The following is a 115,343-nucleotide window of genomic DNA, read 5'->3' as shown; positions in this document are numbered from 1 at the left end:
TTTATCAATAACATATAGCAGCCAATCCGTTGGCCAAAACGACGGTATCTGACGATTTGTCTCACCATTCATCAGTTGACCAATTTGCTGCTTTATTTGACGAATGGTCAATGCGGTCATAAGTCACTCTTAAAGATATCGTAAATAAAGATAAAAGTACTGCCAATGCTACTCTGAAGCGCGCGGTGGCTCATTGGTATCGGTCAGGTTTGGATTTGCTTTCGCTAGTTTGTCATCACCATATATGTCATCATTATCACCAATCACAATGTGTTTATCGACCAAGTAGATTAAGATCAAAATTGGCATACCAATCGCAAAGGTGAAAATAAAGAAAAATGGATAGCCCATATTGTCAACGATAGCCCCAGAGTAGCCACCCATCACCTTAGGTAGCAACGTCATTAATGAGGAGAAAATAGCATACTGTACCGCGGTAAAACGAATCGAGGTCAAGGCAGACAAGAACGCAATGAATACAGCGCTGGCAAGGCCTGCCGCTAGATTATCAAAAATCACTGCCACGTACATATGCGGCAAGCTACCAGGATGGTAAGTGAGCAGGACAAATAATAAATTCGTCACACAAGCCAAGATGGCACCGACCATCATCGCCTGCATCATACGCAGTTTTTGAGCCAAAATACCACCCAAAAAGCCACCTGCAATAACCATGATGACACCAACCAGTTTCACAGCATTGGCAATGTCTGTCTTACTGAACCCCATGTCTTGATAAAAGACGTTCGAGATGACCCCTGCGACGATATCAGAAATCCGGTATAAACCAATCAAGGCCAGTAGCAATAATGCTTTTTTGCCATAACGACGGAAAAAATCAACGACTGGTTCGACCCAAGTGGTATAAGCCATTTCTTGTTTGACCACGCCCACTTTGACAGATAAGTAACCCACAACTGATGCCACCAGTAAGCTGGTTAACAGATGGACAACTTCAAGTAAAAAAGCAAACATCACACTGTCTGTCTCTGGCAGTAACGCACCAACATTGACAAAAGCGATGATAAAAGCGGCGACCGACAATACAAATACCAATACCAAACGGGCATAGTCAGAGGCGGGACGATCAATACGTATCTGCTCGCTCACAGGCTCCCGAATTATCAGCGTGGTCACCACACCTACGCCCATCACTGCTGCCATGATCCAATAAGTATTGCGCCACGCTTCGTAACTATAAAACTCTTCAGTCGAACCGAAATAATCTGCCAAATAGAGCGCACCTGCGCCTGCAAAAATCATCCCTAAACGGTAGCCTGCGGTATACATTGCCGACAATACTGACTGAAAACTCGCAGGGGCAAGCTCAATACGATAGGCATCGACCACAATATCTTGCGTGGCGGATGAAAAGCCTAATAGCACGGCTGCCATGGCCATATAGTGCAAACTGCTCTCATCGGTCGGATTGATGCTGGCCATCATATAAATCGCCAAAATAATTAAGAGCTGTGCAATCAAAATCCAGCTACGACGGCGGCCCAGTAATCTAGTCAATATCGGTAGCGGCACCGCATCTACTAGGGGCGCCCAAATGAACTTGAACGAATATCCCAATGCCGCCCAACTAAAGGTCGTCACTACACTGCGATCAAATCCCGCCTCACGCAGCCATAACGACAAGCTGGAGAAAATAAGCAAAATAGGAATACCAGCCGCAAAACCCAAAAACAGCATGATCATAGCACGCCGATCAAGATAGGCTTTCGCCGCCTCGCCCCATGATTTTTTGGCGATGGGAGGTTTAGGTGGTACAGATTTGACAGCAGACATAATAACTCACCAACAATTGAGACAAATAACACAACTGCGCACAATTTTTATCAATCTTTAGAATCAGTTATCCATAAAAAGATCGATAAAAATTGCTCTACGTTGCACCAATATGATCATTACAACAAAATTCAGTTATGGTACTTGAGAACCGCTACCTTGACTAGATGTTTTTGCATTAACTCATTGATTCTGGCACTTTCATAACGGCTTATATTTCGCTGCAGTAACGAAGATTATAGCAACCTTTCACTATGGTTAAACCAGTCCTTAGTTTTCTTACTACTTACTCTCATCAAAGATGTCTAACAACGCTTTCATTTATCGGCAATATGTAGATAGAGATAGCATCAGTATCAGTTTGCTTGGCTCATCACTATCTCTCCTCGTGATAAAGCAATGGCGTTAATAGCAAGCTGGATGAGGTACTACACCAAGAATTAATGATTAATAATTTAAAACATATAATTTTTATATATTAGTTTTATAAATAAACAGTACTTCGTTATGCTCTCTATATCAACAATGATTATCTTAATTGACGGTTTGTTCTTTCTATTATCATAGCCCAGGAGTTTTGCCATGTCCGATTCAACCAACACCCCAACCGACAAAAACACCACGCAAGATACCGCTGGTTGCCCGATAAACCACCAAGGTAACAGCGACACCGCAACCAATACAACTTATGATCAAGGTGATGATAAGGGACCGACGATTCATAGTGAAAACGTTGATCAAACACACGCACCGCAGCGTCCTAGCATGGGCGGCTGTCCCGTCATGCATCAAGCGCATACTACCACCGCCTCTGCTGCGACTGACTGGTGGCCGAATAGCTTGAACCTAGACATATTGCATCAGCAAGACAAAAAGACTGACCCAATGGGAGCAGACTTTGATTATGCTGAAGCTTTTAAACGACTTGATTTAGAAGCGGTCAAAACCGATTTGAAAAACCTCATGACTGAATCACAAGAGTGGTGGCCAGCAGATTGGGGTCATTATGGTGGCTTGATGATTCGTATGGCGTGGCATTCAGCGGGTACATATCGCGGTGCCGATGGTCGCGGCGGTTCTAATACTGGTAATCAACGCTTTGCGCCACTAAATAGCTGGCCGGACAACGCCAACCTAGACAAAGCGCGCCGCCTACTATGGCCCATCAAGAAAAAGTACGGCAACAAACTGTCATGGGCTGATTTGATGATTTTGGCAGGCAACATGGCTTACGAGTCTATGGGCTTTAAAACGCTAGGCTTTGCTGGTGGTCGTGCTGATATTTGGCATCCAGAAAAAGACATCTACTGGGGTTCTGAACGCGAATGGCTGGCACCGACCGAAAACCGTTACGATAGCGATAAAGACCGTGCATCCCTCGAAAACCCACTAGCAGCGGTACAAATGGGCTTAATCTATGTCAACCCTGAGGGCGTTGACGGTAACCCTGACCCGTTGAAAACCGCTCAAGATATGCGTACGACGTTTGCGCGTATGTCAATGAATGATGAAGAAACGGTTGCCTTGACCGCGGGTGGTCATACCGTTGGTAAGTGTCACGGTAATGGCGATGCGACCACACTAGAAGACGAGCCAGAAGCGGCAGACGTCAAAGAGCAAGGTCTAGGCTGGCGCAATCCTAAAGGTAATGGCAATGCAGGTGATACTGTTTCAAGTGGTATTGAAGGCGCGTGGACAACCAATCCAACTCAGTGGGATCATGGCTATTTTGAATTATTATTGAACCACAATTGGGCATTAACCAAAAGTCCAGCAGGTGCATGGCAGTGGGAGCCCACAGATATTAAAGAAGAAGATCGTCCATTAGATGCTCATGATCCAAGTGTCCGCCGTAATCCGATCATGACTGATGCTGACATGGCATTGATCAAAGATCCTGTTTATCGCGAGATTTCAGAGAAATTCCATAACGACCCAGCGTATTTTGATGAGGTGTTTGCCAAAGCATGGTTCAAGCTAACTCACCGTGACCTAGGGCCTAAATCTCGTTACTTAGGGGCAGATGTACCGAGCGAAGACTTTATCTGGCAGGATCCTATTCCAGCAGGCAATGCAGACTTGAATGCTGATGATATTGCAGCGCTGAAATCGCAAATATTGGACAGTGATTTGAGCCGCCGTGAATTAATCATTACCGCATGGGACAGCGCACGTACATTCCGCGCATCAGACTATCGCGGCGGTGCAAATGGCGCACGTATCCGCTTAGCCCCGCAAAAGGACTGGGCAGGCAATGAGCCAGAGCAGCTGCAACGTGTTCTTGAGGCGTTAACCCGCATTCAGTCTGACTTTGATAAAGACGTGAGCTTGGCCGATTTGATTGTGCTTGCTGGTAATACTGCTATTGAGCAGGCAGCGAATGATGCAGGCATAGAGGTTACGGTACCATTTACCGCAGGTCGCGGTGATGCAGAAGCGGCAATGACCGATACCGAATCTTTTGCAGACTTAGAGCCTTTGCATGACGGCTATCGCAACTGGGTCAAAGAAGACTATGCGGTCTCTCCTGAAGAGATGCTGCTCGATCGCACGCAGCTAATGGGATTGACAGCGCCTGAGATGGTGGTATTGATTGGCGGTATGCGCGTCCTTGATACCAACCATGGACAGAGCCAACAAGGCGTCTTCACTGACCGTGTTGGGGTCTTGACCAATGACTTCTTTGTCAACTTGACTGACATGAACTACACGTGGCATCCCGTGAAAACAGGTGACGAGCCAAGCAACACGGTCAATAGTTACGAAATACGTGAGCGTAGTACCGGTAATACCAAATGGCAAGCCAGCCGTGTGGATTTAGTATTTGGCTCAAACTCTATCTTGCGTGCTTATGCTGAGCTATATGCGCAGGACGATAACTTAGAGAAATTCGTTCGTGATTTCGTTAGCGCTTGGAGCAAAGTCATGAATGCGGATCGTTACGATATCGCCAAATAAGTCTGGTTCGCCAAACTGATTGGTCATAGATGAGCATATAGATGATGAGCAGCTGTCTTTTAGAAGGCAGCTGTTTTTATGTTTGTGTCTAACACAATAGCTAGTACTATTTTGGTTGTTTTGCGTTGATAAAATAGATACTTATAACTAATATTAAAAACCCTACTCCTATATTCATAATTATTATAAATTGATAGCTATTTATTATATACAAGAATAATAGCTTTGTTTTACACTACGCTCTTATGGCACATTTGTAAGTTTTTACTTTCATATACAAATCTTTCAGATATAGGTAAGGTTTGTATTGTTACACAATAGGATTCAGTGATGGCAATCGATGTAGTGGTCAATCAGCGACATTTGCAAATTCAGCTCAAACAGTTGGAAACAGTATGGCATACGGTGATTAATGGCTATAACTTAAGTCAAGCAGCGACTGTGCTACATACCAGTCAATCGAGCTTGTCAAAGCATATCGCGGCACTTGAAAACCAACTGAAGACCGAAGTATTTATTCGTCAAGGAAAGCGGCTGACAGGGCTGACCACCATGGGTACGGCGCTTATGCCACATATCGAGTCCATCTTTGCCGAGATTCGTACCATTGAAAATCTAAGCCTTGATTTTAATAATCCTAATATCGGCACATTGACCATTGCGACGACCCACACGCAGGCACGCTATGTGCTGCCGAAGGTGGTTAAAGAATTCAAAGAGCGCTTTCCCAAAGTCAATTTGATCTTGCAACAAGCCGATCCTGAGACCATCGCGCAGATGGTGATTCGTGGTCAGGCTGATATCGGCATCGCAACGGAGTCCCTACTTCACAATAACTATCTCAGATGCTACCGCTATTACGACTGGACGCATCGTGTCATCGTGCCAAGCGATCACGAGCTTGCCAAGCAAGACTCTATCGATTTGCCAACCCTTGCCAGCTATCCTATTGTGACCTATCACGGCGGCTTTACTGGACGCGGCGCGATTGATAAAACCTTTGAAGCAGCAGGTCTAGAGCCAGATATCGTAATCGCCGCGCTTGATGCCGACGTCATTAGTACCTATGTAGGACTTGGCTTAGGCATTGGTATTATTGCCGAGATGGCATTTGAACCGAGTCATTATCAGAACCTAACTGCCATACCAGTCGATCACTTCGGACGCTTTACCAGTTGGATGGCGGTGCGTGATGATGCGGAAATCCGCCAGTATGGTCGTGCCTTTATGGAGCTGTGTCAGAAGCAATTCGACAACTAAAACAAAGGGTCTAAATCGCTGGTCTTACCTTACCCCACCTTTACCGAGCTTATGCATAAGTGATAAAATACAGTCTAGAACGTTATTCAACGTTTTATTTCGTTTTTATTTCTGCATGTATTGCTGGACGCCTAGACATTTAATTGTACTGGGTGTCGATCACTGCATGTCCATTTGCTTCTATGTAACAGGTGATACCGCTCATGGAAAAACTCGTAGCGATCATTATGGCAGTTTTTGCCGCCCCTTTGCTTATTGGCGGCGCTTATCTGCTCTCTTTAGGCGGTAGTCCTTACTATCTTTTTGCTGGCGCAGCGATGCTTGCGACCGCTTTTTTGTTGTTCAAAAAACATTGGAGCGCTTACGGGGTGTACGCGATATTTATCGTTGTGACACTAGTATGGTCGCTTTGGGAATCTGGATTTTATTGGTGGGCGCTGGCAACTCGCTTGGGTTTCCCACTAATATTTGGTTTATTAATGCTTTTACCGTGGGTCTCTAAGAAGATGCACGGGAAACACGCTCAAGTAACAACCACAAACAACACTAAGAAAAGTCCTCTTTATTATTGGGGACTAATGGCCAGTGTGGTTGTGGGCGCACTGCTCTCTTTTGGTAGTATGGCCAATAATGCCACCGACAAATTGGGCGAGCTCGATTTAACTGCCAAAGATGACGGCGATCAAAATGCCACTTCTACCAACCTTGGCGACCCATTATCCACTGGTGAGCAAACACCAGATGGCGAATGGAGCGCCTATGGCCGTACTGATTATGGACAACGCTACTCTCCTCTGGCTCAGATCAACACTGATAATGTCAAAGATTTAGAACTCGCTTGGCAAATCCAAACAGGCGATATCAAAGGTCCTAATGACGTTGGTGAAACCACTTATCAAGCAACCCCACTAAAGATCGGCAACGCTCTTTATATGTGTACGCCGCATAACTGGGTGCTAGCATTAGATGCCGACTCTGGTGAGACTCTATGGAAGTTCGATCCTAAGGTTGGCGAAAACCTCCAACGTCAGCATCAAACTTGCCGCGGTGTCTCTTATTACGCTGGTCAAGCTGGTACAAACAGCACTACGCCAGCAGCTAATGCTAATACCGAGACAGCTAGCAATAGCGCCGTCAGTGACACCACTGATAATAACGTAGTAGCGGCTAATAAACCGGCTGCGACTGGCGATACATTGGTGCAAAAAATTGCTGGAAATACCTTTGAAAATCCTTCCAAGCAATGCGATGCCAAGATCTTTATCCCAACTTCTGATGCCAAGCTATATGCCCTCGATCCAAAAACAGGACAACGCTGTCAAGACTTTGGTGAAGATGGTGCATTAGACCTCATGCACAACATGCCGTTCCAGCAAGCAGGCTACTACTACTCAACGTCTGCCCCAGTGGTTGCAGGCGGCGTTATTATTGTCGCTGGTGCTGTTAACGACAACTACGATGTAAACTCACCCTCTGGTGTGATCCGTGCTTATGACGTGAATACTGGCGAGCTTATGTGGAACTGGGATTCAGGCGATCCTGACAACACAGCCCCTTTTGATGTCAATGATCCAACTCAAGTCTATCGCACCAGCTCGCCAAACTCATGGTCGACTGCCAGTGCTGATGAAGAGCTTGGCTTGGCCTACTTCCCAATGGGCAATCGCACGCCCGATCAGCTCGGTAGCTATCGTAATGCTGCTGAAGAAAAGTATGCAACCTCTGTGGTTGCACTAGATCTGAAAACTGGTGAAGCGCGCTGGGTACAGCAGTTTGTCCATCATGATCTTTGGGATATGGATACGCCTGCTCAGCCAACATTGCTTGACTTAAATACCGCTGATGGTGTCCAGCCTGCATTGGTTATACCGACCAAACAAGGCGATGTTTATGTCTTGAACCGTGCCACAGGCGAGCCTATTGTACCTATCAAAGAACGTGATGCACCGCAAGGCTACCTCATTGCTGGTGAACATGCATCGCCTACACAGCCTTACTCTGGTCTGAGCTTTGCGCCTGAGAAACTGACTGAAAAAGATATGTGGGGCGCAAGTCTCATCGATCAGATGATGTGCCGTATTGAGTTCAACAAACTCAACTACGACGGTCGCTATACGCCGCCATCAACCAACGGTACGTTAGTCTATCCTGGTAACTTTGGTACCTTTAACTGGGGCGGTCTCGCTGTCGATCCTGAAAATGGCGTGATGTTCGGTATGCCAACTTACCTTGCCTTTACCTCAAAACTCATCCCTAAAGACACACTTGGCGATGTTGAGACCAATAAAGGTGAACAAGGTGTGAATGCCAATGAAGGCGCAGACTATGCGGTAGAAATGGGACCATTCTTATCACCACTTGGTGTACCTTGTCAGCAGCCACCATGGGGTACGATCGCAGGTGCTGATCTGGCCACAGGCGAGATTGCGTATCAGCGCAAAAACGGTACTGTACAGGACTTATCTCCTATTCCAATCAAGTTTGAATTGGGGGTACCTGGTATTGGCGGCCCTATCATCACTAAAGGTGGCGTCGCATTCTTGTCAGCAGCAACAGAAAACAACTTCCGTGCTTATGATTTGAAAAATGGCGATGTCCTATGGAATGTACGTATTCCAGCAGGTGGTCAAGCTACACCTATGACCTACTTGAACTCCAAAGGTGAGCAGATGGTGGTATTGGTAGCTGGTGGACATGGTTCAGTAGGTACGAAGATTGGTGATTATGTGGTCGCTTATAAGCTTGGCGATCAAGCCAAATAAGTGATTTAAAAAACTTACCATTTACATAATGTCATTTCAAAAAAGCAGGTAACTTAGGTTGCCTGCTTTTTTTATGTGCGACTGGTTTTGTTATACAAATACTTTTGATATAGATATGTTTGATAGCAAGCTTATCAGCAGCCTTATCTTTTGCTAGCTATACCTACTACCCACTAATGGCGCTTTGTTATGAATTATTACTGCTTGGTCACACGGCTTGAAATCGATATCAATGACAAGCATATCAAGAGAAAGTAATTAATCACTCTACTGGATAATTTATGAATAACAAAATCCCTTTATCGTTTTTGGATCTAGCACCTGTACCTGAAGGCCATACCATCGCTGAAGGCATCGCCCAAACCGTGGCAACCGCTCAACAAGCAGAGAAGTCTGGCTTAAACCGTTACTGGATGGCAGAGCATCATAATATGCCGGGTATCGCTAGTGCAGCGACCTCAGTCCTACTGTCACATATCGGTAGCCAAACCAAGCGTATCCGTATTGGTGCAGGCGGCGTGATGCTACCAAATCATGCACCGCTCGTTATCGCTGAGCAATTTGGCACATTGCAGGCATTGTACGGAGACCGCGTTGATTTAGGCTTGGGCCGCGCACCGGGGACAGATGGCGCGACGTTTCAGGCACTGCGCCGGCAAATGAAAGATGCTGAGCGCTTCCCGCAAGACGTCCAAGAGCTGATGTACTTTTTGGGCAATGATACAGATGGCAGCCCTGTACAAGCGTTCCCCGGCGCCAGATCAGGCGTCCCTATTTGGATATTGGGCTCGTCCCTATTTGGTGCGACCTTAGCCGCGCATTTAGGACTGCCCTATGTGTTTGCCTCACATTTTGCACCGCAAATGCTCGGACAAGCAATTAAAGCCTATCGTGAGCAATTCAAGCCGTCTGCCTATTTAGATAAGCCTTATGTCATGCTGGCTGCAAACTTGTTACTGGCTGACGACGATGAGACTGCTCAGTATCACTTTACCTCAGCACAGCAGAGTTTTGTACGTTTGCGCCGTGGTGAGACAGGTCAAATGCCAAAACCTACGCACGATATGGACAGCATCTGGAGCCAAGCAGAAAAAATGATGGTAGATAATGCGCTGTCAGTTTCATTCATCGGATCTGTCGAAACGGTCAAACCAAAATTGGCTGCGTTTTTGGCAACCCATCAACCAGATGAATTGATTGTAACCGCTAATGTACATAATCAAGCAGCGCGTATTCGTTCACTTGAACTTACACCGGAGCTAAACTTATTTACTTTACAATCAAATGAGACACTTGCATAATTATTGCCAAACCTTAACTGGATTTTTGACATGGAAGCAACTGCGGTTATCGGTGCATCACTTATGATTGGCTCGTCGATATTTATGTATATCTTGGCATTTCTTGCAGTCATGGTTATCGGTGGGTATCTGACCTACCGTACCAGTCCTAAGCGTAAGCAACGTCAAGAAGAAAAGCGTAACCGAGACAATATAAATTGACATTAAAAACCCCCTTTTTCAAAATAGAAAAAAGGGGGTTTTTAGTATTACAACGACCAGTTGACGCTATGTCCAACAAAGCACTGACTATATAAGCTACATCAGACCAAGCGCACGTAAGGCGGCCGCACCAAACGCCATGCCAAACATACCAACCACCGTCGTAAACGCCAAGATATTTGCCGCGAGCACATCATTGCCACCCATAGCCTTCGCCATCACATAACTGGCCGCAGCAGCTGGTGAGGCCACCATCAAGAATAACACGCCCATATGAACGCCTGATAAACCAAATGCCAAGCCAATCGCAATGGCGACGAGGGGTGCAATCACAATCCGACCAATACTTGCCTGCATAGATAACCCTGAGGCACTCAGCATCGATTTCAAATCAATACTAGCACCAGCGCAAATCAGTGCCAGCGGCAATGCAACCGCTGCCAACAAATCACCAGTCGTGTGAATCACACCTGTGAGTGGTGGCAATGGCAATGCCTTATAAGCAAATGCTGATAGCAATGCCAAAATAAGTGGGTTGGTAAATACCTTTTTGATGATCATAATACTGCGACTGATCAAAGTATCATCCACATTTTTAGAGACACGACTTAACGTAATGACCGCTAAAATATTGAACAATATGGTGACTACGCCCATGTAAACGGCACCAATACTTAAACCACGCTCACCATAAGCATTGGCAACGGTTGCGAGGCCAATAATAGCCATGTTGCTACGGAAAATACCTTGTACGAACACGCCTTGGTCGGCAGGACGTTTGACGAAGCGTTTGGCATACAGCTCCGCCCCAAAGAACAGGACAAATGTCACCAAAATACCAACAAAAATTAGCTTAACTTGCTGACCATAATCAACATCGCTATCGACCACGCTAAAGAATAGCAAGCAAGGCAGGCAGTAGTTAAAAACAAAGCTGGATGCCTGATCAATGAAACTTTGGCTCGCCTCGCCACGTCTTTGCATAAAAAAACCCAACCACATCAAAGCAAGGTTGGGGAATACAATAGTAATAGCAAAAACAATAGCATCAATCATAAATAGGCTCAATTCGGTGACAAGCCCATCATGATATGAGCATCAACAAGAAAATTTAATAAGTAATAATCAGATTTTACGACCTAGTATAGAGACAAAGCAGCAAGTAAGACAAGTTTGAATGAGACTTTATTTCGATAATAGAGTGGTTTTTTAATAAACAAAAGCCCGCAATAAAATATTATTACGGGCTTTTTATATCATGGATGCGTTGTTATAAAAGGCTTTGGCATACTACCGTTACGAGTCAAGCGCAGCCTTTGCTTTTTTATGTTTTTTGACCGTCATCGCCAATAACTGTATGGCCGCAGGTGTGACACCGCTGACACGTCCAGCTTGAGCTAGCGTCGCAGGACGAACTTGCGTGAGTTTTTGTACAATCTCGTTTGATAGCCCTGATACCACCCTATAATCAAAATCTAGCGGTAGCGCCGTGTTTTCTAAGCGCTTCATTTGATCAATATCTTCTTGCTGACGATCGATATAGCCGGCATATTTGACAGAAATCTCGATCTGCTCTCCTACTTGCGCATCAACGGTTGAGTCAGTAATAGCCGCGATATCAGCAAAACGTATTTGCGGACGCTTTAACAAATCAAAGGCAGTCGATTCTTTAGAGAGTACCTCACCTGTCTGCTCAGACAGTTTCTGACCCAAGGTATTTGTCGGCGTGGCCCACATGTCTTTTAGGCGTGACGTCTCTGTCGAGATCGCTTCCATTTTTTCTTGATATGCTTGCCAGCGCACATCATCTACCAGCCCTAGCTTGCGACCCGTCTCAGTTAAGCGCTGATCGGCATTGTCTTCACGTAGCAATAAACGATACTCTGCACGGCTCGTAAACATACGATAAGGCTCGGTCGTACCATGGGTGATCAAATCATCCACAAGTACGCCAAGATACGCTTCATCACGGCGCGGTGTCCACGTGTCAAACTCGCTATTGTTAGTAGTGACCAATGCGGCATTGGTCCCTGCTAGCAAACCCTGCACGCCCGCTTCTTCGTAGCCAGTCGTACCGTTAATTTGACCAGCAAAGTACAGACGATCAATTGATTTGGTCTCAAGCGTGGGCTTGAGATTTTGCGGATCAAAATAATCATACTCGATGGCATAGCCTGGACGCGTGATATGGGCGTTCTCAAGCCCTTTCATGCTATGAATAAAATCTAACTGCACATCAAACGGCAAACTGGTTGAGATACCATTCGGATACAGCTCATGCGTGGTCAGGCCTTCTGGCTCAATAAAGATCTGATGGCTGTCTTTGTCCGCAAAACGATGAATTTTATCTTCGATAGACGGACAATAACGCGGGCCGACGCCTTCAATTTTGCCAGAGAACATCGGTGAGCGGTCAAGATTTTCACGGATGATATCGTGGGTGCGCGCATTGGTATGTGTGATATAGCAGTTAACCTGCTCAGGATGCATAGAGACATCACCCATATAGCTCATGACAGGCAGCGGCGTATCACCTGGCTGTACCGTCATCACGCTAAAATCAACGCTACGGGCGTCGATACGTGCTGGCGTGCCTGTTTTTAGACGACCGACTGGTAGCTTAAGCTCACGCAAACGATCGGCGAGCTTGATAGAAGGCTGATCCCCTGCACGGCCACCATTTGAGTTTTCTAGACCAATATGAATGACGCCGCCCAAGAAAGTGCCTGAGGTTAATACGACTGTTTCGGTCTTAAAAATAATACCTGTAGAAGTCACAACAGCTGTCGCACGGCCATTTTCTACCAAAATATCGTCAGCAGCTTGTTGGAACAAATCCAGATTGGGTTGGTTCTCTAGTGTGTGGCGAATGGCGGCTTTATACAAGATACGGTCGGCTTGCGCACGTGTGGCACGCACAGCAGCGCCTTTACGGCTGTTTAGTACACGAAACTGGATACCTGCTTTGTCCGTTGCTAGCGCCATCGCGCCGCCTAACGCGTCAATCTCACGCACTAAATGCGATTTACCGATACCGCCAATCGCGGGATTACAGCTCATCTGACCAAGCGTCTCGATATTATGGGTCAACAATAAGGTCTGAGCGCCCATACGTGCAGCCGCCAGAGCAGCTTCTGTGCCAGCATGACCACCGCCGATTACTATCACGTCGTAATGTTTTGGGTATTGCATGTGTGCCTCACTTGACTCATAACGCTGCTGATTGACGTATCTTATGTTCAAATAAGAAAACCATCAGCAAATAAACGTCAGTCGTATTTATAAAAAAGATAACGACTCAGTTAAGTCGTTCATAATTGGTTGAATAACCCATCATTATAACAATTTTTTCACGCTTAAAAAACGCTAGGATAAAAACTATTATAATTAAGCGCAAAGATACTTACGCCAGCATCACTTTGGTTGTTAGCTTTTGAGTTCGTAATGATCTCTTAGTTATTACTGTTTCCACGGCTCAAGGGTACGATCTGATCCGATTGACCGCTAGACAGCATATGATGGCTACCATACCCTTCTGGGTTTATCTGTAGATAGGCATTCATTTGACCAATCGCCTCACCATCATCACTCGCTAAAATCTGCGCTTTGATAAGCTCAACTGGCGGTAATGGTAAGTTTTTGAGTAAGGCCAAGCGCTGATGGTTATCACCCTTGTTGACTACTAATTCGATAAGTTGACGAGCATCGATTGGCAAATCTGGCGTGTTTTGAGCCAACAATGCCAAGTGATAAGCACCTGCTGGATCTTGGTCCACAACAATGCGCTGTTCAATAGCGATATACGTCGCTTCAGTTGCACCGCCTGCCACACTAAGCTGATGAATACACTTCAGTGCTGAGTATGACTCATTATTAGCAATCTCAATGATCCGCGTAGATTCGTTTTTTAAACGCGCGCGACGCTTTTCAATCGCTGCTTGCGCAGCCGCTTCTCTCTGCTCATTTGACTGTTCATTGGTTTGGTTATTCATAAAGCTCTCTTAATTATCTGATAATTATTATTTATATCGCTGGTATCTTGGACACTATATGGGGGTAAATCCCATAAAAACAACGAAGCCTAATGACATAGGCGCGTGGAAATACTAGTAGGGACAAGAATAGATAGAGTATTAGTGACACTAATAGCAATAATAAAAAAACCCAAATAGCCATTAATGACTACTTGGGTTTGCTGTGCTCGTATCTTACACTCGTATCTTACAAAGACTAATTGGACATTAAAGACATCCAACTCACACTTTTAATTATTAAGCAGCAGGGCTGTTTGCTTCAACCAATGGCTTTAGCTCGCCTGATTGATACATTTGCAAGATGATGTCTGACCCGCCCATCAACTCGCCATCAATCCATAATTGTGGGAACGTTGGCCAGTTCGCAATTTTTGGCAACGTTGCACGGATTTCTGGGTTTTCTAAAATGTTTACAAACGCAAATGGACGACCAATCTGAGTCAACACTTCGATAGAGCGCGCTGAAAAACCACACTGCGGAAATTGCGGTGTGCCTTTCATGTAAATAATGACTTTATTGTCACGGATTTGATCACGGATCAATTGTTCAACGTCGTTTGCAGTAGTGTTTGGGGTTTGCTCACTCATAAAAGCTCCTATTGATAAAGCGGTTCATTAAAATGATTATTTATATAAAAATAATTGTGTAAAGACGTGGCTGATACATGGGGCAACTGCCGCTGTATTACAAGCACGAATTTCGATCTATGTAGGTTCAACAGTATTAGGGACTAATAATACCACGGCATTGGCCATGATGCCTTCTTGACGACCCGTAAATCCCAATTTTTCAGTCGTGGTGGCTTTTACACTGATATTGCTAATATCTGTTTGTAAGTCGCTCGCGATATTAGCGCGCATCGCTTTGTTGTGCGGTGCCAGCTTTGGACGTTCACACATCACCGTGATATCAGCATTGCCTAGACTATAACCAGCCTCTTGCACTTTACTATAAACATAACGCAGCAAAATCCTTGAATCCAATCCAGCATGCGCCGCATCGGTATCAGGAAAATGCTGCCCAATATCGCCAAGTGCAAGTGCGCCCAGCAGCGCATCAGCCAATGCATGCAAGACCACATCCCCATCAGAGTGTGCGAGCAAACTATGAGAATGCTCAATCGGCACGCCCGCTAGAATGACATATTGTTGCTGCTGACCATTATTATGAAAAGCATGAACGTCAATACCTTGACCAATTTTTATCATTATTATTCCAAGATGAGTTAAAGGTGATTAAAATAATTCAAAACCACTATCTGAATTTTCAAAGTGGTTTTACGAGTAGCCAGACACCATCGGTCGCCACCAGTTTCAATTAACTGGTATAATATGACGTTTATTTTATCATAATACCAGATCCAAAAGACAAGATGACGTTGTTCTGCTGAGACTACGCATTGTAGTGATTGCATAACGCTTGGCGTCGGCATGTACTTTGGATAACGTATAAATAGTTGAGCCGTTTTATGTCAGCCATACAATACACTTCAAGCACAACCGTTTCTGAGTCTTTTAATGCTCATCGCCCTTTAACACTTGCTGATGTCGAAAATCCTAGCACCAAGCATGTGATCGTCGGTATGTCAGGTGGGGTCGATTCTTCTGTATCAGCCGTATTACTTCAGCAGGCAGGCTTCAAGGTTGAAGGCCTGTTTATGAAGAACTGGGAAGAAGATGACGGCACCGAATACTGTACAGCAATGGATGACCTCGCAGACGCGCAAGCCGTATGTGACAAAATTGGCATCAAACTGCACACGGCCAACTTTGCGATGGAATATTGGGATCGCGTATTTGAGCACTTTTTGGCAGAATATAAAGCCGGCCGCACCCCTAACCCTGATATCTTGTGCAACAAAGAAATTAAGTTTAAGGCGTTTTTGGACTATGCGTTGACGCTTGGTGCAGATTATATCGCGACCGGTCACTATACGCGCCGCAGTGTGAACTATATCAATGCCGAAGGTGACGAGGTTGCGCAGCTCTTACGCGGTCTTGATAATAATAAAGACCAAAGCTACTTTTTGCATGCGGTTGGCGGTGACAAAATCGCTAAAACCTTATTCCCAGTTGGCGAGCTTGAAAAGCCAGTGGTACGTCAAATCGCTGAAGAGCATGACCTAGCGACGGCTAAGAAAAAAGACTCTACGGGTATTTGCTTTATTGGTGAGCGCCGTTTTAAAGATTTCCTACAACAGTACTTGCCTGCCCAAAAAGGCGAGATACTTACTGATGACAATAAAGTCATCGGTACTCATGATGGCCTCATGTACTACACATTGGGTCAGCGCGGTGGCATTGGCATTGGCGGTGTCAAAGACCGTCCCGAGGAGCCGTGGTTTGTATTGGCAAAAGACTTAGAGAAAAATCGTTTAATCGTCGGTCAAGGGCATGAACATCCCATGCTAATGAGCAACGAGCTAAAAGCCTATAAGCTCGATTGGATTGATGGTTTACCACCTGCGGATGTGTTTAGCGACGAAGGCTTAGCCTGTATGGAGAAGTCTCGCTATCGCCAGCCTGATCAAGCGTGCCGCGTGTTTGCGACCAATGCTGATGGCAGTGAGGTTCGAGTGGTATTTGATGAGCCGCAGCGCGCTGTCACTCCTGGACAGTCAGCGGTATTTTATATCGATGAAGTATGTTTAGGCGGCGGCGTGATTGAATCTATCGATGCACCATGTGGATTTTAATTGATTCCTAACACCCAACTTAAAGCACAGATGTTGATGCAGCAAATAGATTTATTTTGACGAGGGTCAACATCGCTTTATTTGCATAGACCACTTTTTTAATATCATATTTCTGCTATATTACGCGCAACGATTTCGACGTCGTTTTTTATATGGTAATTTTTTATCTAGACTCTTGCAGTTTTTTATTTCATAACTACTGAGGCACAACCATGACCCCACTTACCGCTCTCTCTCCAATTGATGGTCGTTACGCATCAAAGGCTGACAGCTTACGTCCTTATTTATCTGAATTTGGTCTAATCAAAGCTCGCGTTACGGTAGAGATTCGCTGGTTGCAGTCTTTAGCTGACAACAGCGCAATTGGTGAATTAGCAGCATTTGATGACCAGACCAACGCTTTTTTGAATGCAATCGTTGATGATTTTGGTGAAGCCGATGCCCAAGCGATCAAAGACATCGAAGCGACGACCAATCATGATGTAAAAGCGGTTGAGTACTTTATCAAGAACAAGTTCCGGGGTCAGGACGCTTTAATTGATTCTCTTGAGTTTATTCACTTTGCCTGTACCAGTGAAGATATCAACAACTTATCGTATGCATTGATGCTCAAAGACAGCCGCAAGCTTGTCGTTGCCAAAATGCAGCAAGTGACTGATAGCATCGTTGACTTAGCGATTGCTCATGCTGATCAACCAATGCTATCACGCACCCATGGTCAGACAGCCAGTCCAACGACATTGGGTAAAGAGATGGCAAACGTGGCCTACCGCCTTGCTCGTCAAATCAAGCAAATCAATCAAGTAGAGTTATTGGGTAAAATCAATGGCGCCGTTGGCAACTACAATGCGCATTTTTCAGCGTATCCTGACGTCGACTGGCAGAGTCATGCTGAAGCATTTATCAATCAGCGTCTAGAGTTAACCTTTAACCCTTATACGACTCAAATTGAGCCACATGACTATATCGCTGAGTTGTTTGATGCTGTTAAGCGTTTCAATACCATCTTGATCGATTTTAACCGTGATATTTGGCAATATATTAGCTTAGGCTATTTTAAACAGCGCCTAAAAGACGGTGAAGTTGGCTCTTCTACCATGCCGCATAAAGTTAATCCAATTGACTTTGAAAACTCTGAAGGCAACTTAGGCGTTGCCAACGCGATGCTGGCCCATTTGGGTGAGAAGTTACCGATTTCACGTATGCAGCGTGATTTGTCAGACTCTACCGTATTACGTAATATCGGTGTTGGCCTAGCACAGAGCATGATTGCTTTTGATGCGTGCCTAAAAGGGGTGGGTAAACTTGAGCTAAATGCACAGCGTTTAAATGACGACTTGAATCAAGCGCAAGAAGTGTTGGCAGAACCGATTCAAACGGTCATGCGTCGCTACCGTGTTGAAAACCCGTATGAAAAACTAAAAGCCTTGACTCGCGGTAATGCCATGACTCGTGAAGCCATGCTAACCTTTGTTGAAAGCGATGAGCTATTGGCTGTTAGCGATGCGGATAAAGAACGCCTACGTGCATTGACGCCTGCTACTTATATCGGTAATGCCGCTGAGCAAGCACGTGCTATTAAAGAGTGGATTGCCAAGCTGTAAAGTTTGCCAAGCTGTAAAGTTTGCTAAGATGAATTGAATACCTTAAAGCAATAGAGATAAGGCACAATTGCCTCATCTCTATTTGTTCAAACTGGCTATACATTCGCCTAAGTCTATAAAAAAACAACCTTACTTTGCATGCTATGATGATCTTAAAAACTCATAGGTGATAAGTAAGGTTTTATTTTTTATCCTTTTTATCATCATCGTCATCACTATCGCCTGGTATGATAGCTTTACCGACCGCGACCGTGCCTTTGACTACGCCTTTGGTGGTTTTATAGGCGACTTTGGCAGGCACGGTGACGATTTTATGGACACAAGCTTGCAAGAAAAACACGCTAGCAATAATGACAACAAAATGTAATTTTTTCATAACTTTCCTACGATTTGATGGCTGCTCTGATGATAGCCATCAGATAGGTGATCATCATAAACGATTAATCCCTTCCTATAAAGCATCCCTTACCATCAATCTTGTACGTATTTAAAATATGGATTTACCCATGACCTCTATTCCTCTTTGTCTACCCGACTCTATTACGCCTGAGCAGTTTTTGGCTGAATACTGGCAGAAAAAACCACTGCTTATCAAGCAAGGCTTACCGCAGCTGATCGATATGTTTGAGCCCGATGATATGATGGGTCTTGCCCTTGAAGAAGATGCTAGCGCACGCTTGCTAACCCAAGCAGCCAGTAAAAAAGAAGGTCAAGCGCAGTGGCAACTCAAAAAAAGCCCACTGAGCGAGACTGATTTTGAGAACCTACCAGAACAATGGACCGTATTGGTACAAAACCTAGAGCAATGGTCGCCTGAGCTTGGGCAATTGTGGCAAGCGTTTGACTATATTCCGCAGTGGCAGCGTGACGATATTATGGTCTCTTATGCCCCTAAAGGAGGATCGGTCGGTAAGCATTATGACGACTACGATGTATTTTTGGCACAAGGCTATGGTTTACGGCGCTGGCAGTTGGGCAAATTCTGTGATGAGCAGACAGAGTTTGTTGCTGATGAGCCTATTCGCTTGTTTGACGATATGGGCGACATCATCTTTGATGAGATATTAGAAGCGGGTGACGTGCTTTATGTGCCGCCCAAACTCTCGCATTTCGGCGTGGCGCAAGATGATTGTCTGACGTTTTCTTTTGGCTGCCGTCGTCCAAATTTGATGCAAATTATCGATAGCTTAGCGGATATCGCCACCAACGATAGCGATTTGTTTATTCCGCTGCTATTGCCGCAAGCACTACAGGCATCTGGCGCATTGCAATCAGAGAGTATCAGTGCGATCAAAGAGCAGCTCTTGCACATGCTACAGTCTGAGCGTGGTGATGATATGATTCGTCAAGCAGTCTCTGAGGTGGTGAGTAAGCGCCAATACGATGCGCTGATGCCAGAGGAAACACTGGGCACCGATGAGCTTGTACAAGCATTGTCTGAAGGTGCGCTATTGCAAGCGGACTATAGCAATCGCCTACTCTATAACAAAACTGGTAATGGTATTGTGCTGTATGCCAATGGGCAGCGTCTCGATGGACTTGATGATGCAGCAATAGCAGTGTTGGTACGTTTGGCTGATGGAGAGCCATTACAATATAGTGATGTGAAGGATATCGATACAGATGATTTAAGCGAATGGTTAGAAAACGGTTGGATATGGGTCAATATGACTGAATAAAACATAATCATCAAATTTTAGCTGAATAATGCACAATAAAAAAACCGCTATCTGATAATTACTCAGATAGCGGTTTTTTCTTATGCATATTACACAATTACTCGTTCAATACTCATAATGATGTATCAAACGCCGCTTAGTATTTATTAAAACCACTATAAACACTAAACGTGTTGGTCGTTAATACTATTACTCTGTACCAAGCTCAAGCAAGCTAGCATTACCACCAATCGCTGTGGTGTTAATCGTCTTAACACGCTCAGTGACAAAACGATGCAGATAATCAGGCGTTAACATCTCAGACAGTCCTTCCATATCAGTGACACTGATGACTTGAGTCAAAATACCATCTGTCTTTGCAAGCTCTTGACTGATGGCTTGTACTTCACTACGACTGCCAGAAACGGCCACCTGAGCAAGACGATCAATGTATAAAAGCGTGATGGTTTGCGAGTCATTAGCCACGCTCAATACATCTTCGCTAATACCCGTATCGTACAGGATTTTAGCGGCTTCATTGCACATCTCATTTTGGCTTGGGCAATGCAGTATGACTTCATTACCAGTCAATAATGCAGCCACAAGCTGACCTAGTACGGCCATTGCTCTGGCTGATTCGCCACCAACGACCATTGTCTTACCACGACCAGTGACGTACAAGTCGTTTGACTCACCTGTCGCACCAGTCATACGATGCGTCTCATCTAAGCTTGGCGCCGCGTTCAATAGGTGATTGAATAAACGCTTTGCTTTGTTGGCATCACCAGTCAATAGAGACAACTTTGGAATTGCCGCCTCTAGGTACGTTGCGCGATTGACCGCGCCAAGTAGTCGCCAAGATTCACAAACCTGGGCATGATTTTTTTTGAATTCAGTCGCCATGTTGCTACTCCTTATGCGAGTTCTGTTTGAGTGGTTGTTTGGGTGTTAACATTTGTTTGGTTGCTACCATTTGATTCTGAGCTAAGCTGCATCAGACGCGCAACATAGTGCGGGCCACCTGCTTTCGGGCCAGTACCAGACAGACCACAACCACCAAATGGCTGGACGTTTACGACCGCGCCGATTTGGTTACGGTTGATATAAGTGTTGCCTACAAAAGCACGGCGCTCGATATGCTCAACAGTTTTTTCGATACGGCTATGAATACCCATCGTCAAACCAAAGCCTGTGTTGTTGATAGCGTCAATCAGCTTATTCAGATCACGTGCTTGATAGCGCAATACGTGCAGGATTGGACCAAAGTGCTCACCACCAATCACATCAATACTGCTTACCTCGATTGCGGTTGGCAATACAAAGGTAGAGTTTTCTTGACTGACAACCGAGCTTGCACTCATTGTTGTTTGAGCCAAGATAGTAGCGGTTGGCTCAGCATCCATACGCGCGATATGCGCCTCTAAACCATTTTTGGCATCAGCATCAATGACTGGACCTACATCTGTGGCAGCGTATAGTGGATTGCCAACAGACAGCTCAGCCATATTGCCTTGCAATAGCTCGATCAAATCATCCGCCATCTCATCTTGCACGCACAATATACGGCAAGCTGAACAACGCTGACCTGCTGAACCAAATGCAGATAGAACAGCGTCTTTAACGACTTGCTCTGGCAGTGCTGTTGAATCAACAATCATCGCGTTCTGACCGCCAGTCTCAGCGATAAATACAGGCAGCTCGCCACTCGCTTGAGCATGATCATTCAAGCTTTGATTGATACGCTGAGCAGTTTGCGTTGAGCCAGTAAATATCACACCTGCGATATTGTCAGCAGCCGTTAGCGCTCCGCCCACATCACCGGCACCTGTCACCAATTGTAGTGCTTCTGCTGGTACACCCGCTTGATACATGAGTTGCGCACCAAAATGAGCAATCAAGCTGGTTTGTTCAGCAGGCTTAGCGACTACCGTATTACCTGCTGCCAGTGCCGCCACGATTTGACCCGTATAGATAGCCAATGGGAAGTTCCATGGGCTAATACACACAAAAGTGCCACGTGGTTTATAAACTTGACGCGATTGCTTACCAGACAAATCTGTAAACTCATGCACGACATCGTCTAGGCGCTCTGCTTCATCAGCGTAAAAACGACAGAAATCAACGGCTTCTTTGATTTCATCGATGCTGTCTTGCATAGTCTTACCAGCTTCGACTTGGCATAGTGCCATTAGCTCAGCGTAGTTTTCTTCAAATAGCTCAGCGATTTTACGCAGTATTGCTGCACGTTTGGCCACTGTCACGTTCTGCCACGTACTTTGACCAGCGACAGCCACATCAATCGCTTGACGAGCCAATTCTGCATTGGCATATTTGACTTCACCAGCGCTTACGTCATGATTCCAAGGCGCAAGTACAGGCTGCGCATCAAGTTGATGGGTGACGCCATCTACTTCATAGTCAGTGACCGCTTTGCCATTGATGATGGGTGTCGCTGACCATTTTTTATTGAGATGGCTATCAATAGCGGCTTTAAACGGCAACCACTGTGACTCTACAAATATATTAGGGCCAAAACTTGCACGGCGCGAACCATAAATCTCTAGTGGTAGCGGGATATCTGGGTTGTGCAAGGTTGGGTTGGCAAGTAGCTTGTCATATGGATGCACAGTTAGTTTTTCAATCGGATACGACTTGTCTAATAACTGATGGACAAACGAGCTGTTGGCACCGTTCTCTAACAAACGACGTACCAAATATGGTAGCAAGTCTTTGTGCGCGCCAACTGGTGCATAGATACGTACAGGAATCTCATAAGCTTGCAAAATATGGTCATAAAGTGCATCACCCATACCGTGCAAACGCTGGAACTCAAACTCTTTATGGGTGCTCATGGTCATGATTGAAGACAGTGTGTGCGCATTATGCGTCGCAAACTGTGGCCAAATAAGACCGCGCAGATGGTCTGATAATAAGAAACGCGCACTGGCAAGATATGCGGTATCTGTACCTTCTTTGCGTGTCCAAACTGGATAGCCTGATAGACCTTTTTGCTGAGCAAGTTTGATCTCAGTATCCCAATAAGCGCCTTTTACCAGACGTACTGGAATGCGATCGCCTACTTCAGAAGACAAACGAGCAAGCCAAGCCAATACAGCAATAGCACGTTTAGAATAACCTTGTACAACGATACCTAGGCCATCCCAACCAGCTGTTGAGTTATCACGGTATAGAGACTCAAACAGTTTTAAAGAAATCTCAAGACGATCCGCTTCTTCGGCATCAATACTAAGATCAACATTGACCTCGCGTGCCGCTTCGATAAGGAGCAAGCAGCGTTGACGCAATAGACCCATGACCTGAGCTTCTTGTGTCGCTTCATAGCGAGGATGCAGCGCAGACAATTTGATAGATACTGATGGCTTAGGCATACCTTCTTTGACTTTGACGTTGGCCGTCGCTTTGATCGCATGCAAGTAGTCATTGAAGTATTTTTCAGCATCTCTATGCGTGATAGCCGCTTCACCTAGCATATCGAATGAATAGGTATAACCTTTATTACGATATGGCTGGCTGTTTTTATTGGCGTCTTCGATGGTTTCGCCCAATACAAACTGATGGCCCATGATGCGCATGGCCTTTTGCATGGCACTACGAATGACAGGCTCACCCATCTTTTTGGTCATGCGATCCAAGAAACCTGATGCAGTAGTGCTGCTATCAATACTGACGACACGGCCTGTCATCATCATGCCCCAAGTAGAGGCATTAACCATGAAACCATTGTCATTTTTGATGTGCTTTTTCCAATCTGCCACACTCATTTTGTCATGAATCAATGCATCAGCAGTATAATTATCCGGCACTCGAATCAACGCTTCTGCCAAGCTCATGAGCAAGATACCTTCTTGGGTATCAAGGCTATACTCAAGCAATAATGAGTCAACCATCTTGACGGCTTTGCCATCGTTACGCACATGCTCAACCAGCCTGCGTGTCTGCTCAGCGGCAGCATCACGCTCCTCTGCACTAGGCTTGGCAAGTGGCAATAAATCAGCCAACCAACGCTGTTCATCAACGCTATATAGTGGCGAAATACGCTTATATAACTCTTCTATTGGCTGGGCAAGATACTCTGGCGACAGCATATCAACAGGATTGAACAAAATCGGCTCTTGCGGGGTAAACTGGTCTACTGGGTTCATAACAACTCCATAACTATCGTTTAAAAACCATAATAAATGGTGCTTTAGGAAGTCTGATCGTCCTGCATAACTGCTCGTAACCGCTATCAAAATAGAGGTTATGGAAGGATATTCACAGCAATAATCAAAAGACCAAACGGCGCCATCACAAAACTAGAAAATCCAGCACATGCTGGAGATGGTTAAGTAGGTCGTTCCACTGTTAAACGGGCTACGTTAACAATACAAAGGCAACAACGAAAAATTAAGCGGCATTAGTGCCTTCTTCTTGTTAGTAGTGAAAGGAGTGTGATGGACAAATATCGCTTGAATGAAGTGATAAAAAATCACTTAAACAAGCCCAAACATACCATCTTAAATGTGCAAATTCACTGTAAGAAAAACCTCTACGGCGTTGATTGAGGTGATGCGCTTAACTCGGCTATAATATCATGAAAAAAAAATTCAAACTAACGCTTTTTTTTATTTTTAAAAATAGATTTTTCTTTAAAAAACAAATATTTACAAGCAATTTTTCAGTCATGTCGCTTTGGTTATATTTTTTAGTTTACTATTACTGATTAATTATTACCAAAATTTTGGGTTTTAATCGTACCAATTTTGGGCTCACTAGTAAGCTAAGTACCATCTCCAAATAATAAAAACCCTCTTTACCATCAAGTGATAAAGAGGGTTGTATGGTTAGGTCTCATACCTAGCGCAATACGCCTTATAAGAAGATAATTTTAACCAATAGCACAAGAGTCAAAAGCCATACAGCAATGCTGATATCAGCGAACTTACCAGAGATCGCTTTGACCGCCGTAAACGTGATAAAACCAAGTGCGATGCCATCAGCGATAGAGTATGTCAGCGGCGTGAACAGCAATACAACTACAACAGGCGCTGCTTCTGTTAAGTCGCTCCAGTCGATGTCTTTTAGGGTGCCCATCATCAGTACGGCAACATAAAATATGGCACCGGCCGTCGCGTAGGCTGGGATCATACCGGCTAATGGAGAAAAGAAAATGCTTAGTAAAAATAACACACCAACAGTGACTGCCATCAATCCTGTACGGCCACCTGAGGCAATACCAGAGATACTTTCGATATAACTGGTTGTCGATGACGTACCAAGTAAAGAGCCTGCAACTGTCGCTGTTGAGTCTGCTAATAGCGCCTTGCCCATATTAGGAATATTGCCATCTTTGTCAGTCAACTTGGCTTGGCTAGTGGTTGCAATTAGCGTACCTGCAGTATCAAATAAGTCCACAAATAAGAAAGCGAAGATCACACTGATCATACCCACATCAAATGCGCCAGCGATATCGAGCTGCATCAGTGTCGGCGCGATTGAAGGCGGTGCAGATATGATACCGGTAAACTGTGTATAGCCCATTAGCAAACTAATCAGAGCAACCAGCAAAATACCAATGGTTACCGCACCTGGGACTCTTTTATAAGACAGACCAATAATGACGACAAAACCTAGAGATGCCAATACAGGACCAAATGACGTCATATCACCAAGAGCAACCAAGGTCGCATCATGATTGACGATGATACCTGCACTCTGCAAAGCAATAAAAGCCAAGAATGCACCAATACCAGCGACCACGCCGTTTTTGAGAGAGTTTGGAATCGCATTGATGATTGCCTCACGAATCTTAAAGAGGCTTAATAGAACAAAGATACAACCTGACAAGAACACCGCACCCAGCGCGGTTTGCCATGCATACCCCATACCTAAGACCACGCCATAGGTGAAGAAAGCATTAAGTCCCATGCCTGGCGCTAATGCCACTGGTAGTCGGGCATAGATACCCATGATGAAACAACCGACTGCTGCGGCCACACAGGTTGCGACAAATACGGCCCCTTTGTCCATACCTGCATCGGCTAAGACATTAGGGTTAACAAAGATAATATAAGCCATCGTCAAAAACGTGGTTATACCAGCGACGATTTCTGTTTTGATCGTGGTATTGTCACCATTAATCCCAAAATAGCGTTCAATTGCATTCATAAGTGTTCGCCCCCAACTGGCTAATAAAAAATCACCACTACCTAAAACTAAACATGACCTCAGCAAAATGGCGATGCCGCAGTAAGAATAATGTAGTAACAAAGCGTAACATATTAGACGAGTTGTCTTACAAACTCAATCGCTGATAATGTCTAACTCGTATAAAAAACAATTAAAAACACCACTTTTATAACGATAAAAAGTCTATACAAATTTGAATTTTCTTATAGTCTCTAGCTCAAATCATTTATGTATACTAGTAGGGCGTGTTGCCACTATATTGTTAAAATATTTGATGTATCGTACTTTTTGTCTGGTTAACACATTAATAATGACGTTTCTTTTATTTAGAAGTAAACTAACAGGTTATTATGTTGATGTCTCAGTGGTTGAGCGTGGTCTCAAATAGTCTCTTACTAAACCCGATTGCCGAGATCTTTACTGCGCTTAAGATTCAACGATAAAGTATGCTTATTATTTTTAGGGTTCGTTTGGTTTGGATGTCTTTATTTAAACCAGCTGTTGTCAATTATCCGTGAGTCCATTACATGCCTGAATCATTAAATATTATTGATCTTATTACCCAAGCCAGTCTATTGGTACAGATTGTGATGGCGTTATTGCTATTAGCCTCTTTGTTCAGTTGGGTCATTATTTTCCGTATGAGTGCGCGGCTCGGTACAGCCAAAAACTTTGATCAACAATTTGAGACTTGGTTTTGGTCAGGCGAAGATTTAGCAAAGCTGTATCAAGGCGTACAAGGCTCACCTGATCGCCAAGGACTTGAGCAGATTTTTTATGTGGGATTTTCAGAGTACCTGAGAATGCATAAAAAGCGTCAACCTAAAGATGACATCATCGACGGTGTTGAACGTAAACTGCGTGTCGGCTTGGGCCGTCAGCAGCAATTACTCGAGTCAGGACTGACGACGCTAGCGAGTATCGGCTCGGTGGCTCCTTACATTGGACTGTTTGGAACCGTTTGGGGCATCATGAACGCGTTTTTGGGACTGTCGCAAACCGAGCAAGCCACCCTAGCCTCTGTCGCGCCTGGTATTGCTGAGGCGCTGATTGCGACAGCCATGGGCTTGTTTGCCGCTATTCCTGCTGTATTGGCATACAATCATTTTACGGCAAAATCTAGCCGTCTTTATGATTCACGAGCACTGTTCTGTGACGAGATGACAGGCATGCTACAGCGCGAGACCAGTGTGCAAATCCCCGTTGCTAGAGAGACGCAAGTGAGTGCCACTCAGGTGAATGGGCTATGAAACCAAATCCCTATCGCCGTGAGAAAAAAGCGCTGAATGCAGAGATGAATGTCGTTCCCTACATCGACGTTATGCTGGTGCTATTGGTGATATTTATGGTGACCGCACCCATGCTCATTACGGGTGTCGATGTTGATTTGCCAAAAGAGCAAACCAATACCATGAGTCAGAGCCAGTTGCCCGTCATTGTCTCATTGACTGACAAGGGTGAGATTTTTATCAGTTATGAAAATAATATCGACTTGCCTATTAGTGAGCCTGAGCTAATTAACACTTTATCCAACTTACAGTCTCAGAGCGGTAATACCAACACTGAGCCATTGCAAGTGATGATTAATGCTGATCAAAATAACCAATATGGCGCTATCATGACGCTCATGGCAACTTTGCAGCAGGCAGGTATTGAAAAAGTAGGGTTATTGACTGGTGCGCCTTTACCGACGCCATCACTCCAATAGCTATACCTTCTATATAGGTATGTCACATCATAGCAGCCAATCCGATAAACCACGTTCATGAGTATCCATATCATGCATAATGCGCCTGCCGTCTATGTCCCCACCGAACCTGAAGGCAACGGGCTAACACTGCCTACATTACTCAGTTTGCTAGCACATGGTCTTATAATCGGCATACTGATTTATAACTATCAGACCACTGAGGTTGAGACTGCTGGTAGCATCGAGACGGTCATGGTAACTCCTGAGCAGCTCGCTGAAATGCAAGGACAGATATTGGCCAATCGTGCAGCAGCCAGCGCCATGCAAATGGACAGCAGCACCAGCGACTCAGCCAGTAGCGCTCAACAAGAAACCTCAAGTAGTAGTAGCTCAAGCGCTCAAAATCCAAGCCAGCCTAACTCCCAGCGTGTCCCTGTGTTTACGCGATCTGACGAGCCTGCCAGTCAGCCTATGCTTATGAGTGAAGAGCAACATCAACGCCTGCGCGAGCAAAACCAAGAATATGAGCGCAGAATGGCTGAGTGGGCAGCGCAGCTAGACGAATCCGCGATAGAGGAGCTTGATCAAGTAGAGCAAGACAAAAGAGAGCAGATGATCGAAGAGCAAAAAAGGCTTGGAGATTTTCGCCAAAAGCAAAACAATCCACCCAAGATCAGACGCCCCACGGCTAACGATCGTAATATACAGATTGATACCGATGGCTCTGGCAATGCAGGCCGAACCTTTAGTCTCTCAGATGGTCAATCAACCATCTCCGGCGAGACCTCAACCTCTAGTACTTCTAAAGGTAGTAGTCGCTCTGCCTCAAGTGGTAGTCGCGGTGCCAGCAATAGTGAAATCATCAATCTAATCAAGCGCAACTATACGCCGCCTACCGCAGCGAAAGGCTCTACCCAGCGTGCCACCTTAAACATCACCGTTAATGCCAATGGTGACGTGGTCAATGTCACCGCATCTGGTCCTGATAGCGTCGTCAATGAAGCTGCCAGACAAGCAGTGCTCAACACAGGTAGCCTACCAATCGATGCTGATGACCCAAAATATCCTACCTTTACTATACAGTTTAAAGGTAGCAATTAATCAGTTGCTAGCGTCTTGTATTATTGATAACGTGATGTTAAGCGGCTTTTATCGCATCGTTTTTTCATCTAAATATAGTAAAGCCCAAATAAAACTGATATAGCATCACAAACACACTCGATTAAATACTATTTTCCTTGCTTGCTGTGACTTCGTCTCCAGAGGCTACGAAAAATAGCCTTTAATCTCGTTGTGTCATTTTTAAATTGACTTATCTATACTTGCCTCATCGACTATAAAAATGACTATCATATTAATTTTAGGAGCGCCATTGACCCATGTATACTCATAAAAAACTACTAGCCTCTTTACTTGCGGGTAGTTCAGCATTACTTATCTCGCAAAACGTGCTCGCAGCCCCTGTCGTATTAGAATTGGACTATGAGATTCCTGTCCAACAAAACCAAGTCGCGTTTGTACCATTCGCAGGCGATTCTGTTTTGTCCCCTATTATTTTAAATGATTTGAATAATACAGAACTAAAAGTCACCAGCCAAAACCTACCGCAGCAGCCACGCAGCAGTAGCGAACTGGCAGGCACACTGCCAGTATGGCAAAGTATGGGCATACCCTATCTAGTCGTCGGCAGCACTCGTACCAATCGCGGCAAAATCGTCACCGATTACGAGGTCATCGATGTCAAATCTGGTCGCGTGATAGAAGGCAAGCAAAGCCTAACCGCTGACAATAACAGAGAAAGCATGCGCTACGCCGGTCACGTCATCGCAGATAAAGTCTATGAGCTGATTACGGGCATTCCAGGGGATTTCTCAGGGCGTATTGCTTATATAGAAGAAACAGGCACTGGCAAACAAAAAGTCTCTCGTCTAAAAGTGATGGATGCTGATGGTGAAAACGCCAAAACCATCACTGAGGTAGCTGGGTCTATCTTCTCACCAGCATGGTCACCTGACGGCAATCGCATTGCCTACTCGGTACAACGTGAAAAATCATATCCTGTCATCTACATTCAAAACGTCAGCGGCGGCGGCGCCAGTGTGCTAACGCCTTTTTCTGGTAGTAACTTGAGTCCGTCATTCTCCCCTGATGGCAGCAAAATCCTATTTTCTAGTAGTTTTGAGGGTAGCGCCGATATCTATGAGATAAGCGCAAGCGGCGGTACGCCTAGACGCCTCACTAATTTGCCAAGCAGTGAGGTGCAGCCAAGCTACGCTCCTGATGGCAAGTCATTTGTATTTGTCAGTGACAAAGCTGGATTCAATAAACCACAAGTCTATCGTTATGAGTTTGGCTCGGGACGCACCACCAAAGTATCTAATGGTGGCTATGCAACCAGTCCGCAGTTTAGCAGCGACGGAACACAAATCGCCTTTTTAAGTGGACGCTCAGCCGCGATTATGAATAGCAATGGTGCGGTGACGACCAACCTTGGTAATACGGGTATCGATGAAGCCCCAAGCTTCTCACCCAATGGCAAGCGCGTGGTCTATGCGTCAACCCAAGGCGGCAAAGGTGTACTAACGATTAAATCATTGAATGGTGGCGAAGCGTTCGGCAAATCAGGACAAGGCATCATCCGCTCACCCGTATGGTCATCAAGTCCAAAGTAATTTAGGCAACTGAATCACAACGTTAGAATTTACTCATACAAAAAGCCTTAATCATAATGAATATGATTAAGGCTTTTTTGTGTCATAAGCTGCTAGAAGAAAAGTGATAAAACCTACTTAGTAAAACCTGCCCGCCGTCTTATGCACTCTTCTTAGGTACCCTTCATTCGAACTCATTTTTCTTCCTTATTGTTAGTAATAAACCCGTAAACCGGTTAGTACCAAAAAAAACATTGCATTAACTTTCATTTTACCTATATCCTAAATAGGTCTGACTAATTGGTCAGGTTATTTAGATATTGGCCAACAAATATAAACTATTACTGTTGTCTATTTTAAGGTCGGGAACTTACCCCTATTATTTGAATCGATAAAAAACAGGTCAAGGATTGGGTTTTAATTTTTATCTAATGATTTGTTACGTTGTCTGATATATACAGCTAATTGGGTGCTAAGCAGTTATTCTAGGAGGAAACCACCATGAGTGAAAACGTTCCAGCAAATACTGATTTATTATATAGACTGCACGACCGCCCCAACCCTATCAAAGCATTCTTAGGTGCCATACAGCACGTACTTGCTGCTTTCGTTGGTATTATTACCCCTTCACTAATCATCGGTGGCACTTTAGGTTTAGGGGAACATATCCCCTATCTGCTAAGCATGTCCTTAATCGTATCTGGAGTCGCGACTTTTATTCAAACGCGAAAAGTAGGGCCCATCGGCTCTGGCCTTATGGCATTACAAGGCACCAGTTTTGGTTTTTTGGCGGCAGTATTGACCGCAGGATTTGTAGTAAAAAACCGCGGTGGTAGTCCTGAAGAGATTTTATCCGTTATCTTTGGTGTGTCGTTTCTCGGTGCATTTGTTGAGATATTTTTGAGTCAATTTATCACCAAACTCAAATCATTTATGAGCCCTATTGTTACTGGCTGTGTGATTGTCACGATTGGTTTGTCCCTAACAAAGGTAGGTCTCACTGATTTGGCAGGTGGGTTTGGTGCTGAGGATTTCGGTAGTATTCCAAACCTACTCTTAGGTGGTGGCGTACTCGTCAGTGTGGTGCTCATTAGCATTATTAACAATAAGGTTATTCGCTCAAGTGCTATCTTTATCGGTCTGATGTTAGGCTTGCTCGCTGCCGTATTTATGGGGCGCATTGATTTTTCATTGGTGTCTAAAGCGGATTTTTTCACCGTTCCCATTCCCTTCAAATATGGTTTTGGTTTTGATTGGCAGGCATTTATTCCCATTGCCTTTATGTACATCATTACCAGTATTGAGACCTCAGGCGACTTGACCGCTACCTCGATGATTTCAGGCGAACCGATCAAAGGCCCTCTCTATGAGAAGCGCATTAAAGGTGGTGTGTTGGGTGATGGTGTCAACTCGCTGATTGCGGCTGTATTCAACACTTTTCCTGTGACAACCTTTAGCCAAAATAACGGCGTGATTCAGATGACGGGGATTGCCAGTCGCTATGTTGGTTTTTATGTTGGCGGTATCTTGTGCCTGATGGGTCTATTTCCTATCCTTGGTGCGATTTTCACGCAGCTGCCCAAGCCTGTCGTAGGCGGGGTCACGCTACTGATGTTTGCCACTGTCGCAACTGCGGGTATTCGTATACTATCCACCGTGGATTTTACCCATCGTAATGTCTTGATTATCGCCACGTCACTAGGATTAGCAACGGGTATTGCATTCGTTCCTGACGTACTCTCACAGACGCCGCAATTTTTCCAAAACATCTTTGGCTCAGCGGTGACGATGTCCGGTATTGTGGCAATCACGCTTGATATAATCCTACCAAAAAACTACGGTGTAGAATTTGATACGGCTGAACAACATGCCGAAGATGGCTTAAAAACAGCGCAAAAAGTGGCATAAATTTGAATGTTTAGCCCTGTCTGAAAGTAAAACGAGGTGCCATAAAATTTGTTTATGCACCTCGTCCACTGTGATCGCTTAATCACAATGACTTAACTGTATATAATCATTCAAGTCCACAGCCTCGTAAAATAAAAGGCACTAGAAAATCTGCTGCGCGCGCTTCATCTTCTGCGTCATAAGCTGTTTTGTCCATCAGGCCGACAATTTCAATCTCAAATTCAGCGTAACGCTGGGTCGTCGCCCATATCAAAATTAGTAGTTGCAAGGGATCTGTAATCCCAATCTTGCCTTGCTTATGCCACTCTTTCATGACTTGCGCTTTATCATTTACCCAATCTTTCATCGTTGTTGACATAAATTCGTGCAAGTGAGGCGCACCGCCGATGACCTCAATGGCAAACAACTTATGACGACTAGGATTGACAAAAGCTTGATGCAGCTTGGTACGGACAAACTTTTCAATGACAGTTTTTGGATCGCTGTCCACTGTCATGGTCACCAAGCCGTCATTCCATTCTTCAATAATCGAGCGTAGCACCGCCATATATAGGTTTTTTTTGTTTTTAAAATAATAGTGAACGTTGGCTTTAGGCAGTCCTGCTCGATCAGCGATGCCTTGCATCGTAGCGCCGCGATAGCTTTGGAGCACGAACTCCTCTTCAGCTGCTGCCAGTATCAACGCTTGATTGTGCGCGCGCGTAACTTGTTGACTACGATGCGATGGCGCATCAGTAGTCAGGATATCCTCTTTCTGATTATTTTGAGTCATAACAATGGTATCTCACTCCAAGTGGCTGGTTCGACAAAATAGTCGCTATATTTTTGAATGTTTTTATATATCAATGCACAGATTTTCGCAGCATGAGCCACCAAATAAAAAAATTCTCATAAAACAGTTGACCAATTAGTCAGGTTTTAGCAGAATGGTAATTATAAATCACACGTATTACGACCAAAACTATACTGCCATGTCATTTTGCGGCTCAACTATTAGTATTTCCTCAAAAAATACGTTCTGTATCGTCAATTTATCATGATTAGAAAGCTAGCAACTTAAATACGCACTGTGGGTTTGCTTAAATAACAATGCAAACGTCGAAAAACTAAAAAATGAACCATAAAAACATCGATTGCTATCGCTAAGTCTAAGCAAAAAACCACCATGTATAAACCTTTATTAAACAATAGTTATCCAGTCCACATAATGGGCTGTCATATCAACAAAAAGGATATCACCATGAGCTTAACCTTAGCGCAATTTAATAATTTGTCTCAGGAAGTAGCTATTGCTCAGCTTTTAATCTGCTGTACCAGTAGCGTTTGGGCAAATAAAATTGCCAATGCGCGTCCTTTTGCAGATTTCGATGCGCTCTTAGCGAATAGCGACGCTATCTGGGATGAGGTACAAACCAATGAGGCCAACTTGCTAGAAGCATTTGATGGACATCCACAAATCGGTAATGTGGCTTCTTTAAAAGAGAAATATCGCAATACACAAGATAGCGCCGCACATGAGCAGTCTGGCGCTAACGATGCGGCAGACGATGTACTCGAAGCGCTCGCTAAAGGCAATCAAGATTATCTTGATAAATTTGGTTTCATTTTTATTGTCTTTGCAACCGGCAAAAGCGCACAGCAAATGCTCGATTTGCTCTTGGCGCGCCTGCCAAACGACCGTGCCACAGAGCTGGCCAATGCCGCCGCAGAGCAAAATAAAATCACACGTTTACGTCTAAGCAAACTATTAGGTAATGCTTAGATGATCAACAGCTATCAAACCACATTATTACTATCGATGTTTGTCCGACGTTCTACTTATCAAATACGCTAGCATCATTACTCTATTTACGTCTTTACTAAATACAAAGGAAGCCTTATGTCTGCCACCTTATCGTCACATATCTTAGACACTCATTTGGGCACGCCTGCTGCTGATATCGCCGTCCGCCTACACCGCGTACCAGACAGCGGAGACACGATACTGCTTGCGCATGGGACGACCAATCACGATGGCCGCGTGACACCAGATGCTTGGCAGTTTGAGTCAAGCATTGATGACACTGAGCGTCAGCTAGATACGGGGCGCTATACCGTGACGTTTGATACTCAGGCATATTTTGATGCCCAGCAGCTGACGGCATTCTATCCGCAGGTAGTCATCGACTTTGTGATAAAAGACGCAAGCCACTATCACGTGCCATTACTTCTGAGTGCGCATGGTTATAGTACCTACCGCGGATCATAACTGACCCTTATTATCAAAAAACTGTGAGCGAAAATCGTTATCCGCTCATAGCCATTTTATTTAGACATTGTCATATTAAAGGACACTTACCGCATGGGCGCCTATCTTCTCGAATGGTTGAGTTTATTTTTTCGCTGGTTTCATGTTATCGCAGGGGTGGCATGGATTGGTGCATCGTTTTATTTTGTGTGGCTGGATCTGAGCCTACGCAAGCCGCCACAGTGGAAAGCAGACAAAGGCATCTCAGGTGATCTGTGGGCCGTCCATGGCGGAGGGTTTTATGAGATTGCCAAATACAAGCTCGAACCAGAGGAAATGCCAAAAACGCTACATTGGTTTAAGTGGGAAGCTTACACGACTTGGCTGACGGGTGCGGCGATGATGTCGATCGTCTATTATGCCAATGCAACTGCCTATCTGATCGATCCAAGCAAAGTGCCTTTTACCAGTATCGGTGCCATTGCGACAAGCTTGCTGTTTTTATTTGGTAGTTACTTTATTTACGAAGTCATTGTGCGCAGTCATTTGGGCAAAAACGCCTTTATCTTTAGTACCCTGATTTTTATCTTGTTGGTTATCGCGAGTTGGGGTTCTTATCAGCTGTTTAGTGATCGCGCCTCGTTCATCCATATCGGGGCGATTTTGGGCACGGTGATGGTCGGTAACGTATTCTTCGGTATTATGCCAGCGCAGCGCGCACTCGTTGATTGTGTACGCCGCGGCGAAAAACCGGGCAAAGAAGTCGCTGAATTGGCACTGCAAGCCAAAAACCGCTCACTGATGAATAACTACTTTACTCTGCCACTCATCTTTACCATGATTAGCAACCACTATCCGATGATGTATGCTCATGAAAAAGGTTGGTTGGTATTGGTCTTCGTTGGCGTTATCACTGCAACGGCACGTCATTATTTTAACCAAAAACATTTAGGGCATAAAAAACCACGCTACTTGGTTATCCCAGCCATACTGACCGTATTATTAATTATTTGGATGCGACCTGAACCAATTGATCCAGCGCCTGCAATGCCCGCTACTGCCGCAGTAACACCTACGACAACTAATAGCACCCCAACAGCTACAAGCGCGACTACTAATACTGATAACGTTAATAATAGCAGTGTTAGCAATAATGCCGCCACTGCTGCTGAAGCCGTACCAGTGAGCGCATCAGTAGATGACGCTATGATGGATGTTGTACATACACGCTGTAGCACTTGTCATGCAGTGCAGCCCACACAGCAAGGCTTTGCCGCACCGCCAGCAGGTATCATTTTGCAAACACCAGAAGATCTAAAAACACACAAAGCAAAAATCGTCACTGCGGTACAAACTGGCTATATGCCACTTGGTAATATCACTCAGTTAACAGATATAGAACGTCAGCAGCTTGTAGCGTACGCATCATCCCTGTAGTTTGTTATCAATAGAAAACTTTCCTTGGCGAGCAATATTCAATTAAATATTTAAGGCTCTACGAGATATAGGAACATAAACAATGAGCAAAAAAATCATCAGTGATTTTAATCAAAATACATACCCACGCGACCTAAAAGGCTACGGTGGCAAGCCACCAAAAGCCAATTGGCCAGGCGGTGCAAAAATCGCCGTACAGTTTGTCTTGAATATCGAAGAAGGGGCAGAAAATAGCGTCATCCATGGCGATGGACAGTCCGAGCGCTTTTTGTCGGATATCTTGGGTACGCCCGAGTTTAACAACCGTCACCAGTCTATTGAGTCTGCATTTGAATACGGCAGCCGTGTTGGTGTGTGGCGGGTGTTGGATGTGTTTAAAGAGTACGGCGCTCCTATCACCACTTTTACTTGTGCTGCCGCTGCCGAAAAAACCCCGCATATTATCGAGCGCGTATTAGAAGACGGTCATGAGATTGCCAGTCACGGCCTGCGCTGGATTACTTATCAATATATGTACCGCGAGACGGAACGTGAGCACATCCGCCGTGCAACCAACATATTTGAGCGCATGCTCGGCAAGCAGCCACTCGGCTGGTATACGGGACGCGATAGCCCAAACACGCGCGAGCTGGTCGTCGAACAAGGTGGCTATCACTATGACTCTGACTCCTATGGCGATGAGCTGCCGTACTGGCTCAATGTCAAAGCCCAAGAAGGCGATCTAATCACACGCAAGCCGCATTTGGTCATCCCTTATAGCCTAGAGACCAATGACATGCGCTTTTCTTCGAGTCCAGGGTTTACCCATGCCGAGCCGTTTTATCAGTACCTCAAAGACAGCTTTGACACCCTTTATGAAGAAGGCGCAGAAACCCCCAAAATGCTGACCATCGGTTTGCATTGCCGCATTATTGGACGGGCAGGACGTATCAAAGCGTTAAAGCAGTTTTTGCAATACATCACCAATAAGCCTGACGTGTGGATATGCCGCCGTGATGAGATCGCCAAACACTGGTACGACAACCATCCTGCAACACCAGACAACACAGCCAACTGGATGTAGCTTTTGCCATTGCCTCGCTCATTGAATACATCGCAGTGTGTCGAATAAATAAAACAAGTGGCACACGATCAATTAAATCTACTATCAAATAAAAGGAATCATGATGAGTCAAAACACTTCAGAAGTGGGACAAATCATCTCAGCAAATAATCTACCTGAGAGCCTGCCAGCCTTTACTAAAAAACCCAACGTAGCCGACAGTCGCTTGGGTGCCAAAGCGCTATTTGCGACCGATGACTTTTTTGCGGATAAAAGCCGCATCCTAAATCCTGATGCGCCTATTTTTGTGGTCGGCAAATTTGACGATAACGGTAAATGGATGGACGGCTGGGAGACGCGCCGTAAGCGTCATTTGGGCTATGATTATTTAGTCATTCAGCTGGCGCGTCCGACCAAAATCGCGGGCCTTGACATTGATACCAGTCACTTTACGGGTAACTTCCCCTCTTCTGCCAGTGTCGATAGCTTATACGCGCCAGAGCTACTACAGCAAGATGAAACTGAGCTTACTAGCCTCAGTAAAAAAGACTGGGACAGTAAAAACTGGCAGGCGCTAGTGGATATGACGCCGCTACAAGGACACAATCATGAGTTTATCGAAACTGATAACGAGCAAACGGTCACCCATATCCGTTTGAATATTTACCCAGATGGCGGCGTGGCTCGACTGCGTGTCTATGGTGATATCCAACTTGATGCCAGCCTAAACAATCAAGGTGAAATGCTCGACTTGGCAGGCGCGTTAAATGGCGGTCGTGCAATCGCCAGTAACGACGCACATTTTGGTGCTGCCAGCAACTTACTGTTACCGACCAAAGCGCCCAATATGGGTGATGGCTGGGAGACGCGTCGCCGCCGTGAGCCAGGCAATGACTGGTGCATTATTGCCTTAGGTCAAGCAGGTATCGTGGATTCTATCGAGATAGATACCGCTCATTTTAAAGGCAACTATCCTGATAAAGTATCCATTCAAGCCGTCTACTCGCCAAATACGCCAGAGCAAACCTTGGTCACTCAAAGTATGTTTTGGGATACGTTGCTTGAGCCGCAAAAAACCAATGCGGATGACATCCATACCTTCGGTAACGACAAGCTCTTAATAGACCAGCCTATCACCCATATCCGAGTCAATATCTTCCCTGATGGTGGTATCAGCCGCGTGCGCGTGTTTGGCAAAGTAGCAGATCATGTTGGTACTACTGATAATACAGAGGTCAAATAATGAGTGTTATCTTAACGGCTCAGCCTTTGACCAAAGGCGACTTTGCCCCTTACGGCTCGGTTATCGAGCGCTATAGTGAGGAGGAGCAAACCGCTGACAACACTTATGAGATCAATAATGGCTATGCGGTTCGCCATCATGCGCTTGCTGCGAGTCAGATTGAGGGTGGCACTGTCGGTATGAGTATCTTTCGAGCCAAAAAACGTGAGAATCCGATTGCCCTCTCCGTCATGGAGTATCATCCGTTTTGCACGCAAGCATTTGTGTCGATGGAAGGTCAGGACTATGTCGTCGTCGTTGCCAAAGCAGGTACGCCGCCACAATCGCCTGATGATCTGGCCGTGTTTTATGCCAAGTCGCATCAAGGCGTACAGTATGCTGCCAACGTCTGGCATCATCCCTTATTGGCGCTTGGACGCGACAGTGACTTTTTAGTGATTGATCGTATCAATGGCGAAGGTAACAACTGCCATGAGATAGACATTACGGACTGGGGTGTGCTTATTGAGTTAGAAGACGTCAGTTAGAAAATGTCAGTTAGAAAAAAAGTCGCCAAGCTATCTCATAAGCACAGACAAAAAAGCACAGAACAAAAGATACAGACCAATCAAAGCCCCGTTTATGATATATAAACGGGGCTTTTTTGTGACTCATGTTTTTCGCCAGTTTATCAGACCGCAGATTTTCGATAGCGGCTCTGACCAGCAATTATCGTCTGCTCAATCACTCTATCATCACCCAGCATAATCAGCACAAATAACTGCTCTTCAAGGGTTTTGGTCTGCGCCATACGCCGCTCTAACAATGCTGTGGCCTTCATATCAATCACGACAAAGTCCGCTTCTTTACTGGGCATAAAGTTACCAATCTTATCATCTAATAGTAGCGACTGCGCATTGCCCAAAGTGATCTGATACAACCCTTGGTGTGCTGATAATTGATTACTTTGTAGTTGCTGGACTTTGTATGCCTCTGATAACGTCGTGAGCATCGATAAGCTCGTGCCTGCTCCAACGTCGGTGGCGATACTAACACCGGTATAACTTAACGTCTTTGGTAAATCGAACAGCCCACTACCCAAAAACAGATTGGACGTTGGACAATGTGATATCTGCGTGCCAGTCGCGCGTAGACGCTCGTATTCTGGTGTCTCAAGGTAGATACCATGCGCCAAGGTGGTACGGCGGCCCAGTAATCCCATATCATCATAGACGTCGAGGTAGCCTTTATGATTGGGATACAGCTCCTGCACAAAAGCCACCTCATCACGGTTTTCTGCCAGATGCGTTTGCAAATACACACTGTCATGGCTGGCATACAACTCACCTGCCAGACGTAATTGTGTAGGGCTCGACGTAATCGCAAAGCGCGGGGTAATGGCCACATGCTGACGCCCGCGCTCATGCCAATTATCAATGATATTTTGAGTGTCACGGATACTTTGCTCAGCAGGCACACATAGCGGCTCAGGCGCATTTTGGTCCATCAAGACATTACCCGTGATCATACGCGTATTGAGCCTGTGGCTTTCAGCAAAAAACGCCTCGGCAGATAACGGATGACTGGTTGCAAAAACCATCGCACTGGTCGTGCCATTGGCAAGTAATTGGTTCAAAAAAAACTGCGCGGTATCATGCGCTATTTTTGGATCACCAAAGTTGGCTTCCGTCACAAAAGTATAATTATTGAGCCAATCAAGCAGTTGCTCACCATAAGCGGCAATCATATCTATCTGCGGATAGTGCACATGGGTATCGATAAAACCCGGCATGATGAGTTTGTGCCGATGGTCATGAATCTGTACTGGTTCTTGACTGTCATTAGTAGCGGTCAGCACATAATTTGCTAGCATCGCCTCTCGACTGCCATAATTAATAATCAGTCCAGTCTCATCATCAATAACAAGTGCACCGTCGGCAATATACTCAGGGTAAACACGCACGCCTGCAATTACTGGAAGCAACGTTGTATCTTTATCAACGGTCAGATTTACGAGAAAGTCAGGAATTCTAGTATCGGATAATTCAGCAGCCGTACGCTTAGCAAGGTCATCTTCGCTAATATAATGTAATAAATGAGCTTGATAAATATGTAGGGTCATTTGGTAGTCTCACAATGGCGTAGTAGTACTGAGCGTTTTAATTATTTAATAAAAAATGACACGGCTTCATGAAGTAATTAGTCCCTTCAAAGAGCAACCTGATGATAACGTTGTAATAGCTGTGCCGCGATAGATACGGCCACCGCCATTGGCTCTTTGCCGCCGATGGGTAATCCGATTGGCATGATGAGCTGATTGACTAGTTGCTCACTATAGCCACGCTGAATCAAACGATCTCTAAAACGTTTGGCTTTGGTGGATGAGGCAATACAGCCAATATAAGGTAATGAGATATCTGAGCGCTTACTATCAGCTAAGCAGATATCAGAAATAGTATCTAATGCTGCGCGCACCAGCTCAAAATCCACACTATGGTCATGCGTCATAACCAAAATAAAACGCTGACCACCTTGCTCAATAAATGGACGCACAAAATCGACAGGATCGTCATCGATATGCGGACGGATATGCCTTGGTAGCTGATAGAGTTGTGATTGATTCGGTGTGGGGTTTTGGTAGGCACTGTTGCCTGGTTGGCCCGTTTCACTGGAGTTGGTTTTATCAATCAAGTAACGCTCAAACATCTCTGGGCGACTGTCTACCCAATCTACCTGACATGGCAATTCAGCAAGGATAGTCATGAGCGCTGATGCCACATGACCTGCTCCAAATACCAGTACTGACATCGGCGGCGTCACATTAAAGCATTCGAACATAACAGTGACGCTACCGCCGCAGCATTGGGCCAATTTCGCACCCAACGGGTAATGCTTAGTATAAACCGCGTCTCGGCGTACTGCTTTAGAAGGAGCTGACGCGCTTGTCTCATTAGCTTCAGAAATTTTTGGTTTGACTTGTTTGGATACCGTGGTGGATATCTCGCCACTTAATAGCTGACGAGCAGTAGTAATCACATCGTGCTCTAGACCGCCGCCGCCCAGCGTATCTACAATACCATCCTGCGTGATAATCATCTTTGCCTGTAGCGCACGCGGAGCCGAGCCATTCACAGCCACGACCGTTGCCAACACATGAGCCATGCCGCGCTGCTGATATCGCGCTAGACCTTCATACCAGATGTTTGGTGGAACCAATGACTCACTCACTGTGCGCAGGACCCCTTGCCCCTGCGACATTTGGGTGCTCTATCGCTTCTGGCTGCTCATCAGTCTGTTTGCCGGCTACCTCTTTTGGATCAATATCTTTGGCATGGCGTACATCTTGCGGCATGACTTTGTCGTTATAGAGATCGCCCTTTTCTTCTATACCTTCAATAAGGCTATCCATCGTATCCTTGTCCGCCTTGGTCTCTAGATCCCAAGACGAACCTTCCATACGCATAACTGCTTTTAATACGGCTTCTGGGGTCGCAGGCATGGTCAATTCTGGATTTTTTTGATAATTACCAAGGCTAGCCACCGCGTTATTGAGAGCGCACCAGACACTAGCTGCCAGCATAAACGGCGGCTCACCAACGGCTTTAGAATTATAAATCGTTTGTTCTTCGTTTTTGCGATCGTATAATTTGACATTCCACTGCTTAGGCAAGTCATGCGCCGTTGGAATTTTATAATTGGCAGGACTGTCGGATGCAAGCTTTCCTTTATCATTCCAGATCAGCTCTTCTGCTGTGAGCCAGCCCATACCTTGCACAAAACCGCCCTCAATCTGACCGATGTCAATGGCAGGGTTGATCGATTGTCCTGCATCATGCAGCACATCACAGCGCAGCACTTTGTACTCACCTGTCAGCGTATCAATCTCAACCTCAGCACAAGCAGCACCTAGCGCAAAGTAGAAGAACGGACGTCCCCATGCTTTGGAGCGATCATAAAATATCTTCGGCGTTTTATAGTAGCCAGTAGACGATAGGCTGATGCGATTTTGATACGACAGCTGAATCATTTCGGCAAAGGTTAGTGTCTCTTTATCACCGATATAGACATGGTTTTGTTCAAAGCGTATGTCTTCTTGTGACACCTCAAAATGCTCAGCAGCAAATTCAACAATGCGCGCTTTGATACTTAAGCAAGCATTTTGCGCCGCTTTACCATTGATATCGGTACCTGATGACGCGGCAGTTGGTGAAGTATTAGGTACTTTATCCGTACGAGTCGCTGACACTTTTACTGTATCTAGATCCACATCGAACTCATTGGCGACAATTTGGGCGATTTTGATGTACAGACCTTGCCCCATCTCCGTACCACCGTGGTTGAGATGGATGCTGCCATCGGTATAAACGTGTACCAGCGCACCCGCCTGATTGAGCGTCTGCACCGTAAATGAAATACCAAATTTTACGGGTGTTAACGCAAGACCCAAACGCTTGTCACTACCTTCAGCGGCGGCTTGTTTATTGGCTGCTATAATTTGTTGGCGGCGTTTGTCGTAATCGCAATCCGCTGCCAGTTTGGTCATGATGTTTGCTAAATCAAAATGCTCAATGGTCTGACCGTAATGGGTGCTTTGACCATCTTGATATAAGTTTGCTAAGCGCACTTGCAGCGGATCTTGCCCTAATGTATAGGCAATATGGTCCATCATATATTCAGCGGTCATTAGCCCTTGTGGACCACCAAACCCGCGATAGGCCGTATTGGATACGGTATGCGTCTTACAGCGATGACCCGCCACACGAGCCGCTGGATAATAATAGGCATTATCACAGTGGAACATCGCTCTATCGACGATAGCATCAGACAGGTCTGGCGCATAACCACACAGACCTGCCAGTTGCATATCGACGCCCAATATACGCCCAGACTCGTCTAAGCCAACCTCATAACGATTGGCAAACTCATGACGCTTACCGGTCACGACCATATCATCTTGGCGATCTAACCGCATACTGACAGGAGCGTTATGGCGCTTGGCAACGATACCGCACAGACACGCCCACGCCGCGGCTTGCGTTTCTTTACCACCAAAACCACCACCCATACGGCGTACGACCGTATTGACCGCATGAAAGGGCAAATCCGTCACTTCGGCGACGAGCTGCTGCACTTCACTTGGATGCTGTGACGACGTGTACACTTCCAGCCCGCCATCATCACAAGGCACCACATAAGACACTTGCCCTTCAAGATAAAAGTGCTCTTGCCCGCGCATATGAATATGACCTTCAATACGAATCGGTGCACTCTCAAGCGCCGTCGCCGCATCACCACGCTTCATAAAATGACTTGGACGCACAAATAACTCTTGCTCTAGCGCTTTATCAATACTAAGTACCGCTGGCAATGGCTCATATTCTACTACTGCCTTGGTGGCGGCTTTTTTGGCAGCGCGATGGCTGGTTGCCACCACCACAAATAGCGTCTGACCGACATACTCTGTAATGTCATTCACCATCAGTGGCTCACCATCAAACACCGCACCGATATCTGTCTGCGCCGGTAAATCTTTAAAACTTAAAACATCAACGACCCCATCAGCCTCTCTGACAGCACTCAAATCCATACCTAATATACGTGCATGGGCGTGGCTGCTTTTGCCTACTGCTAGATGTAGCGTGCCTTGTGGTTTGGTAATATCATCCACATAAGTTGCCGTCCCCATGACATGGGTGATCGCACTGTCGTGCTTGGCTGACGTGCCGATCTTGTTTTTTGGCGGACGCACGCGGCGGATACTATAACTGTCAAATAAAGACGAATGATGGCTCATAGCAAATCTCTTCTATTAGTACGCATTTACTGATGCGCTTTTTTATTTCTGACAAATACACTCATGACGCAGTATTGATACTCAATTACGCTGACAGTCAAGCGCTCTCAGCCTGCCTCTCCGCTATCAATTGTTTACCGCACTTCACCAGTAGACGCTGCGCCACATGCATGCGATATTCGCGGCTGGCTCTGACATCCGCCATTGGTGTGACATCTGCAGATAGCACCTGTGCTGCTTGCTCAAAACTTGCAACATCAGTAGCTTGACCAATGAGCGCTTGCTGACAGTGCACCGCAAGCAGTGGTATCGCTGCCATGCCACCGAGCCCAAGCTTTGCATTGTCGATAATTGCACCATCTGCTGACACATCAAGCCGCGCCGCAAGTAAGCACGCTGAGATATCATCTTCGTAGCGTTTGCTAATCTTATGAATAAATAAATGCTGATGATCCTGCATCAAAGGAATATGAATAGCGACAATATAACTACCTGCTTGCAACTTGGTCTTTTTATAATCTAAGAAAAATGCTGATAACGGTATGATTTCATCCGTATAAACCGAATCACTACTATCTAAATCTTTACCTGACTCTTCACGATTCGGCGCGCAATGACGCAAATGAATTGACGCATCTAACGCCAAGAGAATCGGTGGCAAATCACCAATCGGGGATGCGTTGGCGATATTACCGCCGATGGTGCCCATATTACGAATTTGCGGAGAGGCAATGCGCTCAAACACTTGCGCAAAGCGTGGAAAATACTGCTCAAGCACAGGGAGCATTTGCTGATAGCTCATGCCAGCCCCTAGCACTAGCGACTGACTTTGAGTTTGTTCGTCAGTCGATGTGTTACTATTTGCATCTGATAGCGACCAAGACTTTAGCGCTTCAATACCTGAGAGCTGAATAATGATCTCGTGATCAACCAAATGCTGGGTTACACTCAACCCCAAATCCGTACCACCTGCCCAGATCGTCGCCTGCGGATTAGCTGCTAATATTTGATTAAGCTCGTCTAGTGACTTGGGTATATATAACCGTCGCCCAGCATCATTGAGTGCAGGGGCAATAGCTGTTGACTCTACATTGTCCGACTCGGCTTCAGCTGGCGCATTTGCAGATACTGCTGATTCCTTTGTACTACCCATCGCGTCTGTTGTGAGACTGATAGTCAAGTCTTTCACCACCGACTGCTCTTCCTCTCTTTTCTGACCGATTTCGCTCATCAGTAGGCCTGCCTCGATAATCGGACGATAGCCTGTACAGCGACATAAATTGCCCGATATTGACGCAACCACTTCATCATAGCTCAACTGCTTAGCATCACTCTGACTTGCTGATTCTGAACTTGTCTGCATACGATTATTTTCGTAAACGCAAGCAAGCGACATGACAAACCCAGGGGTACAAAAACCACACTGCGATCCGTGACACTCAACCATCGCCTGCTGTGCTGGATGCAGCAAAGCACGTTCTGGATGATGCTCAGGATTGTCCGCCAAGTAGGACGCTGTCATCAGGTGATGACCGTCCATCAGCGACAATAGCGTAATACAGGAGTTAATCGTATAGAATGGAGGCGTAGCATTTTTTTCGTTGCCATTTTCATCATTAAGCGTTTGCTGGATAGTGCTAGGCAGGCGTTGAGCCATTACCGTGCAAGCACCGCAATCACCACTGCCGCAGCCTTCCTTCGTATCCGTTTGGCCTTCATGCAATCGTAGATACTCAAGCACTGTCGTATTGGGGTTAAGCTGGGTTAGCTCATGGTATTTTCCATTGAGATAAAAACTAATCATAGCAAGGCTCGGCTAAAATAATGAAAGTGAGTATAAGACTGAGAAGCATTAGTGGTTTGAGTACGAAAGGTAAACGCTTAATCTATATTTTGCTGCAACCGCTCAAGTAAGTTTATCGGCAAGTACGTTTTTAGTTTTTAATATACTTACTATTTATTCTATGTCGCATTTGCAGGATGTCGATGAGTAGGATATCGCACACTCTTTTATAGCAAATAAATCGACCATAAATAGCAGTAATTATCAGGAGCTTTTGCCAAGAATTAGTACTGCTATATACCTGACTATTTGGTCAGCTTTCAACATATTATCACTATTCTTATTTATAACACAACCCATTCAAACATCTGTCGATACTGCTAAATGATTGACCTTCAAGCCGCTATCTGATAACCGCTATCAATCCTAACAGCAGAGATAGTTTCTAAGACTCGTCATGTTAGTCATTGATATATAGTCGAACCACTATTAAAGTGTTACAGCGTTAGACTCGTTTAGCCTACTACTGTAGTACTTGCACTCGTCTGCCTCGTACCACTTTTAATATTGATTGACTATAGCTAATACAAACGCATAGTAGACAAGTTACGTCATGACTGAATAAATAATTTCTTCAAAAACAAAGCCAAGTCTTTGTACCTTTTTAAGGTTATATAACCGACCTGTTTTTATATATAATACCTAAAAGTAAACCTTACTTTTAACTGTCATCGCTTCTAACGATAGATAGACATACAAGATATATTATTGGGTAATATATCGTCTCTGAGATACCATTATGAAGTCACTTACCTCTATTTGTCTGCTGATAGCGTCGCTAATGCTGACTGGTTGTCAACATTTCCAATTTGTTGATAGCCCTATTCCTGTTAAGCCTGTACCGACTAATCTGGTTGCTCCATAACATTGACATAAAAAAAGCAGACATCAATAGTGTCTGCTTTTTTACTGGAGTAGCCTGTCACCCACTGTGTTAACTAACGCTTACTATCCGCTGGCTGATGTTTAATGATGGTTTTAGCCAAATGATCACCAAACCAAATAGCGGTATCAATATCTCCTTTCCCTGGCGTTTCTTCAGGTGGTCCGTCAAGAGATTGTGTCATCAAACCTAAGAAGCTAGATAGACGGTTGAGATCGTGCGCCTCATGACCCGTCGGCATAAGCGGCAGACCAATCCAATTCATACCATGCTGCATGGCATATAGAGAAATTTGCTGCAACACGGCAAGTTTATCACCGCTCAGACCGCCTGAGTTGGCAAAAGCTGCGGCCCATTTGCCTTCCCACGTGCGGTTGTACCAACGCTTTGAGGTTTCATCCATAAAGGTTTTGAATTCAGCGGTGACGCTGCCCATATATACCGCGCTACCGAAAACCAATAGATCTGCCTGATCTAAATAATCCCAGTCAATATCATGAATATCAACCGCTTTTGCTTGGGCCTCTGGTAATTGCTGATGCGCGCCTTGTACAATCGCTTCAACGACACGCTTAGTATGACCGTAGTTGCTATGAAAAATAACAGCAATCGATACGTTAGGCGTACTATCAGGAGATATTTTTGAGGATTCGCTAGTTGTATTCATACAGACTCTAATAATGACAATAATGGTTAAATAAAAATAATATAGTGTACGAGTGCAAAACGACTCAGCGCACTCAATAGGTTTGTTAGTTGTGAGCTGACATCTACGTAGCAGCGCGGCGCACAATCACAAGCGCCATTCTTCCCGTTGCAGGCTGCTGCATATGCGTTTGACGACGATAAGAATAGTAATGCCGATCTGCATAGCTACAGCTGATAGGTTCTTTACTATCTATCGACACGCCAGCAGCTGTTAATTGATCAGCGGCCAGTTTTGGTAAGTTTAGCTTAACTTTATGCGTGTGCACTGTAGCGCAATTCGATAGTTTATCAACTGTCTTATGTAAATGCTGAGTATCGCTATGATTTTCAAGACCACTATCTGAGCGCATCACATATAAACTGTCAAAATTATCACTATCTGACGCCGTGAGTAATTGATTATCTAAGCAACCAGCCAATAATTGGTCACGAACTTGATGACCCACTTCATAATTGGCCTGACTGATACACACCCCTATCCAAGCCTGTATAGCCCCTGAATCGGTAAAGCGCTGAGCAGTCTCTTTGATGATACCGCACGCCAATCCTTGCCAGCCTGCATGAATGGCGGCGATTTTACCGCTAGCGGGTTGGTATAAGACAATCGGCACACAATCTGCCGTCATGATCGCCAGTCCACGACCACTTTGCTTGCTGATTATGGCGTCAGCCGCCATTGGTGCCATGCTCAAAGGCGTCGTATCAATATCATGGATCTGTTTACCATGAATCTGACTGACCCAATGTAAGCTGTGAATAGCAGTATGTTGCTCAGTTTGTGATGACTCACTTGCCATCTGTGTATTAATCGCAGCCAACAGACTCATACGATTACCTAATACCTTTGCCGCCTCATCGTTGACATGCAGGCCTAGATTTAGCGCGCCATAATTTGCTTGATGGTTTGCTTGACTGTCAAGCCCTCTTTGCTGGCTTGCGGTAGCAGGTTCGTCAATATTATTCGGCGCAAAAGCAGCCGTTTGGAAAACAGCCACGTCATCCATTTGCGCGAGCATGGTCATTGGAAAATTATCTATTATCGGAAGCTTGTTTGTCACGACTGCCCCATCCTTTTATCTTTGACTGTCTAAAAATTGGCATCACTAAATCACTACTATAAACTTGGCAATTGTCGTAAACACCTTTAGACAGCCGCTTTTCTCAATAGCGTTTACTCGTCATCATAGCCGTCGCTTAATACAGCTATTAGCTGTTGCATGTCTTCTGGCAGTGGCGTCGTCACTTCAATATCCTCACCAGTTACCGGATGCACAAACCCAAGAGTATAAGCATGCAATGCTTGGCGCGGGAAGTTGCTGATGGCTTGGCGCTGTGCTTCTGTCAAACCTGCTCGCAGTTGACGACGACCACCATAGACACGGTCCCCGACTAGCGGATGGGTCACATGGCTCAGATGGACACGGATCTGGTGCGTACGACCTGTTTCCAGTCCGACATCTAACAGACAGTAGTTGTCATTCAGTGGCGTGACATTTAATAGATGGGTTACCGCTTCACGGCCGGCAGTCATGACTGTCATTTTGGTACGCTGAGTACGATGTCGCCCTATCGGCGCATCAATACGGCGATGACGCAGCAAGCTTGCTTGATCGCCTGCTACCACACACTGATAATGACGATAAACAGATTTGTCTTTTAGTTGCTCCATCAACGCCATTTGAGCCGGTTTGGTTTTACCAATGAGTAGTAATCCAGAGGTGTCTTTGTCAATACGGTGTACCAACCCTGCACGCGGCAAGTGATGCTGCTGCGGATAATGATATAGCAAAGCATTGACCAAAGTGCCTGTCTGGTTACCCGCACCTGGATGCACCACCATACCGACAGGCTTGTTGATGACCAATACATCATCATCTTCATAGACCACATCGATATCGATATTTTCTGGTTGATCTTCACTATGCTGCTGCAATGTTGTCGATAGATGTAGCACGTCATCTGCTTTGACACGAACCTTTGGTTTTTGCACACTGCCGTTATAGAGTAAGCTACCGTCCGTGATCCAACCTTGTAGTTGCACGCGCGAAAAGTCTGCAAACACCTGTGAAGCGACTTTATCAATACGTAAGCCAGACTCATCTTCTGTGACGATATGCGTTATATCTACCACCACTGGTACCGCTTGACCTGCTACTGGCGCTTCATTGTCGTCGCCTTCATCCATGTCGCCATCGTCAATTTCTTCATCAATATCGCTATCTTCTTCGAGCAAGTCGTCATTATCAAGAGCATCAGTATGCTCGTCCATTATTTCCTGCTCATCCATCATTTCTTGATTGTCAGGCTCGTCATTATTTAAAACGTTATTTGGCATTGGTGACTCTTGTGCTGATGAATCAGTCTCTAGCGATTGATTCGGTGATAAATGGGTAGTCATGGCATCATTATTCATAGCGGATTGATACCTAGCAAAGTTGCTAACTATGTAAAGTTACTAACTATATTTTGTTAGGTGACTTCATTCAAAGATAAAATAATAAAAAATTGTCGTTTTTTGACCTCTAGCAAATAATAAAAGCTATGCAGGTCAAAAAAGCGGAGACAATACCGCTCTAGTGTATCATGTCACGCGTCCAAGCCCTATAAAAGTGCATACTATCTGTGAATTTTTGAGCGCTTCTGAGGTGCCAAGCTTTACTGCTTAGCTCTCTAGAACATAACATTGCTGTAATTTACTGTATATTTGTTCCTGCCAGCGATATTCGGTATCGCTCGTGATAGCCGCTCATGGTAAACTGCCTGTAAAATATAGATAGCGAAAAAATAGACGAAGCAAACGTTATTCTATAAAGTATAGCCATGTTTTGCTGTATGCTATGGCACTGTATTGCTATGCCATATTCAAATACAGTATAAAAATACCATTGGTTTTTATTGACAGTGTTTGCCATTTAAACCTTTTGAATATGATTAAATGCATTTGATCTATTACAGGCTTACTATAAAAGCTCTATGTATCAGACCCAATCTACCAGTACAATACGTCATAACAAAAACTGCATTCGATGAAAAACGTGTTGCTTGTGCATCGCTGAATACTCAGCATCGTTTTTTATCACTAATTTTTTATATAGCATGATAGCACTGCTGCTATCATGCGTCTTGTGTCGGAGAAGAAGTATGCAAGCTGTTGGCAATACGTTTATCAAACTGTCCTCAATCACCTTACTTGCGCTTAGCGTCAATCTAGTGGGTTGCCAGACATTCAAAAACCTCACTGGCGCCAAAGATGTCGACGCGGTAGAAACAGCGGAAAAGTCAGAGCAAGGTTACTATAACGATGCCATCGCTCAAATCGATAAAGGCCGCTATGTTCAAGGTGTTGAAGAACTGACCAATCTGCGTACCTTTTACCCAACTGGGCAATACGCTGAACAGGCATTACTTGATATGATGTATGCACAGTATCAAAGCGATAAATACGAGATGGCAGCAGCGAGTGCTGAGCAATTCATCCGTCTATATCCTTCTAATCCCCAAGTCAGCTATGCTTACTATGTACGCGGCGTTGCCAATATGGAAGGCTCGTCTGAGAGTTTGAAGCTGTTTAAATTAAACCAAGCGGAGCGTGACACTGCGTATCTACGTATTGCCTTTGCCAACTTCCAAGAACTTATTAGCAAATACCCAAATAGCCCCTATGCACCAGATGCCGCCCAGCGCATGACATTTATCTATAATCAGTTTGCTGAGAGCGAGATGAGCGCAGCCAACTGGTATATCGAGCGTGAAGCTTATGTGGCAGCTGTCAACCGTGCCAAATGGGTCTTCCAGTACTATCCACTGAGTGAGTCAGTACCAGATGCCATTGCTGTCCTAGCCTATAGCCACGAAAAACTTGGTCTAACAGATTTGGCAAATGAGTACAAAACCCTATTGCAAATCAACTATCCAAACATGCTGACGAGTAATGGCAGCGTGAAACTGAGCACCAAACGTGATCGCTCTTGGCTCAATAAGATTACCTTTGGACAGCTTGGTCGTTCAAGCACAACTGACAACTCAGTGGCAACGGGCGAATATAATGGCGCGACCAAAACCCAAATGATTGGCAACGCAGCCCAGTTGAGACTAGCAGGGACAAACACAACGCCTGCCAACACTCCAGTCGCCAACAATGCGTCTGCACGTAATGGTATTAGCGTAGGCCTAGGTCTGCCTGAAGCGTCAGCTGAGCGCGTGACCAGCCAATCAAGCACTGGCTCGACTGCACGAGAAGCCAACGTCGATCCACTAAATACCAATCCAACACGTCGCACTACGCTAAATGACGACAGTGTGAGTGATATGGATAATAATTGATTATGTGAGGTCTTTTAGCCTAGCTAACACAGTCTGTATTCATTGATAATAAGGTCAACATTACGTTGGCCTTATTTTTCTAGCAGTACCTCATTACCTCTGCCCCAACATAATCGACCTATGGTAAACTGTTTTTTGTATGAGCATTCCTAACCATATTCTTGAACAACTCAATAGCCAAGCTGACCTGATCAGCATCATTGGCAAACACACCACGCTTAAACGCGCTGGTAGTGAATATAAAGGCTGCTGCCCTTTTCACGGTGAAAAATCGCCTTCTTTTTATGTCAATCCACAAAAAAATATCTATCACTGTTTTGGCTGTAGCGTCGGTGGCAATGCCATCAGTTTTTTGCGTGATTACGAGAATCTTACCTTTATCGAAGCAGTCAATGAGCTATCTAAACAAACAGGCATTGAAGTACCAAAAGAAGAGCAACAGAACGTCAGCTATCAACGCCGTACGCCAACACCTATTGCACCGCCGCCAGTTCACAATGTACCTAGCCCAACGATAGAGCACAGCAAAGTAAATCAAGACGGTGCAAACCAAGACGGCACAAACCAAGACAGCTATCGAAATAACTATCAAAACAACCGTCAAGCCAGTCATCAAAATAATGTTGACCAAAGCGACCAAAATCACATAGACCAGTCAAGTTATGATGACGCTCAGGGTTACGATAATTTCCCGCCGCTAGACGCTTACGAGTCAGCATCTTATTCAATGGACTCGTATCCATCAGAGCCGTATTCTTCAAACCATGCGGACGATAGTGCCTATCCGCCAGTGTGGCTGACAGAAACTGACGCAGGCATGGATAGTATTGGTATCGATCAGACGTCTGATCAAGATGGCAATTTGTACGATCTGCTAGAGCAAATTCAGCAGTTCTATCAGCATAATCTACACACTCACCCTCATGCCAAGCAATACTTTTTGTCACGCGGACTCACTGAAGAGACTTTTGAGACTTTTGGTCTTGGCTATGCGCCATTTGGCTGGCAGCATCTTGAGCATCAGTTTCCACAAGATATTGAAGGACTTAAGGCACTAGGGCTCGTGCGCCAATCAGAGTCTGGCCGTGACTACGATCTGCTGCGTGATCGGGTTATTTTTCCTATTCGTGACAACCAAGGTCGCACCATTGGTTTTGGTGGTCGGGCGCTCGACGATGAGGTCAAGCCAAAATACATCAACTCCTCAGACTCGCCCGTCTTTCATAAGCAGCATGTACTCTATGGCTATTATGAGTCGCGCCAGCAGCGTGCTAACGACTGGCTGGTGGTCGAGGGTTACATGGATGTCATTGCTCTCTATCAAGCGGGCATCTATGGCGCGGTCGCCTCGATGGGTACGGCAATCAATGAAAGCCAAATATCGCGGCTATTGACACTCAATCCAACGCTGACTTTGAGTTTTGATGGCGACAGTGCCGGACAAAAAGCCGCTTGGCGTACGCTTGAAGTTGCCTTACCTGTGCTTGCTGATGATAAAGAGTTGCGGTTTTTAACCCTGCCTAACAATCATGATCCTGATACGTTTATCAAGAGTCATGGCAGCGATGCCATGCGTGAGCAAATCAGCCAAGCCATGCCGTTATCACAGTATATTTTTGCGTACTTAAGTGAGCGCTATGACATGAGTCTGGCTGAAGGCAAAGCCAAGCTCATGTCGCAAGTACGCTCATTGACGACCGCTTTGCCAAAAGGCAGTAGCTTTCGCTATTTGCTCAATAATGACATTTATCAAAAGCTTGGCGGCAGGCGCAGTCAAAATGTCGAGGCCAAAGATGCGCTGCTAGACTTTGATGGTGATATGACCATCAGCCAACAATTGCAGCTGTGCTTTTTGTTTCAGCCGCGCGCACTCATTGATGACCCTATCGAATCGATTTGGCAACAGTCTGGTATTAATGGCTTACACCTACCTGCGCATATCAAACAAAAGGCTTCAGCCGATACGCTGCGTCCGCTTGCTTGGGAAGACCTGCAAGACGCGGCTCTGCTTGACATCGTGAGCACTATCAAACGCTGTCTTAATTATTTGCCAAAAGATGCCAACGCAGCAGCGCATTTTATCTTATCAAATGTGAAGCCTGCGACCCAAGACATGCTGAGCCGTAATTGGGGCGGCTTTTATAAAGCGCTAACCGCACGCAATATTTTGGGGCTTGATGGCCTGATCGAAGAGCTAGTCAGTCAGCTGCTTGAGCGCAATATGAAGAAAAAAATACAAGAGCTGATAAAAAACCCTGATCATATTAAGCTTGCGATCGTCCGTAAACAAACCCAATTATTGAACGATTGGCTACGGGCACAGCAGGCAGAGCAATCGGCACAGATGGTCACCGTTCAGTCTTAATGTTTAATTATCAAATCATGCCCCTTTAAAATTCTAGCCACTGCCCCCACTACTAATGATTATGCCCAGTAGCATGAGTCACTCCTAAATCATTTAGCTGACGGCAAATAAACGGCAAAAAATGGTCGGTAGCTATCACTAGCTCGTGCTTGACGACGATGGTCTGTGTTAAACTGTGTCGCTGTATATTGACAGCACTGCTTGGTTAATGATTGTGAGCATGCATCTTTAAGCACAAATTTTAGGTATTATTTTACGTATCTGCTTTTAGATACTATTTTGAGTATTAAATTTTAAGTACTATATTTTTTTAGGTACTGTATTGAAGTCTTTTTAGCTTTTCTAATTTTTAGCTGTTTTTTAGCATTGTTATTGTAGTGTTTTGAGCCTTTATTCATATCAACTCATTTTTGATATTATTGACAACCTCTACGCCATATTTTGATCAATCGATTGATAAGATCAACGCAAAGAGCGAGCGATAGCGAGTCACAATATAAAAATGTCCGATGCAAGTAAGCGAGTATTTATGAACGATAAGTCAGTTTCTCAGTCCACATCTCAACTGGCCACCTTAATCCAAATGGGCAAAGAGCAAGGGTATCTTACCTATGCTGAGGTGAATGACCAGCTGCCCGACTCTATTACCGAAAGCGATCAGATCGAAGATATTGTGCAGATGCTAACCGATGTTGGTATCAAAATCTTTGAGTCTGCCCCTGATGCCGATGACATCTTGATGAACGATGATTCAAGTGATGATGACATGGCAGCAGACGAAGCAGCGGCAGTACTTGCCTCTGTTGAAACCGAGCCTGGTCGTACCACTGACCCTGTCCGTATGTATATGCGTGAGATGGGTACAGTTGATCTTCTTACCCGTGAAGGTGAGATCTCCATTGCTAAGCGTATCGAAGAAGGTATTCGTGATGTACAGCATGCCATGGCTTACTGGCCTGGCACCGTACAGTTCGTCCTTGATGAATACCAAAAAGTACAAGATGGCGAAAAAAAGCTATCTGACGTCATCACTGGTTTCTTAGATCCTGAAACCGAAGAAGATAAAATCGCCGCTCAAGAAGCCAAAGATGCGGTAAAAGAAGAGCGTGAGCGCATCAAAGAAGAAAAAGAAAACCCGCCTATCATCAAAGCTAAAGTGAATGCCAAGGCAGCCGCACTTGATGATGACGAAGATGAAGACGAAGACGACGTTGAAGAAGAAGCTGAAGAAGAAAGCAGCGGTCTTGATCCAGAAGAAGTACGTTTGCGTCTAGAAGAGATCGAGCATCTATTTATCAAAGCCAAGCAAGCGCTGCTTGATTATGGTCGTGGTAGCGTGCAGGCGGATACTGCGTACGCGTTACTTGCTGAACGCTTTATGATGCTAAAGCTCAATAATCGCTTGTCAGACCAAGTCATGGCGATCATGCATGACGTCTACGACGACGTGCGTAAGCAAGAGCGTCAAATCATGCGCTTGGTGATTCGCCGTGGTCGTATGCCGCGTGAAGAGTTCCGTAAGACCTTCCCTAGCAATGAAACCAATGTCGATTGGCTCATTGAGCGTATCAAAGGTAAGCCTGCATTTGCGGGCACACTAGAAAAAGTCACCGATGACGTTATTTTACTTCAGCGCCGTATTCGTGATTATGAGCAGCAGCTTGATATGAAAATCCACGACATGAAAGACGTGGCACGTCGTATGGCCGTTGGTGAAGCAAAAGCTCGCCGCGCGAAAAAAGAAATGGTTGAGGCCAACTTGCGTCTGGTTATCTCTATTGCCAAAAAATACACCAACCGCGGCCTACAGTTCTTGGATCTGATCCAAGAAGGTAATATCGGTCTGATGAAAGCGGTTGATAAGTTTGAATATCGCCGTGGTTATAAGTTCTCAACGTATGCCACATGGTGGATTCGTCAGGCAATCACGCGCTCTATCGCTGACCAAGCGCGTACCATTCGTATCCCTGTGCATATGATTGAGACGATCAACAAGATCAACCGTGTCTCACGTCAGCTGCTACAAGAAATGGGCCGCGAGCCAACGCCTGAGGAATTAGGCGAACGTCTAGAGATGGACGAAGTCAAAGTCCGTAAGGTGCTCAAGATTGCCAAAGAGCCTATCTCTATGGAGACGCCTATCGGTGATGATGAAGATTCACACTTAGGTGACTTCATCGAAGATGGTACGATCTCAAGCCCTGTCGACGATGCAACGTCTGCTGGACTACAAGAAGCCACTCGTGATGTACTCGGCAACCTGACTGAGCGTGAAGCCCGTGTATTAAAGATGCGTTTTGGTATCGACATGCCAACGGATCATACTTTAGAAGAAGTTGGTAAGCAGTTCGATGTTACCCGTGAACGTATCCGTCAGATCGAGGCAAAAGCGTTGCGTAAACTGCGTCATCCCTCACGTTCTGAGCATTTACGTTCTTTCCTTGAAAATGACTAATATTCAATGAAGCTAAATAAAAAAAGCCGAGTTTATCTCGGCTTTTTTGTGTTTGTTAATCTATGTTATCAATGCGCGCCTAAATTTTGCTCAGCATCTGGTTTGTCGTGCACACCGAAATTGTCTATCATCGTCTGGCTTGCCTCGTTCAAACCAATAAGCTCTGTAAATACCCCATTCTTAACACAACATCATCGTAGAATTGTTAAGCCACCTGCCTGTACTCAGCAGGTGTCATATCATTAAGTGAATCATGGGGTCTTTCGTTGTTATAAACCTTGATCCAGTCTTCAGTCAGCATATTGACCTCGTTTAAATTGTTGAAAAGGTAGCAATCTAAAACCTCATTGCGATAACTGCGATTAAACCGTTCAATATAAGCGTTCTGATAAGGACAGCCAGGCTCGATATAATCAATATAGATGCCATGAGCTGATGCCCAATCAGTGAATACCCTGGATGTAAACTCACTGCCGTTATCCACACGAATTTGCTTAGGATAACCATGCCACTCAGCCAGCTGATCAAGGTAGCGAATCACTCGGAGTGAGGGAATACTGGTACCAATATCAATGCCTAATACCTCACGGTTATAATCATCAATCACATTAAAGGTTCGAAAGCGAATATTGTTGTGTAGTCTGTCGCTCATGAAGTCCATTGACCATGTATGCCCCAATGCATTTGGCACACTTAGCGGCTGAGGGTTACGTGTTGGTAAGCGTTTTTTAGACTTGCGGCGTAGGTTTAAGTTTAACGCTGTATAAACTCGATGTACGCGCTTATGATTCCATGAATAGCCAAGCTTACGTATACGTTTAAAGCACTTTGGAAAGCCCCAGCGATTGTGCTTGTCAGTAAGCTCATTTAAGACATCAACAATCTCACTATCATCAAATAGCTTAGGCTTATAGTAGTAAGCGGTTCGACTCATGCAGACCACCTGACAACTCACTGCAATGCTGACATCATACTGCGCCTGTAATTCTTGCGCCCAGACTTTGCGCTCGGGTACAGGCGCTATAGCTTTTTTATGATCTCTTCCTGCATTTGCGCTTTGAGGCTTAAATCAGCATACATCTGTTTGAGCCTACGGTTTTCTTCTTCAAGCTCTTTTAATCGCTTAACATCAGAAGCTTCCATACCACCGTACTTGGAGCGCCATTTATAGAAAGTCGAGCTAGCAATCCCGTATTTACGGCACAGCTCTTTAGCAGGTATTCCAGCTTCTGCTTCTTTTAAAATGGATACTATTTGGGTCTCAGTCATTCGTTTGCTCATATCAAAACTCCTTATGGGTATTTTATAAGAAATTCTACGTTTGAGCTGTGTTATTTTAGGGGATAGTTACAGCTCTACCTCAGTGCCTTCACGGCGAAATTTGATAATGACTTTATCAATCGCAGCGATTGCTGTCACATCCCAAAAATGTGCTCGTGACACGTCAATCACTCCTTTAGAGACAGACTCTTTAATATCAAAGGATTCAGTCATACGCTCTGCTGACGAAAAGCATAGGCGAGGATTTAACTTTTTGGCTATCCCAATTACCGAGCTTAAGTGACCACCCTACTTCTTAGTTTGAATAAATTTATAGTCTTTTGGGCTTTACAGACTTAGATTCTGTATTAGAATCATACGGCACCTGCAATACTACGCTCACAGATTTCATCGCTAGGAAACTGACATGATTGTCCGGCAAACACCCCACCCGTTTAAGATATTTTTCGCCCTTCGCGGTTCAATCATTCCAAAAATATATCCGCAGCTGCTATTGGTTACCATCCTTAGTACAGCCATTACCATTATTCAACACTGGATTCCTGACTCTTTTCCTTATTATGGTATCGCCACTTTTACCTTATTGGGAATCGCATTATCGTTGTTTTTGGGATTTCGAAATAATGCCAGCTATCAGCGTTGGTGGGAAGCACGGATGCTATGGGGCCAGTTGGTATATGATGCTCGCAGCTTAACGCGCCAAGTCCTATCCTTTATAGATGATGACAACGAGCATGGTCGTGAGACTCAGCGCACCATGGTATATCTGACCATTGCTTTTGCACATGCTGTACGCCACAGGCTTCGTGGTACGCCACCTTGGGCGGACATAGATCCCTTTGTCGCATCCATACATCATGATCGTATGCATCAAGCAAAAAATGTCCCTGACCATATAATGCGCCTCATGGGTAAGCATCTCGGCGATATTCGGCGTCAAGGACTGGTCTCAGAGCAAGTCACCCAAAACATGGATGAGCGCCTGACCTCTATGACGATTGTCTTGGCAGCCTGCGAGCGTATTCATAACACACCGCTACCTTTTGCTTATATGCTGCTGGTACATCGTACGACCTACTTGTATTGCATCATGCTGCCTTTTGGCTTGGTCGCCTCGCTTGGTTGGGCAACGCCCTTGGTTTGTGCCGTGATTGCTTATACGTTTTTTGGGTTAGATGCATTGAGTGAAGAGCTAGAAGAGCCATTTGGGTTGGCGGCTAATCAGTTACCTCTGACCGCCTTGTCACGCACGATCGAGATCAATCTGCGAGAAGCGCTGGGAGAAACCAATCTGCCGACTGACATTATGCCTATTGATGGTTATTTGCCGTAAATATTGCCGTCATCGAAGCGCCATACAATAAACGAGCGGCAAACGTAACTTGAATAATCTACCGCACGCCACTATAAATAGCAGACAAAGGTACTGTAGGTAAAATCTCTACTCTAACCAGCTGATTTATTCAAAAATATTATCTATAAAAGCGAGGCTCATATCATGAGTGATGATTCAAAAAATAATAACGACAACGTCGACAACAATATAAATAACCCAACCAGCAATCAGCCATCAGTGAAAGTCACTGATTTGACGCCAAATAAAGGCGTTCTGAAAGGCAAAAAAACAGACATTCAAAACCCAGAGCTTTGGGAGTTCCCGATGAACTACCCACTCAGCATCATTGGTCATGAAGGTGAGCACGAGAGCCTGCTTAATGAAATCAAGCTGATCTTGGGTAGTCAGTTCCCTGATTTTGATTTGGCCTCTATTGAAGTGAAACCTTCTAGAACGGGTCGCTTTCATTCAGCACGGGTCAATCTGTACCTAACAGCCGCTGATCAAGTCAATACACTTTATGCCGCGCTTGATAATGCCAAGACGGTTCGCATGGTTTTGTAAATCGTTCAGACAGGTTTAGCGCCTTTTGGTCCAAGTCGTCACTCGCTAGTAATAACATATGGGTGGCGATTTTTTGTGGTTTGATGTACAATCTGCGCCCGCATTATTGCCGCCATGATGATGGTTATCAGGCGACAATCACTGAGAAAATAAAAAGCAAACGGCCGCACTATTTTTACAAAAAATTTATGATCGACCGCATTTGCGTCTAACCCTTATCCCATCGTCCTTTGCCAAAATTTGGACTGCCTACAACCTTGTAGCAACATAGTTTTATCCTAAAATCAATATAGTATTTTCAAAATTTTCCCGCTATATTGTGCCTACCGATTAACAAACACGCTATATGTAGTACTCAGTGATTTTTGCTATCACTATGGGTAGTGGCTGCTTGTTGCCAAAAAACTACTGCTACCATCGACTACAATCGCGTCATAAAGAATGTCTGCCGCTCCTTTGGCGCGCAGCATCACTATAAGCAATCAAAATAGAGGCCAACATGACACATATTGATAAAATCCAAGTAACCAAGCGTGATGGACGTTTAGAGCCTATTAATTTAGACAAAATTCATAAGGTAATAGCGTGGGCGGCGGATGGATTGGACAACGTCTCTGTGTCGCAAGTTGAGCTAAAGTCGCACATCCAGTTTTATGAAGGCATCAAAACCCGTGATATTCACGAAACCATCATCAAATCTGCTGCCGACCTTATCTCTGAGACCACGCCTGATTATCAATATCTCGCCGCGCGCTTGGCGATCTTCCATCTACGTAAGATTGCGTATAACCAGTTTGAGCCGCCGCACCTGTATGACCATGTCAAAACGCTCACCGACGCGGGCAAATATGATAAGCATATCCTAGCGGACTATAGCCGTGCTGAATTTGACGAGTTAGAAGAATATCTGGATCATTGGCGTGATATGAACCTTGCCTATGCTGCTGTCGAGCAAATGGCAGGGAAATACCTAGTACAAGACCGTGTCACGAAGACCGTGTACGAAAGCCCGCAGTTCTTATATATGCTCGTGGGCATGTGTCTATTTGCCAATTACGACAAAGCTGAGCGCTTAAGCTACGTCAAACGCTTTTATGATGCGACCTCAGAATTCAAAATCTCACTACCGACACCGATCATGTCAGGTGTGCGTACGCCATCGCGTCAGTTTAGCTCGTGCGTACTGATCGAATGTGGTGACAGCCTAGACTCAATCAACGCGACCACCAGCGCCATCGTACGCTACGTGTCACAGCGCGCTGGTATCGGCATCAACGCTGGCCGTATCCGTGCCCTTGGTAGCCCGATCCGTGGCGGTGAAGCGCAGCATACTGGCTGTATCCCATTCTACAAACTGTTCCAAACAGCGGTGAAATGCTGCTCACAAGGGGGCGTCCGTGGCGGTGCTGCGACCCTATTTTACCCATTATGGCATTTGGAAGTTGAGTCATTACTGGTACTCAAAAACAACCGCGGCGTCGAAGACAACCGTGTCCGTCATATGGACTACGGCGTACAATTAAACAAAACGATGTACACGCGCCTCATCAAAGGTCAAGACATCTCGCTATTTTCACCAAGTGACACGCCAGGCCTATATGATGCGTTCTTTGAAGACCAAGACAAATTCGAAGCGCTATACACCAAATACGAAAATGATCCTAACATCCGTAGCCGTCAAATCCCAGCTGCTGATTTGTTCAGCCTAATGATGCAAGAGCGCGCCAGTACGGGTCGTATCTATATCCAAAACGTCGATCATTGCAACACCCATAGCCCATTTGATGCGACGGTTGCCCCGATTCGCCAGTCAAACCTATGTATGGAAATCGCGCTACCGACCAAACCACTGGATAACATCAATGACGAAGAAGGCGAAATCGCCCTTTGTACGCTATCAGCGGTCAACTTGGGTAAAGTCGAGAGCGTCAGCGACATCGAAGAGCCAGCCGAGCTAATCGTCCGTGCCCTTGATGCCCTACTCGACTATCAAGACTATCCGGTCAAAGCTGCTGAAAATGGCAGTATGCGCCGACGTACGCTTGGTGTGGGCGTGATTAACTACGCTTACTACTTGGCTAAGAATGGCGCACGCTACTCTGACGACAGCGCACTTGGTCTGACCCATCAGACGTTTGAAGCATTGCAGTTCTATCTCTTAAAAGCCTCAAACAAATTGGCAAAAGAGCAAGGCGCGTGCCCTGCGTTCAATGAGACCACGTACTCACAAGGTATCTTGCCGATTGATACGTACAAAGCCGACTTGGATACAATCTGCCAAGAGCCGCTACATCTCGATTGGGAAACGCTACGTAGGGATATCACGGAACACGGTCTACGCAACTCTACCCTAACCGCCTTGATGCCGTCTGAGACCTCAAGTCAGATCGCCAACGCGACCAACGGTATCGAGCCACCACGTGGTCTGGTCTCTATCAAAGCGTCAAAAGATGGCATCTTAAAGCAAGTCGTGCCTGAGATTGCTACCCTAAAAGATCAGTACGAGCTACTATGGCAAATGCCAAACAATGACGGTTACCTAAAGCTGGTCGCTATCATGCAAAAATTCGTCGATCAAAGTATCTCTGCCAACACCAACTATGACCCCGTTCGTTATGCTGGTGGCCGTGTACCGATGAAGATATTGCTAAAAGACTTGCTAAACGCTTATAAAATGGGTGTGAAGACGTTGTACTACCATAACACTCGTGATGGTGCGAACGATGCCCAAGCGGATATGGAAGATGATTGTGCTGGCGGTGCTTGTAAGATTTAAAAATTTGGCCATTAGGCTCTCTGATCTAATTTAGAGAGCCTAATAGATAATTTGGTCTAGTAAAAGGAGGTGCAACTAAAATATAGATAGCATAAAACCACTAAAGCTAATTAATAGAGAGGTAATTTAATTATGGCTAAGAACACAGGCCGTAGTACTCGCAGAGGTTCGGTAAAAGCTCGAACTCAAATGAAGCATCCTAGTAACCCTAAGCATTCGCTTAAGAGAGACGCTGCTACAGGTCGATTTATGAGTGGTATGAAAGGTAGTTATAAAGGGGTAGCACAGGAGGTAGATAGTAGAAGATAAAAATGGCATAGAAGAGTAATCAACTATGCCATTGGAGATGCTAAATACGTCAATATTTAGTATCAGGAAGTTGAGACTACCGACGTCCACAAGTGATAGGCCAATAGAATGAATTTCCTTTTTCAGAGCAGACATTCTAATTTAAAACTTACCACTTGTCCAAAAAAACCGTGAAAAGGTAGTCACAAATATTTCTACTCAGGAGTAATGAGTATGGAAGTTTATCGTGATATACATGGCGACTCTGGCGTAAGCGCATTCGAGGTCGGTGATGACTCTATAATTGTGCGTTTTACGAAAGGTGGTATGTATCTATATAACTATTCCAAAACTGGCACTTATCATGTCAACAATATGATAAGACTAGCTAGAACAGGAAATGGTCTTAACGGATACATAAACTTAAACGCTAAACATACTTATGCTAGAAAAATAGCATAGGTGTTTGGTCTGACCTTCATGGTTTAGTGTTAGGGTGCTTCGACACCTTAGCACTATTAAGTATGAGTTGCTAAGAGGGATAAGAATTTGAATATTTCAGTGGGCAAAAAGCATTTTTTGAGAATTAATACTTGGGATGATATTTATAAAATGAGTGGATATACTGACTCATTAGATCCTAAGAAGGAAAAATTAAAGCAAGTTATTAATAAGTATGAACTTCCAAACAAGGGTAGATGCGGTTTATCAAATTGTCGCACACCTCATAATATTGGATGTATTGTTGAAACTGAATCTGGTAGGTTGACTAATTTAGGAAACGACTGTGGCAAGAAGTATTTTGGAGAAAACTTTACGTCTTTGAGCAATAAACTTAGCAAAGAGATTGATTACGCAAACAAAATCGAGAATATAAAGTTAGCTAAATTGAATATTGCTGAAAATTATAGAAAGTTAAATGAAATAGAAGCTGATTGGAAGAAGATTGAGAGAGTTTATAGAGCTATAAAGTCCGAAGGTCTTGATGGGCTATACGACAAGCTAGAACAAATGAAATATAGTAAGAGCTCCATTATTGCAATACAGCGTAGAGCTACAGAATCGGAGATTGAGCTTGAAGAGGTTAGAACAGGAAAAGACGTTCAAAATCCTTTCTATATGTCTGACAACTTAGGTGATTTAAAAGGTCTAAACTATCTTACTGATAGAATCAAAACTTAGATTAACACATGAAGTGCAATACCAAATGCAAGGTGAAAAAAAGACCTAGATGCGCTAGCATCAAAGTTTTTATCCACCGACCAAAGTGAGATTGCAACCATGAGCTATACACATCTAAGCCTCTGATAATGAAATACAGGACATTGAGAACAAACTAAACAACAGACCAAGAAAACGATTAGGGTTTAAAACGCCTATGCAGGCGTTCTATAATATTAATTAGCGTTGCACTTGGTGTGTTAATCTAAGAAATTAAAGCCATCATTCTAAACAATAAAATAACTCTTAATCGTTTGAATGATTTTGATGAGGACAAGACAACTCTCAAAGAACTTAGCAAAATGATCAAAGAGAATGAAAAATTAAACGATAGTGTTCGTGAAGCACATAGTATTATTGCGGATGGCTTTAAGTTATTTAGTGCAGATAATATGAGACAATTTACGCCTTTGATAAGTAGTAAAAGGCATAGAAAGTTAAAAAGATTTTTAAATTGTTGTTTTGAAAGCTAATAAGCCTAGGTCAAGCGAATCTTTCTTAGTTGTAGGGTGCGCCCAGCGCACCGATGATATAAAAATTGTGTTTAAAGGTGAGCGAGGCGCACCCTACAAAATATACTCAAATAGCAAGGTCGCTAAGAAAAAAGAAAGACGCCCTAACAAGGTCGTTTAGCCCCGACTATAGCGATATCCTGCTGACGACGATGGCGTTGCAGTCTCTGACTGGACGTAGTATCGAGGCAACAGGAATGCGGTCAGACACGATAGACTGCACGCCAGCGGCTAAGCAGATACAAGCGGTAGGCGGGATTGGCTACCTTAATATTTAAATTTAACACAGTAACAAGTAAGACCTAATTTTCGTGCTAAAATTAGCCCTATATTTAGAGCATAATTTTAATGGAGAATGGGGCATGCAACCGATATTTGCGACACAAACAGCCAGTATTTCAGAGCTAAAAAACAACCCTTCTGCCTTGATCAAACAGTCAGATGGTGAGTCGATTGCGATTTTAAACCACAACAAACCCGTGGCTTACTTGGTTTCCACAGACATGTACGAGCGTATGATGGAAGCGATGGACGATATGGCACTCAGCCAAACCGTAAACGCACGGATGAATGATGGGCAAGCGCCTATCAAGGTTACGCTCGATGACTTATAGTCTTGAGTTTCACCCGTTAGCGTTAAAAGAATGGAAAAAGATAGCGCCAAGCATCCAACAGCAGTTTAAGAAAAAATTACAGCAGCGACTATCCAACCCTCATGTGCCTGCGTCGAAACTTTCTGGACATACAGATACTTATAAAATTAAATTACGCACCATAGGGTATCGTTTGGTATATACCGTTAAAGATGACGTGGTGGTGGTTTATGTATTGGCAGTCGGTAAAAGAGAAAACAACAAGGTATATGACAGTCTGGCGACGCGTCAACCCTAACGAAAACTTAGAAATAACTAAAACGACGGAGGTCATGTGCACTATACCGCAATCATCAAAGACGGTGGTTTGTTTATCCCAAACGTATTTTCAGACCTAAACGATGGTGGCTCGCATATCGTACAAGTCGAGGTTGATATTGCAGCGGTGCGTCAGCAGTTAGAGATGGATGAAGCGCCAAAGGCAGCCGTCGCCAAAAAAAGCGTGGCAAAAGCAGCCAAAAAACCAGCATCGCGCGCGGCTAAAAAAGACGTAAAAACAGCAGCAGAAGCGTCTGATGTGAGTACCCTACGTAAAAGCGCACTGGATGAATTAGAAGCACTCGATGATAGTGAACTGAGCGAAATATTCAAAGCCTATATGAACGATGGCAAAGAGCCCTCACAGATATCGCTAGAGAACCTTTAACCCAAAAAGCCATTGACCAAAATTTATAATATAATCATATCCAATTTATATAATTTCATAACCGTATCAATGATAAAGGCAGTCCCATGACTTACTCGATTTTTTCGCAAACGCCAAACAATGCGCTAACAGAGCCGATGTTCTTTGGTCAGCCCGTCAACGTGGCGCGCTATGACCAACAAAAGCACCCCATCTTTGAGCAATTGATTGAAAAGCAGTTGTCATTCTTTTGGCGTCCAGAAGAAGTCGATGTGTCACGCGACCGTATCGATTTTAGCAATCTGTCCTCGCATGAGCAGCATATATTTTTGAGCAACCTCAAGTATCAGACCCTACTCGACTCTATCCAAGGTCGTAGTCCAAACGTGGTGCTACTGCCGCTAGTGTCTATCCCTGAGCTTGAGACGTGGATTGAGACATGGTCGTTTAGCGAGACGATTCACTCGCGCAGCTATACCCATATCATTCGTAATATCGTCAATGACCCAAATATTATCTTTGATGACATTATGCAAAACGAGCACATCTTAGGCCGCGCCTCTGATATCGCTCAGTACTATGATGAGCTGTATCGCAACTCGCAGCTATATAGCTTATACGGTCCAGGTACGCATAATATAAATGGTGAGGAAGTGACCGTTGATTTACGATCGCTGAAAAAGCAAATGTATCTATGCATCATGGCGGTCAACGTCCTAGAGGCCATTCGTTTTTATGTGTCGTTTGCCTGCTCGTTTGCCTTTGCTGAGCGCAAATTGATGGAAGGCAATGCCAAAATCATCAAACTGATCGCTCGTGACGAAGCGTTGCATTTGACCGGTACGCAGCACATGCTAAATCTCATGCGTAATGGTCGTGACGATCCTGAGATGGTCGAGATTGCCGCAGAGTGTTTTGATGAAAGTATTGAGATCTTCCGCAAGGCTGCCGAGCAAGAAAAAGAATGGGCAGGCTATCTGTTCAAAGATGGCTCGATGATCGGTCTCAACGAAGATATTCTGTGCCAATATATCGAATACATCACCAACTTACGTATGGAAACCGTCGGCTTGCCAGCGGCGTTCCCGAACTCAAAATCAAACCCAATCCCGTGGATCAACACGTGGTTGTCGTCTGACAATGTGCAGGTCGCCCCACAAGAGACCGAGATTAGCTCGTACTTGGTTGGTCAGATTGACTCTGATTTATCAGACAGTGATTTTGACGACTTTGAACTATAAAGGCTCCGAATTATAAGAGCTGAGTTGTAAGAGCTTTGAGCTATAAAGGTTTTAAATTATAAAGGGTTGATCTGTAATCATTTTATCGGTTAATAGTAGGGATAGTAATAGCACAGATATCCCAATAGGATGAGCGATGACTTGGGTAATGACCAGTAAAAAGCAGTTCTATCTACATGATGACGAAAGTCTACTAGATGGACTATTACGCACCGGACACGATGTCAACTATCAATGCCGCGAGGGCTATTGTGGTAGCTGCCGAGTCAAGCGTATTGCTAGCTCGCATACGGTCGATTATCCATTTAACCCGCTTGCCATGATTGAAGAGGATGAAATCCTGCCCTGCTGTTGCCGTGTGCGGGGTGTAATCTATATCAACCATGAGCTGATTGAAAAGCCTTAGCAAAATAGTAGGGACTAAAGACTGGCCTGAACATTAGCTTTTATGCTTTGATAAAATTTAACTCAATAAAAAAGCGCGCTCCTTATCCAAAGGAGCGCGCTTTTTTGTGTAATTTAGCAACACACTTTATTGTGCTACAGAGTCTTGCTCAAACAGTTTCATTAGCTCTTCGCGCATGCGATCACGCTCTGCTTCTGACATCATCGGTGCTTGCTGATCACCTTGGATACTGCCACCCATCCCATCCATACTCTCACCCTGTAGTACGACAGGACGCTCGATGGGCTCTTGCACTGGACGCTCTTCTAGCATTATTTTGACTTGAGCATTTTTGCCGCGGCGTAGTATCTGAGCATCCAACTCAGTGTTCGGCGGCTTACGAGCGACATATTGGATCAAGGTATTGGCATCGGTCATCTCGACACCATCGATGGTTAGGATGATATCGCCAACACGCAAACCACTCTTGGCAGCAGGACTGCCTTCGATGACGTTTAGCACTTCCACGCCCGTTGAGGTCTCAAGCTGCGTTGGGTCACGTAGCTGTGACTGGATTTCGATACCGAGCCAACCACGACTGACGCGGCCGTCTTTGATCAGCGCGTTCATCACTTGCTCGACCAATGATGTAGGAATCGCAAAGCCAATACCCATCGAGCCGCCAGAGCGCGAGAATATCACCGTATTGATACCGACTAGCTCACCACGAGCATCGACCAGCGCGCCACCTGAGTTACCTGGATTGATCGCCGCATCCGTCTGGATGAAGTCTTCGAACTTATTGACGCCCAGTCCAGTACGCCCAGTCGCTGAGATAATCCCTTGCGTCACCGTCTGACCGACCCCAAATGGATTACCAATTGCCAAAGCCAGATCCCCCACGCGAATAGGATCTTCGCGGAAACCAAGCGGCGTCAATCCTGTCATCTCAACCTTAATCACTGCTAGATCACTATCAGGGTCTGTACCGATGATTTTGGCGCGGCTCTTGCGTCCATCGTTAAATGCAACCGTGATCTCATCCGCTTTTTCGATGACATGCGCATTGGTCACGATATAGCCATCTTCTGATACGATCACACCAGAGCCTAGATTGGTATTGCCCTGCTCTTGTGATGGGCCACCATGATATTCAAAAAACCGGCGCAATACGGGATCATCCATATAAGGATGCTCTGTCATCGTTTGTGTGGTGTAGATATTGACGACCGACTGCGACGCGCGCGCAACTGCATTATGATAAGAAGAGATGGGCGCTGGTGTATCCGCAACTGGCTCTGACGCTTGCTGCTCGGCTGGCGGGGTTCTCGGCGGCTCCCACGTGGCCTCCGATGATGACTTCATACTCGTGAACAACCAGATAAACGCTACTAACACCAGCAGCAATAAGACCCAAGGCAACCATTTTAATAAAGAAACCTTGTTACGGGTGTTATTGGTGTTCTGGGATGACGACATATAGAACCTCTATAAATGTAATGCAGACGGACAGTGAGAAATAAGGTGAGAAGACTGCGATTATTCAACCATCATGGCTTGGATTATTCAACCATTATGGCTTGACTAGGTAATTGCTTGATTAGGCAATTAATAGCCAGAGCTAGGCAGACTCACATTTATAAATTATAACCGCAATGCCGTGAAATAGTAACGTATCGTGTACCATTTCAGTTATCCATCTTGTCTACTCTTTTACAGTGCCATGTTAAAATCATCGCTATCAGATATTTGCGATAGATAATGATCAATTATTTATCTTTTATGAGTCTTTGTCTTCAAACAACTTTTTTTAAGCACTATATTTGAATAATACTGCGTTACTGCAAGGCAATAACAATAAGGAAACCTAATGAGCCAAAACACGACTACTGAACCTTCGACCAACAGCATCAGCGCAGAATCATTGACGCAATTTTGTGATGAGTATCTATCTGCTAGTGCGTTCAAAGACTACGCGCCAAATGGCCTACAAGTAGATGGCGGTCGTCCAATACAACGTATCGTCACAGGGGTGACGGCGTGCGAGGCGCTGATTGATGCGGCTATCGCTGACAATGCCGATGCGATTGTGGTGCATCATGGCTACTTTTGGAAAGGCGAACCTGCGCCTATCACAGGTCTGAAAGGTCGACGTATCCGCAAATTGATGCAACATGGCATCTCTATGATTGGCTATCATTTACCGCTCGATGCACACCCCGTGATTGGTAACAATGCCAAACTGGCAGACGTACTAGATATGACCATTACTGGCGCGCTCTACCCCAACGAAACACACCCTGTTGGTAATATCGCCACTTGCACACCGCAGAGTGCTGATAGCCTGATCGCAAAGATTACCCAAGCGCTCGGTCGTACCCCACTACATATTTCGTCTAATTATGAACATCACTCTGATAATAATGCGAAAACGACTGCCAATAGCGAGAGAGTGATCAAACGTGTCGGTATTTGTACAGGCGGCGCCCAAGATATGATCGAACAGGCTGCCATAATGGGCTGTGACGCCTATATCTCTGGTGAAATCTCTGAGCGTACCACGCATATCGCTCGTGAGCTGGGTATCGATTACTTTGCTTGTGGTCATCACGCAACAGAGCGCGGTGGTATTCAAGCGTTAGGAGAGATAGTCGCCCAAGAATATGGACTGCCAGTAACCTTTGTTGATATTAAAAATCCAGCATAAGATAGCCAATATAGTGGCCATCATTAGGGCAGAACTCGAGACGATTAATAAAGAATATAGGCGTTGTTATAGCCATTATCGCAAAACTCATTAATGAGTTTGTGAATATTACGCCCATAATATAGCGACATTTAACCGTTTATATCTCAATTGTTAAGTTTTATCGCTTTTTTCTTAACTCTACTTGAATAATGCAAGCGATATCCGCATATTACCACCTGTAAGAAAGAACGTTTTGTCATGAAACTTCCCATTATTACAGCTTCCGGTTATGGCACTAAAATAATGCTGGCGGTTATTTGAAACTTTATCATGCTTTATGAGCAATGAAATTTTTGAACGTCGCCAGTTAAAACACGATGTATACACTCGATATTTGATTTATACCGTGTTTTTATTTGTAGTGTCGCGATGACAGTTTTGCACCACCTTTTTGATAGCATATTTTATAAGCTATCAAATATGGTTGAGCTGCTTGCCCTCATTGCTGGACAATTAACTTTAGCAGCTAGCCACCTTATTACTAATCACTCAAGGTGTCGTTAGTTATTAAAGTTAGCATCACCAAAGCAGATGAATATATTGGTCTCAATGGCCAATCATTACCTCACCGCTTTGCTTGATGTCGTTGTCTCAATAACTTACTCATGACCTTACCTATGTTTGATATATAGTTGTTTGGCCATTAGCCATATTGCGTTATCGATGAAGGAATCATCTGATTTACATCCTTCGCGTAGTCGTGCGTCCAGATTTTGAAACGACTGTTTTATGCTTTTACTTTAAGCATATGAGTAACACTTCGATAGCGGGCTGACCCACAAATCCACATCGCTAACTCTTAGAGAGAGCATGCTAGTGGCGCTATAATCAAGCAGGATGACTGATACTTATTTTATTCAAGAGTATGATGTCGTCTGAAATGCTGTATTGATATATGCCAAATGATGTGCATGTATTTTTACGCGTTTTTGCGGTAAGAAGGATGGCTAAAATCAGGAGACATCCATGCAACGTATTACTTATCGTGTCAAAGGATCTGCGCAAGGTGCCAAACGTCGTATTTCTCATTTACTACGTCCATCTAAACGCCTACTTAACACCAAAAGTAACATCGTTTCATCTACCCCTACTGCGTCGGGTCGTTTTGCCAGAACCAAGAAGCTGGCACAAGTATCCAGTATCGCTCTGCTCTCTTTGCCTGCACAGAGCCTAACGACAATGAATACAAAGGTATCAGCCTATGCCAATGTCATGCTGCAAAACACTTTGACCATTGCCGCTGTCCCAGGTGATAGTACTTATTTTGCCACTGATGGCTTCCAACATGGCTTTGGTTTTGATCTCGTGCGCACCTATGCAGACGAGCTCGGTGTGGATATCAATCTAAAAGCCTATGCCAATGAAGAGGCTGCACTCAAAGCCTTGAGATCAGGTGACGCTGATATGGCGTTGACCACGGCTAGTACCAAACTAAAAAGCCAGCTCAATCTCTCATCTGTTAATGTCAGCTGTGGCTACGACTCAAGCTTGACTAAAAACGGTCTGCATCCAAAAGTCAGTTGGACGTTCAGCTCACCTAATGATCCACTGTCCAAAAAAGCCAGTTACTTCTTGTGCGATAGCATCAAGCTAAAAAACACACAGAAACTAGCGGCGTTCTACAATCAGAATTTGCTAAAAGACGCTTATAGTCAGGATCATTTCCAAAAAACACTGACAGAAAAACTGCCTGATTATCAGTCTTCGTTTGAAGAGCAAGCGCGCAATTACAATCATGATTGGGAATTGTTGGTTGCTATGGGTTATCAAGAGTCACATCTTGATGCCAATGCGGTATCTCCGACTGGCGTACGCGGCCTTATGATGCTGACCAATAACACTGCAAAGGCTATGGGCGTGTCAGATCGCGTTGATCCTTATCAAAGTATCGGCGGCGGTGCTCGTTATCTAGAGCAAATGAAAGCAGAGTTCGCGGATGTACCCAAGACTGATCGCGTCTGGTTTGCCCTTGCTGCTTACAACATGGGTCCAAATGCGGTGAAAAGCATTCAGCGTAAATTACGCGCCCAAGGCATTGACGACAAGAGCTGGGCGAACGTTTATGCGTATTTGGCGGACAACAAAGCATCAAACAGCCGTTATGGCCAAGCAATGCACTATGTTAGCAACATCAGAAGTTATCTTGAGTCTATCAAAACTCAAACTGTCTAGTTAATAGACTCCATTAGATATCAGATATCTTAAGATACCTAAACGATTGGGTACCGTCAGACGCTGACCACGTTGTAACATAGTATCAGCAGCGATATTATTCATCTCAGCCAATTCTTGGGTTGATACACCATATTTACGAGCTAAACCAATCAAGCTATCGCCTGAGCCAACCGTGTAGCTCACCGTCGCTTTTGGCACTTTTAGGGTTTGTCCACGCTGTAGTTGGGCATTCGTCGCCAAGTCATTGGTCGCAGCCAAATCCTCTACAGAGATACCAAACTGACGAGCTAAGGCAATCAAGCCATCGCCAGATTTGACTTTGTAATTTTCAGTATTTCCTAGCTTTTTACCGCTGCTACTACTCTGACTGCTACTGCTTTGATTACTGTTGCTTTGACTACTATTAGAAGCCGAAGAGCTTGTAGAAGCCGAAGAGCTTGCCACGCTACCGCCCGCAGGAATAGTAATAGTACGACCTAATATCAAGTTAGACGTCGTGCTCAGGTTATTTGCTGAAGCTAAATCGCTCAAGCCGATATTATAGCGTTTGGCGACACCTGTTAGCGTATCACCAGATTTTACTTTATAGCTGACGGCTTTATCATTCAGTTGGCGATCAACTAACTCTTTTGAAACCGGTACTTTAATCGTTTGCCCACGTTGCAGGCGCGCTCTTGCATCAAAGTTACTGTTTACAGCAGCGATCTCTGCTGCACTAACACCCAAGCTATTTGCAATACCGATCAAGGTATCACCTGATTTTACTTTATAACTAGTGGTCGCTACTGATCTTGTATTACTAGCACTACTAGAGCTTGTGGTGCTTGCTGCATCGAAATTAACACTAGCAGGTACTTTTAGTGTTTGACCCACATAAAGTGAGCTTGTGCTATTGATACCGTTCAGGCTAGCTAACGTGTCTGTCGATACGTTAAATTGACGCGCTAATACAATCAGACCGTCACCCGGTTTTACTTTATAGTTCTTAGTCGCAGTGCTTGATTTACTTGGTCTGGTAGATGGTGCCGCAGGTGTTGTGGCGGGCGCTTTTACCTTACCAGGTACTAGCCAGAGCTTTTGTCCTCTGAGCAGATCAGCACGGCTACTGAGGTTATTGTAGCTGGCAAGCTGTGTGACCGATAAACCAAAACGGTTGGCCGTACCAATAAGCGTGTCGCCACCTTGTACAACATAGCTTTCAGGCTGATTGGCGGCTGGGTTACTGGCAGCGCTTAGCGGCTCGATAGTTTTGGCATTGTATAGATACAATGTGCTGCCAGATAGTAAGTTGGCACTGGCATCTATTTGGTTCCATTCTGCGATATCACGCCAATTTACCCCTGCACGGCTTGCGATATTCGATAGCGTATCGCCACGTTTGACCGTATAAGTGGTACGCGTGCCTTGTGGTTTTGGTTTACTAACTGACGTTTTAGCAAAGCTCAGCTTTTTCTCTTCACCGCTTGCTTCTAAGATAGACTGCTGCGTCTGTACGGCTGACAGGTTGATATTACCATCCGCGTTAATAACGTTGGTCTCAGAGGTATTGCTACGGATTTGGTGGGCAATGAAGTCGCGCTCTTCTTTGCTAAGCGGTGGCTCTTGGACAATCGTATTATTCTGAGTAATCTGAGCTGAGGTAGTCGGTAGACTGTTGCTGCTCTTGAGCTCAGCATTGATCTTTTTGGTTTCTGCATTGGTTATTGGCGGCTCAGTACGTACTGAGGCATTACCACTATAGACAGAGCTGCTAGTCGTTTGAGCGGACGGTGAGATATAGCTCGTTATTTGCTGAGGTACGCTTGCGCTGGCAGCATAATCAGCCAATGCGCTACTGCTGGATGGTAATGACGATGAAGTATATGGCTTGCTATTGTAGCTTGGTGTCGTTGTAGTTGGGGTGCTTGTATTGCTAAAAGCCAATACATTGCTTGTGCCATTACCACGCAATAGACTCAGTTTGGCATCAGCGTTCAAGCTAACATCGTTAGGAATGATAACGCGCTGTGGACCAGAGGAATCCACACGACCTGAAGTCAATGCCGTGTTGAGTCGCTCTAACTCATCATAACTCACGCCTGTAAGCTGTGATACTTCAGACAAGCTCACACCGTAGTTGACCGGCACACTACGGAAATGCTGACGGTTAGCGATAGCTGGTAGATATACGCCATACTGTTCAGGCTTGGCCACGATTTCGGCTACTGCCAAAAAGCGCGGCACATAATTCATGGTTTCAGTTGGTAGTTGTAGTGACCAGTAGTCTGTTGGTAGTCCACGTGCGGCATTGGCATCAATCGCTTTTTGGATACGACCAGGTCCTGCGTTGTAGGCGGCTAGCGCCAGCTCCCAGCTACCAAACTGATTGTGTAGCGCGGTCAAAAAGTCGTAAGCGGCGCGCGTTGATTCGATAACGTCACGGCGACCATCATAGGTGCTGCTCTGATTCAGACCATAGATACGACCTGTACTTGGGATAAACTGCCATAGGCCTGCCGCTGCTGCACTACTGGTACCACTCGGATCATACGAGCTTTCGATAACTGGTAACAACGCCAGCTCTGTTGGAATGTTGCGGCGCTCAGCCTCTCGTACCGTATGGTAAATGTAGCGACTGGCACGCGCCGTCAAACGGTTTAGATAGTCTTGTCTGCTGGTAAACCAACTCTTTTGCCCTTCGATACGCTGATTATAAATCGGCTTACCACCGTTCATACGGTAGCCGGCACGCAAACGATTCCATAGATCACCATACTGCTGAATAGCAAGCTGGTTGCCCTCTACCATCGTCATGTCAGTGGCTTCTAATAGATCTGCCAATTCATCCAAGCTCTCTGCATCCAAAAACGCAGTTGAGTAATCTGCACTGCTCGTAGTCGCCCCTTGATTAGCAGGACGCTTGGTAATGATAGCTGAGCTGTTGGTTGCACCTTTATTTTTTACTGTTGAGGTGTTGCTACACGCACTGATGAGTAAAGTTGATACCGCAAGCGTCAATGGTAACGCAACAAACGAGCGAGATTTTGATAGCACAGTAGACATGATATTGGAAGTTTCCTAACGACAGAAAGTGATAAGACAAAGTTGAGAGATAGTATAGTATGCAACGTAAAGTAAAGACCAGCCTAATATAAAAGACACTAATAATCATTTTTATTAGTATCTAATAGATTGTATTGACCAGTATCTAGTTAATAGCTACTTGTGATACTGCACGTAATAATACAGCGTTACCAGTAGATACCGTCAGCGTTACACGAGATGTCGTAACAAATGATGTTTGCTGACCGTCTTTCGTCCAGCTCTCATTTGTCGTTACATTGGCTTTTGCCTGATCTCCTGTAATAACAATGTTATCTACAGAGATATCGTAGCGATAATTGGACGTATCATTCCAGCTGTTTTGCAGTAGCTTTAGATACGCATCTTTGTCTAGGCTAGTCGATTTTCCCTTTCTAGATAAAGAGATCAATGCATCATCCGATACCAGACGAGCGACCTGATTAATGCTCTTGCTATTTGCGGATGACTTCATCGCTGCTGCGTAGTTTTGCACTAACGCTTCGGTCATCGTAGCGGCTTGCGCATTGATACTAATGGTGCTGGCGACTGCTAATATCGCAGTGACGCTGGCGCCCTTTACCAATAAAGCCAAAAGCCTACTTCCCAATAATTTTTTCATGATAATCCTTAGCGATATTTTTTCGTTTGCGCCGTAGTGACGATCAACGCTCTTTTATCATTTGTGTTGTTGATGTACTTATATAGTAAGTATACTCATATCATATGCCGAGCCTATCATTGAATTCTCACAGGCATGTGACACCCTGTGTAATTATTGCGAATATAAAAGCACAGGATGCTCACAAAAGCCGTTCTTTGAATCGAAGGTTATTATATCCTCTGATTTCAACAACTTTAGTCGTGATAATAGCAATAGCACTCAATCGATAACGCTAAAATTTGTTTTCGCTATTGCTATCTTCATACTGCTCATCATCACTGAGTTTCATACCCAAACGCTCTACGCGTCTGTCCATCATTTGTCGAGCCAATGCCTGCATATCTTCCACGCGATCTATTTCATCGACAATCTCAAGACCTAACAATGTCTCAAAGACATCTTCTAATGTGACCAACCCTTTGACTTCACCATATTCGCCAACGGTAATTGCGATATGAATACGATTTTTTAGCATAAGCTCCAACAGATCAAACAGTTTCATTTTAGAGAATACAAACGTGATGTCTCTTTTGAACTGCGTCAAAGGCTTGTGCGTGGCATGGTTGACTTTTGCCAATAGCATGTCAGTTTTTAAAACAAAACCAGTAATGTTATCTAGATCACCATCATAAATGGGCAATCGAGAAAACGTGAGCTTTGGACGATCAACCAATAACTCAGCCACTGTTTTGTTTTCTTCAAATGCGAGCATCACTGAGCGCGGCGTCATGATGTCTTCAACTTTGATCGCGCCGAATGCTAGTAGATTGCGAATGATGCGCGACTCTAGTGGATCGATTTGACCCGATTCTTCACCGATGCTAGCAAGGGCTGCAAACTCACGACGGCTGAACGTTTGCGGTTCTTTACCGCGTACTAATAACTTCGTCAAACGCTCTGATACCCAAATAAGTGGGTATAAAATCATAATGATACCGCGGACAAAGTACGCCACCATACCACTTAGCTGACGCCAATAGACAGTGCCTAGTGTTTTTGGAATAATCTCAGACAGGAACAAAATAGCCAGTGTCATAATGGCTGAGAACAATCCAAACCATGCGCTACCAAATACAATGGTGGCTTGGGCACCCGCTCCGATAGAACCCAACGTGTGAGCAACGGTATTCAAGGTCAAGATAGCTGCCAGTGATTGATCGATATTGTCGACCTTTAGGCTCTTTAGCATATCCGCTTTTTTGGGATTGGTTTCTTGTACATCTGCAATAAACGATGGCGTCATGCTCAGCAAAACAGACTCAGCCAACGAGCAGGCAAAAGAGACACCAATAGCGAGGACAACAAAAAATATCAATAGTCCCACGTTTAGGGCAGTTGGTGCGGCTGCCACGGCGGTTGGCGATGCAGCGCCCGCCGCCCACACAGAATGCGGCAACATCAGCGCCAACGCACAAAGCACGGCAAAGAAGGTATAACCAAATCGAGAACTAGTCGTCATTCTCGGGGGAGGCTCTGCAGATGCGTCTTCACGATGAGCACGCGGACGACATAAACGAGGTACAAACATAAAAGTGGTGAACAAGTTGGGTAACCTAAAAAGAGAAAAAGGAAGATGATATAACGAGCCAATCATATACATTATCGAGGTGATATCAGATATCTACTGATCAATAGTCATAACGGCTCAATGCTGATTTAGACACCGTCTCAAAGCTAAAATAGTGCTTCGATAAATAGCATACTAAATGCATGCAGTCATTGCCATTTGATAGTAGCATTGATGATATCTTTTCACAATAAGTCACTATTTTTAAGTTTTTATTTTTTGGTGACTTTTATTGTTTGGTATTGCCTCAATATTATTTGGCTCAATGGCATATGATATTGATCATTTTGGCATCATATATTTGATATAGCAAAAATATTATCCTGCTATCCGGCGGCTTATTCTCTGCCATTACATCAACAAAAACACGCTCAGCCTATGATTAACAGTTACCAAGTCTGGGATTTTTTGTTACTATGCGTCTAATTTTATTATTATCTATGAACCACTGAGAGACATTATGAGCTTATTTATTCAAGCTGCCCATGCTGCACCAGAAGCCGCTGGTGCTGGATCGCTATTCGGTCAGATTTTACTTCCTGTTGCTTTTTTTGCCATTTTTTACTTTTTGGTCATTCGCCCGCAGTCTAAGCGTACCAAAGAGCACCGTGCCATGGTGAATGCATTGACGGTTGGCAACGAAATCATCTTTGCTGGTGGTTTGATGGGTCGTATCAAAGCGATAGAAGGCGATTATGCAGTTGTGAGCTTAAATAACAACACGGATGTCAAAGTGCAACGTGCTTCTGTTATTTCAGTATTGCCTGCTGGCACAATCGAAAGCGTTTAATCGAAAACGTTTAATTATTACTGAGCTTTATCGGTAGTAATTTAATGGTCGTATCACCACTGGGTGCAATGACCAAATAATGACCGTATATCATTTACGGTCATTTTTCGCTATTAAGGTAGTCGCTATTAAGGTAGTAAGGTACGGCTGTTATATAAGCTAGCCTAGCCTGTAGATATATTGACTTTGCCTGTTTCACCAATGATATTCTTGGTGACTGGGTAAAGATACGTCTGTATTATTTGCTTTACTGTTTTATGTTTTACTATCACCGCGGATGATCGCAATGGAGCCTGATGAATAATGGAGCCTGCTAAATATAGCAGTCAGCCATTGCTGTCGCTAACTTCCCATCTGCTAACTTGTGGCTCACGTCGCCAGTCGTTTATCAACTTAAAGAAGTGATTATGCAATATCCCGCTTGGAAATACTTACTTATTGCCGTCGTGCTCATCATTGCCGGTCTATATGCTGCTCCTAACTTATACCCTGACGAACCTGCCGTGCAGATTACGAGCGCAGCAGCAGGGACTCAACTGTCTGAAGGTATCTTGACCCAGTCTCAAAGCTTACTCGAAGAGGCAGGTCTAGAGAATCATAATGGTACGTTTGAGGGCAACAGTGCACTGGTACGTCTCAACAACCCAGTCGATCAGCTAAAAGCGCAAGAAGTACTACGTCAAAACTTGGGTGAGGACTATGTGGTCGCTCTCAACTTAGCACAAACGACCCCGCAGTGGCTGCGTGATATCGGTGCCAGACCGATGAAACTTGGCCTTGATTTACGCGGTGGTGTACGTTTTGTACTAGAAGTCGATATGGACAAGGCGCTTGAACAGCGCTTGAACAGCGCCAGTCGTGATATGCGACGCGAGTTACGTGCTGAGCGAGTGGCGATTAAAGGTATAAAAACCGAAGACCGCGGCGTTGTACTACATTTTGCTGATACAGATACCCGTAATCGTGCGCAAAACATTTTGCAAGGCTCGATGAGCAATACCTTCAACTTGCAATCTTCAATTGATAACCAAGGTCCTGCATTGGTATTGTCATATAACGACGCAACGCTTGACGAAATCAATAGTTACGCGGTCAATCAAAACTTAACAACGCTACGTAACCGTATTGCCGAGCTGGGTGTGACTGAAGCATTGGTACAATCTCAAGGCTCGAGCCGTATCGTGGTCGAGCTGCCAGGCGTACAAGACACTGCTGAAGCAAAACGTGTCCTTGGACGTACTGCCAACCTTGAGTTCCGTATGGTGGCAGAAGACGCTGATACCTACACAGGCGGTATTCCTCCAGCAGGTACTGAAGCATTCCCATTTGAGACACTCGATGGTCCACCAGTGTTGCTAGAGCGTCAAGCCATCGTCACGGGCGATAAAGTGACCAATGCACAGACAGGCGTCGACGAAAACGGCTCGCCAGAAGTGAGCATCACGCTAGACAGTGCTGGTGGTAAGCTCATGCAAAACGCCACTCGCACCGCTGTCGGCAAGCAGATGGCTGTATTGTTCATTGAAAACAAGCAAAGAATCACTTACGAAGAAGATCCAGCGACTGGTGAGACAACTGAAGTACGTACGCCTTATGCTGAAACCAAGGTCATTAACCGTGCCAATATTCAAGCAGTACTGGGTTCATCATTCCGTATTACTGGTCTTGATAGCACAGCTGAGGCCGCTGAGCTTGCGCTACTACTGCGCTCAGGTGCACTTGCCGCACCAATGTACTTTGTAGAAGAACGCACCATTGGCCCATCGCTGGGTCAAGAGAACATTGATAAAGGCTTATTCTCTACGCAGGTCGGCTATTTATTAGTCTTCGTATTTATGATTATCTTCTATCGCCTATTTGGTGTGATTGCCAACGTGGCATTGGCGGTGAACGTTATTATTATTATTGCGATTATGTCAATTTTGGGTTCGTCACTGACGCTACCTGGTATTGCTGGTATCGTCTTGACCATTGGTATGGCGGTTGATGCCAACGTACTGATCTTTGAGCGGATACGAGAAGAGATTGCCAATGGGGTACGGCCAAAATCTGCCATCGTGGCAGGTTTTGATCGGGCATTTAGTAGTATTTTTGATGCCAACATCACAACCTTATTGGTCGCGTTTATCCTATTTGCGATTGGTACGGGTCCGATTAAAGGCTTTGCGGTTACGCTAGCTATTGGTATTGTCAGCTCACTGTTTACCGCTATTTTGGTGACGCGTGCACTGGTACAAATTGCTTATGGTAAGCGTAAATCCATCAAAAGTCTGAGCATCGGTTAGGAGAACATTATGGCGATCGAAAATAATAACCCTTTAGAACAGCAGAATAATCCTGATCGAAATGGCTCGAACGGTGATGCGACTACTGCAAGTACCCGCCGCCGCAAAAAACCACGCCGTGATGGCAAAGGTAGCAATACCAAAACCAATAACCCAACTACCACCAAATCTGGCAAAAGTAGTGGCCGCCGTGGTGGTAAAGGCCAAGCTGGTACAGACAATCAAGCCCTCTCTACTGCTGTTGATCCTAACCTAGCAGCAAGTGACGCGGCTGATGATGCCGCAGCCATGGCTGAGGGCGGTATCAAAGCCGTTGGTAATCAGCGCATCATTCCCTTTATGAAGATAGAAAAGCCAATGGCGCTGCTATCTTTATTTATGGTGATCGGTAGTATCATTGCTATTGCCGTCAACGGTCTGAACTTGGGTCTTGATTTTACGGGCGGTGTCTCAGCAGACGTGCGTTATGAGCAGCCTGTTGAGCAAGTTGCTGTTGTACAAGCACTGGCAGACAATGGTTTTGATGATGCTGTCGTTCAATATCTCGGTACACGTGAAGAGCTACTGGTACGACTACCGCCCCAGTCTGATAATGTGGATGGGCTGAATACTGACCTAACTCAAGCATTAGCATTGCCTAACAATACCGCTACTATCAGTAACGTCAATATCATTGGTAGCCAAGTGGGTAATGAGGTTTATCTAAACTCCGTTATGGCATTGGTGTTGGCATTGGTTTGTATGCTGGGCTATGTAGCGCTACGATTCCAGTTCAAATTGTCGCTTGGTGCTGTGCTGTCACTATTTCATGATGCAGTGGTGACCATTGGTGTATTTGCGCTATTTGGCTTCCCTTTTGACTTAACGGTATTAGCTGCTGTATTAGCGTTGATTGGTTATTCATTGAACGATACGATTGTGGTTTATGACCGTATCCGCGAAAACTTCCGCCGTGTCCGTGGTATTACCCCAGAGCAGACGATTGACTTGTCTTTGACCGAAACCCTACGCCGTACCATCATGACCATCTCAACAGTCCTATTGGTCGTATTGGCCATGTTGTTCCTAGGCGGTGAAGGGCTATACTGGTTCTCAGTCGCGCTATTTATTGGTCTACTTGCAGGTACTTACTCATCGACCTATATTGCAAGCTCGATTCCATTACGCATGGGTCTATCACGCGATGATTTTATCGTAAAAGTGAAGCCAGAGTTTGAAGAAGAGATTGTCACCTTCAATGATCCAAAAATGTTTGAGCAAGACAACGTCTAGTAAGGTATATTAGAGGACATAGTACACTTATGTAGCGTACGGTTAGCCTTTGTATTATCGCTGATGAAATAGTAATAATGTTTCGACAAGAGCACCTGACTTATGAATAATGAGTCTAGGTGCTTTTGTCTTTATAGCAATTTTGCCTCACTTATCAAATGCGTTGCACTGCTGCTTTGCCAAAACCAAATAATATATTGCCCTCTTTATCGCCTCAGTATAAACGAGCCACCAATGCCAGCCAATACCTCAGCATCCAACGTCATGCCGCCTATCGATACCAGCTATAAGCGTATCATTGCCATTGCCCTACCTGTCCTATTGGCCAATCTCGCCATGCCATTGCAAAGTGTGATCGACACAGCGATTGTCGGTAATATGAATGAGACGGCCAAACTGGCTGGCATGGGTTTGGCAATACAGCTGTTGTCCTTGTTGCTCGTTAGCTTTAACTTTTTACAATACGCCTCCTCTGGTTTATCCGCGCAAGCTTTAGGACAACTGGCCAATCATACTGATAACAATGGGCGCACTGCGACAACAGCGTCACCGTTACTGTCTATTTTACAGCGCGCGTTGTTATTAGCCTTCTTAATCGGCGCAGTTTTGCTACTGGCCAAACCGTGGCTGATCGATGTTGGGTTACAAGTGTTATCAGCCAATCCTGAAAGTGGTCGCGCTGCAAAAATCTATTTGGATGTGCGATTTTGGGGAGTGATCGCTGAGCTGATGAACTTTGCCTTTATAGGTTGGTTTGCAGGGCAAGGCAAGACACGATATATGCTGTATCAGCAGGGATTTATTGCTCTGATCAATATCGTGCTGACTTTATTTTTTGTGTTCATTATGAATATGGGCTTGGTTGGTGTGGCATTGGGTACGACCATTGCGTTTTGGTTAGGTGTGTTACTAGCGTTATCACTAAGCCGCCATCATTTAAAGGTATCATGGACAGCTTTACTCAGAGCAGATAAGCAGCATTTTACAAAAAATAAAATGCTTAGGCTATTTTCTTTAAATAAAGATATTTTTGTCCGTACTCTTATTTTAACGCTCAGTTTTGCTTGGATTACTCGGCTATCGGCTCAAAGTGGCGATGTGATATTGGCCGCCAATGCCATTTTACTACAGGTATTGAGCATCTCAGCTTTTGCACTTGATGGCGTTGCTGTCTCTGCTGAGACGTTAAGTGGGCAAGCTGCTGGTCGGCGTGACTGGCCACGTTTTTTGATGATCATAAAACGCACGGGCATTGTCAGTTATAGCCTAGCAATCCTGCTGAGCGCTATCTGGTGGCTTGCAATGCCAAGTTATCTAGATTTTATGACCAATATTGAATCGGTGTTTGCCCTCGCCTATGAGTACCACCTATATGCCGTATTGTTACCCCTCGTGGGTGTTGGAGCCTACTGGTTAGATGGTATATTTTTTGGTTTGACAGCAGGCAATGTGATTCGTAATGCTGCCCTGATACTAGCTGCTATTTTCTTTCCGTTGAGCTGGCTGCTTTATCAGCAATGGGATATGACCGGTATTTGGCTGAGTGTATGGTGCTTACTGCTATTGAGGCTAATTATCTTAGGCGGATTTTTGTACCGTGCTCATCAATCAGGTAGTTATGAGAGGCTACAGCCAGAGGCTTAAACACTTTTTATTGTACAGCCAATGATCACGCAGTCATTTATCATACAGCCATCACATACCGTTTTGACGCAATACAGTGTTTATTTTTAAGTGTAAAACAATCCGTTTATAAAAACAGTGTAAGAAAATTTAGGATGCCATGTGACCACTCATTCAAACGAACTCAGTCATCAACAAGAACGCACTCACGATTGGGCTGAGGGCTTCAAAAAAAGCTTGCCCGTTGCCATGGGATATCTGCCTGCTGGTATTGCCTTTGGTGTACTGGCACAAGTTGCTGGTATTCCTGTATGGGCAACGGTTATGCTCAGCATTGTGCTCTATGCTGGAGCGGCTCAATATGCTTGTTTGCCAATGCTAAGCGCTGGTCTGCCGATCGGTAATATCGCGACCAATATCGCCGCCATTAATTTACGCCACGTGTTTTATGGTATACCACTATTGCAATATCTACCAAAACATAAACTGGCAAAAACGTATTGCTTATTTGCCCTGACTGACGAGACCTTTTCAGTCATGACCAGTTTGCCAAACGAGGCACGACAAGCACTCATACTCCCTATTAGCTTATTTAACCAAAGCTGGTGGGTACTCGCGAGTGCCATCGGCGTGATAATTGGAAGTACGCTTAGTGACTTAATTCCACATTTGGATTTTGCCTTGGTTTGTCTGTTTGCAATTTTGGCTTATGAGCAATTCCAAAGTATTAAACGTTATTTCCCCATTGGCATCGCTGTAATTGGCTTGATTGTCGCGTCTTTATTCACTAGCGATTGGTTATTGTTGGTGGCTATCACTATCTGTATGTTGATGATTTTGGTACGTGGATTTTGGATGCAGCGTCATGAAATAGGAGAATCTTATGACCAGTAGTTATCTTATTTTTGCGACGCTTGCGATGGCGGCAGTGACGTTCATCACTCGTGCGTTACCAGCATTAATCCCTAGAAAAGTTTTAGATACGCCTTGGCTACATCGACTGAATGAGAGCTTACCGTTGTCAGTGATGGTGCTACTTATCTTAACCAGTCTGTCTTATCAAAACCTGCCAGTAGACATTGCCTTGAGTGATCCTGAGCTACATCTATTGATGGCACAGGTTTGCGCACTTATACTGGTACTCTTTATTTACCATATTAGCCGCCAGCTCTTGGTCAGCATGATCGTTGGTATTGCCGCGATCAATGGTTTTGTCTGGATATTTACCAATTTTTTGATCTGACAGCAGCCTATCTTATACCAACATCCAATATTGATTTTACTGGTATTTTTGGCAAAAAAAAGCTGGACTCTTAATAGAATCCAGCTTTTTATTTTCAAGCAATATATTTATTACTATCTGGCTTAAAGCTCTTCAACACCCATCATATCGACTGGGGTATCAGCCACTATCTGCACGCCTTTCTTGCCAGTTTTGGCCGTATCATTACGCTGCTCTTGCAGATGGTCAAGATACGCTTCATTGATCTGGCCAGTAATGTAGCAGCCATTAAATACAGCACAATCAAACCCTTCGACTCTGCTGTGCTTGGTATCCTTGACGGCATCGATCAAATCATCTAGGTCTTGGAAGATCAGACGGTCAGCACCAATGATCTCACGTACTTCCTCAACACTGTTGCCTGAAGCAATCAGCTCGGTACGCACTGGCATGTCAATGCCGTATACGTTTGGAAACTTGACTGGTGGCGCGGCACTCGCAAAAAACACTTTATTAGCACCTGCATCACGCGCCATTTGAATAATTTCATGACACGTCGTACCACGAACGATTGAATCATCAACCAATAGTACGTTTTTGCCTTTAAACTCTAACGGCACCGCGCTTAGCTTTTGACGAACGGACTTTTTGCGCTGCTGTTGACCTGGCATGATAAACGTACGACCGATATAGCGGTTTTTCATAAACCCTTCACGGTACTTGACGTTCATTTTTAGCGCTAGCTCCATCGCTGAGGTACGTGACGTATCTGGAATCGGGATGACCACGTCAATGTCATGATCTTCGCCCCACTCTGCAAGGATTTTGTCAGCCAATTTTTCACCCATACGTAGGCGTGATTTATAAACTGAGATATTATCCATAATAGAATCTGGACGGGCAAAGTACACATATTCAAAGATACAAGGCGTGTATTCTTTTGGCGCTACGCATTGATGCGTATGTAGCTTATGGTTCAAATCAATAAAAATAGCTTCGCCTGGTTTTACATCACGAACGATAGTGAAGCCAGAACCTGTCAATGCGACTGATTCAGAGGCGACCATATATTCGGTGCCGCCGTTTTCTGCCATGCGCTTACCAAAGATAAGCGGACGGATACCGTTTGGATCGCGGAACGCTAGTAATCCATGACCAGTAATCAAGGCCACAACGCCATAAGCCCCTTCACAGCGTCTATAAACGGCTTTTACCGCTTCAAAGATGTCATCGGCTGTTGGATGCGTCTTACCTAGATTTTGCATCTCATGTGCGAGTACGTTCAGCAGCACTTCAGAATCTGAATCGGTATTGAGGTGGCGACGATCTTCGATATATAAAGATTTGGCCAAACTCTCAGCATTGGTCAAGTTGCCATTATGCGCAAGCGTGATACCATAAGGTGAGTTAACATAAAATGGCTGGGCTTCAGCGCTACTAGAAGTGCCAGCAGTTGGGTAACGAACGTGACCGATACCAAACTTACCGACCAGCTTCATCATGTGACGATTCATAAATACGTCACGTACCATACCGTTTTCTTTACGTAGGTAAAGTCGACCATCTTGCAAAGTAACAATACCTGCTGCATCTTGCCCACGATGCTGTAGCATCGTTAAACCGTCATAAAGTATCTGATTGACTGGCTCATGAGCTGCAACTCCAATGACTCCACACATATAGCTATATCCTATTTAACTCATACATTAGTACGACAATAACGGCAAAACTGCTGACAGTATGTGGCTAAAATCACGCACTGTCGTCCACCGCTAACCTGATGATTTTGCAAGAAACTTCATGATAATTTTTGATCATCTGTTTTCGATGATCAGTAACACATGCAAACGTTTAGAAGTATAAAAAGAATTAGAACAATAGAAAATTACGACTGATTGACTTGATCCCAAGCCATGCCCAACACATCTGATACCAATGCTTTCCCCATAGGTGCATAAGGTAGCAGCTCAGGGGCAAGGACTGAGGTTTGCCATTGCGGCATTTGTACTAGTAGTGGCGCAGTCACACTTAACACAACCAATACCATGAGTACATTTTTGGCAGCACCAAGCACCCCGCCCGCCATTTTGTCGACCACACCCAGACGCAGTGTCTTGAGCACACCTGAGAATACAAAAGCCACCAAGTGCATAACTGCCAATATCACAATCACCACCAGCAAAAAGGCCATCGCCATTTGTAGTACGGGACTTTGCACGATACCAGATAATTGAGGCGACACCGATCCTGCGAGCCGAGTCGCAGCGATAAGAGCGATAAACCAGCCTACTAAGCCAACCGCAGTTTTGATCAGGCCAACTTGAAAGCCGCGCCACAAACCAATCAAGACAACAATAGCAATCACAATATCTAGAACGCTCATATCTTGCGCCTCACCATTTTATTCACTTGACTAGCTTTCCATGGCATCATAATAGCCACCGATTGCTTGAATACAGGATTGTACTAAGCCAGGACCTCTGTAGATCAGTCCTGTATAGAGCTGTACCATGTCTGCACCTGCTTCGATTTTTTTGACGGCTTTGGCACCGCTATCGATACCGCCCACACCTATCAAAGCAACTTTACCATCTAGCTGATCAGAGAACTGTTGTAAAATCTGGGTACTAATGTGGCTCACCGGACGACCTGACAAGCCGCCCATTTGATCACCATCACGTAGGTCTTCGACACCCACACGGCTCAGTGTCGTATTGGTTGCAATCAAACCGTCAATTTCAAAGTCTAATAATTGCTGTGAGATATAGTCAACTTGCAGTGGCTCTAGATCAGGCGCAACCTTGAGCACCAATGGCACATAAAACCCATATTCAGTCGCCAGCTGACTGTGACGGTTTTTAATCGTATCCATCAGCTGGGTCAGAGCCTCACCACTTTGCAAGTCACGTAAGTTTTTGGTGTTTGGCGATGAGATATTGACCGTAATATATGAGGCATGCGGATAGACACGCTCTAAGCAATACACATAATCGTCTGCGGCTTGCTCTACCGGCGTGTCGGCATTTTTACCAATGTTGATACCGATATTGCCTTTGTATTTGCAGCGTTTGACATTGTCAATCAGATAATCAACGCCTTCATTATTAAAACCCATACGGTTGATGATGGCGTCTGCTTGCTTGATTCTAAACAGTCTTGGCCTATCGTTACCCGCTTGCGGTCTTGGCGTGACCGTACCTACTTCTATAAAACCAAAACCCAGCTCAGCTAGCGCGTCAATGTAGTCACCGTTTTTGTCCAAGCCTGCAGCAAGACCCACTGGATTAGAGAACTGTAATCCCATACAGTCAGTAGGCTGCATCGACTGACCATACGCCAAACCTAAAACACGCGCTTTATGTGCTTTATCCAATAAAGATAGCGTCATCTCATGGGCGTGTTCGGGATCCATATTAAACAAAAAAGGACGAAGTAAGGCATAAGACATAGTGATGGCAAACCCTGCTCGAAAGAAATAGTGGATAAAGAATATGAATGAAATCAGGCGGAGCGATTATATCAGCTTAACAGAAACAAGCGCAAAGTTTCACACGGTAAATTTCCACATTTAACCCGCCGTCAGCGCATATAAGCATTTATTAAATAGCCATAATAATTCACTGTCTTTTAAGCTCAGCTGAATCAACAGCGAAAGACAACTAGTATATTATATCAAGGTACTGGGCGACCGTCAGTGAGTGCAATCCAACCACGTATAATTCGATATAAATGCCAGATAAAGGTGAATGTCACAATCAACAGACCAAAGCCAGCCAGTAACGTCGAACCAATAGCAATATTGCCACTATCAGCTAGCATACTCACACCAAAACCACCTAAAGCAAAAACTGTGATGACAATACCAATAATAAACCAAACGATACTGTACCAAAACGTTTTGATTTGCCAATCAAAATGCGTGGATAACCATGTACCATCAGCATCGTGACGCTTGGCATAATTCATCACAATCGGCACGATCCACAGCAGACCAGCGGTAAAATAGCTAATCACATATAAGAAATAAGTGATGTGATTGTAAATGGTTAAAGAACGGCGCTTATCGTTGCTCATACTGTCACTCATTGGTTTGCGTTGTCCTTGCTGGTCAGTAATCTTGTCTGCTGAAAACTATGCTCATCAGTATCGTTATGAAGAAAGTGCTTTACGCTAAATATCTATCGTTAGCAGTGGCTAATAAACATTTAATGGTGACAGATAAAAGGCTTTTCAATGACATCTAACTCAAAATGCCATTTGAAAAACGAGTTACTAATAAATTGGATTGGAACATATCATGTTCTGTTACTCATATTCTACTATTAAGACCATACCTGCCACTAAACAGTATCGAGTTATAAAGTGACAGTGGCTTGCACTTGGATAGATTTATTCGTTAGGTCTTGCTGCATGGATAACTGCGTGAACTGCCAACCTTGCTGCTCTAACTTGCCAAGAGCGGTACTTACGACAGCTTGACTGGGGTGGATAAAGCTTAACTGCACCGAATCACCAGCCGCAACGACCTGAGCATCTGTAATTCCTGTGGTATTTAGCAGCGCACTAATTCGATTGGCAGGCGGCATGTCAGCCTCTCCATTAGCGTTATTGCCAGCACTTAATGCATTACTATCGATATTACCTGCTTGCGCCCGCAACCAAAAATAATCAGCCACTTGTTCCTGATAATCATTTTCGCTCTCTTTTGCCGCTTGATGAATGCTATAACCACCATAACCGCCGATAAACACCAACAAAAATACGGATAATATAGCTAACGCTAGCTGATCGCGTGGTGGTAATGCTTGCCAGCGCGTTGATAGCATATTTTGGTAACTGCTCATACGCTCAGAGAATGCGTGCGCCTTAGTATTGGTTGCAGAGACAGCTGCACTGCGTTTGGTACGGCGCTGTAATTGTTTCATGTTTTGACCTTTTCTTACCAATACACTGATGAATTATGATGCTGCCGGAGTGTTCGCCGTATCGCTGTTTTCCACCACATCCACAGTGACCTGAGCACTAAATTGACCTTGATCATTACTACTCACTTGCGCAAGCTTGGCATTCAAACCTTGCGCTATTAGCGTGCTCGTGAATTGATCCAAACTGCCACGATCAGGTGCAATGAGCGTAAAACTGAGTGCAGATGGCTGCATCACTAGCGTCTGCGCACGCAGTGAAGATTGTTTGATTAAGGGTGATATCTTTGACAGCGCTGCCATGTGTGATGCAGGTGCCTGGCTGTCGCTAAGCAGTTTTGGCTGTAATTGTACTTGGAGCTTGGTTCGAGTGCTGAGGGGCTCATCAGTGAACCAAGATTGATATTGCGCTGCTATTTCAGTCTTGGTGGCAGCTGTTGCCTCATTATACTGGTACCACTGCACCCCATCGGTTGCCATCTGTAGCACTAAGGCCGATAACGCAACCATCATTGCTACCCGTAAATACGGTGATAACTGTGAGTCGGTTGATTTGATAAAGAAGTTCAGCGCATGACGTTCTGGGTTGTCAATGGGCGCTGGTGTCGTGGGCAAGCTCGTTAATAACAGCTGGTGATCAGCGATCAGCGCTTTAGTTTGCGCCATAGAACTGGTAGTCGCTGATGTTGCTGGGATATCATTGATACCCATACTATCCATTTCATTAGTGGCTGAATCACTGGTAGCAAGGCTATTGGCTTCAATAGAAGTCAGCAACATCACTTCGCTTAAATGCGGAAAGCGCTCAAAGATCAACGGCAAATAGCTGACAGCCATACCTTGGCGCAATGATTGGCGCAATAGCAGAGTCTGCTCGTCTTGATATAATGTCACTTGCTGACCTGCACCTTCTTCTGGCGGCAGCAGTAATAGGAAATCTGGCAGTAGTGCCACTATATTCATACCCACGAGTTGAGCACTTTGCTGCCATGCCTCAATATCGCTTTGTGCCAATGCGTACAGCTGCGTCGTATCAGTATGGCTCAACTGACGAATAACCAATTGCTCAACTGGCGTTAGGGAGGTTTCTTCAAACAAATACTGCTTACCACTATTTCCCAGCTGCTTGAGCTGAGCATTATTAAGCGCTGTTTCTACTTGCAATACATGACTTGAGGGGAAATATAAACAAATTGCCTTTTGGCCATTCGATTTATGATGACCATAGATAGTTTGTAACTGTTGCCAACCATCAACCGTCTGCCATTGATGTACATCTTCGCGCCAGACAGCTAGCGGACTATGCTGCGCTCGTAACCAAACATGTAACACTAAACGTGTCCTCGATTATTGCTGCGGTTATAAAAGTACTGTGATGAAGCAGTGCTACTATTTAGAAAGGATTGAGTCATTTTATCTGCTGAGCCAGTCGCTTAATTGGCATGATTGCCTCACTCTGAATTCACCCTATCTAAGAAATGGCTAAGTCAGCCTAGTATGGTTGGTCAGGTACAAAACGATCCACTTCAGTGGCCATCCCAGTCATAACAAACTCCATTTCAAACACTCTGGCTTCTGCCAAAGAGAATGACTCAGGATAATCACCAGTCAACAAGCCTGCGATATAAGCAACGATTGACATATGACAAACAACGACCAGACATTCTGCATCAATATTCGCAATATCAATTAAAGCCTCACGGGCATCATCAGAGGGCGTGATATTATCTTGTACTGTTGAAAGTACGTTGGGCATTCGTGACTGGAATGCAGCCAGCGTCTGCTGCGCCCTATCATAAGGACTGACGATAAAACAATCTGGATGATAGTGTGTGGTCACATACTCTGCCGTCTGTGCCGCTTGCTGTTGACCAAAGTCAGTCAGCTGACGCGCACTATCCGGACGCGTCTCATCTTCGGCTTGACCATGACGTACTAATATAATTTTCATAACCTTCCTTGGTGCGCGGAGTTAGCACTGTCTCTCAATAGTACCTTTTAATAAAATATCTTACTTATCAGCATCGCTATTTTTACTTTTGGCGTCGTCTTTGGTATTGTCTTTAGCGCTGTTACTTGAGTTTTTCATATGAGCGGTAAGCGCAGCATTGCTATGATCATGCGCCATCACAAACTCAACATCACTACGGAATCCCGCTTCCATCAAATGTAGTGCCACGCCTAATGCTGCTTTATCTTCATAAATGACCGCATAGAGCGCATGGGTGATAGGCATATAGATGCCCGCTTTAGTGGCTTTTTCGTGGACTTGCTGAATCGTATTGACCCCTTCAGCAGTTTGACCCAGTTTTTTGACGGCAGCATCAATACTCATGCCGCGACCGAGCATATTACCAATACGATAGTTGCGGCTTAACTCTGAGCTACAAGTGGCATATAAATCCCCCACTCCTGACAAACCTAAAAAGGTTAGCGGATTGGCCCCCTCTTCAACACCGAAACGACTCATTTCTGCCAAGGCACGAGTAAGGATCATTGCTTTGGTATTTTCACCCACTTCATAAGCAGCTGCCATACCCATGGCGATGGCATAGATGTTTTTGAGCGCGCCGCCAAGCTCGACACCGCGTACATCGTCACTTGCAAACACCCTAAAAAAAGCACTGTGCAAAGCTGCTTGTACCGCATGACGCAATGGCTCAGACTCACTTGCAATCACCGTGGCAGACGGCATGTTTTTCATGATTTCTATGGCAAGGTTTGGCCCTGACATAACACCGAAATTCACTTCAGGCAACACTTCTTTAATAATGTCGCTCATCATGGCAAAGGTATCTTTCTCCATTCCTTTGGTCAACGATACGATAGACTGCCCACTGATCAAAGGCGCAATGTTTTTTACCGTTTCGCGAAAAGCCAATCCCGGCACGGCGATAAAGATAATATCTTTGTCTTTGACGGTAGCCGCCAAATCATGACTGTATTTCAAACGGTCATCAAGCTTGTAGCCAGGCAGATATTTTTTATTGGTTTGAGTTTTTGCCATCGCTTTTACCGTACGTTTATTACGTACCCACAGCGTAGCATCGCAGCCATTACGCGCAGCCAAGTTTGCCATTGCCGTACCAAAGCTACCACCACCTAAAAACGCCAAACGCAGCTTGGTAGGGTTGCTGTGAATATCTGCCATGTCTTTTGCGACTGCTGACTCAACTGGACTGCGCGTTGATTTTTTACGACCGATGCCTGACTTACTTGCACGCTCTAAGATACTTGCCAACATACCATTTTGTTTTTCAGACGTATTGTTGCCCGCCTCATTGTTAGCGCTGTTGTTATTTTTATTGCTATCGTTAGGACTTGTCATGTTCTTTTATCCATGTTGACTGACTTATTCTCATAGGAGCTACTGTTCCCAGATATCTCCGATACTCGGGCTCGCGGTCTTTTTGAGGTAATAATTTTACCAAGAGACAACACCGAGTCAAATTACGACTCGAAGCGTACTAACGGCTCGATATCAATAGGTTTGCGTTTGGATTCATCTTTTGGACTAGTGCCAGTATAAACAAAAGCGGTCACATAATCATCTGGACCCACATCAAAATAAGCTTTTACCGCAGGCTCATTACATAACAACCCAGTACGCCAAACTGTACTAAATCCCTGAGCTTTGAGTGCCAGTATCAAATTTTGCACAGCAGCACCTGCACTGAGCATTTGCTCAAAAGGTGGCACTTTTTTATGCTCTTGCATTTGCGTCACGACCGTTATGATAACAGGTGCTCGGAGCGGCATGGTATGGGTTTTTTTGATGGTTTTCTCAGACAGCTCTTCGCCATCTTTGAGCGCTTTTTCTTTTGCTGCGGCTACCAAAGCATTACCTAACTCGTGACGTGCCTCTCCTTGGGTCACAATAAAGCGCCATGGACGCAGTTTTTTGTGATCGGGCGCTGTCGCTGCACACCCAATAGCAGACTCGATTTGATCCCGTGTTGGCGCTGGTGTATCCAAATTGCCCATGCTGCGTCTTGAATTAATCCAACCAATCAGCTCTTCACTGCTAGCTGAGACATCATTTGTGGCTACATTTTTAACGGGCAGTTTATTGTCCTGTGGCGCTTGGTTATTTTCATCTGTTGTCGTCATTGCCTGTCCTTACTTATTATTATTTATTTCTTTTTACGAACTACTTTTAAATCTGATACTTGTCATTGAAAATACTAAGCACCGAATGCGAAAAAATATTTAAGCTGTAGCAATGCTGTTTTAAAAAACATCCACTACGCAGCATCTTCGACGCGGTGATCCATGCGTAGATAATCTTCTGATTGCATCTCAAGCAAGCGTGAGCGGGTACGCTCAATCTCAAACGCTAGCTTTTCCCCTTGATACAAGTCCAAAATCGATTGCTCTGCGCGTACCAACAGTTTTACACGGCGATCATAAAACTCATCGACCAGATAAATAAAACGGCGCGTTGGATCACGCAAATCATCATCTAAAGCGGGTACTGAATCAACTAATACCGTGCTGAATTGTTTTGCAAGTTCAATAAAATCAGATGCCGAGCGCGGTGCCATGCACAGATGTCGAAAATCGCAAAACAAGATATCTTCGGTACGCGCGTTGATTGGGATCTCGCGGCCATTGATAATAATCGGGTCATTGCTGATTTTTTGATTATTAGACAAGCTGGCAAAGCGGTTGGCGAGCCAGTGATGGTTGGCTTTGGTCATTGGTGATTCGTACAACTCTGCTTGCTGAAGCACGCGCAGACGATAATCAACACCGGAGTCGATATTCATCACAGTCGTATGGCTCTCAACCTCTGCAATGGCGGGTAGAAAACGGTCGCGGTGCAAACCATCTTTGTATAAACCAGAAGGCTCGATGTTTGAGGTAGCCACCAAAGTGATACCGCGATTAAACAGCATCGTAAACAAATCACCCAAAATCATCGCATCAGAGACGTTAGACACAAAAAACTCATCAAAACAGATAACGACCGCTTCTTTATAAATAATATCGGCGACTTTTTCGAGTGGATCACTTTCGCCTTGAAGCTTATTCAACTCCTGATGAACACGCTGCATAAAATGATGGAAATGCAGACGCATTTTGCGCTCAATGGTCAATGAATCATAAAACATATCCATCATCCACGTCTTGCCGCGACCGACACCGCCCCACATATATAATCCAGTTGGCGCGGCAGGCTTAGATTTTAAAAACCCAAAGAACCCTTTCTTTTGCGGTGCGCTATTGATGAGCTGATGGTAGATCTCATCAAGATAGCTCATGGCCTGAAATTGCTGCTCATCCCGAGTAAACTCATCGGTACTGACGGCTTTCTCGTAACGTTGCAATGGAGATAAACTCATAATACGACTCATCGTTGGATTAAATAAATATCAAAATATTGGAGTGGCTAAGTGCTACCCTAAAACATAAATTAGCGGTTAAGGTTAAAACTACGTATTACTATGCGTTTCTAATAACTTTTTGAGCTCTGATAATCGACCGTGAAAAAAGTGACCAGCACCATCGACAACGCTTACTGCAATTCCTAAACGATCTGCAAATGCCTGCATATTTTCAGGCGCGATTACTTCATCCGCATTGCCATAAATCTCAAAGGTTTTATCAGCGGGTAAATTGATATCAGTACTGTCATTTTTTTCAACTGAGGGTGCGATAAGCGCGATTTTTGACACGTCAAAATCACCCAATCCCCATATATGCGCGGCTTCAAGTACTTGCTCAGCCACGCGGGCAGTGACATAACCACCAAAAGAAAAACCGCCCAGCCATAGCTTTCGGGCATTGGTTTGTTCAGCAATCCATTGTAGCACGGTCATTGCATCGACCACTTCACCTTCCGCATAATCATGCTCGCCTGTCGATTGGCCAACACCGCGAAAATTAAAGCGCACCACATGCATACCATTGTCACGGGCAAAGCGGTACATAGTCGTGACCACTTTATTGTTCATTGTCCCATCGAACAACGGATTGGGATGACACAGCAGCGCAACGGTATCTGTATTTGGGTCGTTAGGATTGTCATTTTGCCATAGTGCGTCGACCTCGAGCACACCAGCAGGAGCAGGAATCAATTGCATAGTATTACTTATTAATAAAAATGAATGGCTCAATTATCCTAGATATGATTTTTATTTCAAGTGATTTGCTGTGTACGGGTGCGACTTGTTTTATGTTAGGCCAAAGTTGATGCCCAGCAGCTGAGTATATGATTTATTTAAGCACGCTTTTTTTGTCATAAATTGGATAGGTAATACTGCTGTAATACCGCACACAATAAGCGTCTAGACAGGTAATATCTAGATGCGCTACATTCATGAAGCTTTGCCTATCGCTAAGACGTTCTGTTTATATACATTAGGAATTATTTATGAATACCTTTAACAAAACTGCCAGTTTAGGTGCAATATTGGCCAGTGCGCTCGTTTTAAGCGCTTGTCAAAGCACGCCATCATCACCAGTGATTCAACGTGCCAACTCTATTTATGAAACCACAGGAATCGCTGATACCAAAGTCAAAGCGCAGCAAAATGCAATTGATAGTGCGCAAAAAACCTGTCGAAGCAAACAAGTCATTATTGTTGATGACAATGTCAAATATAATGGTATCTTAAATGAACGTACTGGCCGTATGGTTGGGCAAGTGGGTTCCGTGGTCGGCTCAATCTTTGGCACGGGCACGCCAGATTTGTCACGCAATGATGATTATGAATACAAGATCAATTTTCGTTGCCAGTAACTCTCTATCAGCAACTCTCTAAATGAGCGACGCCATTTGCGTTTCTCTAGCATCACCTGACATACTGTGATTGATGGAATAGCCAACAAGCCGCGATATGGATGATATATCAATCAAAGCTTGTTGGCTTTGCTTTTTGTGCGCGCCCTTTTGGGTTAAACTATCCGCTATCGTATTCAGCATATCTTCATCAGTCTTTATATTTTCATTATCTTTGGTCTTATATCATGCGCAAACCTAACCTTTCAAATATCAAACAGGCCAAAGTACTCGCACCTGCCAAAGATTTGGCCACTCTAGAGGCCGAGCTCGCTGAGCAAGAAGACCATTTAGAGGATACGGTCCTACGCCTGAGTGATTACTTATCCGCGGTTGAAATGGTCATCAAACAGACCTTTGACCACCGGGTATGGGTCAAAGCTGAAATCCGTAATCTGTCGAGCAAGGGTGGTCACTATTATTTTGAATTGGCAGAAAAAGACGATGATGGCAAAGTGGTCGCCAGCTGCCGCGGCAACCTTTGGCGCTTTAAAGCGGCTCGTGTATTAGCCAAGTTTGAGCGCGCAACGGGTATGCCGCTTGAGCGTGACTTGACCGTACTCCTTAAAGTATCGGCAGGATTCCATCCCCAGTACGGTTTTTCAATCACGATTGAGGATATCGATCCCAGCTATACCCTAGGCGACTTGGCACGGCAGTATGCAGAAATGGTTGATCGCTTAACAGGCGAAGGGCTATTACACCTCAATCAGCAGCTGCCTACCCCTTTTGATATCGAGCATGTGCTGGTCATCGCGCCTGAAAAGGCGGCTGGATTGGGTGACTTTCAAGCAGATGCGGATCGCTTAGCCAGTACAGGTGCTTGTCATTTCCACTACCATAATGCGACTTTTCAAGGCAATCATGCACCCGCTGAGATACGCCAAGCCATCGTTAGTGCTCAGCAGCAGTTTTATGAAATTTATCAGCGTTTGCCTGATTTATTGGTGATTATTCGCGGCGGCGGTGCGGTTGGTGATTTGGCTTATCTTAATGATTATGAGCTGGCAGCGTTGGTGGCTGAGCAGCCTGTGCCTGTCTGGGTGGGTATCGGTCATGAGCGTGACAAAGTCATCTTAGATGAAGTGGCGCACACCAGCTTTGATACGCCCTCAAAAGTGATTGCCGCTATCCATAGTCATTTAGCCCAGCTCGTCACTCAGACGCTACAATATCAAGCGCAAATCAAACAAGCCGCTCAGCGCCAACTCAATACGGCGGAACAACAAAGCACACGCCAGTTGAGCCAAATACAGTCGCAAACTATTGGGCAACTCACCGCTCTGCGAAAAGACAATGATTATGCGTGGCGCAGCATTCAACAAAGCGCACAGCGTCAAGTAAAGCAAGCCGCTAGACTGACGGCTGAGCGATATACACAAACGCAAACCTCGGCACGTCAACAACTGACGAAAGCCGCGACCAATAGCAAAACTCATCAAGAATCGATTATGCAAAACGTGCAGCAGCAAGTCATACAATCACAGCGTGATAGCGAACATCTACGTGATATTGTGCTATTACATCGCCCGTCTCGCGTGCTCAAACAAGGCTATGCCATGCTCACGGATGCCAAAAACAACCAAACGCTCACGACCAGCACCCAACTGTCTCCTGAGCAAACCGTCAATATCATTTTAAAAGATGGCAATGCAAAAGCGCAGATTATCGATGTCAATATCGACAAGAAAGCGACTGAAACCTCAGACATGCCCATTTAATCATATAATAATATCTAACAACTACTTATCTACTTACCTTTAACAATTAGGAAATTTTATGACCACCCCTACTCGCAGACGCAAAAAAGCCGCCCCAAAAACCTTTAAGGCGGCTTACGATATTTTAAAAACCAATGCGGCCGAATTACAGCAACAAGACGAGCCTGATATTGATAATCTGATGACCACGGTTGAAGAGTCTATTGCGGCTTATCGCGTTTGCGAAACCCGTATTAACGCGGTACAGCAAGCATTGGATGCGGCCTTCGCCGAAGAAAAATCTACTAGCAGCACGGACAGTTAGTTTATTCAGGCTCATCAACTTCAAAGACTTGGCGTAGATAGGCAAGATACGTGTCATTATTGATCATGGTCTTGCCTGGGCTATCAGACAGCTTGGCCACTGGCTGACCATTGCACTCTACTAATTTGAGCACGATATTAATCGGTGTGATGCCCATGTCATTGGTCAAATTGGTGCCAATGCCAAAGCTGGTTCTAATACGATCTTTGAAGTATTGATGCAGCTCCCAAGCCTTTTCTAAATCCAGCCCATCACTGAAAGTCAAAATCTTTGTCTTTGGATCTATTTTTAATTTTTCATAATGTGCCACTGCCTTATCACCCCAGATGTAAGGGTCGCCACTATCGTGACGCAGCCCATCAAAGAGCTTGGCAAAATACAAATCAAAGTCGCGCAAGAACGCATCCATACCAACCACGTCTGTCAATGCAATACCCAAATCACCGCGATATTCATGCACCCATGCTTCAAGCGCTGCCTTTTGTGAATCGCGCAGACGTACATCCAATGCCTGAAATGCCTGCATAAACTCATGTGCCATCGTGCCTATCGGCGTCATGCCAAGCTGCTTTGCCAGATATACATTAGAAGTACCGCCTACGATTTTTGGCGCAGCCTTGTATAGTGTCTCTACCACATGCGCCTGCCAGCGTTTGCTAAAGCGTCGACGCGTTCCAAAATCAGCGACGATAAACGGCGGCGTATTACGATCTTCTTTTTTCTGCTCTGCCGCATATTGATGCAGCAATGCCACTTTTTCATCAAGGCGGCGCTGTCCTTCTACAATCACACTATCGTCAGATAACGCATTAAAATAAAGCTCATTGACGATAGCCAGCACAAATACTTCAAAGAACATTGCCTGAATCATCGGCCCTTCGATGTCGATAGACAAACGACCTTTTTCATCGATACTGACGGTAATAAACCGGCGTTTTAACTTAAATAATTCTAGATAATCAACAAAGTCTGAGCGCATAAAGCGCAAACCACGTAGGTAGTCCAGCTCATCTGGCAAAAAGCGCAGTTCACACAGACTGTCTAGTTGCTGCTCTAGATCTTTTTTGATATTGGCGAGTGGATAAGCGGTGTCTTTATGATTGCGGCAGCGAAAACGGTAGACCCCATGCGTCTGCGGAAATTGATGCAACATGGCTTGCAACATCGTAAATTTGTACAAATCATTATCAAGCAGTGAGGTAATAATAGGTGAATAAGTAGCAGTCATGCTATGGCCTTAAAAGTGCAGAAATGAGAAACAAGTGTCACCGAATCAACCAAGCGACCTTATGTCTGAATAATAAATAACATCTGGATAATAGACGCCCATAAAGTATGCGTCATCCATAAACCATCCAGTATAACGAAGTTTGGTATTGATGTCAGAGTTCGCATGAGATTGCAGCAAAATTCGTACAACTAGCGAAAATGATCATCGAATATCTAACAGTACATGGTACAAAAAAGACGCTAAGAGTGAACTTAACGTCTTTTTTATTTATTCAAAGGTGGCAATAAAACGACTATGATTTCACCAGTTTTACCAATGGTGCATAGCCCGATTGCGGCATCACATCGACTGGGATGAACTGTAGCGCCCCGCCATTGATACAATAACGCAGCCCGCCACGGTCTTTTGGACCATCAGAAAATACATGACCTAAATGTGAATCTGCTACGCGCGAGCGCACCTCAGTACGTACCATATTGAATGCCGTATCTTGATGCTGAGTAATCACTTGCATATCAATAGGCTTGGTAAAGCTGGGCCAGCCGCACCCTGACTGGTATTTATCAGTCGACAAAAACAGCGGCTCACCGCTCACCACGTCGACATAAATCCCTGGTGCAAATAAATCGTCATATTCATGACTAAAAGCACGCTCCGTCCCAGCCTCTTGCGTGATATTGTATTGCGCTTTGGTCAAGGTATTCTTTAGCGCATCTTTGTCAAATTTAGCATAGCGCTTGGGATCTAACGTCTCAGCAATAGTCTCAACTGGCGCAAGCTTGGTGCGAGCTGCCCCTTCAGGCTTATCATCAGCAAGACTCAAATCAATATGACAATAGCCATTTGGATTTTTTGCCAGATAATCCTGATGATACATCTCAGCCAAATAAAAATTATCTAAGGGTTCATTTTCGACCACGACTTTTTGCTCATATTTGCTTTGTACACGCTTGAGCGCAGCATCAATCACCGCTTTGTCTTCTTTGTCAGTGTAATACACACCTGAGCGATACTGCACACCGCGATCATTGCCTTGCTTGTTCAGACTCGTTGGATCAACCACTCGGAAATAGTATTTTAAGATGGTATCGAGGTCTGTTTTGTCGGCATCATAGGTAACTTTTACGGTTTCTGCATGACCTGAGCCACGAATGACTTGCTCATAGCTTGGATTGGCTGTATCGCCATTGGCGTAACCTGATACGGCATCGATGACGCCATCAACGCGCTCCATATAAGCTTCAACACCCCAAAAACAGCCCCCTGCAAGGTAGATTGAGCGGGTGTTGATTGGTTTGCCGGTCTCATTGTAGTACACGCCATCTTTTTGCTTGATGGTTTCGATTTTATTGTTATCTGATGCTTGTGCATTGGCAGGTTTAGCGTTACCTGCTTTGAGCTCAGCGAAGCCATTATCTGCATTTTCGGCAAGTGCGTAGGCTTGCTCTACTGATATATTACCTTTTACCAAGTGTACTAGATTGCCATTTTTATCAAGGATAGCCCAGCTTGGATAAACTTGTACACCAAGCTTATTGATAAGTTCACCTGAAGGGTCAGTCAAGACAGGCAAGTTTGGGTGGTCCGCTTGTACGCCTGCATACCAAGTACTAAACTCACCATCCGCTTTTTCATTCAGGTGACCAGGACTGGCGACAGTCATGACATTCAGCCCTGAAAATTTAGGATCAGTGCGCCATGTCTCAGTCTCCTTTAACGTTCCCAAGCATAACGGGCACCAACTCGCCCAAAATTTTACCAAGGTTGGCTTATTAGGATCAATCACTGCCGCACCTGTGTCGCCTAAGCCGCTCGTTAGCTGCGGCAATGCTTGCATTTGTTTGAGCATGTCGGAAGGCAACATGTCACGAGAGCTTGTGACACCAGTATTTTGACTACCTGATTTGGTACTACTGCTTGCGCTGCTTTCTGCATTACTCATCTGGCCACAGGCGACTAATATGCCTGCACTTAGCACTGTTGTCATGCTAAAGGCGCTAACATTTTTTAGCCAGCTTGGTGAGCGAGGTTTCTTAATTTCTTCATGATTACTATTTTTTTGATTGTTTTTATATGACATGACATGTCCTTGTTACGAATGGTGCGAGTTTTGGCAACCATGAGCGATAAATAGCTCAAAATTCTATTATGAGGGAACTCAAGTTAAAGAGATAAGACTTTGAAAAATGGTGGAGAGACAGTGATTCTGATGGTTGAGACGCATTAGTTCATCTTAATAGTATACAACGCTACTGGAGCCTACTTTAATAGTAAGCTGTTGATAGCTACACTTATTTAACAGGATAGTAAGAGTGCTGATAGAGAAGTATCTGACACCCTCATCAATCCCAATTAAGCTTTGGCACGCATAAACTGCTCGACATAATCATCAGCAGGATTGTGTCTTAAGTCGCTTGGTGTTCCTGTCTGTACTAAGCGTCCGCCATTTAAAATACTGATGCGCTGACCAACTTTAATAGCCTCATCGATATCATGGGTGATAAAAACGATGGTTTTGTTCAGGCGCTCTTGTAGTTCTAATAATTGATCTTGCAACTGCGCGCGAATAAGCGGATCAAGCGCAGAGAATGCCTCATCCATCAATAAGATGGGATTGTCCGTTGCTAGCGCACGAGCCAGCCCAACTCGCTGCTGCATACCGCCAGATAACTCATCAGGGTAGCTGTGCTCTAGGTTGGTCAGCCCTACTTCATTGAGCCAATAACGCGCGATCTCATGACGCTCGCTCACACTCATTTTACGGACACGCAGACCATAAGCGACGTTTTGAATCACAGTCATGTGCGGAACTAAGCCGAAATGCTGAAAAACCATGCTGACCGTTTGCTGGCGGTAGTGCTGCAATTGTTTATCATTAAGTTCTAAAATATTGATAGCGTTAGATGAGCTTTCGTCTACTGGCGCAGTGTTTGCCTGAGTATTATCCTTGGCATGCGTTTTGGTATTGACCGTCGTGTTAACCCATATCTCCCCGCTGGTTGGATCAATCAATCGATTGAGATGACGTATCAAGGTCGACTTGCCAGAGCCTGACAACCCCATGATGCAATGTAGCTCGCCTGCCTTGATATTCAAGTTGATATCGTAGAGCCCCACCGAGTAGCCAGTTTGTTCTTTAACTGCAACGCTATCCATACCCTCAGCCAGTAACGCCATTGCAGACTGGGCTTGCGTGCTATTGGCATTATAGATTTTACTGATATTTTTTAGCTGGATATGATTCATCGTGACTCTCGCTATTTGCTTGATTTTTATGCTGGCTTTACTCATTGACTATTGGACAAGTTTCTACCCAATCGGACGCCTGCCTGCTTTGATCGTTTTTTGACGAGCACGCTTTCCTTGACCAAAGGCTTGAGTAATGCGGTCAATGATAATGGCAACGATAACGATCGCCATACCCGCTTGTAAGCCTTGCCCGATATTAAGCGTTTGGATAGATTGCAATACATCTTCACCAAGGCCTGGGGCACCAATCATCGACGCCAGCACCACCATCGCAAGTGACATCATGACCGCCTGATTAATACCTGCCATAATACTGGGCAGTGCTTGTGGCAGCTTGATCCAAATGAGTAGCTGCAAATGCGTACTACCAAAAGAGCGTCCTGCCTCGACCATTTCATGATTCACTTGGGTAACACCCAACGTTGTCAGGCGAATCAGTGGTGGCAGCGCGTAAATAACCGTTGCAAAAAGTGCAGGCACTTTACCAATACCAAACAGCATCAGTACCGGTATGAGATACACAAAGCTTGGCATCGTCTGCATCACATCGAGTACTGGCGTCACAATCTTGCGCAGCAGCTTGCTACCCGACATGGCAATACCGATAGGAATACCAATCACCACCGTGACCAATACTGACACGATGAGTAACGCTAAGGTATCAATCAGCGCGCCCCATAACCCAAAAGCACCAATCAAAAATAGCCCCGCGCCGCATGCCAACGCAAACCAAATCTTGCGTACACCAAACCACGCCAATACAGCCACTAAGGCGATAATCAGCCAAGGCGGAATAATCGTTAATAATCGCTCAATAGGTAAGAGCAAGTACGTAAGTGTCACCGTGCTAATAGTGCGAAATACGTCTCCGTAGTTTTGGACGACGCTTGATAAGGCATTGTTGAGCGGGGTCTCAAGTGACCATGATGGAAAACTGGATGATAATACCGACTGATCCATAGTAGAAGCAGTATCATCAATCGAGGTGGTACCGTCCAAACTGACACCTAGCTTAGTCGCAAGATTGGTAGCAGCTTCCTCAGACAACCAACCGCGCCAAACGTCTGGGTTATCACGCAAAAACACCAACGCCTGCTCATCGCCACTACGCTTACTCTCACTCATCTCCAAGATAGCGCCGTTCAGCTCATCAGGCGTAAACTGTATCTTTTTGAAGACCTCTGCCAGCTCAGGATTGGTGTCGATAAATGGGGTCGATGCTGCAATACCAAGAGGCGATACGGGAAAGCCTGATACGCAATCAGACGTGCCGTCAGCGAGTAATAGGTCTTGCCAGCAGGCATCTTTGTGATCTGGGAACTCTAAAGCAGCAAAGTCATACTTTGCCATTAGGCCCGTAGGCTGCCAGTAGTAAAACAATAGTGGCTTATGCTGCTCAAAAGCAGAGGCGATTTCAGCATCGAGCGCAGCGCCCGTACCGGGATGAGCATTATTAAAAATACTATCAAGCCCCGTATTTTTTAGAAGGCGCGTATTAAAAATCTCACAGGTCCATCCAGAAGGACAATTCATAAAGCGAGATTTGCTCGGATCTTCAGGGTCTTTGAATAGATCAGCATATTTGGGCAAGTCTTGATAACGACGTAGCCCTGGGTTTTCTTCTAATACATATTTTGGGACATACCACCCTTGGGTTGCGCCACCTTTGAGTGTATCGCCAATGACAGCCACTTTGTTCTGCTCGATGGCATTTTCCATGATTGGTGAGCGTCCAATCCACTGCTCACCGATGATCTGAATATCGTTTTGAGACAATGCGGTCTCAAGCGCAGGTCCTGCTCCTGGCATTTCTTCTACCGTACAACCGTAACCCTCTTCAGCAATATATTTAAGCACCCCAGAAGTAAACTGTCCGCTCTCCCACGTCAGTGCGCCAAACTTGATCGGTGACTCACAAGCTGCGGATGCTGATAAAGGCAGCAACAACGCGCTCATACACAGTAAACTTAATGCAATCCATTGGCGCATGTTCTGTCCTATTTATTGTTTTGTACTGACATGAAAGAAGTATCACAACCACAGAGCATCACGATGCCATATTGACTCACAACATCTATGAATCATTCACTGTTGTTTAGACTTACTACAAAGTGTAGCGACTTATAGGAGTAATAACAAATGCTTATTTTTCGATTGCTGAGATGGTTAAACCTTATGCCATGCAGATATAACACTATCATTAATAAACCTTTTCCCAATGCTAACCTTTGATTTTTTGACAAAAAAATAGCACCTATTTTGATAGATGCTATAGATATAGGTATCGAATGAAGAGAGTTCAAAATCAATTTTTGAATAACTCCCATAGAGCAATTATTTCAAAAACAATGCCATCGCCTTTTTAAACAGTCCACCATAAGGCGGCAATAAGAAATTGAGACCATTAAGCTTAGTTTGTACAAAAACTGGTTTCATATGGCTCAAACGCTCAAAACCTGCTTTGCCATGGTAAGCACCTGTACCAGAATCACCAACCCCACCAAATGGCAAGTCATGCTGGGCGACATGCATGATCACTTCATTGATACATAGACCCCCAGAGACGGTATTGTTACGCACGTTTTCGATGCTGCTATAGTTGTCACTAAAGACATATAGCGCTAATGGACGTGGACGCGCGTTGACGAAAGAAATCGCATCATCCAATGTCTCATAATGCATCAGCGGCAAAATCGGAGCAAAAATCTCATTTTGCATCAGATCGCTATCAGGCGCAGGCTCGCTCACAATCACAGGTGGCATCAAGCGCGTTTCGATATTGGGCTCAACTGCAGTAAGTGCGTGTATCTCAACACCTGTTAGCGCGTCTAGGTAACCCTTGACCCGTTTAAACTGCTCACCATTGATAATGCGTGAATAGTCTGGATTGTTTTCGATATTGGGATAGTGCTTGGCCATCCACTCTTTTGCTAAATGGATAAACTGGTCATGATATTGACGCTGAATCAATACATAATCTGGGGCAATACACGTCTGACCTGCATTTAGTGTTTTACCCATCATGACACGGTTGACCACCGACTCTAGATTGGCATCATCCAATACAATCACTGGTGACTTACCACCAAGCTCAAGCGTCACTGGGGTCAAGTTAGGTGCCGCAGCCGCCATGACTTTTTTGCCGACCGCAGTAGACCCAGTATAGAGTAGATGGTCAAATGGTAATTCGCTAAAGGCGGCCGCAATATCCACCTCACCCAGCACCACACAAATCATATCGGGCGAAAAATAACGAGAAATGGCATCAGCAAATGTCTGAGCAAACTGCGGCGCAGCTTCGCTCATTTTGACCATGACCCGGTTGCCTGCGACAAGCGCATCAATCATCGGACCAATCGCCAAAAACAGCGGATAATTCCAAGGCACCATGATACCGACCACCCCCAATGGCTGCGGCTGAATCTCATTGTGAGCGGGCATATATAGGGGTGAAATAGGCGCACGATACGTTTTCATCCACTTTTTGCCGTGTTTTTTGGCATGACTGATACCTGTGAAGCTCGGGAACAGCTCGGCAAACTGAGTCTCTGATTGGCTACGATACCCAAAGTCTGCGCTGATTGCTTTTGCAAAGCTTTCTTGATTGTCGCTCAGCATCACTTCTAAATTATCTAGCTGGGTCTCACGAGTACCCCAATCATTGATCGGCTGCTTACGGCTTAGCATTTGTAAGCGCGCAAATTGCGCTTTCATCTCATCGATGGTTTTTGCGGTACTCAGTGCTTCAGGCATACGCTGCAGCGAAAAACCTGCATCGGTTGGTGCCTGCTCATGGGCGTGTTGGTTGCTATCTGTCATTTATCTTCCTTGTCGTGCTCATATGATGTCACATGCTCACTATGTTTATTGAATTATGGTGTTACTTTGTTAGTCAGACGCGCGCATCCGTTATATGCCCTGACCGTACATTTTATTCGGTTTTGCTTATCAAACTTTAATGTAGCGCATTGACTGCGCAATGAACAGCTTCTTTGGTTGACTAGTGCGTCTGTACTAGTGTTGTCTACCTATCAGCTAACTCAATGATATATAAATATTTTTATGAATCCTTCATGACTTTTCACCCTTATTATTTAACTGTCTTTTAGACTGCGTGATAGCATATAATCTTTGAGCGATACCTGCCAAAACTGCTACACTAGCCATCGGCATCCTCCGCCTTTACACTGGACAATCATAAGACAGACACGCTCATGCAAAACGACACACAACCGCTCAATGACATGCTGATCAGTAAATCTCTGTCAGCAGCCGATTATGTTCCCACTCTCGATGCCATGCTGTCACGTACTCTCGAACGTATCGATCTAAAAAAACAGCAAGGACTGCGCACGCCTGATGAGTTATGGATCGTTGATCACAACGATGTTTATACGCTTGGACAAGCAGGCAAAGAAGAACACATCTTGCAGCGCACCGACACGCCTATCATCAAGACCGACCGCGGTGGTCAGGTAACTTGGCATGGTCACGGACAGCTGGTACTTTACTGGTTGTTTGACTTAAACAGTTTGGGCTGGAGTGTACGCCATCTGGTCTCCCATGCTGAGCAGGCGATAGAGGATGTGGTAAATGATTGTCTGCGTCACTCACCATCTGCTAGCAGTGAGCATATCAGCGCCCATGCTCGCCGTGATGCGCCTGGTGTATATCTGTATGCGGAGTCACCTGTAACGAATATGGCGGATGATGCAGATGGCATGCCAGCCAGTAGCGACTCTTTGGATGACAAGATTATGCTTGGGAAAATAGCGTCATTGGGCTTTAAGATTAAGCATGGTTTTAGCTATCATGGTATCGCAATTAACTTAGACTGTGATTTGTCAGCATTTAATGCTATCAATCCTTGCGGTTATGCGGGGATGCAGATGTTGCGCTTGTCTGATTTTGTGGCCATGCAGACAGATTCAGAGCAAAAAGAGTCAGAAACACAAACGACTCAACAAATCAGCGACACATTAAACTACAAGATAGTTACTCAAAAACTTATCGACAATATCGCCAAGCGTCATGCTGGACTGATTGAACTACGAGCAATAGCGCCAAAGTGAGTTTTGAGTCCATTTTTGCATAATCTTTTTTTGCATAATATCTTGCACGCTTAGACTTAAGCATTAAGAGAAAATTTGGACCAAACTTGTTATAATCGCACCCAGTACAAATCGGGTGCGGTAAAAATTTTGCAGTATCCCTAGCTAAATCAATCATTCAAACCTCTAAAACAAAAGCAAATTGGAGTATTTCATGGCAGATTTTAATAAAATTTTGGACGCAGGCGACGTAGACGGCGGTATCATCAACGTAGTAGTAGAGATCCCAACTGGTAGCAGTCATAAAATTGAGTGGAATCGCGAATTGGCAGTATTTGAGCTTGATCGTATTGACCCACAGATTTTTGCTAAGCCATGTAACTATGGTTTCATCCCACAAACGCTTGACGAAGATGGTGATGAGCTAGATGCATTGATTTTGACTGAGCAGCCGCTACCGACTGGCATTTTCCTAAAAGCAAAAGTCATCGGTGTCATGAAGTTTGTTGATGATGGCGAAGTCGATGACAAAATCGTTGTCGTACCTGCTGACGACCGTGACACAGGTAATGCTTACAACAGCCTAGAAGATCTGCCAAAGCAGTTAATCAACCAACTAGAGTTCCATTTCAGCCACTATAAAGACCTGAAAAAAGCGGGCACTACTGTGGTTGAGTCTTGGGGTGATGTGAGCGAAGCCAAAGAAGTCATCAAAGAATCTATCCAACGCTGGAAAGACCTATAATTTATTAAAATTGGCATAAATGCTAATCATAGATAAATACCAAAATACCGCGATCGCAATGTGATCGCGGTATTTTTTTGTTTGAATACTCTGTGTGTAACTTGAATACTCTGTATGTAAAATGGTTATAATAAACGCGACTACTCATTCACACGCATACGCCGTAATAAGGACAGCCATGTTTAACCCCGACCCTAGCAAAAAGCCGGTCAATACCAAGTTGCCAAAAGACGTCATCATGATGGTCGAAAAAAACAACTTGGTAATGGCCATCAAAACGTTGGCGGCAGACGAAAACATCAGTATGGATGAAGCCAAAACTAGGATTGATGCCTATGAGACTGCACTCAAAGTAAAACAACAGCAAAAGCTCAATACCATCGCCAGCAAACAAGGTATCCCCAATCAGGCCATTAGTTTCGATAGAGAGCAAGAGATCGAAGATGAGCCTGGTCCATTAGTAAAAAACCGTGTTAAATCTACTCAGCCAGGGCAAGGGTTTAAAAGCTTACAAGCGGGTGTCGACAGTCAACTCAATGACTTGGGTTATAAAAAACCTTTACTCCCTTATTGGCTAAAACGATTACTCGTTATCGCTGTCTTGATGATAGGTATATTTTGGATATTGTGGCGAGTGTTTGGTTAAGTAACGTACTGGATCGCGATACTTTTTATAGAACCGTTTATCGCTGATACTGTAGCCTGCGAGTATTATTACTCACGGGCTGGACAATAGAAAAGCCTAACAAGGCCTGCTGGTTTCGCTAGTCTGTTATAAGTGGTTCCATTATACCAGTCTGTTTTAAGTGGTCTGTTAATTGATTAAGAGGTCTGTTTTGCTAGTTCCCTTGGGGTATAATTTAAACGGTTGTTTTATGCCGACTTATTCTTGTTGCAGCCAAAGTAACTACTGCCATTGCCAAAGGTATGAAAGACACCCACAACACAATAGACCAGCCATAAATACTTAGTATTCCTCCTGAAGAAAACGATCCTATAGCCATCAATCCGAATATAATAAAATCGTTGAGCGACTGAACTCGATTTCTCTCTTCGGATTGATGACATTCTAGTACCAAAGCGGAAGCGCCTAAAAAGCCAAAATTCCAACCAACTCCTAACAGAATCAACATCCACCAAAAGTGAGAAATATCTTCTCCCATCAGTCCAATAGCTGCTGATAAACTAGTTAGAAGAATACCCAAAGCCGAAATACGCGTGGCACCAAAACGTGCGATTAATTTACCCGTAAAAAAGCTTGGCGCATACATGGCAATGACATGCCACTGGATACCTAAATTTGCTGATTCTTGGCTGTGTCCATGCATGTGCATAGCCAAAGGTGCTGCTGTCATAAGAAAGTTCATGATCATATAAGATGCTGCGCCACAAATTACCGCACAGACAAAACGTGGTTGAAGAGCAATTTCAAACAAAGGACGTCCCTTATTCATTAAGGGAATTTTAGGCGCTGGCGCATGAACACCAAAAAGGATAATACCTGATAGCAACGCTACCGTTGCCTGAGCAAGGAAAGTAGCAGCAAACATCTGCTGTGGCCATAAATGCATGGTATGGGTGACAAGTTGTGGACCAATAATACCCGCAACAATGCCACCAGCCATCACAAGGGACAGAGCTTGAGCCCGCTTATTGGCTGGTAAACCATCGGCAGCGGCAAACCGAAAAGAAAGTACCACTGCCGCATAAGCACCACCAAAGAATGTGGAAACACAAAACAACCAAAACCAACCCATAAATAGGGCGGCTACAGCTAAAAGACCGGTCAGTATCCCAGCCCCTGTACCGGCTAAAAATGCAGTTCGTCTGCCAAATCTACTCGCTAATTCTCCAGCTGGAAATACGCAAGCTGCCATACCAACAACAAATATTGAAATAGGCAGCGTTGCTAGGACAGGTGAAGGCGCTAGTATATTTCCTACAATGGCTCCCGTTGCATATATGACAACGGAGTTAGCGCCTGATAACGCCTGAGCAATGGTTAAACGCCATATATTAGAACGATGAGTTTGTGAGTCAATGTTTTCTGCTTCATGTAATACTACTTTAGCTTCTTCAACCATTATTTTTGATTCTCTGATCAATGTTTTTTTGATGTATTTCTTACTTATTGTAAATGTTTAATGATTCAATTGATTCAATGCGTCCTTTGCAACAGTAGCAAAATATTCTGCTCCGATAAGAAGTAAGTCGTCATTAAAATCGTAATGAGCATTATGCAAAGGAGTACCACCTTGATCTTTTTGTTTTCCATTGCCGAAAAAAACAAAATTGCCTGATATTTTTTCTAGAAAGGCTCCAAAATCTTCTGAAATCATCATCGGTTGGATATTATCTTCAACATGGTCTCGCCCTACCACTTTCGCTGCTGCCTCTACAGCTATAGGAACATATTGTTCAGAATTTACTGTAGGTGCAAATTCATGAGTGTAACTCACAGTACCACTAGTATTGTGAGCTGCACATATACCATCAACAATCGTACGCATACGCTCTTCAAGCTGTACTTGAATAGCTTTGGAATAGCTTCGAGTATCACCTTTAATGATTACTCTCCCAGGAATGGCATTTCGCAGTCCATCGGTTAGGATTTCTGTACAAGACAATACAGCCGATTGGCTTGGATCTACATTTCTAGATACGATGGTTTGTAAAGCCAAAATTATATTTGCTGCCACTACCATCGTATCATTACCCATATGTGGCCGAGCAGCATGAGTACCATCACCCTGAATAGTGATTTCAAAATTATCCTCACTAGCCATAATGCCACCGGAGCGAGTAGAAATAGTACCTAATTGCATCCCTGGCATATTATGACCACCGAAGATTGCATTTACTGGAAAACGATCAAATACTCCGTCAGCCATCATCGCTTTTGCACCACAACCATGTTCTTCTGCAGGCTGAAACAAGAAACGTATCGTACCATCAAAGTTAGGATTGTCAGTAAGTAGTTTTGCGGCACCCAGAACCATAGCCATATGGCCATCATGTCCGCAAGCGTGCATTTTTCCGTGATGTTGGGAAATATATTGACGCTCATTTGATGCTTCACAAATATTTAAGGCATCCATATCAGCACGAATCGCAACAGCCTTGTCACTAGCTCCTCGACTTATACTGGCTATTAGTCCCGTACCGCCAATACCAGATGTTACCTCTAATCCCATATTCGATAGAGTTTGAGTAACAAATTCAGCAGTCTTATGTTCTTCAAAACCAGTTTCTGGATACTGATGTAAATGATGGCGCCAACCCATCAACAATTTTTGTAGTGCTTGATTGGATGACATTATTCACTCCTTACTGTTTAGCAATGACTTCTTCTGCTGTCAGTCCTGTTAACTCTTTGAAGAGCTCTGGGGCGGTAGCACCTTCAGTGTTGATGATTAGAACTTCGGAGTTCGCGTTTAGCTCTAACACATCAAGCTGATCTTGTTCTACTAATTTTCTTAGCAGCGCTAGTCCTGCCACACCAGATTCGCCTCCAACAATTGGAGTATCTTCATGGTATCCTTGAGCGAGCTGTAACATGCTGTCTATGGCATCTTGATCTTCTATCAAAGCAAAATAGTCTACACTCGGTTGTAAGAACCTCCAAGCAATTTGTGAGGTTTCTCCGCATGCAAGACCCGCCATGATAGAGTCTACACTACCCGTAGCCGAAGCCGGCTTACCTTGAATAGCACTCTGATACAAGCAATCAGCTTGGCTTGGTTCGACGATAACAAATATGGGACGCTCGACTCCGTAATGTTCCCAAAAGTAACTGAACACTCCTGCTGCCAAACCACCTACGCCACCTTGAAGGATAATATGAGTGGGTTTTTTCTGATTGTCCTCAAGCTGTTCCACTATCTCTGCAGCCATCACTCCGTAGCCTTGCATTACATCTCTTGGGATTTCCGTATAACCCTCGTACGAGGTGTCTGATACGACAGTCCAGCCATTTTCTTTGGCAATTCGATCGGCTTCTTCAACTGACTCGTCATAGTTTCCAGCGATACGCACCATAGTTGCGTCGTAAGCAGCAATCGCGTCTTCACGTTCTTTACTCACTTGTGCATGAATGACAATAGTACAAGGACAACCACTAGACTGAGACGCTGCTGCTAATGCTCGTCCGTGATTACCGTCAGTGGCGCTTACGACGGCAAAATTAGCCAATTGTTCACGGTAAGCACCTAACAAGATTTTGTCCGCTTCGAATGCTGGGAAATGTTTTAAAATCAGTTTGATCAGCGCATTGGGTGCGCCCAGAGCTTTAAAGCTACCGAGCTGGGAGCGTTTTGATTCATCTTTGATCCAAAGCGATTTGATCCCTAGAGCGTGAGCTGTACCTTTCATCGACCAAAGCGGTGTAGCATTTGGACTGAGTAAGGGCCATTTTGAAAGCCATTGTTTGCTTTTTTGGGCAGCGTCTTGATTTAGAGTGCTGGCCAACTCGCTTGGATAGGCCATATAGGTTGCTTTTTGATTTCTTAGATTAACACATGAAGTGCAATACCAAATGCAAGGTGAAAAAAAGACCTAGATGCGCTAGCATCAAAGTTTTTATCCACCGACCAAAGTGAGATTGCAACCATGAGCTATACACATCTAAGTGAACTGACCCCCGAAACTTGGACGGTTTAGTTTATACCAAGGACTGAGTTCTGTACTGCACAGGGCTCAGTCCTTTTAGTTTGAGTTGAATACGCTCATTATTGTAATAATGCATATACTCATGAATCTGTTGTTCTAACTGCTCAATCGATTTTGGTTTCTCAATATAAATCGTCTCGCACTTCAGCGTACCAAAGAACCCCTCCATCAGCGCATTATCCAAGCAGTTGCCTTTTCTGCTCATGCTTTGCTTAATACCGTGCTGTTTAAGCGCCTTACTGAACGGTCTCATCTGATAATGCCAGCCTTGATCTGAATGCAGCATTAAACGGTTGTTCTGGTGCGTATCTATCTTATCTAACGCCTTATCTAGCATCTTGCTAACCAAATCATAGGTAGGTCTCTTTGAGAGCGTATAGCTGATGATCTCATTGTTATAACAATCGAGTATCGGTGATAAATATAGCTTATGATCACCTACCTTAAACTCAGTAATATCAGTGAGCCAGCGTGTGTTTGGTCTATCTGCATGAAACTGACGCTTTAAATAATTCTTTGCAATTTTGCCTTGTACACCTTTATAAGAGCGATATCTTTGTCGTCGAATCCGTGCACTTAAGTTTAAATGACGCATAAGCTTAGCGATGAGCTTGTGATTGTAATGGCTACCTAACTGCTTTAGCGCTGCCGTTATTCTACGATAGCCGTACCTGCCTTTATGCTGGTGATACAGCTTAGTAATACGCTGTTTTAAGTCAGCATGTTTATCTTTATCACCAAGCTTTTCTCTATGATAGTAAAAGACGCTTTTAGGCATACCAGCGGCTTTAAGTAAGTCAGATAAACAGCAGCGCTCTCTTAGTCCTTCGATGAGCCTTGCTTTTTGCCTGCTTTTTCCTCCGCTTTGAGCAAGGCATCGAGCTTTTTTAGGTAGGCAACCTCTGCACGTAAGTACTCATTCTCACGCTTCAATTCTGCTAAGCTTTTTTCATCCTCTGGTTTGTCTGTAATGAAGGGTTTGCTCATGACGGTTCTACCTTTAGGTTTGGAGATGAGTCCAGATATGCCTTCTAGTCGATACGCTTTATGCCAGTGACTAATAAGCGCCGGTGAGCTGATGTTATACCTTAAAGCAACTTCCAATTGACTTAAGCCTTGGCTAAGCATCGTTGTAATGACTTTGTGTTTAAACTCGTGACTATAGTAAGCTTTGCTGGTCTTTGGTTTGATAGCTTCAATACCACCGCTTTGATATTGCTTAACCCATTTGATAACTATCTTATTATCTAGGTTAAATTCCTCAGCTGTAGCACGACCAGTATGTCCTTGCATATAGTATGCGATGACTTCAAGCTTAAAGTCTAGATCGTAGCGCATAAAAATACCCCATAAGTTGTGTCCAACTTATGGGGG

92 protein-coding genes and 2 pseudogenes (1 of these 94 running past the window's edge) are annotated in these 115,343 nt (G+C 44.7%); 47 read left to right on the top strand and 47 right to left on the bottom strand.

The features are described 5' to 3' along the window. Both prmC and HL061_RS00525 read right to left on the bottom strand, forming a co-directional pair. Positions 1 to 120: the 5' portion of a peptide chain release factor N(5)-glutamine methyltransferase gene (gene prmC, locus HL061_RS00530; RefSeq protein ID WP_240365007.1), read on the bottom strand. Its footprint begins 753 nt before the window's first position; the window shows 120 of its 873 coding nt (coding positions 1-120); its start codon is at positions 118 to 120; its stop codon lies off the left edge, out of view. A 48-nt stretch (positions 121 to 168) separates the two neighbouring features. After that, positions 169 to 1,794: an MFS transporter gene (locus HL061_RS00525; RefSeq protein ID WP_252962382.1), complete on the bottom strand. Its 1,626-nt coding sequence runs from the start codon at positions 1,792 to 1,794 to the stop codon at positions 169 to 171. A gap of 765 nt (positions 1,795 to 2,559) precedes the next feature. On the opposite strand from HL061_RS00525, the gene katG reads away from it, so the two are divergent. The 5 genes from katG to HL061_RS00500 all read left to right on the top strand — a co-directional run bounded on the left by katG (position 2,560) and on the right by HL061_RS00500 (position 10,276). Beyond that, entirely contained in the window at positions 2,560 to 4,752 is a 2,193-nt protein-coding gene (gene katG, locus HL061_RS00520; RefSeq protein ID WP_252962427.1) for a catalase/peroxidase HPI, read from the top strand. Positions 4,753 to 5,082: 330 nt separating this feature from the next. Further along, the gene (locus tag HL061_RS00515) at positions 5,083 to 6,012 is read left to right on the top strand and encodes a LysR substrate-binding domain-containing protein (RefSeq protein ID WP_240365009.1); all 930 of its coding nucleotides are present in this window, start codon (positions 5,083 to 5,085) and stop codon (positions 6,010 to 6,012) included. 203 nt (positions 6,013 to 6,215) lie between these two features. Then, positions 6,216 to 8,774, top strand: a complete 2,559-nt coding sequence (locus tag HL061_RS00510) for a membrane-bound PQQ-dependent dehydrogenase, glucose/quinate/shikimate family (RefSeq protein WP_252962381.1) — start codon at positions 6,216 to 6,218, stop codon at positions 8,772 to 8,774. 281 nt (positions 8,775 to 9,055) lie between these two features. Further along, positions 9,056 to 10,075: an LLM class flavin-dependent oxidoreductase gene (locus tag HL061_RS00505; RefSeq protein WP_240365013.1), complete on the top strand. Its 1,020-nt coding sequence runs from the start codon at positions 9,056 to 9,058 to the stop codon at positions 10,073 to 10,075. A gap of 30 nt (positions 10,076 to 10,105) precedes the next feature. Continuing rightward, positions 10,106 to 10,276 (top strand): hypothetical protein, encoded by a 171-nt coding sequence (locus HL061_RS00500; RefSeq protein WP_223332890.1) that lies wholly within the window; start codon positions 10,106 to 10,108, stop codon positions 10,274 to 10,276. A 96-nt stretch (positions 10,277 to 10,372) separates the two neighbouring features. Here the strand turns inward: HL061_RS00500 and HL061_RS00495 are convergent, their stop codons facing one another. From HL061_RS00495 to ispF, 5 genes are all read right to left on the bottom strand, one after another. Further along, complete coding sequence (locus tag HL061_RS00495; RefSeq protein WP_223332892.1) at positions 10,373 to 11,332, bottom strand: AEC family transporter; 960 nt, start codon at positions 11,330 to 11,332, stop codon at positions 10,373 to 10,375. Between the two features lie 240 nt (positions 11,333 to 11,572). Continuing rightward, the gene (gene mnmG, locus HL061_RS00490; RefSeq protein WP_223332893.1) at positions 11,573 to 13,468 is read right to left on the bottom strand and encodes a tRNA uridine-5-carboxymethylaminomethyl(34) synthesis enzyme MnmG; all 1,896 of its coding nucleotides are present in this window, start codon (positions 13,466 to 13,468) and stop codon (positions 11,573 to 11,575) included. 260 nt (positions 13,469 to 13,728) lie between these two features. Beyond that, positions 13,729 to 14,268, bottom strand: coding sequence for a hypothetical protein (locus HL061_RS00485; protein WP_212563612.1), 540 nt, complete (start codon positions 14,266 to 14,268; stop codon positions 13,729 to 13,731). 279 nt (positions 14,269 to 14,547) lie between these two features. Further along, positions 14,548 to 14,898, bottom strand: a complete 351-nt coding sequence (gene grxD / locus HL061_RS00480; protein ID WP_071001428.1) for a Grx4 family monothiol glutaredoxin — start codon at positions 14,896 to 14,898, stop codon at positions 14,548 to 14,550. Between the two features lie 117 nt (positions 14,899 to 15,015). Then, positions 15,016 to 15,519: a 2-C-methyl-D-erythritol 2,4-cyclodiphosphate synthase gene (ispF, locus tag HL061_RS00475; protein ID WP_058025333.1), complete on the bottom strand. Its 504-nt coding sequence runs from the start codon at positions 15,517 to 15,519 to the stop codon at positions 15,016 to 15,018. A 260-nt stretch (positions 15,520 to 15,779) separates the two neighbouring features. Between ispF and mnmA the strand changes: the two genes are divergently transcribed. After that, entirely contained in the window at positions 15,780 to 17,006 is a 1,227-nt protein-coding gene (gene mnmA, locus HL061_RS00470; RefSeq protein WP_071001427.1) for a tRNA 2-thiouridine(34) synthase MnmA, read from the top strand. A gap of 212 nt (positions 17,007 to 17,218) precedes the next feature. Then, positions 17,219 to 18,610, top strand: coding sequence for an adenylosuccinate lyase (gene purB / locus HL061_RS00465; protein ID WP_071001426.1), 1,392 nt, complete (start codon positions 17,219 to 17,221; stop codon positions 18,608 to 18,610). A gap of 181 nt (positions 18,611 to 18,791) precedes the next feature. On the opposite strand, the gene HL061_RS00460 is transcribed toward purB, so the two are convergent. Continuing rightward, entirely contained in the window at positions 18,792 to 18,986 is a 195-nt protein-coding gene (locus tag HL061_RS00460) for an NF038104 family lipoprotein (RefSeq protein WP_071001425.1), read from the bottom strand. Positions 18,987 to 19,116: 130 nt separating this feature from the next. Here HL061_RS00460 and HL061_RS00455 point away from each other — a divergent pair, with 130 nt between their 5' ends. Further along, positions 19,117 to 20,289 (top strand): cupin domain-containing protein, encoded by a 1,173-nt coding sequence (locus tag HL061_RS00455; RefSeq protein ID WP_252962380.1) that lies wholly within the window; start codon positions 19,117 to 19,119, stop codon positions 20,287 to 20,289. A 189-nt stretch (positions 20,290 to 20,478) separates the two neighbouring features. On the opposite strand, the gene HL061_RS00450 is transcribed toward HL061_RS00455, so the two are convergent. The 3 genes from HL061_RS00450 to HL061_RS00440 all read right to left on the bottom strand — a co-directional run bounded on the left by HL061_RS00450 (position 20,479) and on the right by HL061_RS00440 (position 26,436). After that, positions 20,479 to 21,171, bottom strand: a complete 693-nt coding sequence (locus tag HL061_RS00450; protein WP_071001423.1) for a 1-pyrroline-5-carboxylate dehydrogenase — start codon at positions 21,169 to 21,171, stop codon at positions 20,479 to 20,481. 11 nt (positions 21,172 to 21,182) lie between these two features. Further along, the gene (putA, locus tag HL061_RS00445) at positions 21,183 to 24,431 is read right to left on the bottom strand and encodes a bifunctional proline dehydrogenase/L-glutamate gamma-semialdehyde dehydrogenase PutA (RefSeq protein WP_252962379.1); all 3,249 of its coding nucleotides are present in this window, start codon (positions 24,429 to 24,431) and stop codon (positions 21,183 to 21,185) included. A 709-nt stretch (positions 24,432 to 25,140) separates the two neighbouring features. After that, positions 25,141 to 26,436, bottom strand: a complete 1,296-nt coding sequence (locus tag HL061_RS00440; RefSeq protein WP_093069039.1) for an NCS2 family permease — start codon at positions 26,434 to 26,436, stop codon at positions 25,141 to 25,143. A 548-nt stretch (positions 26,437 to 26,984) separates the two neighbouring features. Here HL061_RS00440 and tolQ point away from each other — a divergent pair. The 5 genes from tolQ to HL061_RS00415 all read left to right on the top strand — a co-directional run bounded on the left by tolQ (position 26,985) and on the right by HL061_RS00415 (position 32,706). Next, the gene (tolQ, locus tag HL061_RS00435) at positions 26,985 to 27,707 is read left to right on the top strand and encodes a protein TolQ (RefSeq protein WP_058025342.1); all 723 of its coding nucleotides are present in this window, start codon (positions 26,985 to 26,987) and stop codon (positions 27,705 to 27,707) included. Further along, positions 27,704 to 28,165: a protein TolR gene (gene tolR / locus HL061_RS00430; RefSeq protein ID WP_058025343.1), complete on the top strand. Its 462-nt coding sequence runs from the start codon at positions 27,704 to 27,706 to the stop codon at positions 28,163 to 28,165. The genes tolQ and tolR overlap by 4 nt, the downstream gene beginning before the upstream one ends. Positions 28,166 to 28,222: 57 nt before the next feature. Continuing rightward, on the top strand, positions 28,223 to 29,248 hold the full coding sequence (locus HL061_RS00425) for an energy transducer TonB (protein ID WP_227674245.1): 1,026 nt from the start codon (positions 28,223 to 28,225) through the stop codon (positions 29,246 to 29,248). A 278-nt stretch (positions 29,249 to 29,526) separates the two neighbouring features. Further along, entirely contained in the window at positions 29,527 to 30,819 is a 1,293-nt protein-coding gene (locus tag HL061_RS00420; protein WP_071001418.1) for a PD40 domain-containing protein, read from the top strand. Between the two features lie 480 nt (positions 30,820 to 31,299). Beyond that, on the top strand, positions 31,300 to 32,706 hold the full coding sequence (locus tag HL061_RS00415; protein WP_071001417.1) for a nucleobase:cation symporter-2 family protein: 1,407 nt from the start codon (positions 31,300 to 31,302) through the stop codon (positions 32,704 to 32,706). Positions 32,707 to 32,812: 106 nt separating this feature from the next. Here HL061_RS00415 and HL061_RS00410 read toward each other — a convergent pair whose 3' ends face one another. Next, entirely contained in the window at positions 32,813 to 33,478 is a 666-nt protein-coding gene (locus HL061_RS00410; RefSeq protein WP_093069025.1) for a TetR/AcrR family transcriptional regulator, read from the bottom strand. A gap of 468 nt (positions 33,479 to 33,946) precedes the next feature. Between HL061_RS00410 and uraD the strand changes: the two genes are divergently transcribed. From uraD to HL061_RS00380, 6 genes are all read left to right on the top strand, one after another. Next, a complete protein-coding gene (gene uraD / locus HL061_RS00405; RefSeq protein WP_093069023.1) occupies positions 33,947 to 34,468 on the top strand; it encodes a 2-oxo-4-hydroxy-4-carboxy-5-ureidoimidazoline decarboxylase in 522 nt (173 codons plus the stop codon). 117 nt (positions 34,469 to 34,585) lie between these two features. After that, entirely contained in the window at positions 34,586 to 34,954 is a 369-nt protein-coding gene (gene uraH, locus HL061_RS00400; RefSeq protein WP_093069021.1) for a hydroxyisourate hydrolase, read from the top strand. Positions 34,955 to 35,047: 93 nt separating this feature from the next. After that, positions 35,048 to 36,370 (top strand): urate hydroxylase PuuD, encoded by a 1,323-nt coding sequence (locus tag HL061_RS00395; RefSeq protein WP_093069019.1) that lies wholly within the window; start codon positions 35,048 to 35,050, stop codon positions 36,368 to 36,370. A gap of 82 nt (positions 36,371 to 36,452) precedes the next feature. Beyond that, complete coding sequence (gene puuE / locus HL061_RS00390) at positions 36,453 to 37,433, top strand: allantoinase PuuE (protein WP_093069017.1); 981 nt, start codon at positions 36,453 to 36,455, stop codon at positions 37,431 to 37,433. Positions 37,434 to 37,536: 103 nt separating this feature from the next. Beyond that, positions 37,537 to 38,655, top strand: a complete 1,119-nt coding sequence (gene alc / locus HL061_RS00385) for an allantoicase (protein WP_093069014.1) — start codon at positions 37,537 to 37,539, stop codon at positions 38,653 to 38,655. Further along, positions 38,655 to 39,182: an ureidoglycolate lyase gene (locus HL061_RS00380; protein ID WP_093069012.1), complete on the top strand. Its 528-nt coding sequence runs from the start codon at positions 38,655 to 38,657 to the stop codon at positions 39,180 to 39,182. Before alc ends, HL061_RS00380 begins: the two co-directional genes overlap by 1 nt. A gap of 143 nt (positions 39,183 to 39,325) precedes the next feature. Here HL061_RS00380 and guaD read toward each other — a convergent pair whose 3' ends face one another. From guaD to HL061_RS00345, 7 genes are all read right to left on the bottom strand, one after another. Continuing rightward, entirely contained in the window at positions 39,326 to 40,756 is a 1,431-nt protein-coding gene (gene guaD / locus HL061_RS00375) for a guanine deaminase (RefSeq protein ID WP_252962378.1), read from the bottom strand. A gap of 86 nt (positions 40,757 to 40,842) precedes the next feature. Then, the gene (locus HL061_RS00370; protein ID WP_252962377.1) at positions 40,843 to 41,862 is read right to left on the bottom strand and encodes an XdhC family protein; all 1,020 of its coding nucleotides are present in this window, start codon (positions 41,860 to 41,862) and stop codon (positions 40,843 to 40,845) included. Next, positions 41,855 to 44,428, bottom strand: coding sequence for a xanthine dehydrogenase molybdopterin binding subunit (xdhB, locus tag HL061_RS00365; RefSeq protein WP_252962376.1), 2,574 nt, complete (start codon positions 44,426 to 44,428; stop codon positions 41,855 to 41,857). The genes HL061_RS00370 and xdhB overlap by 8 nt, the downstream gene beginning before the upstream one ends. Before the next feature lie 97 nt (positions 44,429 to 44,525). Then, on the bottom strand, positions 44,526 to 46,232 hold the full coding sequence (locus HL061_RS00360; protein WP_223332921.1) for an FAD binding domain-containing protein: 1,707 nt from the start codon (positions 46,230 to 46,232) through the stop codon (positions 44,526 to 44,528). Between the two features lie 977 nt (positions 46,233 to 47,209). Further along, positions 47,210 to 47,821, bottom strand: a complete 612-nt coding sequence (locus tag HL061_RS00355; protein WP_240365029.1) for a flavodoxin family protein — start codon at positions 47,819 to 47,821, stop codon at positions 47,210 to 47,212. A gap of 103 nt (positions 47,822 to 47,924) precedes the next feature. Further along, on the bottom strand, positions 47,925 to 48,920 hold the full coding sequence (locus HL061_RS00350) for a polyphenol oxidase family protein (RefSeq protein WP_223332923.1): 996 nt from the start codon (positions 48,918 to 48,920) through the stop codon (positions 47,925 to 47,927). Positions 48,921 to 49,033: 113 nt separating this feature from the next. Then, positions 49,034 to 50,260, bottom strand: a complete 1,227-nt coding sequence (locus tag HL061_RS00345) for an RluA family pseudouridine synthase (protein WP_201587692.1) — start codon at positions 50,258 to 50,260, stop codon at positions 49,034 to 49,036. A 743-nt stretch (positions 50,261 to 51,003) separates the two neighbouring features. Here HL061_RS00345 and HL061_RS00340 point away from each other — a divergent pair. The 3 genes from HL061_RS00340 (at position 51,004) to rpoD (ending at position 57,005) form a co-directional block, all read left to right on the top strand. Continuing rightward, the gene (locus HL061_RS00340) at positions 51,004 to 52,185 is read left to right on the top strand and encodes an outer membrane protein assembly factor BamD (RefSeq protein WP_093070971.1); all 1,182 of its coding nucleotides are present in this window, start codon (positions 51,004 to 51,006) and stop codon (positions 52,183 to 52,185) included. Positions 52,186 to 52,324: 139 nt separating this feature from the next. Beyond that, entirely contained in the window at positions 52,325 to 54,550 is a 2,226-nt protein-coding gene (locus tag HL061_RS00335; RefSeq protein ID WP_093070968.1) for a CHC2 zinc finger domain-containing protein, read from the top strand. A 529-nt stretch (positions 54,551 to 55,079) separates the two neighbouring features. Next, complete coding sequence (gene rpoD, locus HL061_RS00330; protein ID WP_071001404.1) at positions 55,080 to 57,005, top strand: RNA polymerase sigma factor RpoD; 1,926 nt, start codon at positions 55,080 to 55,082, stop codon at positions 57,003 to 57,005. Positions 57,006 to 57,210: 205 nt separating this feature from the next. Here rpoD and HL061_RS00325 read toward each other — a convergent pair. Next, positions 57,211 to 58,286 (bottom strand): annotated as a pseudogene (locus HL061_RS00325) (IS3 family transposase). A 69-nt stretch (positions 58,287 to 58,355) separates the two neighbouring features. After that, a pseudogene (locus HL061_RS00320) lies at positions 58,356 to 58,526 on the bottom strand (STAS domain-containing protein); the annotation flags it as partial. 166 nt (positions 58,527 to 58,692) lie between these two features. Here HL061_RS00320 and HL061_RS00315 point away from each other — a divergent pair. The 11 genes from HL061_RS00315 (at position 58,693) to yfaE (ending at position 67,908) form a co-directional block, all read left to right on the top strand. Further along, the gene (locus tag HL061_RS00315; protein ID WP_093070964.1) at positions 58,693 to 59,619 is read left to right on the top strand and encodes a bestrophin family ion channel; all 927 of its coding nucleotides are present in this window, start codon (positions 58,693 to 58,695) and stop codon (positions 59,617 to 59,619) included. Positions 59,620 to 59,874: 255 nt separating this feature from the next. Continuing rightward, positions 59,875 to 60,186 (top strand): DUF493 domain-containing protein, encoded by a 312-nt coding sequence (locus HL061_RS00310; protein ID WP_313907210.1) that lies wholly within the window; start codon positions 59,875 to 59,877, stop codon positions 60,184 to 60,186. Between the two features lie 499 nt (positions 60,187 to 60,685). Beyond that, a complete protein-coding gene (gene nrdA / locus HL061_RS00305; RefSeq protein WP_071001402.1) occupies positions 60,686 to 62,962 on the top strand; it encodes a class 1a ribonucleoside-diphosphate reductase subunit alpha in 2,277 nt (758 codons plus the stop codon). 132 nt (positions 62,963 to 63,094) lie between these two features. Next, positions 63,095 to 63,271: a hypothetical protein gene (locus HL061_RS00300; RefSeq protein WP_167669410.1), complete on the top strand. Its 177-nt coding sequence runs from the start codon at positions 63,095 to 63,097 to the stop codon at positions 63,269 to 63,271. Positions 63,272 to 63,799: 528 nt separating this feature from the next. Further along, complete coding sequence (locus HL061_RS00295) at positions 63,800 to 64,432, top strand: hypothetical protein (protein ID WP_252962375.1); 633 nt, start codon at positions 63,800 to 63,802, stop codon at positions 64,430 to 64,432. Positions 64,433 to 65,135: 703 nt separating this feature from the next. Further along, entirely contained in the window at positions 65,136 to 65,261 is a 126-nt protein-coding gene (locus tag HL061_RS13955) for a hypothetical protein (protein WP_265088263.1), read from the top strand. Positions 65,262 to 65,345: 84 nt separating this feature from the next. Continuing rightward, a complete protein-coding gene (locus HL061_RS00290; RefSeq protein WP_071001400.1) occupies positions 65,346 to 65,597 on the top strand; it encodes a type II toxin-antitoxin system Phd/YefM family antitoxin in 252 nt (83 codons plus the stop codon). After that, a complete protein-coding gene (locus HL061_RS00285; RefSeq protein ID WP_071001399.1) occupies positions 65,587 to 65,874 on the top strand; it encodes a type II toxin-antitoxin system mRNA interferase toxin, RelE/StbE family in 288 nt (95 codons plus the stop codon). The genes HL061_RS00290 and HL061_RS00285 overlap by 11 nt, the downstream gene beginning before the upstream one ends. 36 nt (positions 65,875 to 65,910) lie before the next feature. Then, positions 65,911 to 66,282, top strand: coding sequence for a hypothetical protein (locus tag HL061_RS00280; RefSeq protein ID WP_071001398.1), 372 nt, complete (start codon positions 65,911 to 65,913; stop codon positions 66,280 to 66,282). 86 nt (positions 66,283 to 66,368) lie between these two features. Further along, positions 66,369 to 67,502 carry a class Ia ribonucleoside-diphosphate reductase subunit beta gene (nrdB, locus tag HL061_RS00275; RefSeq protein ID WP_071001397.1) on the top strand — a complete coding sequence of 378 codons (1,134 nt, stop codon included), beginning with the start codon at positions 66,369 to 66,371 and terminating at the stop codon, positions 67,500 to 67,502. Positions 67,503 to 67,638: 136 nt separating this feature from the next. Next, positions 67,639 to 67,908, top strand: coding sequence for a class I ribonucleotide reductase maintenance protein YfaE (gene yfaE, locus HL061_RS00270; protein ID WP_071001396.1), 270 nt, complete (start codon positions 67,639 to 67,641; stop codon positions 67,906 to 67,908). 126 nt (positions 67,909 to 68,034) lie between these two features. On the opposite strand, the gene HL061_RS00265 is transcribed toward yfaE, so the two are convergent. Next, the gene (locus HL061_RS00265) at positions 68,035 to 69,366 is read right to left on the bottom strand and encodes a trypsin-like peptidase domain-containing protein (protein ID WP_071001395.1); all 1,332 of its coding nucleotides are present in this window, start codon (positions 69,364 to 69,366) and stop codon (positions 68,035 to 68,037) included. Between the two features lie 391 nt (positions 69,367 to 69,757). On the opposite strand from HL061_RS00265, the gene HL061_RS00260 reads away from it, so the two are divergent. After that, positions 69,758 to 70,594, top strand: coding sequence for a Nif3-like dinuclear metal center hexameric protein (locus HL061_RS00260; protein ID WP_071001394.1), 837 nt, complete (start codon positions 69,758 to 69,760; stop codon positions 70,592 to 70,594). Between the two features lie 1,008 nt (positions 70,595 to 71,602). Next, positions 71,603 to 72,808 (top strand): transglycosylase SLT domain-containing protein, encoded by a 1,206-nt coding sequence (locus HL061_RS00255; RefSeq protein ID WP_093070949.1) that lies wholly within the window; start codon positions 71,603 to 71,605, stop codon positions 72,806 to 72,808. Here the strand turns inward: HL061_RS00255 and HL061_RS00250 are convergent, their stop codons facing one another. The 3 genes from HL061_RS00250 to HL061_RS00240 form a co-directional block, all read right to left on the bottom strand. After that, on the bottom strand, positions 72,809 to 75,853 hold the full coding sequence (locus HL061_RS00250; RefSeq protein ID WP_071001392.1) for a LysM peptidoglycan-binding domain-containing protein: 3,045 nt from the start codon (positions 75,851 to 75,853) through the stop codon (positions 72,809 to 72,811). It abuts the gene before it with no gap. Between the two features lie 145 nt (positions 75,854 to 75,998). Next, positions 75,999 to 76,493, bottom strand: a complete 495-nt coding sequence (locus HL061_RS00245) for a hypothetical protein (protein WP_071001391.1) — start codon at positions 76,491 to 76,493, stop codon at positions 75,999 to 76,001. 274 nt (positions 76,494 to 76,767) lie between these two features. Beyond that, entirely contained in the window at positions 76,768 to 78,063 is a 1,296-nt protein-coding gene (locus HL061_RS00240; RefSeq protein ID WP_083328794.1) for a hemolysin family protein, read from the bottom strand. A 499-nt stretch (positions 78,064 to 78,562) separates the two neighbouring features. Between HL061_RS00240 and yajC the strand changes: the two genes are divergently transcribed. The 6 genes from yajC to HL061_RS00210 all read left to right on the top strand — a co-directional run bounded on the left by yajC (position 78,563) and on the right by HL061_RS00210 (position 85,315). Then, positions 78,563 to 78,892: a preprotein translocase subunit YajC gene (gene yajC / locus HL061_RS00235; RefSeq protein ID WP_071001390.1), complete on the top strand. Its 330-nt coding sequence runs from the start codon at positions 78,563 to 78,565 to the stop codon at positions 78,890 to 78,892. A 407-nt stretch (positions 78,893 to 79,299) separates the two neighbouring features. Further along, positions 79,300 to 81,177 carry a protein translocase subunit SecD gene (gene secD / locus HL061_RS00230; RefSeq protein WP_071001389.1) on the top strand — a complete coding sequence of 626 codons (1,878 nt, stop codon included), beginning with the start codon at positions 79,300 to 79,302 and terminating at the stop codon, positions 81,175 to 81,177. Between the two features lie 9 nt (positions 81,178 to 81,186). After that, complete coding sequence (gene secF, locus HL061_RS00225; RefSeq protein WP_071001388.1) at positions 81,187 to 82,449, top strand: protein translocase subunit SecF; 1,263 nt, start codon at positions 81,187 to 81,189, stop codon at positions 82,447 to 82,449. A gap of 234 nt (positions 82,450 to 82,683) precedes the next feature. Further along, a complete protein-coding gene (locus tag HL061_RS00220; protein ID WP_071001387.1) occupies positions 82,684 to 84,093 on the top strand; it encodes an MATE family efflux transporter in 1,410 nt (469 codons plus the stop codon). Between the two features lie 141 nt (positions 84,094 to 84,234). Continuing rightward, on the top strand, positions 84,235 to 84,966 hold the full coding sequence (locus HL061_RS00215; RefSeq protein WP_071001386.1) for an AzlC family ABC transporter permease: 732 nt from the start codon (positions 84,235 to 84,237) through the stop codon (positions 84,964 to 84,966). Then, positions 84,956 to 85,315, top strand: a complete 360-nt coding sequence (locus tag HL061_RS00210; RefSeq protein ID WP_071001385.1) for an AzlD domain-containing protein — start codon at positions 84,956 to 84,958, stop codon at positions 85,313 to 85,315. The genes HL061_RS00215 and HL061_RS00210 overlap by 11 nt, the downstream gene beginning before the upstream one ends. A gap of 122 nt (positions 85,316 to 85,437) precedes the next feature. Here the strand turns inward: HL061_RS00210 and purF are convergent, their stop codons facing one another. The 11 genes from purF to HL061_RS00155 form a co-directional block, all read right to left on the bottom strand. Next, on the bottom strand, positions 85,438 to 86,973 hold the full coding sequence (gene purF / locus HL061_RS00205; RefSeq protein WP_058024985.1) for an amidophosphoribosyltransferase: 1,536 nt from the start codon (positions 86,971 to 86,973) through the stop codon (positions 85,438 to 85,440). 206 nt (positions 86,974 to 87,179) lie between these two features. Next, on the bottom strand, positions 87,180 to 87,677 hold the full coding sequence (locus HL061_RS00200; protein WP_252962374.1) for a CvpA family protein: 498 nt from the start codon (positions 87,675 to 87,677) through the stop codon (positions 87,180 to 87,182). Positions 87,678 to 87,707: 30 nt separating this feature from the next. Continuing rightward, on the bottom strand, positions 87,708 to 88,742 hold the full coding sequence (locus HL061_RS00195; RefSeq protein WP_058024983.1) for a quinone-dependent dihydroorotate dehydrogenase: 1,035 nt from the start codon (positions 88,740 to 88,742) through the stop codon (positions 87,708 to 87,710). Positions 88,743 to 88,966: 224 nt separating this feature from the next. Continuing rightward, a complete protein-coding gene (locus HL061_RS00190) occupies positions 88,967 to 89,368 on the bottom strand; it encodes a hypothetical protein (protein ID WP_093070974.1) in 402 nt (133 codons plus the stop codon). Between the two features lie 281 nt (positions 89,369 to 89,649). Continuing rightward, positions 89,650 to 90,219 (bottom strand): type II secretion system protein GspM, encoded by a 570-nt coding sequence (gene gspM / locus HL061_RS00185; protein ID WP_071001383.1) that lies wholly within the window; start codon positions 90,217 to 90,219, stop codon positions 89,650 to 89,652. A gap of 33 nt (positions 90,220 to 90,252) precedes the next feature. Beyond that, a complete protein-coding gene (gene gspL / locus HL061_RS00180; protein WP_071001382.1) occupies positions 90,253 to 91,548 on the bottom strand; it encodes a type II secretion system protein GspL in 1,296 nt (431 codons plus the stop codon). A gap of 160 nt (positions 91,549 to 91,708) precedes the next feature. Further along, positions 91,709 to 92,167, bottom strand: coding sequence for a histidine phosphatase family protein (locus HL061_RS00175; RefSeq protein WP_058024979.1), 459 nt, complete (start codon positions 92,165 to 92,167; stop codon positions 91,709 to 91,711). A 60-nt stretch (positions 92,168 to 92,227) separates the two neighbouring features. Further along, positions 92,228 to 93,544 (bottom strand): NAD(P)H-dependent glycerol-3-phosphate dehydrogenase, encoded by a 1,317-nt coding sequence (locus tag HL061_RS00170; RefSeq protein ID WP_071001381.1) that lies wholly within the window; start codon positions 93,542 to 93,544, stop codon positions 92,228 to 92,230. Between the two features lie 122 nt (positions 93,545 to 93,666). Continuing rightward, entirely contained in the window at positions 93,667 to 94,326 is a 660-nt protein-coding gene (locus HL061_RS00165; protein ID WP_071001380.1) for a nitroreductase, read from the bottom strand. A 134-nt stretch (positions 94,327 to 94,460) separates the two neighbouring features. Next, positions 94,461 to 95,561 (bottom strand): cell division protein ZapE, encoded by a 1,101-nt coding sequence (gene zapE / locus HL061_RS00160; RefSeq protein ID WP_071001379.1) that lies wholly within the window; start codon positions 95,559 to 95,561, stop codon positions 94,461 to 94,463. A 90-nt stretch (positions 95,562 to 95,651) separates the two neighbouring features. Beyond that, on the bottom strand, positions 95,652 to 96,302 hold the full coding sequence (locus HL061_RS00155) for an alpha/beta fold hydrolase (RefSeq protein WP_071001378.1): 651 nt from the start codon (positions 96,300 to 96,302) through the stop codon (positions 95,652 to 95,654). 290 nt (positions 96,303 to 96,592) lie between these two features. Between HL061_RS00155 and HL061_RS00150 the strand changes: the two genes are divergently transcribed. Next, positions 96,593 to 96,961, top strand: a complete 369-nt coding sequence (locus HL061_RS00150) for a hypothetical protein (RefSeq protein ID WP_071001377.1) — start codon at positions 96,593 to 96,595, stop codon at positions 96,959 to 96,961. 18 nt (positions 96,962 to 96,979) lie between these two features. Here HL061_RS00150 and HL061_RS00145 read toward each other — a convergent pair whose 3' ends face one another. Continuing rightward, positions 96,980 to 97,144, bottom strand: a complete 165-nt coding sequence (locus tag HL061_RS00145) for a hypothetical protein (RefSeq protein ID WP_156770944.1) — start codon at positions 97,142 to 97,144, stop codon at positions 96,980 to 96,982. A 44-nt stretch (positions 97,145 to 97,188) separates the two neighbouring features. Between HL061_RS00145 and xseA the strand changes: the two genes are divergently transcribed. Both xseA and xseB read left to right on the top strand, forming a co-directional pair. Next, entirely contained in the window at positions 97,189 to 98,721 is a 1,533-nt protein-coding gene (gene xseA, locus HL061_RS00140; RefSeq protein WP_071003576.1) for an exodeoxyribonuclease VII large subunit, read from the top strand. 58 nt (positions 98,722 to 98,779) lie between these two features. Continuing rightward, positions 98,780 to 99,025 (top strand): exodeoxyribonuclease VII small subunit, encoded by a 246-nt coding sequence (gene xseB / locus HL061_RS00135; RefSeq protein WP_071001376.1) that lies wholly within the window; start codon positions 98,780 to 98,782, stop codon positions 99,023 to 99,025. Position 99,026: 1 nt separating this feature from the next. On the opposite strand, the gene pncB is transcribed toward xseB, so the two are convergent. The 5 genes from pncB to HL061_RS00110 form a co-directional block, all read right to left on the bottom strand. Then, entirely contained in the window at positions 99,027 to 100,253 is a 1,227-nt protein-coding gene (gene pncB / locus HL061_RS00130; RefSeq protein WP_071001375.1) for a nicotinate phosphoribosyltransferase, read from the bottom strand. Positions 100,254 to 100,548: 295 nt separating this feature from the next. Continuing rightward, entirely contained in the window at positions 100,549 to 102,336 is a 1,788-nt protein-coding gene (msrAB, locus tag HL061_RS00125) for a bifunctional peptide-methionine (S)-S-oxide reductase MsrA/peptide-methionine (R)-S-oxide reductase MsrB (protein WP_093070932.1), read from the bottom strand. Positions 102,337 to 102,608: 272 nt separating this feature from the next. Next, positions 102,609 to 103,502: an ATP-binding cassette domain-containing protein gene (locus HL061_RS00120; RefSeq protein ID WP_071001373.1), complete on the bottom strand. Its 894-nt coding sequence runs from the start codon at positions 103,500 to 103,502 to the stop codon at positions 102,609 to 102,611. Positions 103,503 to 103,565: 63 nt separating this feature from the next. After that, on the bottom strand, positions 103,566 to 105,494 hold the full coding sequence (locus tag HL061_RS00115; RefSeq protein ID WP_083328793.1) for a glycine betaine ABC transporter substrate-binding protein: 1,929 nt from the start codon (positions 105,492 to 105,494) through the stop codon (positions 103,566 to 103,568). A 345-nt stretch (positions 105,495 to 105,839) separates the two neighbouring features. Next, on the bottom strand, positions 105,840 to 107,258 hold the full coding sequence (locus HL061_RS00110) for a coniferyl aldehyde dehydrogenase (RefSeq protein ID WP_227517211.1): 1,419 nt from the start codon (positions 107,256 to 107,258) through the stop codon (positions 105,840 to 105,842). Between the two features lie 461 nt (positions 107,259 to 107,719). On the opposite strand from HL061_RS00110, the gene lipB reads away from it, so the two are divergent. The 3 genes from lipB to HL061_RS00095 all read left to right on the top strand — a co-directional run bounded on the left by lipB (position 107,720) and on the right by HL061_RS00095 (position 109,947). Further along, positions 107,720 to 108,577: a lipoyl(octanoyl) transferase LipB gene (lipB, locus tag HL061_RS00105; protein WP_071001371.1), complete on the top strand. Its 858-nt coding sequence runs from the start codon at positions 107,720 to 107,722 to the stop codon at positions 108,575 to 108,577. Positions 108,578 to 108,770: 193 nt separating this feature from the next. Then, on the top strand, positions 108,771 to 109,301 hold the full coding sequence (locus HL061_RS00100; RefSeq protein WP_058024967.1) for an inorganic diphosphatase: 531 nt from the start codon (positions 108,771 to 108,773) through the stop codon (positions 109,299 to 109,301). A gap of 178 nt (positions 109,302 to 109,479) precedes the next feature. Then, positions 109,480 to 109,947 carry a hypothetical protein gene (locus tag HL061_RS00095; protein WP_071001370.1) on the top strand — a complete coding sequence of 156 codons (468 nt, stop codon included), beginning with the start codon at positions 109,480 to 109,482 and terminating at the stop codon, positions 109,945 to 109,947. Positions 109,948 to 110,161: 214 nt separating this feature from the next. Here the strand turns inward: HL061_RS00095 and HL061_RS00090 are convergent, their stop codons facing one another. The 5 genes from HL061_RS00090 to HL061_RS00070 all read right to left on the bottom strand — a co-directional run bounded on the left by HL061_RS00090 (position 110,162) and on the right by HL061_RS00070 (position 115,307). Continuing rightward, entirely contained in the window at positions 110,162 to 111,385 is a 1,224-nt protein-coding gene (locus HL061_RS00090) for an MFS transporter (protein WP_252962373.1), read from the bottom strand. Between the two features lie 57 nt (positions 111,386 to 111,442). Beyond that, positions 111,443 to 112,618, bottom strand: coding sequence for a M20 aminoacylase family protein (locus HL061_RS00085; RefSeq protein WP_252962372.1), 1,176 nt, complete (start codon positions 112,616 to 112,618; stop codon positions 111,443 to 111,445). Positions 112,619 to 112,628: 10 nt separating this feature from the next. Next, the gene (locus HL061_RS00080) at positions 112,629 to 113,837 is read right to left on the bottom strand and encodes a diaminopropionate ammonia-lyase (RefSeq protein WP_355456896.1); all 1,209 of its coding nucleotides are present in this window, start codon (positions 113,835 to 113,837) and stop codon (positions 112,629 to 112,631) included. Between the two features lie 124 nt (positions 113,838 to 113,961). After that, positions 113,962 to 114,801 (bottom strand): IS3 family transposase, encoded by an 840-nt coding sequence (locus HL061_RS00075; RefSeq protein WP_227517198.1) that lies wholly within the window; start codon positions 114,799 to 114,801, stop codon positions 113,962 to 113,964. After that, on the bottom strand, positions 114,789 to 115,307 hold the full coding sequence (locus tag HL061_RS00070; RefSeq protein WP_071001283.1) for a helix-turn-helix domain-containing protein: 519 nt from the start codon (positions 115,305 to 115,307) through the stop codon (positions 114,789 to 114,791). Before HL061_RS00070 ends, HL061_RS00075 begins: the two co-directional genes overlap by 13 nt. Positions 115,308 to 115,343: the final 36 nt, after the last annotated feature.

This window comes from Psychrobacter sp. PSP (assembly GCF_024085615.1).
Lineage (GTDB): Bacteria > Pseudomonadota > Gammaproteobacteria > Pseudomonadales > Moraxellaceae > Psychrobacter > Psychrobacter pacificensis.
Note: the sequence above shows the minus strand (reverse complement) of the source record. Positions and strands in the feature narration are given on the sequence as shown.

Coding starts and splice junctions, on each gene's coding strand:
- HL061_RS00525 (WP_252962382.1), bottom strand. CDS start 1,794: ATGTCTGCTGTCAAATCTGTACCACCTAAACCTCCCATCGCCAAAAAA.
- katG (WP_252962427.1), top strand. CDS start 2,560: ATGGGCGGCTGTCCCGTCATGCATCAAGCGCATACTACCACCGCCTCT.
- HL061_RS00515 (WP_240365009.1), top strand. CDS start 5,083: ATGGCAATCGATGTAGTGGTCAATCAGCGACATTTGCAAATTCAGCTC.
- HL061_RS00510 (WP_252962381.1), top strand. CDS start 6,216: ATGGAAAAACTCGTAGCGATCATTATGGCAGTTTTTGCCGCCCCTTTG.
- HL061_RS00505 (WP_240365013.1), top strand. CDS start 9,056: ATGAATAACAAAATCCCTTTATCGTTTTTGGATCTAGCACCTGTACCT.
- HL061_RS00500 (WP_223332890.1), top strand. CDS start 10,106: ATGGAAGCAACTGCGGTTATCGGTGCATCACTTATGATTGGCTCGTCG.
- HL061_RS00495 (WP_223332892.1), bottom strand. CDS start 11,332: ATGATTGATGCTATTGTTTTTGCTATTACTATTGTATTCCCCAACCTT.
- mnmG (WP_223332893.1), bottom strand. CDS start 13,468: ATGCAATACCCAAAACATTACGACGTGATAGTAATCGGCGGTGGTCAT.
- HL061_RS00485 (WP_212563612.1), bottom strand. CDS start 14,268: ATGAATAACCAAACCAATGAACAGTCAAATGAGCAGAGAGAAGCGGCT.
- grxD (WP_071001428.1), bottom strand. CDS start 14,898: ATGAGTGAGCAAACCCCAAACACTACTGCAAACGACGTTGAACAATTG.
- ispF (WP_058025333.1), bottom strand. CDS start 15,519: ATGATAAAAATTGGTCAAGGTATTGACGTTCATGCTTTTCATAATAAT.
- mnmA (WP_071001427.1), top strand. CDS start 15,780: ATGTCAGCCATACAATACACTTCAAGCACAACCGTTTCTGAGTCTTTT.
- purB (WP_071001426.1), top strand. CDS start 17,219: ATGACCCCACTTACCGCTCTCTCTCCAATTGATGGTCGTTACGCATCA.
- HL061_RS00460 (WP_071001425.1), bottom strand. CDS start 18,986: ATGAAAAAATTACATTTTGTTGTCATTATTGCTAGCGTGTTTTTCTTG.
- HL061_RS00455 (WP_252962380.1), top strand. CDS start 19,117: ATGACCTCTATTCCTCTTTGTCTACCCGACTCTATTACGCCTGAGCAG.
- HL061_RS00450 (WP_071001423.1), bottom strand. CDS start 21,171: ATGGCGACTGAATTCAAAAAAAATCATGCCCAGGTTTGTGAATCTTGG.
- putA (WP_252962379.1), bottom strand. CDS start 24,431: ATGAACCCAGTAGACCAGTTTACCCCGCAAGAGCCGATTTTGTTCAAT.
- HL061_RS00440 (WP_093069039.1), bottom strand. CDS start 26,436: ATGAATGCAATTGAACGCTATTTTGGGATTAATGGTGACAATACCACG.
- tolQ (WP_058025342.1), top strand. CDS start 26,985: ATGCCTGAATCATTAAATATTATTGATCTTATTACCCAAGCCAGTCTA.
- tolR (WP_058025343.1), top strand. CDS start 27,704: ATGAAACCAAATCCCTATCGCCGTGAGAAAAAAGCGCTGAATGCAGAG.
- HL061_RS00425 (WP_227674245.1), top strand. CDS start 28,223: ATGAGTATCCATATCATGCATAATGCGCCTGCCGTCTATGTCCCCACC.
- HL061_RS00420 (WP_071001418.1), top strand. CDS start 29,527: ATGTATACTCATAAAAAACTACTAGCCTCTTTACTTGCGGGTAGTTCA.
- HL061_RS00415 (WP_071001417.1), top strand. CDS start 31,300: ATGAGTGAAAACGTTCCAGCAAATACTGATTTATTATATAGACTGCAC.
- HL061_RS00410 (WP_093069025.1), bottom strand. CDS start 33,478: ATGACTCAAAATAATCAGAAAGAGGATATCCTGACTACTGATGCGCCA.
- uraD (WP_093069023.1), top strand. CDS start 33,947: ATGAGCTTAACCTTAGCGCAATTTAATAATTTGTCTCAGGAAGTAGCT.
- uraH (WP_093069021.1), top strand. CDS start 34,586: ATGTCTGCCACCTTATCGTCACATATCTTAGACACTCATTTGGGCACG.
- HL061_RS00395 (WP_093069019.1), top strand. CDS start 35,048: ATGGGCGCCTATCTTCTCGAATGGTTGAGTTTATTTTTTCGCTGGTTT.
- puuE (WP_093069017.1), top strand. CDS start 36,453: ATGAGCAAAAAAATCATCAGTGATTTTAATCAAAATACATACCCACGC.
- alc (WP_093069014.1), top strand. CDS start 37,537: ATGAGTCAAAACACTTCAGAAGTGGGACAAATCATCTCAGCAAATAAT.
- HL061_RS00380 (WP_093069012.1), top strand. CDS start 38,655: ATGAGTGTTATCTTAACGGCTCAGCCTTTGACCAAAGGCGACTTTGCC.
- guaD (WP_252962378.1), bottom strand. CDS start 40,756: ATGACCCTACATATTTATCAAGCTCATTTATTACATTATATTAGCGAA.
- xdhB (WP_252962376.1), bottom strand. CDS start 44,428: ATGAGCCATCATTCGTCTTTATTTGACAGTTATAGTATCCGCCGCGTG.
- HL061_RS00360 (WP_223332921.1), bottom strand. CDS start 46,232: ATGATTAGTTTTTATCTCAATGGAAAATACCATGAGCTAACCCAGCTT.
- HL061_RS00355 (WP_240365029.1), bottom strand. CDS start 47,821: ATGAATACAACTAGCGAATCCTCAAAAATATCTCCTGATAGTACGCCT.
- HL061_RS00345 (WP_201587692.1), bottom strand. CDS start 50,260: ATGACTACCCATTTATCACCGAATCAATCGCTAGAGACTGATTCATCA.
- HL061_RS00340 (WP_093070971.1), top strand. CDS start 51,004: ATGCAAGCTGTTGGCAATACGTTTATCAAACTGTCCTCAATCACCTTA.
- HL061_RS00335 (WP_093070968.1), top strand. CDS start 52,325: ATGAGCATTCCTAACCATATTCTTGAACAACTCAATAGCCAAGCTGAC.
- rpoD (WP_071001404.1), top strand. CDS start 55,080: ATGAACGATAAGTCAGTTTCTCAGTCCACATCTCAACTGGCCACCTTA.
- HL061_RS00315 (WP_093070964.1), top strand. CDS start 58,693: ATGATTGTCCGGCAAACACCCCACCCGTTTAAGATATTTTTCGCCCTT.
- nrdA (WP_071001402.1), top strand. CDS start 60,686: ATGACACATATTGATAAAATCCAAGTAACCAAGCGTGATGGACGTTTA.
- HL061_RS00300 (WP_167669410.1), top strand. CDS start 63,095: ATGGCTAAGAACACAGGCCGTAGTACTCGCAGAGGTTCGGTAAAAGCT.
- HL061_RS13955 (WP_265088263.1), top strand. CDS start 65,136: ATGGCGTTGCAGTCTCTGACTGGACGTAGTATCGAGGCAACAGGAATG.
- HL061_RS00290 (WP_071001400.1), top strand. CDS start 65,346: ATGCAACCGATATTTGCGACACAAACAGCCAGTATTTCAGAGCTAAAA.
- HL061_RS00285 (WP_071001399.1), top strand. CDS start 65,587: ATGACTTATAGTCTTGAGTTTCACCCGTTAGCGTTAAAAGAATGGAAA.
- nrdB (WP_071001397.1), top strand. CDS start 66,369: ATGACTTACTCGATTTTTTCGCAAACGCCAAACAATGCGCTAACAGAG.
- yfaE (WP_071001396.1), top strand. CDS start 67,639: ATGACTTGGGTAATGACCAGTAAAAAGCAGTTCTATCTACATGATGAC.
- HL061_RS00265 (WP_071001395.1), bottom strand. CDS start 69,366: ATGTCGTCATCCCAGAACACCAATAACACCCGTAACAAGGTTTCTTTA.
- HL061_RS00260 (WP_071001394.1), top strand. CDS start 69,758: ATGAGCCAAAACACGACTACTGAACCTTCGACCAACAGCATCAGCGCA.
- HL061_RS00255 (WP_093070949.1), top strand. CDS start 71,603: ATGCAACGTATTACTTATCGTGTCAAAGGATCTGCGCAAGGTGCCAAA.
- HL061_RS00250 (WP_071001392.1), bottom strand. CDS start 75,853: ATGTCTACTGTGCTATCAAAATCTCGCTCGTTTGTTGCGTTACCATTG.
- HL061_RS00245 (WP_071001391.1), bottom strand. CDS start 76,493: ATGAAAAAATTATTGGGAAGTAGGCTTTTGGCTTTATTGGTAAAGGGC.
- HL061_RS00240 (WP_083328794.1), bottom strand. CDS start 78,063: ATGTTTGTACCTCGTTTATGTCGTCCGCGTGCTCATCGTGAAGACGCA.
- yajC (WP_071001390.1), top strand. CDS start 78,563: ATGAGCTTATTTATTCAAGCTGCCCATGCTGCACCAGAAGCCGCTGGT.
- secD (WP_071001389.1), top strand. CDS start 79,300: ATGCAATATCCCGCTTGGAAATACTTACTTATTGCCGTCGTGCTCATC.
- secF (WP_071001388.1), top strand. CDS start 81,187: ATGGCGATCGAAAATAATAACCCTTTAGAACAGCAGAATAATCCTGAT.
- HL061_RS00220 (WP_071001387.1), top strand. CDS start 82,684: ATGCCAGCCAATACCTCAGCATCCAACGTCATGCCGCCTATCGATACC.
- HL061_RS00210 (WP_071001385.1), top strand. CDS start 84,956: ATGACCAGTAGTTATCTTATTTTTGCGACGCTTGCGATGGCGGCAGTG.
- purF (WP_058024985.1), bottom strand. CDS start 86,973: ATGTGTGGAGTCATTGGAGTTGCAGCTCATGAGCCAGTCAATCAGATA.
- HL061_RS00200 (WP_252962374.1), bottom strand. CDS start 87,677: ATGAGCGTTCTAGATATTGTGATTGCTATTGTTGTCTTGATTGGTTTG.
- HL061_RS00195 (WP_058024983.1), bottom strand. CDS start 88,742: ATGTCTTATGCCTTACTTCGTCCTTTTTTGTTTAATATGGATCCCGAA.
- HL061_RS00190 (WP_093070974.1), bottom strand. CDS start 89,368: ATGAGCAACGATAAGCGCCGTTCTTTAACCATTTACAATCACATCACT.
- gspM (WP_071001383.1), bottom strand. CDS start 90,219: ATGAAACAATTACAGCGCCGTACCAAACGCAGTGCAGCTGTCTCTGCA.
- HL061_RS00175 (WP_058024979.1), bottom strand. CDS start 92,167: ATGAAAATTATATTAGTACGTCATGGTCAAGCCGAAGATGAGACGCGT.
- HL061_RS00170 (WP_071001381.1), bottom strand. CDS start 93,544: ATGACAAGTCCTAACGATAGCAATAAAAATAACAACAGCGCTAACAAT.
- HL061_RS00165 (WP_071001380.1), bottom strand. CDS start 94,326: ATGACGACAACAGATGAAAATAACCAAGCGCCACAGGACAATAAACTG.
- zapE (WP_071001379.1), bottom strand. CDS start 95,561: ATGAGTTTATCTCCATTGCAACGTTACGAGAAAGCCGTCAGTACCGAT.
- HL061_RS00155 (WP_071001378.1), bottom strand. CDS start 96,302: ATGCAATTGATTCCTGCTCCTGCTGGTGTGCTCGAGGTCGACGCACTA.
- HL061_RS00150 (WP_071001377.1), top strand. CDS start 96,593: ATGAATACCTTTAACAAAACTGCCAGTTTAGGTGCAATATTGGCCAGT.
- HL061_RS00145 (WP_156770944.1), bottom strand. CDS start 97,144: ATGCTGAATACGATAGCGGATAGTTTAACCCAAAAGGGCGCGCACAAA.
- xseA (WP_071003576.1), top strand. CDS start 97,189: ATGCGCAAACCTAACCTTTCAAATATCAAACAGGCCAAAGTACTCGCA.
- xseB (WP_071001376.1), top strand. CDS start 98,780: ATGACCACCCCTACTCGCAGACGCAAAAAAGCCGCCCCAAAAACCTTT.
- pncB (WP_071001375.1), bottom strand. CDS start 100,253: ATGACTGCTACTTATTCACCTATTATTACCTCACTGCTTGATAATGAT.
- msrAB (WP_093070932.1), bottom strand. CDS start 102,336: ATGTCATATAAAAACAATCAAAAAAATAGTAATCATGAAGAAATTAAG.
- HL061_RS00120 (WP_071001373.1), bottom strand. CDS start 103,502: ATGAATCATATCCAGCTAAAAAATATCAGTAAAATCTATAATGCCAAT.
- HL061_RS00115 (WP_083328793.1), bottom strand. CDS start 105,494: ATGCGCCAATGGATTGCATTAAGTTTACTGTGTATGAGCGCGTTGTTG.
- HL061_RS00110 (WP_227517211.1), bottom strand. CDS start 107,258: ATGCCTGAAGCACTGAGTACCGCAAAAACCATCGATGAGATGAAAGCG.
- lipB (WP_071001371.1), top strand. CDS start 107,720: ATGCAAAACGACACACAACCGCTCAATGACATGCTGATCAGTAAATCT.
- HL061_RS00100 (WP_058024967.1), top strand. CDS start 108,771: ATGGCAGATTTTAATAAAATTTTGGACGCAGGCGACGTAGACGGCGGT.
- HL061_RS00095 (WP_071001370.1), top strand. CDS start 109,480: ATGTTTAACCCCGACCCTAGCAAAAAGCCGGTCAATACCAAGTTGCCA.
- HL061_RS00090 (WP_252962373.1), bottom strand. CDS start 111,385: ATGGTTGAAGAAGCTAAAGTAGTATTACATGAAGCAGAAAACATTGAC.
- HL061_RS00085 (WP_252962372.1), bottom strand. CDS start 112,618: ATGTCATCCAATCAAGCACTACAAAAATTGTTGATGGGTTGGCGCCAT.
- HL061_RS00070 (WP_071001283.1), bottom strand. CDS start 115,307: ATGCGCTACGATCTAGACTTTAAGCTTGAAGTCATCGCATACTATATG.